The organism is Streptomyces sp. NPDC001339, from assembly GCF_042895955.1.
GTDB lineage: Bacteria > Actinomycetota > Actinomycetes > Streptomycetales > Streptomycetaceae > Streptomyces.
Genome location: NZ_JBIAWT010000001.1, coordinates 518,588 through 632,675 on the forward strand (window position 1 = coordinate 518,588; position 114,088 = coordinate 632,675).

The following is a 114,088-nucleotide window of genomic DNA, read 5'->3' on the forward strand; positions in this document are numbered from 1 at the left end:
CGAAGGCCCGGAAGAGCTCGGCGCGGGTCCTGGGAGTTCCCTTGAGGCCGGCCCGCGCCCAGATCTTCTTGTTGTACATCACCACGCGGTTGCCCGCGAACCACGGCAGCGCGTACTGCGTACCGTCCACCACCGAGGCCTTGTTGAAGGCGTCGTTCCAGTCGGCGCCGATCTCCTTCTTCAGATCGCCGAGATCGACGAGGGCGCCGGCCTTGGCGTAGGCGGCGGTCTGGGTGTTTCCGATTTCCACCACGTCCGGCGGGGTGTCCTCGGAGAGCGCGGTGCTCAGCTTCTGCTGAATTCCGTTCCACTGCTGGATCTTGAAGTCGGCAGTGGCTCCGGTCTTCTTCTTGAACTGTTCGGATACCCGCTTGGTCCATTCCGGCGGATTGGACCCGTCCATCACCCAAACGGTCAGCTTCTGGCCCTTGAAGCCATCCGCGCCCGCTTCGTTCCCGTCGCTGGACCCACAGGCAGCGACACTCACCAGCATTCCCGCGACCACCGTCGCCGCTATGAGCCCACGCTTCATCGCGCTCTCCCCTAAAGGCCGGGTGTGGTCTTTAATGGTTTAGACCAGTTCCCGCAGCTTGGCCTAGACCTTTTGGGGTGTCAAGGGTGTATAAGAGTCGCTGTCAGGTCCGTTACCGGACCGACATCTGGCACGCCGGGACCCTCGAAGGAGAACGGAGCGCCCACCCGTGCCACGATGTGAGCCGCTATGTACGGAGGAGCAGCCGGTGACGGCAGCACGACAGGAGCCGGAGAGGCGGGTCATGGAAACCGACGGGGGCAGCGCCGAGAGCGAGGGCGGCACGCGGACCACCCGCGTGCCCAAGTACTACCGTCTCAAACGGCACTTGCTGGAGATCACCGAGACCCTCCCGCCCGGCACCCCCGTCCCGCCCGAGCGCACCCTCGCCGCGGACTTCGACACCTCGCGCACGACGGTGCGGCAGGCCCTTCAGGAGCTGGTCGTCGAAGGCCGCCTGGAGCGCATCCAGGGCAAGGGCACCTTTGTGGCCAAGCCCAAGGTCTCCCAGGCCCTGCAACTGACCTCGTACACCGAGGACATGCGGGCCCAGGGCCTGGAGCCGACGTCCCAGCTGCTGGACATCGGCTATGTCACCGCCGACGACCGGCTGGCCGGGCTGCTGGACATCGCGCCCGGCGGCCGGGTGCTGCGCATCGAACGGCTGCGGCTGGCCAGCGGTGAGCCGATGGCGATCGAGATCACCCATCTGTCCGCCAAGCGCTTTCCCGCGCTGCGCCGCAACCTCGTCAAGTACACCTCGCTCTACACCGCACTGGCCGAGGTCTACGACGTCCGCCTCGCGGAGGCCGAGGAGACCATCGAGACCTCGCTCGCCACCCCGCGCGAAGCCGGCCTGCTGGGCACCGACGTCGGCCTGCCGATGCTGATGCTCTCCCGGCACTCGCTCGACGCCCAGGGTCAGCCCGTGGAATGGGTGCGCTCGGTCTACCGCGGCGACCGCTACAAGTTCGTGGCGCGGCTGCGGCGGCCTGCGGCGGACTGAACGAGGGTCAGCACGGACCCGGCTGGGGGTCCGGGGGTCACCCCCCGGGAAAGCACAGCGTGGCGCGGCTGCGGCGGCCTGCGGCGGACTGAGGCCGCGGCCCCGTCCCACGGCGGTGTGACATCGCCAACGGCAGCGTGACGTCCGGAGCATGCGGCCCTCCGGACCACGCCGCCCGCTGTGCGTATACGGCGTACCGATATGCGGACAGCTAGTGACGGGTACCTCGGCCCTGTCCTAGATTTCCAGCCGATCGCACAGGAGATCACCAGGGCCAACGCCACGGACGGAGCCGCGCTGATGCCAGAACCAGTCGAACCGCCGACCAGCAGACAGATCGTCACCCCGACCCGGATAGTCGCCGGTTTGTGCCTGCTCGCCCCGTTCATCGCCATACTGTGGGTGAGTTCGTACGCCAGGGTCGAGCCGAAGCTCATCGGGATCCCGTTCTTCTACTGGTACCAGATGCTGTGGGTGCTGATCTCGACCGCGCTGACGGCGGTGGCGTACAAGCTCGTCCAGCGTGAGCAGCGCGCCCGCAAGGGCGGTGCGTCCCAGTGATCCTCAGCGCTCCCGTGACCCTCAGCGCTCCAGTGCCCTTCAGCGGCCCCACATCGGGCGGACCGGGCACCCCGGCCACGCTCGCCGCCTCCGCCACCCAGGGCGTCAACGGCACAGCCCTCGCCGTCTTCGTCTTCTTCTTCCTGGCCGTGACGGTCATGGGCTTCCTGGCCGCCCGCTGGCGCAAGGCCGAGCAGTCGGACAGCCTCGACGAATGGGGCCTGGGCGGGCGCAGCTTCGGCACCTGGATCACCTGGTTCCTGCTCGGCGGCGACCTCTACACGGCGTACACCTTCGTGGCCGTCCCAGCGGCGATCTACGCGGCCGGCGCGGCCGGCTTCTTTGCCGTCCCCTACACGATCCTCGTCTATCCGCTGATCTTCACCTTCCTCCCCCGCCTCTGGTCGGTCTCGCACAAGCACGGCTACGTCACCACCTCCGACTTCGTGCGCGGACGCTTCGGTTCCAAGGGCCTGTCACTGGCCGTGGCGCTCACCGGCATCCTCGCCACGATGCCGTACATCGCGCTCCAACTGGTCGGCATCCAGGCCGTACTGGACGTGATGGGCATCGGCGGCGGCGAGCACACCAACTGGTTCGTCAAGGACCTGCCGCTGCTGATCGGGTTCGCGGTGCTGGCCGCCTACACCTACTCCTCCGGCCTGCGCGCCCCCGCGCTGATCGCCTTCGTCAAGGACGGCCTGATCTACCTCGTCATCATCGTGGCGATCGTCTATATCCCCATCAAACTGGGCGGGTTCGACGCGATCTTCGACGCGGCGGGCAAGGCGCTCGCCCAGCCCGGCGCCGTCCCCGGCAAACCCCGCGGCGAGCTGGTCAGCGGCCCCAACGCCCAGTGGGCGTACGCGACGCTGGGGCTCGGCTCGGCCCTCGCCCTCTTCATGTATCCGCACTCCATCACCGCCACGCTCTCCTCTCGCAACCGCAACGTCATCCGTCGCAACACCACGATCCTGCCGCTCTATTCCCTGCTGCTGGGCTTCCTGGCGCTGCTCGGCTTCATGGCCGTCAAGGCCGGTACGGACATCCAGGGCAATCCGCAACTGGCCATCCCGCAGCTGTTCGAGGACATGTTCCCCAGCTGGTTCGCCGGTGTCGCGTTCGCCGCGATCGGCGTCGGCGCCCTGGTGCCGGCGGCCATCATGTCGATCGCCGCGGCCAACCTCTTCACCCGCAACGTCTACAAGGACTTCCTCAGACGGGACGCCACGCCCGAGCAGGAACACAAGGTCGCCAAGCTGGTCTCCCTGCTGGTCAAGGTCGGCGCCCTGGTCTTCGTCCTCACCATGGACAAAACCGTCGCGATCAACTTCCAGCTGCTGGGCGGGATCTGGATCCTGCAGACCCTGCCGGCCCTGGTCGGCGGCCTGTTCACCCGCTGGTTCCACCGGTGGGCGCTGCTCGCCGGCTGGGCGGCCGGCATGCTCTACGGCACCCTCGCGGCCTACGGCGTCGCCAGCCCGACCCAGAAGCACTTCGGCGGGTCGTCCGCCGAGATCCCCGGCATCGGTGAGATCGGCTACATCGGCCTGACCGCCTTCGTGCTGAACGTCGTGGTGACGGTCGTCCTCACACTCGTCCTGAAGGCGGTCAAGGCCCCCGACGGCATCGACGAGACCAGCCCCGCCGACTACACGGCGGACGCCGGCGACGAGAGTGTCTCCGCCGGCCTGCCACCGGCGACGGCGGGCGCACCGAGCGGACACTGAGCCACCGGCAGATTCACGGCCACGGGCCGTCGCGTCCTCCGGGCGTGGCGGCCCGTTCGCCTGCCCGGCCGCGGCGCGCAGCCGTGGCGCGGCCGGGGCGAGACCACTGACAGGCACCGTGCGATCACTCACAACACACTAGATGTGGGGGTGCACGCGATGAGCCACCACCACATGTATGCTCGTCCTCGCTGTCGTCGCAGGGGAATCCGGTGGGAGTCCGGAACTGTCCCGCAACGGTGTAGGCGGCGCGCCAGTGGCCCGATGCCGGCCCGGTCGCGCGCCCGTGAAGTCCGAGGACCTGCCGACGGTATGTCCGCGTCGCCATCGGCGCGGATGTCGATACGTCCGGGTCCCGAGGGTTGGGCCGGTGGACGCCGCGCGGTGTGCCCGCGCACCCCTGACCATGACGGGGTGCGGTATGCCCGCGTGCGCCCGTCGCGCCCGCCCCTCCAGGCCCCCGCCGAGTGAGGGAGACATCACGTGACCATCGCGCCAACGGAGCCCGCGTCAGACGCCGAGGCCGCGCCGCCTGCGGTGACCACGCCTGCCACCCCCGCCGACGGTGTACGGGCCGAGGACGGGCCGGGTGTCGCCCTGCTGCGCACCCTGACCCGGCTGACCGAGGACCTCACCGCGACCGACCCCGGCAAGGTGGCCGCCGCCGCCCTCCGCGGCCGGCACCCGGGTTCCGACGAGGCCGAGCTGCGGTCGCTGGCCATCGACGCCGCGGCCGGGCTGATCGGTGACGAGCCGCAGTACTCCCGGCTCGCCGCGCGCCTGCTCACCCTCGCGATCTCGGAGGAGGCGGCCGGACAGGGGGCGGTCGCCTTCTCCGCCTCCGTTGAGGTCGGCCACCGCGAGGGGCTGATCGCCGACGAGACGGCGGAGTTCGTCCGCGCGCACGCGGAGCGGCTGGACGCGCTGGTCGACGGCGCGCTCGCGGAAGGAGCCGACGACCGCTTCGGCTACTTCGGGCTGCGCACCCTGCACTCCCGCTACCTGCTGCGCCACCCCACCACCCGCCAGGTCATCGAGACGCCCCAGCACTTCCTGCTGCGGGTAGCCTGCGGACTGGCAGAGGACCGTTCCGCCAGGGCCCTCGCGGACGTCGCCGAGCTGTACCGCCTCACCAGCTCGCTGTCCTACCTCCCCTCCTCCCCCACCCTCTTCAACTCCGGCACCCGCCACCCGCAGATGTCGTCGTGCTATCTGCTGGACTCGCCGCTGGACGAGCTGGACTCCATCTACGACCGGTACCACCAGGTGGCCCGGCTCTCCAAGCACGCCGGCGGCATCGGCCTCTCGTACTCCCGCATCCGCGCCCGCGGTTCGCTGATCCGCGGGACGAACGGGCACTCCAACGGCATCGTGCCGTTCCTGCGCACGCTGGACGCCTCGGTCGCGGCGGTGAACCAGGGCGGCCGGCGCAAGGGCGCCGCCTGCGTCTACCTGGAGACCTGGCACGCGGACATCGAGGAGTTCCTGGAGCTGCGCGACAACACCGGTGAGGAGGCGCGCCGTACGCACAACCTGAACATCGCGCACTGGATCCCGGACGAGTTCATGCGCCGCGTGGAGACGGACGCCGAGTGGTCGCTGTTCTCCCCGGCGGACGCCCCGGAGCTGGTGGACCTGTGGGGCGAGGAGTTCGACGCCGCCTACCGCAGGGCCGAGGCCGACGGCCGGGCCGTCAAGACCATCCCGGCGCGGGTCCTGTACGCCCGGATGATGCGCACCCTGGCACAGACCGGCAACGGCTGGATGACCTTCAAGGACGCCGCCAACCGCACCGCCAACCAGACCGCCGAGCCCGGATCGGTCGTGCACTCCTCCAACCTGTGCACCGAGATCCTGGAGGTCACCGACGACGGCGAGACGGCCGTCTGCAACCTGGGGTCGGTCAACCTCGCCGAGCACCTCGCCGCGGACGCCGGCACCGGCACCGGCACCGGCACCGGGGACGAGGTGATGGACTGGGAGAAGCTGGACGCCACCGTCCGCACCGCCGTCACCTTCCTCGACCGCGTCGTGGACATCAACTTCTACCCGACCGAGCAGGCGGGTGCCTCCAACTCCCGCTGGCGCCCGGTGGGTCTGGGCCTGATGGGCCTCCAGGACGTGTTCTTCCGGCTGCGGCTGCCCTTCGACTCGCCCGAGGCGCGGGAGCTGTCCACCCGGATCTCCGAGCGGATCATGCTCGCCGCGTACGAGGCCTCCGCCGACCTCGCCGAGCGGCACGGCCCGCACCCGGCCTGGTCCGCGACCCGCACCGCCCGCGGTGTGCTGCACCCGGACCACTACCCGAACGCCGAGCCCCGCTGGGCGGACCGCTGGGCGGCGCTGCGCGCCCGTATCGCCACGACCGGGATGCGCAACTCCCTGCTGCTGGCGATCGCCCCGACCGCGACCATCGCCTCCATCGCCGGTGTGTACGAGTGCATCGAGCCGCAGGTCTCCAACCTGTTCAAGCGGGAGACCCTGTCCGGTGAGTTCCTCCAGGTCAACACCTATCTGGTGGAAGACCTCAAGGCGCACGGGCTGTGGGACGCGCGGACCCGTGACGCGCTGCGCGAGGCCAACGGCTCGGTGCAGGAGGTCGGCTGGATCCCCGAGGAGATCCGGGCGCTGTACCGCACCGCCTGGGAGATCCCGCAGCGTGCCCTGATCGACATGGCCGCGGCCCGTACCCCGTTCCTCGACCAGAGCCAGTCGCTGAACCTCTTCATGGCCTCGCCGACCATCGGCAAGCTCAGCTCGATGTACGCCTACGCCTGGAAGCGCGGCATCAAGACCACGTACTACCTGCGCTCCCGTCCGGCGACCCGGATCGCCCAGTCCGCCCGCGGCACCACCGCCGCGGCCACCGTCCCCCAGCAGGCGGCCGACCCCGAGGCCGTCGCCTGCTCCCTGGAAAACCCCGAGTCCTGCGAGGCATGCCAGTAATCATGACTACCGCACCCGAGAAGAACGCGGCGGCCGCCCACACCGCCACCACCGGCACGAAGAACCTCCTCGACCCGGGCTTCGAGCTGACCCTGCGCCCCATGCGGTACCCGGACTTCTACGACCGCTACCGCGACGCGATCAAGAACACCTGGACCGTAGAGGAGGTCGACCTCCACTCGGACGTCGCCGACCTCGCCAAGCTCTCCCCCGGTGAGCAGCACCTCATCGGCCGCCTGGTGGCCTTCTTCGCCACCGGCGACTCGATCGTGGCGAACAACCTGGTCCTGACCCTCTACAAGCACATCAACTCCCCCGAGGCGCGGCTGTACCTGAGCCGTCAGCTGTTCGAGGAGGCGGTGCACGTCCAGTTCTATCTGACGCTGCTGGACACCTACCTCCCCGACCCGGACGACCGCGCGGCCGCCTTCGCCGCGGTGGAGAACATCCCGTCCATCCGGGAGAAGGCCCAGTTCTGCTTCAAGTGGATGGACTCGGTCGAGAGCATCGACCGGCTGGAGACCAAGGCCGACCGCCGGCGCTTCCTGCTCAACCTCATCTGCTTCGCCGCCTGCATCGAGGGCCTGTTCTTCTACGGTGCCTTCGCATACGTCTACTGGTTCCGCTCGCGCGGTCTGCTGCACGGGCTCGCCACGGGCACCAACTGGGTGTTCCGCGACGAATCCATGCATATGGACTTCGCGTTCTCGGTGGTGGACACGGTCCGCGAGGAGGAGCCCGACCTCTTCGACGACAAGCTGGAGCAGCAGGTCACCGAGATGCTCCAGGAGGCCGTCGAGGCGGAGCTCCAGTTCGGCCGCGACCTGTGCGGTGAGGGCCTGCCGGGTATGAACACCGAGTCGATGCGCGAGTACCTCCAGTGCGTCGCCGACCAGCGGCTGCAGCGGCTCGGCTTCGCGCCCGTCTACGGCTCGGAGAACCCGTTCTCCTTCATGGAGCTGCAGAACGTCCAGGAGCTGACCAACTTCTTCGAGCGCCGGGCCTCCGCCTACCAGGTCGCGGTCGAGGGCTCGGTCTCCTTCGACGACGAGTTCTAGAACTCCCGGACCGGCGACGCCCCTTCGCCCCTGCAACCCTTCGGCCCGTTGGCACTCCGGCCCGGGCACCCCGCCATTGTGAGCGTTGTGTTACCTCGGCAACCGGGACGCAGGCCCACCGCATCTCAGTGAGCATGCAAGGCACGAAGGGGCGTCGTCGCCGGTACATCGACTATCCGCGCAAGGGACGAGAGGGCCCGCGCCGCTGGCTGCCGTCATGGCGGCTGTGGCTCGGCACCCTCTCGTTCTGCGTGCTCTGCCTGGCGGGGCTGTTCGCCGTCGTCTACGCGAAGATCGACATTCCGAACGAGAACGCGCTGGCCGGCAAGGAAGCCACCGTCTACTACTGGGCGGACGGCAGCCAGATGGTCAGCGTGGGAGACGTCAACCGGCAGAACGTCACGCTCGACAAGGTGCCCGACTCCGTCGAGGAATCCGTGATCGCGGCGGAGAACGCCACCTTCTACGACGATTCCGGCGTCTCCCTCCAGGGCCTGGCCCGCGCGGTGGTCAATATGCTCTCCGGCGAGGAGGCCCAGGGCGGCTCCACCATCACCCAGCAGTATGTGAAGAACACCTATCTCTCGCAGGACCAGACGGTGACCCGTAAGGTGCGGGAATTCATCATCGCGCTGAAGGTGAGCAACCAGAAGTCCAAGCGGGAGATTCTCCGCGGATACCTCAACACCAGCTGGTTCGGCCGAGGTTCGTACGGAATCCAGGCCGCCGCCCACGCGTACTACGGCATCGACGCCAAGGACCTCAATCCCAGTCAGGGTGCGCTGCTGGCCGCCCTGCTGAAGGGGGCCGAACAGTACGACCCCGGGCTGAGCGAGGCCAACCATGAACGGGCCGTGGAACGCTGGAAGTGGATTCTCGACCGGCGGGTCGCCACCGGCACGCTGAGCAAGGAAGAACGCGCCGGATACACCGAGTTCCCGGAGCCCCGGGCGCCGTCGAAGCCCACCAGCCAGGCCGGCCAGACCGGCTACCTCATCGGTGTGGCCAACAAGTTCGTCCGAGCGGCCACCGGACTGACCGACAAGGACCTGGCCCAGGGCGGCTACCGCGTCCACACCACCTTCGACAGAGAGCTCACCCGCCGCCTGGAAACGGCGGTCAAGGACGTCCGCCGGAAGAGCCTCGACCCGCGGCAGCGCGCCGCCGACCAGCACGTGGAGTTCGGCGCCGCCTCCGTACGGCCCGGGGACGGCGCGATCGTCGCGCTCTACGGCGGCGAGGACGCCACCCGGCACTTCACCAACAACGCGGACACCACGGCGGTCCCGGCCGGCTCCGCCTTCAAACCGTTCGTCCTGGCGGCCGCGCTCCAGCAGCGGGCCGACCGGACCGAGGACGGCACCGAGGCGGCCGATATGCCCTCGACGGACCAGGAGCGCCGGCTCGCAGCGCTGCGCGAAGCCCTGCTGAAGGCCGAGAACCCGCCGTTCGTGCAGGCCGGGCAGCGGATCGGGCTGGAGCGGATCAAGGAGCTGGTGGTGGCCGCGGGGCTGCACGAGGGCAGCCTGGCGCGCCTGGAGCAGACCTTCCCGCTGGGCACCTCCGCGCCCAGCGCGATCCGGCTGGCGAGCGCCTACACCACCTTCGTCAACGGCGGGCTGCACGCCGACCCGTACGCGGTGTCCAGGCTGACCCACGACGGCGAGGAGGTCGGCGGCTTCGGCCGCGCCGAACCCGAGCAGGTCCTCGACTCCGATGTCGCCCAGGAGGTGGCGGCGACCCTGGAGGCACTGGGCTGGCGGAGCCTGGGGCTGCCCGGCGGCCGGCCGGTCGTGGCGGGCCGCAGCGAGCCGGGCGACCGGATGAAGTCGGCGTGGTTCATCGGTACGGACCGGGCGGACGAGCCGACCACGGCCGTCACCCTCTTCCGCAACCGGCCCGGGGCGCCCGAGCTGCTGCCCCTGCAGGGCGTCGGCGGCGACGAGAAGGCGCTGGGCACCGCCCTCCCGGCACAGATCTGGAGCGCGTACCAGCGGGCGGCCTAGGCCCGGCCCAGGTCCTGTCCACAGGGGCGAACGGCGCGCGGGGCGTCCCGTACCGACAGCCGGTACCGGACGCCCCGCGCGCCGAGCATGGACCTCAGTCGCCGGCCTGAGTCGCCGGCCTCAGCCGCTGACCTCAGCCGCTGACCTCAGTCGTTGGCGACGACCGGGTAGCGCGGCTCCCGCTCGGCCATCTGCTTCAGCACGTCCTTGCGGTCCCGCTTGCTGAGCCGGTCGATGTAGAGGTAGCCGTAGAGGTGGTCGGTCTCGTGCTGGAGACAGCGCGCGAAGTAGCCGGTGCCCTGGACGACGACCGGCTCGCCCTTGGCGTCCTGGCCGCGCACCACGGCGTAGTCGGGCCGGGCCAGGTCGGCGTACGCGCCCGGCACGGACAGGCAGCCCTCGCCGGAGTCGTCCAGCACCCGGCGGTCTGCGGGCAGCTCGTCCAGCACCGGGTTGCAGATCGCGCCGACGTGCCGGACGCCCTGGTCGTCCATGCAGTCGTAGACGAAGACCTTCAGGTCCACACCGATCTGGTTGGCGGCGAGGCCCACGCCCTCGGCGGTGCGCTGGCTGGCGAACATGTCGTCGATCAGCTGGGCGAGCTCGTCACCGAACTCGGTGACGTCCTGGCACTCCTTGTGGAGCACCGGATTGCCGACGACCGTGATCGGCCGCGAGGTGCCGCGCTCCCGGTGGGCCGCCTCCCGCTCCGCCGCGTCCGTGACGTCGTCGAGGAACTCCTCGTCCACCCGCTGGTCACCCTCTTGATCAAACACCGGCTGCTGGGCCATCTCCGCCGTACGCCTTCCTCACAAAACCCTGATGCGCCTCACAAGCCTGATGAGGCTCATAACCCTGATTGAGTCCCATACAGCCTACGGGGGGTGCGCGAGGCGGCTCAGCAGACCTCTTCGAGATCGCGCCATTCCCGGGTGTCCGGGCTGTCCGCGACCCAGCCGTCCAGCAGCCCGCGGACCAGGCCGGACGGCGCCGCGATACCGCACTCGCGCTCCGGCACCCACAGGGAGCCCGAGCCCGCGGTGCGGTGGCCCAGCGGGCCGGGGTGGCCCGGCTCACTGTGATCGTGCGGGTCCAGGTGCTCGCCGTCGCCCTCGTCGCTGGGCATCCGGCTCTCCGAGCAGGTGCGGCACAGCAGCCGCACGGAGGACGACCAGTCCTCGGCGGCGAAACCGGCGTCGGCCGCCAGCCGCTCCAGGGCGTCCCGGTCGGCCTCCGTGGCGGCCTCCAGCAGCACCACCCAGGTGGGGACCGGGGAGGGCGCCCACAGCTCGATCTCGTCGAAGACCGGATACGCCCTGGTGGCACCGCCGGCACCGGCGGCCGTGGTGCGCTCACCGTGCGGGACACCGTCGTGCAGCACCACCTCACCCCAGCGCCGCCCCGAGGACGGCAGCGGGATGGAGAGCACCTCGATACGGGCCGGGTCCAGCCGGCGGCCCCAGACCACCTCGGCCTCGCCCTCCGGGGAGAGCCGGACGGCGGCGCTGCCCAGGGCCATGCCGAGCGGTTCGCCGGACGGGGAGCCCTCGCCGGGGACCTTCAGGCCGTACGCCTGCCAGGCGCGACGGGCCAGCGGCCAGTCCTGCAGGGCGGTGGCGGCGATCCCGACGTTCCACCAGTCGGGCGCCCCGGTCTCACGGTCCAGCAGCGCGACCGCGCGCAGCCCGGCGGCCCGCGCCTGCTCCCAGTCGTGCCGGAACTTGTGCAGCAGAGCGAGGTTGAACCAGGACTCCGACAGCCACGGCTCCAGGTCCGCGGCGCGGGTCAGCAGCGCGCCCGCGTCCTCGTAACGGCCGTCGCCGATCAGCGTGAAAGCGCGGTCGGTCGCCTGCCGCCACGAGGCGGAGGGCCGGTGCCGTACCTTGCCGAAGATCCTCACGATTCCCGCCTGCTGGTTGCTCTCGATGCCGCCCCGGTGGTGCCCCGAGCGGCGCCCGGGCCCTATTTGGGGGCCCACTCGACAACCTGCCACAGATTGCCGTCGAGCTCAGCCTGGTTTGCTGCGCCCCCGGCGGCCCGTCGCTCTTCGCCGACCCCCTGAATCCCCCTGCGAGGGGCTTCCTTCGCATCCAACCATGCCCCTCTCGCGGGGCGCTCATTACCCATGGGTTCCATGACATCGGCCACGGTGCCGTGGCGTCGCCGCGGACCCCCGCACAGGGATTCTTCCCAGATTCTGCCCAGGGTTCCCGCCCCCAGGCATGCGCCCGCGCCTCGGGGCGGTGCCCGGGGGCGGGGCCCCGGCCCGTGCCCCGTTCCGCGCCCCCGGCGCACCTCCACACGTTCCGTACGCCCCGGGCGCCCCGGGGCTTCAGCCGGCCCGGCCGTCGCGCGCCAGGACCCGGGCGAGCGCCTCGACGACTCCGGGCTCATGGTCCCGCGCGGTGGCCAGCCGCAGCCGTGCCAGGGCACGCAGCCGTCCGCCGGGCCCCGCGCTCCCGCCGGACAGGTCGTCGTAGGCGTTGACGGTACGGACGATACGCGCCGTGACCGGCTGGTCCCGGTACGGATCGGCCTGCCGCTCGACGATCACCGCGACCTCGGCGGGGGCCCCGGTCTGCCGGACAACGGCACCGCCCAGCAGGGCGATCCGGCGCTGCTCGGCGGGCGGCAGCGCGGCGGTGGCACCGCCCGGCACCGGGTCCAGCAGCGAGAGCTGGCCGATGTCGTGCATCAGCGCGGCGTACTCCAGCACCTCCAGGTCCGGTGCGGTCAGGCCGAGTTCACGGCCCACCGCGCGGCTGAGCGTGGCCACCCGGCGGGCGTGGCCGCGCGGGGTGTACCCGGCGATCTCGGTCGAGCGGGCCAGCGAGGCGACGGTCTGGCGGCAGGTGGTGCGAACCACCGTGAACCGGTGGAAGGCGAACTGGGTGAGCAGCAGTGGCAGACAGCACACCGGCAGCGCCCAGAGCCCGGCGACGGCGGTGCCCAGCGCGATCACCACCCCCGTGGCGCAGACGGCGGTGCCGGGTCCGGGCAGCGCCCGCAACTCGTCGCGCAGCAGCGGCCCGTACGGCCGGCCGGTACGGGCCCGGGCCAGCGTGGCCGCCAGTACCGCGTCGCACAACGTGGTCAGCGCCAGCAGGGCGACCAGGAAGAGCGGGTGGGCCGGCCCGGAGACCGGCCGGCCGTCCAACGCCCCGGTGGCGTGGAGAGGTTGGCAGCAGGTGGCGGCGAAGCCGGCGGTCAGCACCCGGCGGGCCAGGGGGTCCAGCGCGGGCCCGCGGCCGCGAGCGGCCCGCGGGACGAGTCCCACCAGGCCGGCCGCCAGGACGACGGCCACGGTCTGCGGGACGCCGTGCGCCGCCGGCCGTCCGCCGGCCTCGCCGAGCAGTGCGTACGCCAGCGCCCCGGCCGCGGCGAGCGGTGCGCCCTCCCGCTCCTCCGGCGCCCGCCCGTACCCGGTGGACGATGCCCGCCCGTACCCGGTGGACGATGCCCGTCCGTTCCCGGTGGACGCTCCCGGGCCGCACCGTCCCGCCAGCTCGCCGAGCGCGATCAGCGCCCCGAAGGCCAGCGCGATGCCCGGCTGGGCCAGGCCGTCCCAGAGCGTCCGGCCCAGCGACCAGCACGCCAGGGCGGCGGCGGGGGCGTGGACGGTGGCGGCCGCGACCCGGCCGCGAACGGCGGAGACGCCGCGACGGCCGGGAGCCGGCGAGCCCCCGGGCCGCCGCCTGGCGTCAGGGGGCTCCTCGGGCGCGTCGGGCGCGGGCGTCATCGGCCACCGCCCTGACCGGAGGGGGCGGAGGGGCCGGAAAGGCCGGAGGGGCCGGAAGGACCGGAAGGACCGGCGGAATCTGCGGGGCCTGAGGGGCCTGAGGGGCGTGAGGGGTGTGAGGGTCCGGAAGATGCGACCCGCTCCCGTACGAGGGCCTCCGGTACGGACTCCTCCGGTACGGGCGCGGGCGCCACAGCCACGGTCACGTCCCGCGCTGCCACGCCACCCGCCCCGGCCGGCCCCTCAGATGTGACGTTTCCTCTAGGGCCGCGCATTCCGCCGCGCACTCCGTCCCGCGTCCCGTCCCGCACCGCGACCAGCTCCGCGGCCGCAGCCGTCTCCGCCTCCGCCTCCTCCGCCGCCACCAGGCCGGGCCCGGAACCGGGGCCGGGGCCGGGATGCCAGCCGTACCGTTCCAGCGACGCCGCCAGCGCCCGCACCATCCGCGGGTCGAACTGCGCACCGGCGCACCGGCGCAGCTCGGCGAGCGCCGCCGGTACCGGCCTGGCCCGCCGGTAGGAGCGGGTGGAGGTCATCGCGTCGAAGGCGTCGGCGACCGCCACCACCCGTGCGAATTCCGGAATCTGACGTCCCTTCAGTCCGTAGGGGTAGCCCCGGCCGTCCAGCCGCTCATGGTGGTGCAGGATCGCCGACCGTGCCTCCCCCAGGAAGCCGATACCGCGCACGATCTCGTGCCCGTACTCCGGATGCAGCTCGATGGCCCGGCGCTCCTCCGGGGTGAGCGGCCCGTCCTTGCGCAACAGCCGGGTGGGCACGCCGAGTTTGCCGACATCGTGCAGGGTGCCGGCGAACCTGAGCACCTCCATCCGGTCCTCCGCCATACCCAGCTCCCTGGCGATCATCACCGAGGCCCGGCCGACCCGTTCGCTGTGCCCACGGGTGTAGCGGTCCTTGAGGTCCACGGCCTGTACGAGGGCGCGGACCGTGGCCCGGTGGGCGGCGCGTTCGCGGTGGTACCGGTCGAAGACCCAGCAGGAGAGGTAGATCGGCAGCAGGACCAGCAGCGCCGCCGGCGGCCCGTACGGGCTGCACCACAGCACCGCCATCATCAGCCCGGCCGGACCGTGCACCAGGTACGGCCCCAGCGCGCGGGTCAGCGGTCCGCGCCAGGCGGTGCGTACGGGGTGCCGCTCGGCGACGATCAGCACCCCGCCGTCAAGCGCGGAGAGCACCGCGCAGAAGGCCGCCGCGGCAGCCGCGGCCGACAGCAGCAGAGCGGGGAACTGCGGTGCGGACAGCGGGTGGTGGCAGACGGCCCGGAAGATCCGGGCGGCCGCGTAACAGGCGAGCGCCAGCTCAGCGGCGTGCCAGACCCTGCGGGCGGCGGCCGCGCGCTCCTCGGCGGGGGCGAACAGGGCCCCGGGGACGGCGGCCAGGGCCGCCAGCGGCGGGGGCAGCAGCCCGGCCGCCGCGAGCAGAACGGGGCTCGCCCAGCGGGCGGGGAACCCTCCGGGCCCCGGGCCGGCGTCCCCGCCGTACGGCACCCGGCTCCCGCCCAACGGCGGGCAGCGGCGGGCCTGTTCGCACAGTGCGTAGAGGACGGCCAGGGCCAGGGCGCTGCTCCAGGGGGCGTCGGCGCCGAGCCGTAAGGCAGGAGCGGCACACAGCACCGCGGCCAGGGCCGCACAGCCGACATACCATCGCGCGGCCCCCGGAAGTTCCCGCATCGCGCCCTCCTCACGGTGCCCCTCGCATGCGGACTGCTGTCCCGTCCGCGCGGCATCGGGGTTCGGCGAGAATAGAGGCGCCGGGGCGCCGGGAAGGGCCCATCAACGGATCGGGCGGGAGGAATCGCCCCGCCCCTCACCCCTTAGGGTGAACCGCTGCCCGATCGCGCCCCCTAGCGGGCGGCGTCGGCGTCAGCGTCGGCGTCGGTGCGCGCATCGGCGGTGCCGGTGGTGCCGGCGCCGCCGGTCTCCTCGGACCGGTCGGCCGCCTGCGGGGAAGCGGCCGCCGCCTCGGCCTGCTCCCGCTGTGCCTGTTCGTGCCGGGCCTGATCGAGCACGTTCACCTCGGGGACGGCCTCGCCGGCCCGGATGAGCTCGATCCTGCCCATGACCTTGGAGCGCAGATCGCTGGGGACGTCGTCATGGCCGCAGCAGCGCTTGACGAGCTTCTTGACGGCCTGTTCCAGACCGTACTTCTCCAGACACGGATGGCATTCGTCAAGGTGTTCCTGGAACTCCGCGCACTCCCCGGCGGGCATCTCGCGGTCGAGATACTCGTAGAGGTGGTCGAGGACCTCTGAGCAGTCCTTCTCGTGCGGCTCTCCGCAGCTCATGATCCCGAGCCTTTCCGGTCGTGCGACTCCGACGTGCGCGCGGCCTCCGGGTCCGCGGCCGCCGCCCCCGCCGGAACCAGCCCGCGCTCACGGGCGTAATCCTCCAGCATCCCGCGCAGCTGGCGCCGCCCACGATGCAGCCGCGACATCACCGTGCCGATGGGTGTCCCCATGATGTCCGCGATCTCCTTGTACGCAAAGCCCTCGACATCCGCGAGGTACACGGCGATACGGAATTCCTCCGGGATCGCCTGGAGAGCGGCCTTCACGTCCGAGTCGGGGAGGTGGTCGAGCGCCATGGACTCGGCGGAGCGCAGACCCGTCGACATATGCGACTCGGCGCGCGCCAGCTGCCAGTCCTCGATCTCGTCGGCGGCGCTGCGCTGCGGCTCCCGCTGCTTCTTGCGGTAGGAGTTGATGAAGGTGTTGGTGAGGATGCGGTAGAGCCAGGCCTTGAGGTTGGTGCCCTCCCGGAACTGGTGGAAGGACGCGTACGCCTTGGCATAGGTCTCCTGCACCAGGTCCTCGGCGTCCGTCGGATTGCGCGTCATGCGCAGTGCGGCGGAGTACATCTGGTCCAGGAAGGTGAGGGCGTCCCGTTCGAAGCGCGCGTTGCGTTCGGCCACGCTCTCCTGGCGGCGCGCGGACTGCTCCTCAGTCGTGCCGTCGGCCCCTGCGTCGGTACCGGTGACCGAACCCACCTCCTCCAACACCGTCGCGGATCCGGAAACAGACCCACCCGATTCGGAGAATAGACGACGATCCGGTGCCGCCGCCGCTCCAGCCAGGGCGGGCTGAGCCACCCGCATCTGCGACCACGGCAGGTCAGCGGCCGTGCGGGCCGGGCAAGCGATTCCCATGCGGCGGACTCCCGTTCTCGTGCTTCACCGGACGTACTCGAGTGCGTACGACAGGCTCAACAGCACGGTCCGCCGGATCATTCCCGACCGGGCCGCCTTTTCTCCGGCTTCCGCGGCCCTTCGGATTCTGCGGCTTCCACGGCTGTTTTCTGCTGTTTTCTTCGGCTTCCGCGACAGCCGCGGATCAGCCCGGCATCCCGTCGAGCCAGGCGGCCACCGCGTCCGTGATCACAGCCATCGACTCCGGCTCGCCGACACCCGCCGACTTCGGCACGGCGAAACCGTGGTCGCCGTACGGCACCTCGGTGATCGCGGTCCCCGGCGGGAACTCCTCCGGGCGGCCGAACGGGTCCCGGCCGCCCTGGACGACCAGCGTCGGCACCCCGGCGCCGGTCAGCTCGTCCGCCCGGGACTTCTCCGGCCGGCCCGGAGGGTGCAGCGGGAAACTGAGCGCCAGTACGGCCTCGGCGCCCAGCTCGCGTGCCGTCCGGCAGGCCACCCGGGCCCCCGCGCTCCGGCCGCCGGCCACCACGGGCAGGCCCGGCTTCGCCAGCGCCGGCCACAGCGCGGTCCACCCCGCGTCCAGGGTCCTGGGCGCGGGCGCCACCTTCTTGCCCGCCACCCGCCACGGCTGCTCGACCAGCGCCACGGTGTAGCCACGGGCCGGCAGCGCGGCCGCCAGGGCCCGCAGATCGCGTGCCTCGATCCCGCCGCCGGCGCCGTGGCCCAGGGCCACCACCGCCCGGGCCGGTTCCGCGGCCCGGTACCAGGTGATCCGGGCATCGCCCGCCGGTGTCACGACCGTCTCGGTCTCCGCGGCCCCTGCCATCGACTCTGCGTTCGCCCCTGCATGCGCCCCAGTACTCATACGCCCCATCCTGCCCGGCCCGTGGCGGGAAGGGCGGCACAGCACGCGGGAGGCGCCTCGGCGGCCGGCACCGGGGTGCCTCAGAACACCGGCACCGGGGGCGCCTCAGAACAGCGTGCCGACCTCGGGTGCGTCGAGCTCGGTGATCAGCTCGGGGCCGTTGTTGCGGACGTTGCTGACCTCGGTGGACACGGGGTACGCCCGCATCAGTCCGGGCGGCGGGGGCGCCAGCAGCGCCCGCAGCTCCTCGGGGTCCGTACGGGCCGGGTCGAGCCAGGCGTCCCAGCGGTCCGGCGTCAGCACCAGCGGCATCCGGGGATGGATGTCGGCCAGGGACTGCGGGCCCTCGCCACCGCCCGCACCGGCCAGCGGCGTGGTCTCGGCCTCGGTGGTGACGACCGTGCAGGTCACCCACCAGGCCAGCGGGTGGTCACCGGGCAGGGTCGCGTCCCGCCAGAACTCGTACAGGCCGGCCATCGCCATCACGGAGCCGTCCGCGGGCGTCACGAAGTACGGCTGTTTGCGGGGCCGCTTCTTCCGGCCCCGCTCCTCCAGCTGCCGTTCGGCGGCACCGGTGACCCACTCGAAGTAGCCGTCACCAGGGAGCAGACAGCGGCGGGCGGCGAAGGCCTGGCGGAAGGACGGCTTCTCGTGCACCGTCTCGGCCCGTGCGTTGATCATCCGCGCGGCGCCCTCGGGCGATTTCGACCACGACGGGACCAGGCCCCACTTCAGCGTCCGCAGCTGGCGCACCGGCCCCGGCGGGAAACCGGCGGCCGCCTCGCCCTTGAGGGGGCGTTCGAGCACCGCGTGCACGCTGTCCGTCGGAGCCACGTTCCAGCTGGGCGCCAGCGTCTCCTCCGGCTCCCACCGCTGAACGCCGAAAATCCCTGCCAGGTCCTCGGGGCGACGGCTCGCCGCATACCTACCGCACATGCATGCCACACTGCCATGCCCGACGAAGGAGAGATATGGACACCGGCCACCTCACCGGCATATGGGACCGAGTCGTCGGAACCCAGCCCGCTCCGTCGCTCTGGCTGGTGATCGCCACGGCGGTGCTCGCCCTGGGTGCCGTGGTCCCGCGCACCGCCTGGCGGCTCTCGCGGAACGCCGTCACCATCGCGCACGAAGGCGGGCACGGGCTGATCGCCCTGGTCACCGGGCGTCGGCTGGAGGGCATCCGGCTGCACTCCGACACCTCGGGGCTGACCGTCTCGCGGGGCAAACCGACCGGGCTCGGCATGGTGCTGACCGCGGCCGCCGGTTATATCGCGCCGTCCCTGCTGGGCCTGGCCGGTGCGGCGCTGCTCGCCGCGGGGCACATCACGGCGCTGCTGTGGGGCGCCACCGCGCTGCTGCTGGTGATGCTGGTCATGATCCGCAACGCCTACGGGGTGCTCACCGTCGTCCTGACGGGCACCGCGTTCGTACTCGTCTCCTGGCTGACGGCGGCGGAGGTGCAGGCGGCCTTCGGGTACGCGGTGGTGTGGTTCCTGCTGCTGGGCGGGGTACGGCCGCCCTTCGAGCTGCAGGGCAAGCGGCGCCGGGGAGGGGCCGGGGACTCGGATCCGGACCAGCTGGCGCGGCTGACGAACGTCCCGGCGGCCGTCTGGCTCGGCCTCTTCCATGTGGTGACGCTGTGCTCGCTGATCGGCGGCGGGCGCTGGCTGCTCGGCGTATGACGTCGCCGGGAAGAGCCGCCTGGACGTCGCGTCGTCCGGCGTCCGCCCGGAACCGGTTCCACCGGACGCGAGCCGCCCGCACGCGAGCGCACTACCAGTGCCATGTTTCGGATGGGTTGCGCCACTTTTGATCAAGATGGGGCGCCGTGCCCAGCCATTAAAGTAAGGGGCATGACCGAGAGCCCCGTACATCCCGCCCTGTGGCACGCCCCCCTCGCCTCCGGGGCCGTCGACGCGACCGTCACCGTTCCCGGCTCGAAATCGGTCACCAACCGCGGCCTGGTCCTGGCCGCGCTCTCGTCCGAGCCCGGCTGGCTCCGCCGTCCTCTGCGCTCCCGTGACACGCTCCTGATGGCCGAGGCGCTGCGCACCCTGGGCGTCGGTATCGAGGAGACCGCCTCCTCCAGCTCCGACGGCTCCGCGGACACCGCCGCGCAGTCCGGGGGCGGCGAGGCCTGGCGGATCATCCCGGCCGGCCTGCACGGCCCGGCCACCGTCGACGTCGGCAACGCCGGAACGGTCATGCGCTTCCTGCCGCCGGTCGCCGCGCTCGCCGACGGCCCGGTCCGCTTCGACGGCGACCCGCGCTCCTACGAGCGCCCGCTCGGCGGTGTCATCGACGCGCTGCGCGCCCTGGGCGCCCGTATCGACGACGACAACCGCGGGGCGCTCCCGATGACGGTCCACGGCGGCGGCGCCCTGGACGGCGGCGCGGTCGAGATCGACGCGTCCTCGTCCTCCCAGTTCGTCAGTGCCCTGCTGCTGTCCGCGCCGCGCTTCAACCAGGGTGTCGAGGTCCGGCACGTCGGCGCGGCGCTGCCGTCCATGCCGCACATCCGGATGACCGTCGACATGCTGCGCAGCGTCGGCGCGCAGGTCGACACCCCGGAGGCCGGCGGGGAGCCGAACGTCTGGCGGGTCACACCCGGCGCACTGCTCGGCCGCGATCTGGTCGTCGAGCCGGACCTGTCCAACGCCCAGCCGTTCCTGGCCGCGGCGCTGGTCACCGGCGGACGGGTCACCATCCCGGACTGGCCCGAGCACACCACCCAGCCCGGTGACGCGCTGCGCGAGATCTTCACCACCATGGGCGGCTCCTGCGAGCTGACCGAACACGGCCTCACCTTCACCGGCAGCGGCCGGATCCACGGCATCGACGTCGACCTGGGCGAGGTCGGTGAGCTGACGCCGGGCATCGCCGCGGTCGCCGCGCTCGCCGACTCCCCGACCACCCTGCGCGGCGTCGCCCACCTGCGGCTGCACGAGACCGACCGGCTGGCCGCGCTCACCAAGGAGATCAACGAGCTCGGCGGCGACGTCACCGAGACCGCGGACGGTCTGCACATCCGGCCGCGACCGCTGCACGGCGGGGTCTTCCACACCTACGAGGACCACCGGCTGGCCACCGCCGCGGCGGTGCTCGGCCTCGCGGTCAAGGGCGTGGAGGTGGAGAACGTCGCCACGACGGCCAAGACCCTGCCCGACTTCCCCGCGATGTGGACGGAGATGCTCGATCCCGCGGCCGTCCCCGCCCGGAGAGCCTGAGGACCGGCCGCCATGCGCCGCTACGGCAAGAACCCCGATGAGGACGACGTCCGCGTCCGGCCCAACCGGAAGGGCAACCGGCCCCGTACGAACATCCGCCCCAAGCACGAGGACGCGGCCGAGGGCCTGGTCCTGACCGTCGACCGCGGCCGGCTGACCTGCCTCATCGAGGACCGCACGGTCACCGCGATGAAGGCCCGCGAACTGGGCCGCAAGAGCGCGGTGGTCGGCGACCGGGTCGCCGTCGTCGGCGATCTGAGCGGCGCCAAGGACACCCTCGCCCGGATCGTCCGGGTCGAACCGCGCACCTCGACACTGCGCCGAACGGCCGACGACGACGACCCGTACGAGCGCGTCGTGGTCGCCAACGCCGACCAGCTCGCCATCGTGACCGCGCTCGCCGACCCCGAGCCGCGGCCCCGGCTGATCGACCGCTGTCTGGTCGCCGCCTACGACGCGGGCCTGGACCCGCTGCTGGTGCTGACCAAGTCCGACCTGGCGTCCCCGGACACGCTGCTGGAGTCCTACGGCGCGCTGGGCGTCCCGTACGTCGTCACCAACCGCGAGGAACTCACCGACGGCAGCGCCGCCGAGCGGGTACGGGAGGCGCTGAAGGGCCGGATGACGGCGTTCGTCGGACACTCCGGCGTCGGCAAGACGACCCTGGTCAACGCGCTGGTCCCGGACCGCCGCCGGGCCACCGGCCACGTCAACGCGGTCACCGGCCGGGGCCGGCACACCACCACCTCGGCGCTGGCCCTCCCCCTCCCCGGCGACTCGGGCTGGGTCATCGACACCCCGGGAGTGCGCTCCTTCGGGCTGGCCCATATCGACCCGTCCCGCGTCATCCACGCCTTCCCCGACCTGGAGCCGGGCACCGTCGAGTGCCCGCGCGCCTGCAGCCACGACGAGCAGGACTGCGCACTGGACGAGTGGGTCGCCGACGGGCACGCCGACCCGGCCCGGCTCTACTCGCTGCGGCGCCTGCTGTCGACCCGCGAGCGACGCGAGGGCGACTGATCCCCGGCGTTCACCCCCGCCCGGCCGGGACAACTGCATAATCACACCACGGCCGGTGAACCGGTCAACGGGCCCCGACCGCGCGGCCGGGGCCCTGGTGAGTGAGGGCGGGAAGGCGCCCAGGCGGGAGTTCGACGGCAGGGCCAGGGCCCGTCATCACTCATCCAGCATCCAGCATCCAGCTGACGGAGGCATGGGTATGGCGTGGTCGTGGCTGCTGGTCGTGGTGGCGGGGGTGCTGGAGACCGGCTTCGCGGTCTGCCTGAAGCTGTCACACGGATTCACCCGCCTCTATCCGACCATCGCCTTCGCCGCCTTCGCACTGGGCAGCTTCGGTCTGCTGACGCTGGCCCTGCGCAGGCTCGACATCGGCCCGGCCTACGCGGTCTGGACGGGGCTGGGCGCGGCCGGCACGGCGATCTACGGCATGGTCTTCCTCGGCGACCTGGTCTCCACCCTCAAGATCGTCTCGATCACGCTGGTCATCGTGGGCGCGATCGGGCTGCAGCTGTCGGGGTCGGGGCATTGAGGCCGCCGGGGCCGGGAGGCTGATCTCCGGACTCGTGCCGCCATGAACCCATGATGGACCCATGACCCATGACGGCCCGTCAGCCTCTTGGGACTCCTCTGCCCCGTCCTGCTCCCCGGCCCCGTCCTGGCCGCTCGCCACCGCCCCCTGTCGCGCCCTCACCGCCCGTACCGCCCGGCAGCCGGTCGAAGGCGCCGCGTACGAGCCGCGACACCGCCTCCGCCTCCGCCTCCGCCTCCGCCTCCCGCCGGGTCCGCCGGACCGGCGGGTGCCCCGGTCCCGGCGCCGTCCCCGCGGCCGGGGCGACCACGCAGGACAGCGTCAGCCGGGCCGCGGCCTCACAGGCGGTTCCCAGGGCGGGCAGCTGCTCCGCGGGCCAGTCGGGTTCCAGTGCGGCGACCGCCTGGTCGCAGAGCCGGCCGACGAGCTCGGCGGGACCGGGCAGCGGCCCGTTCGAGGACCGCACGGTCGGCGCGGACGGCCGGGTGCGCTGAGCGGCCACGCCGTCCGGCCGCCCCGCCCGGTCCGGCGCGGGGGCCGCCGGCACCACCGCCGGGTCCGGCAGCAGATTGCCCCAGCAGCCCGTCAGCGCGGCCCTGACCAGGGGGTTGATCCGCGCGGTACGCAGCGTCCAGGCGGCCGCGGCGACCATCCGGGCCGCCGCGTCGCCCGGTGTACCGGCGGCCGTGGTGCCGCCCCGGGCCAGCGCCCGGGCGGCCCCGGCGAGGTAGTTGTCGGTCTCCCGGCGGACCAGGGCGCGGGCCAGCCCGTCCTTGCTGCCGAACTCGTTGTAGAGGGTCTGCCGGGAGACCCCCGCCGCGGCCGCGACGTCGACCATCCGTACGGACGCCCAGGTCCGGGTCGTCAGCGCCGTATAGGCGGCGTCCAGCAGGCACTCACGCGCTGCGGGCATCCATCCCCTCCCCAGCCGCCGGCCCGGGTGGCCGGTTCGCGCACAGAATTGACGTGGCGTCAGGGACTGTCAAGAGTCACGGCAACACGCTCCCGCCACTCGCCCGGCGGGCGCCACACGCCGGGCCGGGCATGGCCGTGTGGCTCCGGCGTATACCTATGGATACTGTTCGCACATGCCCGACTATCACGATGATCTCCGCCTCGGCCATGTGCTCGCCGACGCCGCGGACGCCGCCACCATGGAGCGCTTCAAGGCGCTCGACCTCAAGGTCGAGACCAAACCGGACATGACTCCGGTGAGCGAGGCGGACAAGGCCGCCGAGGAGCTCATCCGCGGCCAGCTCCAGCGGGCCCGGCCGCGGGACGCGGTGCTCGGCGAGGAGTTCGGCAGCGAGGGCGCGGGACCGCGCCGCTGGATCATCGACCCGATCGACGGCACCAAGAACTACGTCCGCGGGGTGCCGGTCTGGGCGACGCTGATCGCGCTGATGGAGCGCGGCGAGGGCGGCGACCGCCCGGTGGTCGGCATCGTCTCCGCACCGGCGCTCAACCGCCGCTGGTGGGCCGCGGAGGGGCTGGGCGCCTTCACCGGCCGCAGTCTGACCTCCGCGTCCCGGCTGGCGGTGTCCAAGGTGGGCCGCATCCAGGACGCGTCCTTCGCGTACTCCTCGCTGACCGGCTGGGAGGAGCGCGGCAGGCTGCCGGGGTTCCTCGACCTGAGCCGGGACTGCTGGCGCACCCGGGCCTACGGCGACTTCTGGCCGTACATGATGGTCGCCGAGGGGGCGGTGGACATCTGCGCCGAGCCGGAGCTGTCCCTGTGGGACATGGCGGCCTGCGCCGTGGTGGTCAAGGAGGCCGGCGGGCAGTTCTCCGGCCTGGACGGCAAGCCGGGCCCGCACAGCGGCAACGCGGCGGCCTCCAACGGGCTGCTGCACGAGGATCTGCTGAGCTACCTCGGCGACAGCAAGCGCTGACACTCGGCGAGCACGGACACCGGCCCGCGGCGGAGCGGGCGAAAGGGGCAGGTGACGGACACATGTCCGGATGCCTGCCCCTTGTTGTGCCGCACCGCGGCATGTGAACATGAGAATCCCGGACTTTGTGAACTTGTGAACCCCTTCTCAAGCTCACCTTCACCAGGTTCACGCCGAGTTCACATTCACCAAGGAGGTGGCTCCACTCCATGCCCATGTACGTCAAGGACGCCATGAGCACGGTGATCCTCACCATCGGGCCCGCTCACACCCTCCGCCAGGCAGCCCAGTTGATGGCGGCCCGCCGCGTCGGCGCGGCCGTGGTCCTCGACAGCGACAACAGCGGCATCGGCATCCTCACCGAGCGCGACATCCTCAACTCCCTCGGCGCGGGCGAGAATCCCGACCGGGAGACCGCCCAGAGCCACACCACCCCCGACGTCGTCTTCGCCACACCGGAATGGACCCTGGACGATGCCGCCGAGGCCATGGCGCGCGGCGGCTTCCGGCATCTGATCGTCCTCGACGGCGGGGAACCCGTCGGCGTGGTCTCCGTACGCGACCTGCTGCGCGTTCAGGTGGCCTGCGCCGCGTCGCAGTAGCCCCTCCGGCCCGCCCATGGGGAATCCGGGGGCCGGCTCCCCGATCGGGAACCGGCCCCCGGCCTTACGGCATGCGCCCGGTCAGCCGCGCAGGGCCTGGACCGCGGCCTCCAGCCGCTTGCCGTAATCCGCGTCCGCCTTGCGGAAGTTGGCGATCGCGCGCTCGGCGATATCGTCGCGCGACACCTTGGCGATGAAGCCCGCCAGGTTGTTGATCAGGCGCTCCCGCTCGGCCTCCGACATCAGCCGGTAGAGGTTGCCGGCCTGGACGAAGTCGTTGTCCTCGGGGTGCGAGGCCGCCGCGTGGTCACCGGTGGCGCCGGTGACCGGGAGCGGCCGCCACAGCGGCTCACCGGTCTGGACCGGGCCGCCGAAGCTGTTGGGCTCGTAGTTCTTCCGGCCGCCGTGCCGGCCGTCGTAGAGCACACCGTCCCGGCCGTGGGTACGCGCCTCGGTGGCGTGCGGACGGTTGACCGGCAGATGGTCGGCGTTGATGCCGACGCGGTAGCGGTGCGCGTCGCCGTACGCGAAGAGGCGGCCCTGGAGCATCTTGTCGGGGGACGGGCCGATGCCCGGCACGAAGTGGTGCGGGGAGAAGATCGACTGCTCGACCTCGGCGAAGATGTTCTGCGGGTTGCGGTTGAGCTCCAGCTTGCCGATCTCGATCGGCGGGTAGTCCTCGTGCGGCCAGACCTTGGTCAGGTCGAACGGGTTGAAGCGGTAGGCGGCCGCCTCGGCCGCGGGCATGATCTGCACCTGCACGGTCCAGGTCGGGAACTCGCCGCGCTCGATCGCCTCGCGCAGGTCGCGCTGGTGGCTGTCCGGGTCCTCGCCGGCGAGCTTGTCGGCCTCGCCCTGCGTGAGGTTCCTGATGCCCTGGTCGGTCTTGAAGTGGTACTTGACCCAGAAGACCTCACCGGCGGCGTTGTTCCACTGGAAGGTGTGCGAGCCGTAGCCGTTCATGTGGCGGTACGAGGCGGGGATGCCGCGGTCGCCGAACAGCCAGGTCACCTGGTGCGTGGACTCGGGCGACAGCCCCCAGAAGTCCCAGACGTTGTCGGCCTCCTGCGAGCCCGTGTACGGGTCGCGCTTCTGCGTGTGGATGAAGTCGGGGAACTTGATGGCGTCCTTGATGAAGAACACCGGGGTGTTGTTCCCGACGAGGTCGTAGTTGCCGTCCTCGGTGTAGAACTTCAGCGCGAAGCCGCGCGGGTCGCGCACCGCGTCCGCCGAGCCGAGGTTGCCCGCGACCGTCGAGAAGCGCAGGAACGTCTCGGTCTGCTTGCCGACCTCGGAGAGGAACGCCGCGCGGGTGTACCTGGTCACATCCGCGGTCACCGTGAACGTGCCGTAGGCGGCGGCACCACGGGCGTGCACGATGCGCTCCGGTATGCGCTCGCGGTTGAAGTGCGCGAGCTTCTCTATCAGGAGCTGGTCCTGGATGAGGCCGGGTCCGCCGATACCGGCCGACTCGCTGTTCTGGTTGTCCGCGACCGGAGCACCGGACTCCGTGGTCAGCGGTCCGCTGGTGGTGTCTACCGACACGTGCGCCTCCTGAAAGTGTTCTTCGCCTGCCCTTGGCCTGAGCCGAACCCGATCCTACATTGGACATTGTCTAAGTCAAGAAGTGCACGAAAGTCGTACGCGATCCGGCGATGGACCGGCCACTGCTACCCTGGCTCTATCTGACTGATAGGTGATTGGCATGAGTGACCTGCTGGAACGGCTCCGGGGACGCGGCTGGCGGCTGACCGCACAACGACGCGTGGTCGCCGAGGTCCTCGACGGGGACCACGTCCACTACACCGCCGACGAGGTCCACGCGCTGGCGTCCGACCGCCTTCCCGAGATCTCCCGTGCCACGGTCTACAACACCCTCGGCGAGCTGGTCGCGCTCGGCGAGGTGCTCGAGGTGAGCACGGACGGCCGGGCCAAGCGCTACGACCCCAACGCCCACCACGACCACCAGCACCTCATCTGCTCACGGTGCGGCACGATCCGCGATGTCCACGTCCACGGCGACCCGCTCTCCGCCCTCCCCGAGCCGGAGCGCTATGGCTTCCAGGTCTCCGAGGTCACCGTGACCTACCGGGGCATCTGCCCCACCTGCAACGACGACTCCTGACCCCGGCGCCCCCGCCCCGCGGGACTCGCCTCGCGTCCCGCACGTCGCGTCCCGCACGAGCCCCCTCCACCGGCCGACGCGGCGCCGGGGCCGCCCGACAGGACACCCCGGCCCTCGAAAACACGACTGAGGCGAAGACACGACTGAGGCGAAGACACGACTGAGGCCCGGATCCATCGGATCCGGGCCTCAGTCCATCAGTAGCGGGGACAGGATTTGAACCTGCGACCTCTGGGTTATGAGCCCAGCGAGCTACCGAGCTGCTCCACCCCGCGTCGTTGTGCCCACACTCTAACCCCGGCCCGACGACCAGCGCAAATCCCTTCCCGCGCCCAAGGTTCCCCCTTCGGCACCGGCCCGGAGACCGGTCCATGAGCCGGCCCGGGGACCGGTCCATGAGCGGCCCGAAGGCCCGGCTCCGGTCCTGGCCCACAGGGCCCGGCTGCGTGCCGCCAGCCCGCCCTACGCGCTCAGCTCGTCCTGGAGCGCCGTACGGAGCCGGGCCGCGCGTTCGGCGACCTCCGGGGGGCCGAGGTCGACGGCTCGCGCGCACCAGGTCTGCGCCTCGGCGAGCGCGCCGCGCCGGGCGGCGAGCAGCGCGAGCCGGAGTGCGGCCCGGCCGTGTCCGCCCTCGGCGGCGCGCCGCCACCACAGGGCCGCCTCGGACAGGCTGCCCTCACGGGCCAGCAGCAGTCCGAGGTTGAAGGCGCCGTTACGGCTGCCGGCCTCGGCCGCCGCGCGGTACCAGCCGGCGGCCTCGGTGATGTCCCCACGGGCCGCCGCGAACATGCCCATCCGGACCTGGGCGCGGCGGTGGCCCTGCCGGGCGGCTCGCTCGTACCACTGCAGGCTCTCGTCGTCGGCCGCCCGCTCACCGTCCGCCGGCCCGTCGCCGGCCGCCGAGGCCTTGCGGTCGAGCAGATCGGCGAGCCGGAAGGCCGCCTCGGCGCTGCCGCCGTCGGCCGCACAGCGCAGACTGCGCTCCGCGTCCCGCAGGAGGCCGTCCCGCTGCTGCACGATCCCGACCTGCAGCGCCGCCTCGGTGTGCCCGGCCGCGGCCGCCCGCTCGTACCAGACCTGCGCCATCCGCTCGTCGCCGCGGCCGGCGAAGAGGATCCCCAGGTTGAACGCGGCGTCCACGCTGCCCGCCTCGGCCGCCTTGGAGAACCACGGCTCGGCCCCCGAGGCGTCACCACGCTGCAGCAGCAGGATCGCCAGGGCGTTGGCGGCTTCGCGGTGCCCGGCGTAGGCGGCCCGGCGGTACCACTGCTCACCGCGCCCGGCCCGGCCCTGCTCGGCGCAGAGCAGCCCGATGTTGTAGGCGCCGTTGACGTCACCGGCCTCCAGCGCGACGCGGTACCAGCGCTCGGCGCTCTGCACCTCACCGCGGTCGGCGTGCAGCGCGCCCAGTGCGTTGGCGGCGTTGCCGTCGCCGTCCTGGGCCGCCCGCCGCCACCATTCCGCGGCGCTCTCCTCGTCACCGGCGTCGCGCAGCAGGTACCCCAGCGCACAGGCGGCGCGGGCCTCGCCGTCCTTGGCGGCGGACAGGTACCAGCGGCCGGCCTCCTGGATGTCGCCGCGGTCCTCCAGGAGCACACCCAGCTGCAGCGCGGCCCTGCGGTGGCCGCGCGCGGCGGCCTGGCGGTACCACTGCTCGGCCTCCTCCTGCCGGCTGAGCTCGCCGTACGCGGGCACCGTCCGGCGGTCGGTGTCGCGGCCGTCCTCGACGAGCCGGGCGAGACGGTACGCCGCCTCGCGGTGGCCGCGTTCGGCGGCGGCGCGGAACCAGCGCTCGGCGCCGATGTCACCGCGGTGCTCCAGCAGGTCGGCGAGGGCGTACGCGCCCAGGCAGTGGCCGGACTCGGCGGACTGGCGCAGCCAGTACTCGGCGGCCGGTTCGTCGCCGCGCTCGCGGTAGTGCCGGCCGAGGGCGTGGGCCGCCGCGGCGGAACCGGCGACGGCCGCGATCCGCCACCAGCCGGCCGCCTCGTCCCCGTAGCCGCGCTGGTGGAGCAGGACGCCGAGGTTGTTGGCCGCGGCCCGGTCCCCGGCGGCGGCCGCGGAGCGCAGATGCGGCTCGGCGCCGTCGAGGTCACCGCGGCGCAGCAGCATGGCGCCGAGCGCGCTCATCGCGGCGGTGTCGCCCGCCTCGGCGGCGCGGCGGTGGCCGGTCTCGGTCACCGCGTCGGACGCCTCGGCGGCTTCCATCGCGTCCATCTGCAGCTCGGATTCGCGCCCGTCGTCGGGCGCGTGCGCAAAGCGGTCCGTCTCCAACAACCTTGCCTTGTCCCCCATAAGACCCATCGTCGCATCACCTGTAACCCGCGTACACCTGGTATACCGCAGCCAGTGGAGGTCACTTCAGCGGTTTGTCGACTTCCCGACACAACGACAAGTCAAACTCAAGCACACAGGTTCCCTACATGGGCCGCGCGACCCGGCCTTCTTCGGGATCGCACCGAAACGTATGACGTCGCATGACGAAGGCCCGGATCCGTGTGGATCCAGGCCTTCGGCGTTGAGTAGCGGGGACAGGATTTGAACCTGCGACCTCTGGGTTATGAGCCCAGCGAGCTACCGAGCTGCTCCACCCCGCGTCGTTGTGATCTCAACGTATCACGGCACGGGGCCGCCCCTGGCATCGGGCGGCCCCGTGGTCACCGGTTCGCACCGGCGGCCACGGGGCCGGGAAACGCCGCCGGACGGATCAGCCGCCCGACGCGCCCCCCTTCCCGGATGCCTTGGCGGCCCGGTCCAGCGCCGCCTTCAGCCTCTTCTTGGCCTCGTCGTACGCGGCCAGGTCGCGCCGTTCGAGAGCCTTCTCGCCCTCCTGGTACGCCTTCTCGGCATCGGCCAGGGCCTGCTGCACGGTCTGATCGGCCGGCGGCTGCCTGCCGGTGTCGCCGCCGGAGTTCTGGCCCGTGTCACCGCCGGGCGGCGGAGTCTCCTTGCCGGTACCGGGCGCCTTCTTCCCGAAGACCACGTCCAGTGCGTCCTTGAGCGAGTCCGCCAGGACGGGCTTCTGGTCGCCGTAGCTGACCAGCACCTTCTTCAGCAGAGGGAAGTTGGTGGCGGCACCCTTCAGGTACACCGGTTCGACGTAGAGCAGTCCGCCGTCCAGGGGCACGGTCAGCAGATTGCCGTACACGATCTCCGAGTCGCCGAACTTCTTGAGGATGTTGAGCGCGTTGGCGATGTCCGGATCGGAGTTGAACTTCGACTGCACCAGCTTCGGTCCGGGTACCGGCGACTGCGACGGCAGCTTCAGCAGTCTGATCTTGCCGTAGTCGCCGCTGGTCGCGTTGGCGTCGACCGCCATGAACGCGCCCAGGTTGTCCCGCTGGTTGGGCGTGAACGTGGTCGTCAGCGAGAAGGTCCGCTCCTGCTGGCCCGGCATCTTCATGCTCAGGTAGTACGGCGGGACCGCGTTGCCCGGCTTGGTCGTCGGGTCATGGGGGATCTGCCAGCGCTCGGAGCCCGTGTAGAAGGTCTCCGGGTCCGTGACGTGGTAGGTCGTCAGCAGCTGGCGCTGCACCTTGAAGAGGTCCTGCGGGTAGCGGAGGTGCTCCTTGAGCGACGCGCTGATCTCGCTCTTCTTCTCGACGGTGTCGGGGAACGCCTTCATCCAGGTCTTGAGGACCGGGTCCTTCTCGTCCCACTGGTAGAGCTTGACCGAGCCGTCATAGGCATCCACCGTCGCCTTGACGGAGTTGCGGATGTAGTTGACCTGGTTCTGCGGGGCCACCACCGTGCGCTGGCCGTTGGTGAGCGAATCGGCCGTGGTGTCCCCGAGCGTGGTGCGCGAGGCGTACGGATAGCCGTTGCTCGTCGTGTAGGCGTCCACGATCCACTTGATGCGGCCGTCGATGACCGCCGGATAGGCGTCGCCGTCGATGGTCAGCCAGGGGGCGACGGACTCCACGCGCTCCTTGGGCGTGCGGTTGTACAGGATCCTCGAGCCGTCGCCGATCGCACCGGAGTAGAGGATCTGCGGCTCCCCGAACGCCACCGCGTAGGCGGCGCGGTTGACCGGGTTGTCCAGGCTGACCCCGCTCTTCCCCTGGTAGCTGTAGCTCTTCTCGCCGGTGCGGTCGTCGGAGTAGTCCAGCTCCTTCTGCGGACCGCCGACGATGGAGTACTGGGTGGTCTTCTCGCCGTAGTAGATCCGCTGCTCGTACGGGCCGAACTGGCCCTTGGCCGGGAGCTCCGACTCGGTGTACTTGGGGCCGCCGCCGTCGGCGGTCTCGGTCCCCTTGGCGGCGACCGCGCCGTAGCCGTGGGTGTACTTGAAGTGGTCGTTGATCCAGTTGCGCTCGGGGATACCGGCGATGTTCAGCTCGCGCAGGCCGATGACGGTGTCCTGCTCGACGCCGTCCTTGTCCTTGTAGCGGTCGACGTCGAGGGTGGAGGGGAACTGGTAGTAGCCCTTGGCCTGCTGCTGCTTCTCGAAGGCCGGTGAGACCACGTTCGGGTCGAGGAGCCGCATGCTGGCCGTGGTGTCGGCGTTGTCACGCAGCCGCTTGCTGTCCTCCTCACCGGAGGCCTTGTACGTACCCTTGTACGGTTTGACGTCTGTGTCCTGAATGTCGTAAGCGTCCCGGGTCGCCTTGATGTTCTGCTTGATATAGGGCGCTTCCTTGGCCTGCTCGTTCGGCTGGACCTGGAACTTCTGCACGATGGCCGGGTACAGGCCGCCGATCAGGATCGCGGAGAGCACCATCAGGCCGAAGCCGATCACCGGCAGCTGCCACGTCCGCCGCCACAGCGTCGCGAAGAACAGCACCGCGCAGATCGCCGCGATGAAGAAGAGGATGGTCTTCGCCGGGAGATAGGCGTTGGCGTCCACATAGCGCAGACCCGTCCAGTTGTCGGCCGACTTGAGGCCGCTGGACTTGACCGCGAGTCCGTACCGGTCGAGCCAGTACGCGATCGCCTTGAGCGAGACGAAGATACCGAGCAGCACCGACAGGTGGCCGGTGGCCGCGGCGGTCGCCCGCGAGCCGGGGCTGGTCAGCCGCAGCCCGCCGTAGAGGTAGTGCGTGAGCGCCGCGGCGACCAGGCAGAGCACCACGGCGGCGAAGCCGAAGCTCAACAGGAAGCGGTACCAGGGCAGATCGAACGTGTAGAAGGACACGTCCTTGCCGAACTGGGCGTCCGTCGTACCGAACGGGACGCCGTTGACCCACTGGAGCCACGTACGCCACTCACCGGAGGCCGAGGCACCGGCGATCAGCCCGACCACGGCCGCGATCGCGATCAGCGCCCACTTCTTGAACGGCGCGATGCTCATCCGGTAGCGGTCCAGGCTCTGCTGCTCCACCGACATCGCGCTGAGCGGCGGACGGAGCCGGTGCGCCAGCCAGATGTTGACGCCGACGGCGGCCGCCATCAGGACGCCGAAGACGCAGAACAGACCGATCTTGGTCCACAGGGTGGTGGTGAAGACCGAGGAGTACTTGACCGAGCGATACCAGAGCCAATCGGTCCAGAACCCCGAAAACATCACAAAGAGCATGGCCAGTACGGCCAGTGCTCCCACTGTCATCAGCAGGGTCCGGATCCGCCGCGATGGTCGGCCGACTCTGATCCGTGGCCCTGTCGGGCCTGAGCCGCGGTCCGGCATCTGGAAAGCCAAGGTGCGCACCTCGAAGTTCGCTGTCGTCTGGAGCAGGCCCGGCGATACTAGGACCCACTGATGCAACTTACGAAGGCTTTACCCAGTTCCCGATTTCCGGGGTGGACAAGGCACGATGTTGAGCATGACTGACCTTCCCGGCTCCCCCGCTGCCAGCACCCCGCTCGCCGCCGACCCCCTGACCCGCGCGGTACTCGAGATCGACGAGTACACCGCCGGCCTCGGCTGGAACCAGCCCGCCCGCCTGTTCGCCCTCGTCGACACCGCTCAGCTGCGTGCACAGGAGCCCTCGCTCGCCGCCCAGCTCGGCATCGACGACTCCAGCACCGCTTCCCTGACCCCCGTGGAGCAGGACGAGATCCCGGCGGGGGTGCCGCTGGACGAGTTCCTCGCCACCATCGCCTGGCCGGACGCCGTCGTCGGCTGCGCACTGACCGTGGAGCGGCTGATGCTCCCGCCGGCCGCCGAGGCGTCCGAGCCCGCGGGCATGGACGAGGCACAGCTCGCCGAATGGGTCGCCGGGCACCCGGACCGCCAGGAGGTCCGGATGACGGTGGCAGTGCTCCGCGACGGCCGCCGCGAATCGGCGCTGCGGCTGCGCGAGAAGGACTCCGCCACCGAGGTTCTCACCGGCTCGGGGCTGGTGCCGGGCCTCGCCGACGCACTCGCCGCGACCTTCGAGAGCTGAGTTCGGGGGCCGGACCGGCCCTACGTCCGGCCTGCCGGGCCACAGCTCGGCAGGCCGTCGAGGTCGCCGCCGCGGATCTTCTCCAGTGCCTTGACGGCGTCGCCTATGGTGTCCACCTTGACCAGCCGGAGCCCCTCCGGGGTGTTCCTGGCGGCGGTGGCGCAGTTGGCCTTGGGGGTCAGGAAGAACTCTGCGCCCTGCTCGCGCGCGGCGATGGTCTTCATCGAGATGCCACCGATCGGGCCGACCTTCCCCGCATCGTCGATCGTGCCCGTACCGGCGACGAACTTCCCGCCGGTCATATCGCCGGGCGTGAGCTTGTCCATGATGCCGAGCGCGAACATCAGCCCGGCGCTCGGGCCGCCCACATCGGCCAGCTTGATGTCGATGGGGAACGGGAAGACGTGGTCCACGCGGGCCTGGATGCCCACTACGGCCCGGCCGTCGTCCGCCTTCTGCGTCGGGACCGTGACCTGCCGCGTGCCGGTTTCGGGCTTCCCGCCCTGCTTCTCCACCGCGGCCGCCTGCTTGGCCGGGATGATCGTGAAGACGGCCTTCTCGCCGGGCTTGTGCTTGGTGACGAGCTTGGCGACGTCCCCGGCCTGCTTGATCTCCGTACCGTCCACGGCCTTGATCACATCGCCGGCGTGCAGCAGCCCGTCGGCCGGCTTGTCCTTGACGACGGAGCCGACGACGGTCTGGATGGCGACCGGCTTGTGCAGCTCCCGGAGCGCGGCGACCTTGGCGCTCTCCTGGGACTGGCTGAACTCCTCCGCGTTCTGCTGGTCGGCCTGCTCGGCGGTCTGCCCCTCGGGGTAGAGCGTCTTGTGCGGGACCACGGCGCTGTCGGGGTCGAGCCAGCCGTAGACCGCCTCCAGGAGGTTCATCCGGTAGTCGGGGCCGGTGACCCGGACCGTGGTCATGTTGAGGTGACCGGTCGTCGGGTACGTCTTCTCCCGCGAGATCTGCAGCACCGGCTCGCCGCCATGGTCACCGAGCGTGTTGACCGTCGGCCCGGGGGACATCTCCGAGTACGGTACGGGGATCAGCAACCCCGCGATGATCAGCACGATGAACATCAGGGTCGAGGCGAGCAGCGTCGCGGTGCGGCGTGGCATGGAACGACAGTACGGGACGGGTATGACAACCGGCCCGCGGGGCCGTCCGTACGGGACCGGACCGCGCGCGGTGCCCGGCGCGGACGCACCGCAGGGGTGCGAACGTCGTGTACGGGTACGCGCCACCGCGTACGGATGGGGTCCGCCCTGCTCCTTGAGAGCTTGGGGGAGGGCGTCAGGCAGGGTCGGACGCGGTCGGGGCGGGGTCGGAAACGGAGTGCTGCTTCTCCATCGCGTCACGGAACCGGGCATAGCCCGCGAGTTCCGCGACGTCCCCGGTCTTACGGTGCCTCAGGGCCCAGCTGCTCCACACTGCGGCGACCAGCCCGGCGCCAACCGGAATCAGCAACCAGAGGAGCGCGCCCATCAGCTACCTCCCAACCCCTAGCACAACCACAATCGACGAATAAGCAGATTAACCATCTGCCAGCTCAACGCTCACGCCAGGGGGCGGGTTACGCAACCGGAACCCCGGGCACCGGTATGGCGGGACGCCGAGCGCTACGCGGATTACTCCACCCGGGTCACAGATTTCCTACCCACGGTCGACGGCCCCCACCCGAACTCCGTCCTCAGAAGAGCGCTCCACCCCCAGAAGGCCCCGCCCCCGGAAGACAGCGCTACGCGCCGACCCGCCCTCCCGTCGCCCGACCTCCACCCCCAGAAGACAGCGCTAGGCGCCGACCCATTCCTGGGTTCCGTCCGAGAACGTCTGGTGCTTCCAGATCGGCACCTCGTGCTTGAGGTCGTCGATCATCTTGCGGCAGGCATCGAAGGCCTCACCCCGGTGCGGGCAGGACACCGCGACGACGACGGCCAGATCACCGATCCGCAGATCGCCCACCCTGTGGACCGCGGCCAGTGCCCGGACAGGGTAGGCGGCGACCACCTTCTCGGCGACCCGGCGCATCTCCGCCTCGGCGGTCGGGTGGGCCGAGTAGCCCAGGGCCTCGACGTCGGCACCGTTGTCATGGGAGCGGACCGTGCCGACGAACAGGGCCGTACCGCCGGCCGCCGTGTCCCCCACCGCCGCGAACACCTCGTCCACGGACAGCGCGGTGTCGCGGATCTCCACGAGCCGTACAGGGTCCGCCGCGGCCTGCTCACCGGGGTGATCGCAGGCGGGCTTCGAAGGAGAGGCGGTGCCAGACATGGCCCCATCGTGCCGTAAACCGGCGCGGCGCGGAATGACCGGATCTGCCGGTCGTCCCGGCAGCCGTATGGAGACTCCTCCAGCCCCGCACAGATCAGAACCCGTACAGCCCGTACAGATCAGACCCCGCAGAGACCGCATACAGAACAGGCCCCGCAGAGACCCGTACAGATCCGGCCCCGTAGAGATCAGATGCGCCGGCGGGCCTTACGGGCGCGCCGTACCAGGGCGGCGGTTCCCAGCAGGGCGACGGTGGCACCGGCGGCGCCCGCGGCGGTGGCGTCCTTGCGGCCCAGCCGGCGGCCGGCGACGGTGTGCCGTCCGGCGACCTCCTCCAGGAGTTCGGCGAGGACCTCCTCGTTCGTCCACCGGGGCCGCCAGCCCGCGTCGTGCAGCCGGCTGCCGCTGACCACCCAGGGGTGCATGGTGTAGGCGAGGTCCCCGGCGGGCGACGGCGTCAGGCCGATGCGGTGGAGGCGGGCGGCGGCGCCCAGCGCCACCGAGGACGGCAGCTCCATGCGGCGGATACCGGACAGCTCCTCGACCTCCTCCTGCTCCAGCCAGCCGTCGCAGCCCACCGCCAGCTCACCGTCGACCTTCTCCAGCGCCGCGTACTCCAGGGCGCTGACCAGGTCCTCGACGTGGCAGAACTGCCAGGCGGGCCGGGACCCGGCGACGACCAGGAGGCGCGGCGACTCGAAGTAGCGGGTCAGCGCGGTGTCGGTGCCGCCCACCAGGACCGTGGGGCGCAGCACGGTGACATTGAGCCCCGGGTGTGCGCGGGGCGCGCGGCGCGCCAGGTGTTCGATCTCCAGAAGATCGCCGACTCCGGTGGCGTCCGCGGTGGCCCGCAGCTCGGCGTCCTCCGCCAGCGGAACGTCGTTGTCGGGCAGCGCTCCGTAGACCATGGCGGAGGTGCACAGCACCACCCGGTGGACGCCGGCAGCCGCGGCGGCTGTGAGCACGGTCTGGGTGCCGCGCACGTTGTAGGCGGTGCGCGCGGTGGCGTCGGTCTCCAGGTCGAGGTCGAGCGCCAGGTGGACGACGACGTCGGCACCGCGCAGCTTGTCGGCGATGGCGGGGTCGCGGACGTCCAGGACGTGCCACCGCGCCCCGTCGACATCGCCGCGCCGCTCGTCGATGGCCACCACCGCCCTGACCTCGTCGGACGCGACCAGGGCACGGGTGAGCAGCGCACCGACCCCGGAAGCGGCTCCGGTGACGGCGACGACGGGCTGGCGCAGCGGCCGGCCGCCGGCGCCGGACGCGGGGGCGTCTGCCTGCTCGGTCTGGGCCGCAGCGTTTCGCGCTGCGCGAACGGTCGGATCTGGGGAACTCACCGGGCGTCTCCAGCGGTTGTCTTCAGTGCGGGCGTTGCTGACGCGTCCGCACCAGGTGGCATCCATCCTGCCCCAGCCACCGGGACAGCGAAGCACCGAGCCCCCATGCGGTTCGGGTGTCTACGCTGGAGGTGATGTCGGGCAGCCGCCGTCGGCCACCTGGCCGGCGGCCCTACGAGCCGAGGAAACCCGTGAGTGACACCCCATTTGGATTCGGCCTTCCGCCGGAGGAGCCGGAGGACGGCGACAACGGCAAGAAGAAGGACGGCCAGGGAGGTAGCCAGGGCCCCGCGAACCCCTTCGGGTTCGGCGGCGGGAGCGGCGGCGCGGACAACCCGTTCGCGGCGCTCTTCGGCGGCATGGGCGGCCCCGGCGGCGAGATGAACCCTGGCGACCTGGGAGCCGCGTTCCAGAAGCTCGGCCAGATGCTCTCGTACGAGGGCGGTCCGGTGAACTGGGACATGGCCAAGGACATCGCGCGGCAGACCGTCGCGCAGGGCGCCCAGGACGGCAGCAAGGACGTGAGCCTGTCACCGGGCGAGCGGTCGGCCGTCGAGGAGGCCGTGCGGCTGGCGGACCTGTGGCTGGACGGTGTGACGTCGCTGCCGTCGGGCTCCGGCTCGGTGGTGGCCTGGAGCCGCGCCGAGTGGGTCGAGGAGACCCTGCCGGTGTGGAAGGACCTGGTCAATCCGCTCGCCGAGCGGGTCGGGGCGGCCATGGGTGAGGTGCTGCCCGGAGAGATGCAGGCCATGGCGGGCCCGCTCCTCGGGATGATGCGCTCCATGGGAGGCGCGATGTTCGGCTCCCAGATCGGCCAGGCACTGGGCGTTCTGGCGAGCGAGGTCGTCGGTTCGACGGACATCGGGCTGCCGCTGGGCCCGGCCGGGAAGGCCGCGCTGCTGCCGGGGAACATCGCCGCCTTCGGTGCGGGCCTGGGCGTGCCGGAGGAGGAGGTGCGGCTGTACCTGGCCCTGCGTGAGGCCGCCCATCAGCGGCTGTTCGCGCATGTGCCGTGGCTGCGCTCGCATCTCTTCGGTGCCGTCGAGGGCTATGCGCGCGGCATCAAGGTCGACACGACCAAGCTGGAGGACGTGGTCGGCCAGATCGACCCGCAGCATCCGGAGGAGCTGCAGAACGCGCTGCAGCAGGGCATGTTCCAGCCCGAGGACACCCCGGAGCAGAAGGCCGCGCTGGCCCGCCTGGAGACCGCGCTGGCGCTCGTCGAGGGCTGGGTGGACGCGGTGGTGCACGCCGCCGCCGCACCGCATCTGCCGTCGGCGGACAAGCTGCGCGAAACGCTGCGCCGGCGCCGGGCGAGCGGTGGCCCGGCCGAGCAGACGTTCTCCACGCTGATCGGTCTGCAGCTGCGTCCGCGCCGGCTCCGGGACGCCTCGCGGCTGTGGGCGTCGCTGACGGACGCCCGGGGTCTGGACGGCCGGGACGGTCTGTGGGAGCACCCGGACATGCTGCCGACGGCGGCCGATCTGGACGACCCGGACGGCTTCGTGCACCGTGAGCAGCTGGACTTCTCCGAGCTCGACAAGATGCTCGGCGAGGCCGCGAGCGGCGGCACGCCGGACCTGGGCAAGCCTGCCCGGGAGGCCGAGGGCCCCGAGGAGACGCCCGGCGGGAACGGCGGGAACAGCGGGAACGGTGGCAGCAGCGGGAACAAGAGCGACGGCGACCGGTGAGTCTGCACGCGGACGCGGCGCGGGTATTGGAGAAGTGGCCCGCGCCGTCGCCTGATCAGGAGCGGCTGCGGCTGGCGTACCTGGACCACCTCGCCGCCCACCGGGACGGCATGTGGAAGCCCTGCAAGGACGGGCACCTCACGGCGAGCGCGCTGGTGATCGACCCGGTCGGCGGCCGGGTGCTGCTCACCCTGCACCGCAAGCTGGAGATGTGGCTGCAGATGGGCGGCCACTGCGAGCCGGAGGACGCCACGCTGGCGGACGCGGCGCTGCGTGAGGCGCGCGAGGAGTCGGGCATCGCCCGGGGCCTGACGCTGCTGCCGGGCGGCCCGGTGCGGCTGGACCGCCATCGCACACCGTGTGCGGTGCATCTGGACGTCCAGTACGCGGCCCTGGCGCCCGACGGGGCAGTGGCCGCGATCAGCGACGAGTCGCTGGACCTGCGCTGGTTCGCGTACGACGAGGTGCCCGGCGTCGCCGACGCCTCGGTGGCGCGCCTGGTGGAGGCCTCCCGCGCGCTCCTGTAGACGGCTAGACGGCATCGGAACGCTGAGCGCGCGTGGTGTCCGGCGCCCGTGCCCTTGGGCGGGGCGGGCGCCGGACTGCCGTCCGCGGCGGGTCAGTTGGTTCCGCGGCGGGTCGGTTGGTGAAGGTGTCGCCCTGGTTCATGCCCCGCGGGCCCTGCCGGCCCCTGCCGAACCGGGCGGCCGGGCCGGAGGCGATGTCCGCGTTCTGCGGCGGCAGCGCGTGGGAAGCCCTGGGCCGCCCAGGCCAACCGCCGGTGCCGGCAACGGGCGAGGGCGGGGAGGCCCCGGAGTGAGTGCGCCGGCCGGCCGGCTCCGCGCCTATTCGCGGCGGGCGGCCGGCACATGGGGCAACCGGTCGGCCGCGACCACTCCCTCGAGGTAGCCGCGGGCCCGCTCCGTCCGGGGGTAGGACTCCAGCAGACGCCAGAACCGGGGGCCGTGGCCGGGGACGAGCAGATGGGCGAGCTCGTGCAGCAGAACGTAGTCGAGCACATAGTCCGGCATGCCCTGGAGGCGGTGCGAGAGCCGGATGCTGCCCTCGGCGGGGGTGCACGACCCCCAGCGGGTGTTCTGGTTGGTGACCCAGCGCACCGACGCGGGCCGGGCGCGGCCGTCGAGGAACTGGTCCGACAGCCGTTCGGCGCGCTCGGCCAGCTCACGGTCGCCGAGCATCCGCTTGCTCTCCTGGGCGGCGAGCTTGTCGAGCATGACGGTGACCCAGCGCTCCTCCTCGGCCTCGGACATACGGGCCGGGATGAGGACGACGGTGCGGTCGCCCTCGCGGTACGCGGAGACCGTACGGCGCCGCCGTGAACTGCGGCGCACCTCGACCGCACTCGTCCCCGAGCTGCGGGCCTTGGGGCTCGGAGCGGCCCGGCGCGCGGGGTCGGCGGCGCGGCGCGGGGGTGTCTCCTCTGATCCGTGGAGGGGCGGGTCGGCGGGCACGCGCCCGACGTTACCCGCTGGGCCTCCGGGAAGTCCCGCCCCGCGGACGGTTCGCCCCCGAACCACTCCATCCACTCCACCGCACACCCCGTTCGTATGACTAATGCCGTGCCTGCCTGTGGATAACTTCGGGCCCTGCGCGCCGCAGGCGGCATGCTGGGGGCCGGACGACGAAGAACGGGGGCGGATGGAAATGCATCCGATGCTCAAGCCCGCGCTGCGGCGCGGCTGGCGGGACAGGGAAACGGTGCGGTTCGGGGTGGCGCCGGCCCATGCGAGGGTCGTCGGCCCGGTCGACACCGCGACCGGCAGCTTCCTCACACTGCTCGACGGCACCCGCACCATGCGGCAACTCATCGCGGAGGCCGCCGTGCTGGACCTGCCGCCCGAGCACGTCCGGGGTGTGGTGGAACGGCTCGGCGCGGCCGGACTGCTGGAAGCGCCCACCGCGGCCGGCCCGGCGGCCGCCGCCTTACCGGCGGACCAGCCCGCCTTCGAGCGGCTGCGCCCCGACCTGGCATCCCTGTCGGTGCGGCACCGCGAACCCGCCGGAGCCCTGGAGCGGATGGCGGCACGCCGGGCGGTCCGGACCAAGGTCAAAGGAGCCGGCCGGGTGGGGGCGGCGATCGCGGCGCTGCTCTCGGCCTCCGGCCTGGGCCGGGTGGAGGTCGTCGACGGGGGCACGGTCGCGCCGGCGGACATCCTGCCCGGCGGGCTGGACGCCGAGCGGATCGGCGAGCGCCGCGCCACGGCCGCCGAGCGGCTGGTCCGCCGGTCCTCCCCCTGGAGCCGCCGGCCACGGCCACGGGTCCCGGTCAGCGAATCCGGTGAGCCCGGACTGTCCCTGATGGTGCTGGCCCCGAGGGACGGACTCGCCGTGTACGCGCCCGACCCCGTGCTCTCCGAGCCGCTGCTGACCGCGGGGATCCCGCACCTGTACGCGGGCGTGATCGAGGGCACGGGCGTGGTGGGTCCGCTGGTGCTGCCCGGCGGTTCGGCGTGCGCACGCTGCGACGAACTGCGCCGTACGGACGCGGAGCCGGCCTGGCCTCGGCTGCTGGCACAGTGGCGCTCGGGGCGCGCGGCACCGCCGGTGCCGGCGTGTGATGCCGCGCTGGCCACGGCGGTCGCGGGGCTCGCCGCGGCCCAGGCGCTGGCGTTCCTCGACGGCGAACTCCCGCCGTGCACAGGGGCGCGGATGGAGCTGCCGTTGCCGTGTGGGAGTGTGCGCACGGTACGGATCGAACCCCATCCGGAGTGCGGCTGCGGTGCCGCCGCTTCGCGGAGTACGGCAGGCACCTCGGATCCTCGGCCCGGACACGCCACAATGACGGGGTAACCCCGGCAGGGGACAGTGTGAGTTGGAGGGGCACATGTCTGATCTTCCCCGCAAGGCGGTCACCCGTACCGCCAAGCTGGCCGCGCTGCCACTGGGGTTCGCCGGCCGCGCCACCTGGGGCCTGGGCAAGCGGATCGGCGGCAGATCCGCCGAGATCGTGGGCCGGGAGCTCCAACAGCGCACCGCGGAACAGCTTTTCAAGGTCCTCGGTGAGCTGAAGGGCGGAGCGATGAAGTTCGGGCAGGCGCTGTCCGTCTTCGAATCGGCCCTGCCCGAGGAGCTCGCCGGACCCTATCGCACCGCCCTGACGAAGCTTCAGGAAGCGGCACCGCCCATGCCGACGGGCACGGTGCACACCGTCCTCGCGGAGCGGCTGGGCGAGAACTGGCGGGAGCTGTTCGAGGAGTTCGAGGACAAACCGGCCGCCGCGGCCTCGATCGGACAGGTGCACCGGGCGGTCTGGCACGACGGCCGCGAGGTGGCCGTCAAGGTGCAGTACCCGGGAGCCGGGCAGGCGCTGCTGTCGGACCTGGCGCAGCTGAGCCGCTTCGCCCGGCTGCTGGGGCCGCTGATCCCCGGTATGGACATCAAACCGCTGATCAGCGAGCTGCGGGACCGCGTCTCCGAGGAACTGGACTACTCGCTGGAGGCGGCGGCCCAGCAGACGCATGCCGAGGAGTTCGCCGACGACCCCGATGTGGTGGTGCCGGCCGTGGTGCACCAGAGCGACGCGGTGCTGGTGACCGAGTGGATGGACGGGGTGCCGCTGTCCGAGGTGATCGCGGACGGCACCGACGAACAGCGGAACCGGGCCGGTCAGCTGCTGTCCCGTTTCCTCTTCTCCGGCCCCGCCCGCACCGGCCTGCTGCACGCCGACCCGCACCCGGGCAACTTCCGGCTGCTGGTCGGGGACTCCCCCGACGGACCGGCCGAGGAGTGGCGGCTGGGCGTACTGGACTTCGGCACGGTCGACCGGCTGCCCGACGGGCTGCCGCCGACGATCGGCACGTCACTGCGGATGACGCTGGACGGCGAGGCGGACGCCGTCTACCGGCTGCTGTGCGAGGAGGGTTTCGTCAAGGAGACCGTCGAGCTGGACCCGGACGCGGTGCTGCAGTACCTGCTGCCCATCATCGAGCCCGCGCAGGCCGACGAGTTCACCTTCACCCGGAGCTGGATGCGCCGGCAGGCGGCCCGGGTCGGCGATCCCCGCTCGCCCGCGTACCAACTGGGCAAGCAGCTCAATCTGCCGCCCGCCTATCTGCTGATCCACCGTGTGACCTTGAGCACGATCGGTGTGCTCTGCCAGCTGGGCGCGACGGTGCGGCTCCGCGACGAGCTCGACACCTGGCTGCCCGGCTTCGTACCCGGGAAGGAACCGTCCGGCCCCGGCGTCACCGGTACCGGTCTGCCCGCCACCGCGGACGGCCGTACGGACACCGGCACGGACGGCCGGGAGGAGGCCGTCGGAGAGAACACCGCCTGAGCCGCGGGCCGGGCCTCACGTCCCGGTGACGCCCGGCCTCACCACCAGCTGGAATCCAGGCGTCCCTCGATGGCCCGGATGTTCTCCCGTGCGCAGTTGTCGCAGAAGTAGCGGCGCTCGCCGTTCTCCACGGAGCAGGTCCAGGTCGGCGGAGCACCCTCGGCGACCGCGCCGCAGCCGCCGCACACCATGTTCCCGTCGGCCAACTCCGCCTTTTCATGCGTCTTCTGGTCCACCAGCCGACGATATCCCCGCCGGCCACCGAAGCCGGTACAACGCACCACGGGGCCCGCCCTGTCGGACGAACCCCGTGAGGGTGCGTGTGCCGGCGTACGGCCTTTCCTTACTGCATCACGGCCATGGCCAGTGCACGCCGGGCACGCAGCGACGCGCGCTCGGCACGCCGCTGCATACGCCGCGCGGCGGCGAGCCGGTGAGCCCTCCGTTCGGACTCGGCCTCCCGCAGGCGTTCATGCATATGCGCACGTGCCAGGGCTTCTGGGATGAGTTGCATGGCGAGGTTCCTGTTCTGACGCGACTCGATCGCGTCGGCGTTCACGGGGACGGGTGTGTCGGTGAAGGTGGGGTTCATCGTGGGGTCCTGCTTCTTGGGATCCCGTGTGACGGGATGGTCGATCGTTCCTGCGCCGGTGGTGTTCATGCCGCGACCGGGTTCTTGCGCGGACGGCCACGCGGACGCTTCCGCGGCACCACAACGCCCTGGACGAAGAGCTCACCGCCCCAGACGCCCCACGGCTCACGGCGGTCCTTGGCGCCGGCCAGGCAGGCCTCACGGACCGGACAGGACTGGCACAGCGACTTGGCGTACTCGACGTCGGCCGGGGACTCGGCGAAGAAGACCTCCGGGTCGTAGGTGCGGCACGGCACAGCGGCGCCGAGGCGGTCGATCTCGTTGTCGAGCTCGGTGAGGGGCAGCAAGGAGTTCTCCTGGGGGTCGGGCGGAGGGATCAGGTCGGTTGCTACGGACGGGGTGTGCGTCTGCAGTTGCACGGTGGTGTGTTCCTCGTCTGTGTCGGCCCGCGGTGGCGGGCTGTCGGGCAAACAAAAGGGCCGCGGATCCCGGTGTGGGTTCCGCGGCCCTGGAAGGTGCCGACCTGATCTGCCGATCAGGCTGGATCTCTCCAGGGTTCGAGGCCGCGGTAGGCCCACATGTCGTGCTGCGTCTGGTACTGCTTCCGGGATTCGGCGCCATTGGCCGCCGCGAGGGCAAAGGCATTCGCCTCAGCCGCCACTGCTGCTGCCGCAGGTGCCTCGGTCGGTCGCGCCACGCGCTCACGGTGCGTCAGCACAGCGAGGGACTCGGGGTGCGCGACCGGGGATCCGGACAGGCGGCCGAAGCCGGACATACCGGTGCCACGGAGCGAGGAGCCGAGCGGGCAGGTGGCGATGACCGGACGATCGGTCATTTTGTTGGTCTCGATGAAGCTGATCACTGGTCTCGCCTCCTCTCGGCGTCTCGGTGGACCGGGAAATCCCGTTCCAGGGTGTTCAAGTACAGCACGGATCGATCGGATCTCGGAAAGTTCCGACGTCCCCGTTGCCTACGCAGGCTATGGGGATGCGCTCCGCGCGCGCAAACTATTTTTCCGACGAGTTTTCCGCGGTGCCCCCGGACCCGTCTCCCGAGGCCCCCACGAGCTCCTCACCGGCACAGATAGCCAGCACATCGCTGCCGTAGCGGTCGAACTTGCGCCGCCCCACTCCTGAGATGACGGCAAGCTCCGCTTCGGTTCCCGGAACCGCCTCGGCGATCGCCATCAGCGTCTTGTCGGTGAAGACGCAGTAGGCCGGCTGCCGTACACGCGCCGCCTGCTCGGCCCGCCACGCACAGAGCCGCTCGTACAGCGCCTCGTCGAGCTCCGAGGGGCAGTCCTCACACCGCATCAGCTTCATCTCGCCCGCGTCCGTCAGGGTCCTGCCACAGACCCGGCAGCGCGCCGGGGTGCGGTGCCGGGGCCGCCGCACGACCGCCGCCGCCCCCGCGCCGCGCTCGACTCCCCCTGAGACCGTTCCCGGCGTACGGCGCCCGGCCGCCGCGCCCGTACCGGGCCGCAGGCCCCTCAGGAAGCGGCTGGCGGTGCGCGAGGCCCGCCCGCCGGGAGACCGCGACAGCGACCAGGACAGCGCCAGATGCCGCCGCGCCCGGGTCACCCCGACATACAGCAGCCGCCGCTCCTCCTCGATCTGCTCATCGGTCCTGGCGTAGGTGATCGGCACCATGCCCTCCGTGAGACCCACCAGGAAGACGGCATCCCACTCCAGGCCCTTGGCGGCGTGCAGGGAGGCGAGCGTCACCCCCTCCACCGTCGGGGCGTGCTGGGCACTGGCCCGCTCGTCCAGCTCGGCGACCAGGTCGGCGAGGGTGGCCTGCGGCCGGGCCCGGGCGAAGTCCTCCGCGAGCCGTACCAGGGCGGCCAGCGACTCCCAGCGGTCCCGCACCGCCCCCGAGCCGGCGGGCGGCTCACCGGTCCATCCCATGTCGCTGAGCACCGCCCGCACCTCGGACGGCAGGTCCATGGCGTCGTCCAGCAGCGCGTCATTGGCACCGAAGCGGGCGGCGCCGCGCAGCTTGATGCCGGCCTCCCGCACCTCGGGCCGCTCGAAGAACCGCTCGGCACCGCGCAGCTGGTACGGCACGCCGGCGTCGGCCAGCGCCTGCTCGTACACCTCGGACTGGGCGTTCACCCGGAACAGCACCGCGATCTCGCCGGCCGGCACACCGGAGGCGATCAGATCCCGGATGCGGCGGGCGGTGCCCTCGGCCTCGGCCGGCTCGTCCGTGTACTCGGCGTAGACCGGCTCCGGGCCGGCCGCGCGCTGCGAGACCAGTTCCAGGCGGTAATCCGCGGCACGCCCCCTGGCCTGGGAGAGCAGCCCGTTGGCGAGGTGCACGACCTGCGGACTGGAGCGGTAGTCGCGGACGAGTTTGACCACCGTCGCGTTCGGGTGGCGGGTGCGGAAGGTGAGGAGGTGATCGGGGGTGGCGCCGGTGAAGCTGTAGATCGTCTGGCCGGCATCCCCCACCACGCACAGATTGTCCCGGTCGCCCAGCCACAGCTCCAGCAGCCGCTGCTGGAGCGGGCTGACGTCCTGGTACTCGTCCACGACGAAGTGCTGGTACTGGGCGCGGACCTGCTCGGCGATGTCATGCCGGTCCTGCAGCACACCGACAGTGAGCAGCAGCACATCCTCGAAGTCGATGGTCCCCCGGTCGCGCTTGAGCTGCTCGTACGCGGCGTAGAGCTGCCCCACCTCGGCCGGATCACGGGGCGCCTCGCGGCCGGCCTTGCGGACGGCGGCCGGATAGTCGGCCGGCACCGTCTGCGTCACCTTGGACCACTCGATCTCCGACGTCAGGTCGCGCAGCTCATTGCGGTCGAGCCGGATCCGGCAGCGCGCGGCGGCCTCGGACACCACCTGAATCTTGCGTTCCAGCAGCCGCGGCATCTCACCGCCGACGGCCTTGGGCCAGAAGAACTGAAGCTGTCGCAGCGCAGCGGAGTGGAACGTCCGCGCCTGGACCCCGCCCGCGCCGAGCTGCCGCAGCCGGCCGCGCATCTCCCCCGCCGCGCGGGCCGTGAAGGTGACGGCCAGCACACTCGCCGGCTGCAGGACGCCGGCCCGGACCCCGTACGCGATGCGGTGCGTGATCGCCCGCGTCTTGCCCGTACCGGCACCGGCCAGCACACACACCGGACCGTGCAGCGTCGTCGCCACCTCGCGCTGCTCGGGGTCGAGCCCGTCGAGCACCCCGTCGGCCGAATCCGGCACCGGCGGGAAGAGCGAGGAGTGCGTTGCTGCTGTCACCCCGCCATGCTGCCAGGTCCCCAGAGACCCACACGCATCCCGTCCACATCTCCCGCCCCCGGTCATACGCATCACACCCTCTGTGGATAACCGGCTACGCGCGGCGGCGGAGGATGCTTTGCTGAATCCACGCCGAAAAGGCCGCTGGGCCGGGCCTCGGGGCGGGGTGGCGGCGGAGCCGGGGCCCCGGCTTGGTGCCCCGGCCGGTCCCCGGTTGGTGCCCCAGGCCTGGGGTCCCTGCCTGGGGTCCCGAGGCACTGGGCCTGAGGCGCTAGGCCTGAGGCGTTAGGGGGTGGATGACGGCTGCTGGGGCGGCGCGGGGTGGGTTGGCTACAGAGAAGCGTGGTCGGGGAGCGTGGTTGGGGGTGGTGGGGGCGGGAGGGGGCGGGGGTGGGGCCCCCGAAGGAGAGGGGAGGAAGCAGTGCGGAGGGGAAGGAACAGTGCGGGAAGAGAGCGGTGCGGAGGTGCGGAGGAGGGAGGGCTGCGGAGGAGGGAGCGGCGCGGAGGGAAGGAAGGGTGCGGGTGGAGGAGCGGTGCGGAGGAGGGAGGGCCGCGGAGGAGGGAGCGGCGCAGAGGGAAGGAGGGGCGCGGGGGAAGGATCAGGTGCTGCCTTGCCCATGGGCGGTACAGGGGGGAAGAGAAGGTGGGGGTTGATGAACCTTTTGCGAGGTTTTTCGGGGAATTTCTGGGGTGTGAGAATTTCTGGAGTGTGAGGCGCTCCCCTCGTGCGGTGGGAATTGCTGAGGCCCGATGTGCGTTGTGTTGCTTGGCCGCACCGAGAGTGGGCGGTATTCGATCAAGACTGAGCTAAGGAGCACGGGCGCATGGCGGGCACTGTGACGATGTACAGCACGACCTGGTGCGGTTACTGCCGTCGGCTGAAGAGCCAGATGGACCGTGAGGGCATCGCGTACACCGAGATCAACATCGAGCAGGACCCGGAGTCCGCGGCGTTCGTGGAGAAGGCGAACGGCGGCAACCAGACGGTGCCGACGGTCTTGGTAATTTCTTCCGCTGGTACTGAGTCGGTCATGACGAACCCGAGCCTTGCCCAGGTCCAGCAGGCGCTCTCGGTAGCGTGATCCCCCTCCTTATACATACGGACAGGCCCCCGCTTCGGCGGGGGCCTTCTGCTGTCTGGGGCAAGGGGTGGCGAGGCTTCCGTACCTTGGCCGGAGGCGGAGGCGGGTTGGAACAAGGCTAGAGGGCGTACCCACAGCCGGTCGTGAGGCGGTTCGGCACGCTCCAGGCGCCGTACAGGCTCCACGCGCCGTAGCAGATGGGCCCTTGACCATCTGCATTGGCACGCCAGCCAGGATCGGGCTTTGGACCGGGATCGCCAGTAGACCGGCTTCGCGCTCGTCAGCGCCCCGGCCGTGCCGCAGAGCCGCACACAGCGCTCGCAGGCTCATGGACCAAGATCCTTAGTCAAAGACGTGCATACCCGCGTCCATGCATGGACGCTCGGCGGTGAGGCTCGTACCGTCATGGTCAACACGCCAACTATGGCTTCAGACCAGGGGGTTTCAGCATGGCGCGCGAGGAACTTACCCGGCTTACCGGCAGCGGCAACGGGGGACCCTGCGGAGAGAAGGACTGCCCGAACGTGTACCGGACGAGCAGCGGCTCGTTCATCGTGCAGGGCGACATGTCCGACGCCTTCACCCCGCCCACAGGGGAAGGGCTCGTAGAGATCCCGGAAGCAATACTCAGGGAGGCATTCCGTGCTCTTGGCTGGTGACGAGTGGAACGCCTGCTTCGACTCCATGGAAAGCGAAGCGTGGCGACTCGAAACCCTGCCCGTCTATACCATGCCTCAGGAAGCCGAGAAGCTGTCGCGGTTCCTGGCAGGCGAGAAATCACCCGACGACTACACGTCAGGTTGGATGGATGAACTTCGCCAATGGGGAAACGAAGGGAAGAACGTTGGCAGGGTTCACATTGTGACCCGGCCCCTCTCCGCCTACCTGAGGTTCGAGTTCGAATATTACTACCGGCATCACGTCAAGGCTGGCGAGAACATTCGAATCCTCGACGTGACTGACCGGAGCAACCCTCTCGAAGGTGTCCAGGATTTTTGGTCCTTCGATAAGTCCAAAGTGGTTCTGATGAACTACCGTCCGGACGGCACGCAGATCAGCCGGGAACTGTACGGCGGTGACGTTAAGCCGTTCCTGGAGTATCAGCGAATCGCCATTTCAGAATCGGTGCCGTTCTTGGAGTACATCCAAGAGTGACAATAGATCCCGAGCAGCTCAGCGAGTCAGGTCTAGAGCTGGCCGCGATGCTGAAAGAAGAACGAAAGCGGGCCGGTCTCACTGGAGACCGGCTCGCTCGGCGTATGAATGTCTCTCAGTCCACGGTGTCCAGGATTGAGAATGGGAAAGTGCGTCCAACCCTGGTGGACGTGGAGCGGTACCTGAGAGGCATCGACTCTTCTCCGGACACCACGGCGCGAGTGATGGAACTTGCCAGGGTTGCTAACACTGAATGGCAAGGAATTCGGTCTCTGCGCCAGAAGGGCCTGGAGAAGAAGCAACTGGAACTATCAGCCCTCGAATCCTCCTGTACGGAATTCCGGTACTTTCTGCTATCGATGATTACTAGCCTGATCTCAACCCCGGAATATATCCGGGCGAGTCTCGCGCACTCGCCCGTGAACACAGAGCAGGTCATAGCCAAGAAGCTGGAACGACAAAGGGTTCTTTACGAAACCTCGAAGTCGTTCACCTTCATTCTGACCGAACAGGCCGTGACATGGCCGCTAGTTTCACCGCCCGCGATGGGCGTGCAGATCGATCACCTTGCCGCGTTGACTCGCCTTCCGAATGTGAGGCTCGGAGTCATCCCCCGGGCAGGAGTGAAGCCAATGGCACCTATGGACACATTCACCGTGTATGACGACACTCTCGCCACTGTGGAGACCACGGCCGGAATCGTTGTCCTGCGAGACCCGAGGGATATCGAAACGCATACGGAACTGTTTTCGATCATGGAGAGCTACGCACTATTCGGCGAGGCCGCACGATCCAAGTTGCGGGAATGGTCTGCGATGGCACGTGATGATCTTTAGTCCAAGACGCGCATAAACGTAGCCTTAACCCTATCTCCGGGGGATCATGGATATCGGTTGAATCCATCCAGGGAGGTAGCGGAGCCATGACCAGCGACGTGAAAACCGTCGAAGGAACCTGGGAGTACATGACCTATGCGCCCAAAGGGCAGCGGTGCTCCGCGTGTATGAAGCCAATCGAGCGGTTTGACCTGACCCGCCGAGGTCAGATTGAACGTGTCTCCGGGCCGCCTGTGGTGATCTACCGGCACGCCGACAAGTGCCCGAAGTAGCAGCCGTGACCACCCCGGCCGCAGAGGCGAGAAAGCCGTACAGCGACTCTCCCGAGGGGTGGTGGACGGAGTACGGCGGACGGCTGGACGTGGCCTCTGGAGTCGTGTTCATCCCCCAGGGGAAGAAAGTGCCGCCGTGCCCCTTCCCGTGCTCCCAATGCCGGGCGAAGGGGCGTCAGTGAGCCACGACGGCTTAGAACACGAGATCACCGGGTGCCTCAGATGCGATGACGAGGCGCACCAACAGGCGATGGCTCAACGCGATCAGCAGCAGCGCGACGAACGCGCCCCCTCGGCCGGCCTGGTCCTCGCAGCGGCTCTTGCGCTAATAGTCGCCGTCGGACTCTGGGCGAGTGTGGTGGCGCTTCTGTCGCACATTGCGGATGCATGGAGGTAGGCCGGACTTCTGAGACTCCCGTCCCTCCCGTGACGGCGGCGGCGCTGGGCGGTAGGGGTGGGCGGAAAGCCCCCGAACGGATCAGGCCCAGAACAGGGACAGGCCGTGTCCCGTCCGAGTTGACGTGCTCGGGTTCTCGCCCCGTTCCGCCCCTTGACTGGGGTGCTGCCCCAGGCAGTGAGGGCAACCGCTTCGGACCTGGGGAAGCCGAAGCCTCCCCGCCCCGATCGCTCAGCACCACAGCAACGGCTGGCGGTCGGGGCGGGTTGCACGACGGCCGGGGACCGATTCCCCGCACGTGCAGCGAAGGGATGGGCACATGACCGCAGTTCCCGAGTTCGAGTTCCGCGCATCCAGTGTGTGCAAGTACGACCCGAACGACCGTAGGTGTGTCGAGGTCGCGACGAACGTTCCCGGCAGGGTGGCAGTCCGCAGCACCGTGACAGGTCACGCGGTCGAGTTCACGGCCGCTGAGTGGATCGACTTCCTCAACGGTGCCAAGCTGGGGGAGTTCGACCTCTCGGCGTAGGGAGATCCATGTACCGGTGCCCGCATTGCAGCGGCAGCGCGGAGCCTGATCCGGAGCACTCCGGGGTGGTGCGCTGCATGTCGTGCTGGCGCGTGTGGTTGACCTCAGAGCGGCGGCCGTGCCCAGGGCAACGAAACCTCCTGGCTCCTGGGTTGCGGATTCTGGAGGAATTCCGGGACCTGAACCGCTGAACAAACAAGGAACGCCCCTGCCGGAAGTGGCAGGGGCGTTCTTTTGATTCGTTTCAGGCGCTCGGCAGCTATAACTATCTGTAATCGCTCAGTCGGATTATGTTGCCAGACCCGTACAGGGTCGGGAACCCTATGACGCCTCGGTCCTTCTATTTGTGCGATCGGAGGCACCCCCCTCCCTATGCTCGTTCGTTCAATCAAAAAATTTTTGTTCGCATCAAGAAGTCGCGAGAATGTAAATTCAATGCGAAAACGTTTTGAATTTCATGAACAAATAATCGAAATCGTTGCACTTGATCAAACTTCTTCTCGCTCTCGCCCACCTGCTGCTTGCCTCTGTCGCTTGACGACGCGATGACTGCAGCGTCTTGTTGGGGTTGCCGCAATTACCGTCGCGAATCGCGACAGCAATCACATCCACGCCGTGCGTGTCTCGCGAGTTTCAGTCACCGGCGATGCGTGTCCGATATGCCGCAGCAATAGCGGCTCCGGCCTCGCGCTGAAATCGTTCGTCGTACGCGCGCTCAATCTCCGGAGGCAAGTCATTATCCATGGGGTTGTAATTCCACATGGGGTGGCGTTCTCCAATGTCAGCGTGGCATCGTCCGCTTCCATCTCGCCAAACCTTCACGGACTTCATACGATCTCCTCTAGGCTCCAGGAAGGGGCACCCTGGAAGTGGAGTGCCCCCCACCCAGCCAGATGTTTAGGCAGTCTTGAGCTTGATTCCGACGGACCGAACCGGGTCGATCTCAGTCATGCCAAAGAAGGTCTTGCACACTGACCGCTCCTTATCGGAGTCGGAGTTGTAGGAGATGTGCCAGGTAAGGGAGTAGTTCTGTCCGTCGTCATCCTTGATGGACTTCCCAACCAGACCCATCGGAATATGGGGTGCGCGCGTGGCCGCAGCGAAGGCGTGACCGGAGTACGCCAGTGCACCCTTAACGAAAGGCGACATGACCACTGTGAAGCCGTACAGGCGCCCCACAACGGCTTCTCGCAGGGCGTCACCGGAGTCACCGGCGTAGGCCACCTGAGACAGATTCGGGTCATCCATAAGGACCTTCTTGATGTCCGGGTCTACCACGAGCCAGCGACCTCCACCGGAAACACGGGCCTTATCGAGAATCGCGCCGGCCGCAGTAATAGCCTTGCGTGGATCGGTGGGGTCCATTTCCATGGCGGTATCGCCCTTGGTCGTGGCGTCGATCTTCTTCTGGAACTCTTCTCCGATCGCCTGCTCAATGTACTCAGCGAGACCGGTGGTCTGCGGCATGACCACCTGGGTGGCGAAGTCGGCGACATTAAGAGTCATGTCTTTTGCGGTGAGGTCCACCGGATTGGCCACGTACTCGGAGAGTGTCAGGTCTACGGTCTGCTCATTGATGGTCTGAGCAATCGCGTTCATGGAGCCCTCGAACTTCTTCGGGGTAATGGATTTAGGGACTCGGATGCGGACGTTATCGCCGTGGTCGCCCTCGTAGTCAGCTTCAGCGTCTCGGAATACGGTCTGGCCGAGAACCAGCTCGGCCTTCAGCATTTCAACGGCTGCACTGGAAACGATGTTGGATAGGGCGAAATCATTGCTAGCGATTGCATCGCGGATAGTGGTCATGGGGAACTCCTTAGGGAAGGATTCAGAGAAGGTGTCGTGAGTGGTCAGGCTCGCGTCTTCTGGCGGTTGTCCGCGAAGGTGCGAGCATCTGCGTGTTCGGCCGTCTGAAGGGTGCTTGTACGGTCCTGGCAGGCTCGGCGGTACTCTGCGGCGATGGCCTGGCCCTCAATGGCGGCCTTCAGGTTCTCCACAACGTCACCGAAGGGAATGCGGAGTGCGTGAGCCATAACCACGACGTCGCCCACCGACATCTGACTCTGGCCGGTAAGCCAGCGATGGACAGTGGACTCAGAGCAGCCGACACGTTCGGCAAGCTGCGCGTAGGTGAGGCCAAGACGGTTGCGACGGTTCTGGAACGGGGTCAGATTGACCAAGATTGGTTTCCTTTCGTGTGCTCCCGCTCTGCGGGAGTAGGAGAGCAAATAAAAAGAGCGCCCTACAGGAGGCGCTCAGAAGAGAAATAGGGGCCCGGCGCTTCACAGCGAGCGGGCAGGGGGACTAAGGAGAGAAACCCTCTTCACTTATATAGAGGGGCCGCATGGCGGGTTTCGAGGCAGGTGTATGGAGGTGGCGAAGGTCACGTGGTAGCTGGGTGCCCACACGGGCACAGGCAGGATTCGAAAGGGTCCTTGGTGGCACATTCCCACCGACGCCACCAGGTGTCATAGGTGCAGCCACAATCATCGGAGGACGGTTCCGAGGAATACGAGGAACCAGTACCGACGGAGGAGGACAGGGGCACCAGTCCAGAGGGCCGGTTCTTGCGGCCCTCAGTAGGTTGAGTGGAGATCTCACCTTCACTACCCTCACGACCTTGTGGGTCGTGAGTTACTGAGTCCTGAGCTTCAGAGTCCCGGGTCTTGAGTCCCGGGTTCTGAGTACTGAGTACAGAGTTCTGAGTTAGTTCCCATATACGGGAAGGTTCAGTATCAACCTGCACCTTCCTGGTATCGAGGAACAGTTCCTCGTACTGCTCGGCAAGGAAGTCGGGCACGAGTAGCGAGACCTCGTAGGCTCGCCGCTTGACCCCCCATACATACAGATACCCGGACTCCACCATTGTCTTCCGAACCTCCTTAAACCCATGACTGTTACCTGTCCACCCTGCCTGTTTGGCAATGGTCGAGTCGGCGACAAAGGTCTTACCGGAAGCGTTGTTCAGGTGGGTGAGTATTCCAAGGACGTACTCCATGCCATTTCGGCCGATGTCCAGCTCTCCCTCTGTGCGCTGGTTACGGACCATCTCGGTATACAGCCACTTGTTTCCCTTGGCCGGGTTGAAAACGTGGATCTTTCTCATGATCTCCCTTGAAATGACAGAGGCCCCGGTGGCGGGCACCGGGGCCGTGGTGGTGGTCGCGCGTCAGGTTTCGATTCCTGCGCCTTCTGTCCCGTCTCACCTTCACAGTGAGACTGACCGTGCCAGCATGTCAAACCAGCACGACCAGATGGCACGTCGTGCTATGGTCACAGCATGGAACGAACGGAAACGACACAGCAGGTCGGGCCGTGGACCGTGCGCGCCGTGTGGGGTGATGGGCCGTTCCCGGTAGAGCTGCACATCACGACAGATGACCAAGAGGCGGAACAGCGCGGCATTACGAGCACGCTCCTTCGGGACGTGAAGCTCTCCCGCTCCGGCCGCACGTCACAGGAGACGGAGGCCGCGCGGAGCCAGTTCTCCAGGCGCTTGCGGGAGCTACGCGGGCTCGACACTTCCGGTCGGGGAGCAGTGACGGAGGACTACCTCCGGAAGCTTGCCCAGCTCTACGGGCTGGCGCTGAAGACCAGGAGCACCACGCCCGTGAAGGACATCGCAGACGCTCTCGGCCGTAATCCCGGAACGATCAAGAACCACCTGACCAAGGCTCGGAAGCTCGGAATCCTGGAAGAGGAAACAGGAGTGATCCGAATCGGTCTCAGGGTCGCGTTGGATTCCGAGCAGTACAACCAGTAAGGCAAGAATGACCGCCACCACACTCCCCCGGCCGTCCGTGACGACGCTCCGGGCTTTGGGAGCCGTACGACTCAGCGTCGGCAGCGGTGGGCAGACCGGAGACGACACGCAGCGTCGGCGCATCCAAAAGCGCGTGGATGCCGACGAGCTGACCTTTGTGGACTTCGCAGAGGACATCGACGTATCCGCGTCCCTGTCGCCGTGGCTGCGCCCCTCTCTTGGGGACTGGCTCAACAACCGGCGTGACGAGTTCGACGTCATCTATGTATTCAAGATCGATCGAATAGCCCGATCTGTTAAGGATCTCTGTGCGCTTCTCGACTGGTGCGACGAGCACGGTAAGTCGCTCGTGTCCATTGAAGAGGGCTTCGACCTGTCCACGCCGTGGGGCCGGACCATTGCCAAGATCCTCGCGGTACTGGCAGAGGCAGAGCTAGAGGCCATCAAGGCCCGCATCCGGGCCAGCCGTGAAGCCATGCGCGAGGCTGGCCGGTGGCCCGGTGGACTCGTTCCGTTCGGTCGTGTTGCGGTCAAGGACGGCGACGGCTTCACCTTGGCTCTGTGCCCTGAGTACGGGCCCGTACTCCTCGAAATGATCCGGCTGTTCATCTCGGCCAAGTCGTTCGCGGTCGTCGCTGACTGGCTGAACGTAGCGGTCATCCACGCAGGAGACTGCTCACGGAACATGACGGATTGCGAGTGTCCCCGTGGTGTTCCGACCTCCCAGGACATTGCCCGGATGCGTGCTGCGGCCGGTACGTCCACCACTCGCCTTGATCAGGAGAAGGCCAAGCCCCGTGGGGCGCGGTGGTCGCCCACCGCTGTTCAGGCTGTGCTCACGTCGCGGTCACTGCTCGGGGAGTACGTACGGGCAGACGGCACGGTCGTCCGCAACCCTGACGGCTCCCCCGTCATGCGTGGTGAGCCCGTGCTCGAAGAGGCGGAGTGGCTGACGCTCCAGGAAACCGCATCGCTGATCAAGTACACCAAGGGTCCGTCCGAGGTCTCCCCCGTCCGAGGCTTCTTGTACTGCGACGGGTCCGACTATCAGCACCCGCTCTACTGGGCCAAGGGCGGACGCAGGGGCAACCCCCGCATCCGGTGCCAGGGCCACCGCGCATCGGGGCGTAAGCCGTGCCCCGATCACTCATGGGGCGCTGAGGCTCTGTACGAGGAGATAGGCCGCGTTCTGACTGGTCAGATTGGCCACCTGCCCGCGATGGAGCGCCGGACCGTTACGGACGACTCCAGAGCCATTCAAGTGGCTGTCCTAGACGGACGGCTGGAACAACTCACCAAGGAACTCCAGGCAGGCAAGCTGTCGGCTCTTGAGTACGGCCAGCACATCGCCAATGTGGCAGCGGAGCGAGAGGCACTGACCAGCGCCCCGGAAGCCAAGCCGCGCGCGGAGTGGACGGAGACAGGCCAGACTTATAGGGAGTGGTGGGACAGTGCGCCCCGCAACGAGCGGCGGGAAAAGCTGATCTCCTGGGGCGTCAAGGTCTACGCCAGTGCTCAGGGCATCCGGTTCGAGTACGGCGACGGCTTCCCGTCCGCGCCGCTGATCGTGACGCGGAGCGTCCCTGGCCACGGATGGGAGTTCACCCCGAACCCTCTCTTCTCGGGGGATCGCGTAGCACTGGCCGCATGATCACCGGAAGAAAAACTCAACACCGTGCCGACCGTGCTCTTCGCCGACGGTACGACGCTGACCAACCCTTCCCTGGCTCAGGTCAAGCAGAAGGTGGGTGCGGCCTGAGGGGCCGGGCGCAGCGCCTGATCCGCGGCCTGAAGGGCCGTCCGGCTGGTCCCGGTGAGGGATGGCCGGGCGGCCCTTTGTGCGTACAGGCATACGGCTTGTGTGTACAGCGATACGGCGCCGTGGGCGGGTAGCCCTGTGTGCGCGGCCGCGCTGCAGTAGCCGCGGTCGCGCGATGCCCAGGTGGCGGTCAACCAGTGGTCAGGTGGCGGTCAGCCTGTGGTCAGGGGCTGTTACGGCTTGGGCAGGGGCTTGCCGTACCAGAGTTCGATCAGGCGGGAGGCGATGGAGATCCCGTAGGGCGGGAGGACCTCGCCGGATTCGAAGGCGGCGTGGAGGTCCTCGCGGGAGAACCAGCGGGCCTCCTCGATCTCCTCGCCGTCGACCTGGATCTCGGAGGACGTGGCGCGGGCCATGAAGCCGAGCATCAGGCTGGAGGGGAAGGGCCAGGGCTGGCTGGCGACGTATTCGACGTCGCCGACCACGACACCGGCCTCCTCGTAGACCTCGCGGGCGACGGACTGCTCGATGGATTCGCCCGGCTCGACGAAGCCGGCGAGGGTGGAGAAGCGCCCTTCGGGCCAGTGGACCTGCCGGCCCAGGAGCGCGCGGTCGTCCTCGTCGGTGACCAGCATGATCACGGCCGGGTCGGTGCGGGGGTAGTGCTCGGCTCCGCAGGCGGGGCAGCGGCGGATATGGCCCGCGGCGGCGATGACGGTGCGTTCGCCGCAGCGTGAGCAGAAGCGGTGGAGGCGCTGCCAGTTCTCCAGGGCGACGGCGTGGACGAGGAGGCCGGCGTCCCGGGGCGAGAGGAGGAGGCCTGCCTCGCGCAGGCCGGCCGGGCGCGCGGACTGGTCCATGCGGCCGGGGAGGGAGTCCTTCTGGAGGGCGAAGTAGCTGACGCCGTCGTCGTCGGTGCCGAGGTAGTAGCGGTGGGCCTCGGTCAGTGGCGCCTCGAAGGACGGCGTCATGATCAGTTCGGTGCGGCCGTCGGGGGTGTCGTCGATCAGCGCCTGGCCTCCGGATACCACGAAGACACGCGTCGTCGGGTGGCTCCAGGCCGCCGCCAGCCACGCCTCGTCGAGGCGGTGGTGGGCGGAGCGGTCGATGCCGCTCGGCGCGCTGAAGGTGAGCGGCCGGTCGGCGGTGTGGTTGGTCCGGGTGGTCACTGCTGTTTCCAACTCCCCCTATGGCGTGGGTGTGGGCTGCGTACGGGTGCGGGGCGGGGTGGTGGTGCGGCGGCGGTGTGGCGGGGCGGCACGGTCAGGGCCTGGGCCAGCTCTCTGCCAGGTCTTCCCACAGGTGGGCGGCGGTCTCGACGCCCTTCATCAGCAGATCGAGCTCCACCTTTTCGTTCGGTGCGTGCCAGCCGTCGGAGGGGACGGAGATGCCGAGGAAGAGCACCGGGACGCCGAGGACGTCCTGGAGGTCGGCGGCCGGTCCGGAGCCGCCCTCGCGGGTGAAGCGGATCTTCTGGCCGAAGGCGCGTCCCATGGCGCGGACGACGGACTGGAGTGCGGGGTGGTCGAGCGGGGTGAGGCAGGGGCGGGTGGCGCCCCAGAAGGTGATCTTGTGGCGGATGCCGGGCGGGAGCTGCTCGCCGACCCAGTCGCGTACGGACTGCTGAACGGCGGCGGCGTCCTGGCCGGCGACGAGCCGGAAGGAGAGTTTGAGCTGGGCCGTGGACGGGATGATGGTCTTGCCGCCGGGGCCTTGGTAGCCGCCGCCGATGCCGTTGACCTCGGCGGTGGGGCGGGCCCAGATGCGCTCCAGGGTGGTGTTGCCGGCCTCGCCGAGGGTGGCGTGGGAGTGGGCGGTGCGCAGCCATTCGGCCTCGTCGAAGGGCAGCTCGGCGAGGAGCTCCCGCTCGCGGTCGGTGAGTTCGATCACGCCGTCGTAGAAGCCGGGGATGGCGACGCGGCGGCCGGTGTCGTGGAGGGCGGCGGCCAGCCGGGCGGCCTCGGTGGCGGGGTTGGGGACGGCGCCGCCGAAGGAGCCGGAGTGGATGTCCTGGTCCGGGCCGTACAGGTCGATCTGGCAGTCCGTCAGGCCGCGCATGCCGGTGCAGACCGTGGGGGTGTCCCTGGACCACATGCCGGTGTCGGAGACGATCACGGCGTCGCAGGTGAGGCGGTCGGCGTGCTTCTTGATCAGGGCCGGGAAGTTCGGTGAGCCGGACTCCTCCTCGCCCTCGATGAGCAGCTTGAGGTTGACGGCGGGGGCCGTACGGCCGGTGGCGGCGAGGTGCGCGCGGACACCGAGGGTGTGGAAGAACACCTGGCCCTTGTCGTCGGCGGCGCCGCGGGCGTAGAGCCTGCCGTCGGTGGTGTGCGGCTCGAAGGGGTCGGTGTGCCAGCCGTCCTCGCGGGCGGCGGGCTGCACGTCGTGGTGGCCGTAGACGAGCACGGTGGGCGCGGACGGGTCGCCAGAGGGCCATTCGGCGAAGACGGCGGGCAGGCCGTCCCCGTCGGTCTCCCAGACCTCGACGGCCGGGAAGCCGGTGTCGGTGAGCTTGGCGGCGAGCCATTCGGCGCTGCGGCGGACCTCTCCGGCGCGCTCCGGGTCGGCGGACACGGAGGGGATGCGCAGCCACTCGGCGAGGTCGTCGAGGAAGGCTTCGCGGTGGCCTGCGATGTAGGCGCGGACGGCGTTGTCCGGGGTCGTGCTCATACGGCCGAGCCTATCGGCCTTCCGGGAAGGGACCGTCGGCGGTCTCGCCGAGGAGGATGCGTTCGAGTCCGGCGCGGCCCGGCAGCCGTGCGGGTCTGACCACCTCTCCGCTGCGGACGTAGACGAAGGCGGCGTCGACGGCGGACGGGGGCAGGCCGTGGCGCTCGGCCCAGGCGAGGCGGTAGATGGCCAGCTGGAGGGGGTCGGCGATGGGGGCACCTCCCGTGCCCTTCAGGCCACGGGGGAGGTTGCGGCCGGTCTTCCAGTCGACGATCTCGAAGCGGTCGCCGTCGGGGCCGCGCTCTTTGTAGACGGCGTCGATGCGGCCGCGGATCAGGCGTCCGGCGAGGGTCAGCTGGAAGGGGGCCTCGACGCGGAACGGGGTGCGATGGGCGTACGGGGTGCGGTCGAAGGCTTCCTTGAGGGCTGCCAGGTCGTCTTCGTCGGTGATGCCGGAGGGCTCGCCGTCGTCGGCGCCGGGCAGTTCGTCGGGGCCGAGGAGCGGCAGCGTCAGCTCTTCGAAGCGGGATTCGACCCAGGCGTGGAAGCGGGTGCCGCGGCGGGCGCCGGGCTGCGGGGGGCGCGGCATGGGGCGGGCGAGCTCGCGGGCGAAGCCGTCGGGGTCGGCGGCGAGGCGGAGCAGGTCGGTGGCGCTGAGCGCGGCCGGCAGCGGAACGTCACGGACGGTGGCGCGGGCGCGGCGCAGTTCGGTGGTGAGGACCTCCAGATCGCGGTCCCAGGAGCCGATGACGCGGCGCTCCTCGGGGAGGAGGGTGTGCGGGGCGGTGCCGGGGCCCTCCAAGGTGGTCGAAGGGTCCGGGGTCTCCGAAGGGTCAGGGGCGTCCGGGGCATCCGAAGGGTCCGGGATGTCCGAAGCGTCCGGGGTCTCCGAAGCGTCCTGGCTCTCGGCACGCTGGGCGATGATCCGGGCGGTGGGCGGGGTGTCGTCGTCCGGCGAGGTCTCCCGGTACGGCAGGCCGTCGTCGAACGGGTCGCCCTCGGAGAACGGGTCGCCCTCGGAGAACGGATCGTCCTCGGGAGCAGCGCACTCGTCCTCGTCCTCCGGGGGCGGTGGCCACTCCGGGTCGTCACCGGACGCCGGTTCCGGCACCGCGGCGGGGGCGGGGCCGGGGCCGGGGCCGGCAGCAGCGGCAGGGACAGCGGCAGAGGCAGAGGCAGGCGCCGCCGGGCCGCCCGTACGGCGTGCCAGGTGGGCGCGGACCGTGGCCGCTGCTCGACGGCGACGGGCGGTGGCGGCGGGGTCGAGCGGCAGCGGCCAGGCCCGCTCGACGGCGGCTTCGGCGAGGGCGGGGTTCTCGGCACCGTCCTCGGGGGGCCCGGCCCAGTACTCGATCTCGCCGTGGCCTGCTTCGCAGTGGGCGCGCAGTGCCTCCAGGAAGGCGGACGGGCCACGAGGGCGCTTCTGCTGGGGGCCCCACCAGTGGCCGGAGCCGAGCAGCAGGGAGCGGGGGCGGGTGAAGGTGACATAGCCGAGGCGGAGCTCCTCGGTTTCCTGGTGGTGCTTCATCGCCTCCTTGAAGTTCTTCAGGCCGCGGGCGGCCCACTCCTCGACGTCGGGGAGGGTGGCGGCGTCTCCGCGCAGGGCGTGCGGCAGGACCTTGGGGCGGCTGGTCCAGGACTCGCGGGCCTGTTCGCTGGGGAACTGCTTGCTGACCAGGCCGGGCACGGCGACGACGTCCCATTCGAGGCCCTTGGCCTTGTGGGCGGTGAGGACCTTGACGGTGTTCTCGCCGCCGGGGAGCGAGCTGTCCAGGCCCTTCTCGTACTGGACGGCGGTGCGCAGGAAACCGAGGAAGGCGAGCAGGGTGGCGTCGCCGTCGAGGGATTCACCACCCTGTTTGGCGGCGAATCCGGCGGCGATGTCGAGGAAGCTGCCGAGGGTTTCGCGGCGGCGGGCGGCGAGGGCGTGGGGTGACGCGGACAGTTCGACCTCGAGACCGGTGGTGGCGAGGATCCGGTGGAGGACGTCCATGAGGGGGTCGCCGAGGGAGCGCCGGAGGTCGCGGAGTTCGGTGGCGAGGTAGGCGAAGCGGACGCGTGCCTCGGGGGAGAACGGCAGGCTGTCGTCGGGGTGGTCGGCTTCGAGGAAGGTATCGAGGGCGTCGGCGAGGGAGAGTGTCTCGGCCGGGTCGACGCCTTCGACGGCCTCGGCGAGCCGCCGGTCGGCGTCGCCGGAGGGGTCATCGGAAGGGTCGCCGGAGAGGGTGCCGGGGAGGCCGCCGTAGTGGACCAGCGTGCGGGCGCGGCGGCCGAGGAGGGCCAGGTCGCGGGGGCCGATCCGCCAGCGGGGGCCGATCAGCAGGCGGACCAGGGCGGCGTTGGCGGTGGGGTCCTGGAGGACTTCGCAGACGGCGACGAGGTCCGCGATTTCCGGCAGGTGGAGGAGTCCGGAGAGGCCGACGACCTCCACGGGGATGTCACGGGCGACCAGTTCGCCCTGGACGTGGGCGAAATCGCCGGCGGTGCGGCAGAGCACCGCGATCTCTCCGGGCGGGGTGCCGGTGCGGACGAGGTGGGCGATCGAGTCGGCGAGCCAGGCGTGTTCTTCGGCGTGGGTGGGCAGCAGGGCGCAGCGGACGGTGCCGTCGTGCTCGGCACCGGGGGCCGGACGCAGCGCTTCGACGCCTTCGTGCAGGGCGCGCAGCGGAGCGGCCAGGCTGTTGGCGAGGTCGAGGAGGCGGCCGCCGCTGCGGCGGTTCTCGCTGAGGGCGTACCGGCGGGCGGGGGTGCCGTCCCGGAAGGGGAAGTGGGCGGGGAAGTCGTCGAGGTTGGCGACGGAGGCACCGCGCCAGCCGTAGATGGCCTGGCAGGGGTCGCCGACGGCGGTGACGGCGTGCCCGGTGGGGGTGCTGCCGCCACCGGCGCCGAAGAGGCCGGAGAGCAGCAGTCGCTGGGCGACGGAGGTGTCCTGGTACTCGTCGAGCAGGACGACGCGGAATGCGTCGCGGAGGATCCGGCCGACCTCGGGGCGGGTGAGGGCGAGAGTGGCGGAGTGGGCGATCTGGTCGCCGAAGTCGAGCAGGTCGCGGCGGCGTTTCTCGCTGCGGTAGGCGGTGACGAGGTCGAGGAGTTCCAGGCGGGCGCGGGTGGTTTCGGGGACCTTGCGCAGGTCGGCGTTGGTGAGCTTGACGCCGTCGAGGGCGGCGAGGAGCGCGGTGTCGTGGTCGCGGAGCCGGGCGGGGTCGACGAGGTGTTCGGCGAGCTCGGCGTCGAGGGCGAGGAGGTCCTCGACGAGCGAGGGCAGGGAGGTGGTGAGCGCCGGGTACGGACCGGGGGCGGCGCGGAGGGTGCGGGCGGCGAGCTGGAAGCGGGTGGCGTCGGCGAGCAGCCGGGCGCTGGGTTCCAGGCCGATGCGCAGGCCGTGGTCCTTGAGGAGCTGGCCGGCGAAGGCGTGGTAAGTGGAGATGCGGGGCTCGCCGGCGGTCCCGGAACCGTCGGCACCGTCAGACGCGGCGGGGGCGGGGAGGGGGTCGGGGTCGGTGACACCGGCGGCGAGCAGCGCGGCCCGGACGCGTTCGGCGAGCTCGCCTGCCGCCTTGTTGGTGAAGGTCAGCCCGAGGACCTGTTCGGGGGCGACCTGGCCGGTGCCCACCAGCCAGACGACGCGGGCGGCCATGACCGTGGTCTTGCCGGAGCCGGCGCCGGCCACGATGACCTGCGGGGCGGGCGGGGCGGTGATGCACGCCGTCTGCTCCGGGGTGAACGGGATGCCGAGGAGCTCTTTGAGCTGCTCGGGGTCGGTGATGCGGGCTGACACGTCCCAAACCGTAACCGGCGCCACTGACAATCGCGGCGGCTCGGGCCGTCCGCCCAGGTCACGTCCCGTACGAGACGTACACGGCCGGTAGCCGATCTCGTACGAGGGCCCGTACGCCCTCCTGTTACGCCCTCTCTGTCACACCCTCCTGTTACGCCCTCCCGTACGACTCCCGTACGACAGCTCGTGCACGGCCCGCGCCCGGGTCATTCCACGACGTGCCGCCCCTCCGGCTGCGCACTGCACGAGGCCCGGAAGGCACAGTGGGCGCAGTGGGTGCCGGTGGTGGGGGTGAACCGCTCCTCCAGGACGCGGGCCGCAGCGGTGGCGAGGAGTTCGCCGGCCCAGTCACCGTCCAGCGGCTGCTGCGCCTGTACGGCGGGCAGCGCCTCGCCGCCCTCCTTCTGGGGCGCGCCGAGCCGCAGGTGGACCAGTTCGGCGCCGCCGGCATCCGGTGTGCGGCCGTCGAAGGCGTCGTCGAGGGCGCCCTCGCGCACCGCGAGCTGGTAGACGGCGAGCTGGGGGTGGCGGGCGACCTCGGGGCCGGTCGGTTTCTGTTTGCCGGTCTTGAAGTCGACGACGTACGCCCGGCCCTGCGCGTCCCGCGAGACCCGGTCCATGCTGCCGCGGATACGGACCTGGCAGGTGCCGGCCTGGAGGGTGAGGTCGAAGCCGTGCTCGGTGGCGACGGTGTCGCGGCCGCGGGTCTCGCGTTCCATGACGTGCCAGCGCAGGAAGCGCTCCAGGGCGGCCCGGGCGTGGTCCTTCTCCTGGCGGGACTTCCAAGGGGCGTCGAAGGCGAGCGCGTCCCATACGGAGTCCAGGCGCTCCATCAGGACGGCCAGGTCGGCGGGGGTGCGGCCGGAGGCGACCTCGTCGGCGAGGACGTGGACGACGTTGCCGAAGCCCTGGGCGGCGGTGGCGGGGGCGTCCGCCTTGACCTCGCGGCCCAGGAACCACTGCAGGGAGCAGGTGTGGGCGAGCTGGTCGAGGGCGCTGCCGGAGAGGAGCACGGGCCGGTCGCGGTCGCGCAGCGGGACGCCGCTGTGGGTGGGTTCGGCGAGGCCCCACCAGTTGGCGGGGTGGGCGGCCGGCACCAGGGGCTTGTGGTCGCCGTCGTGCAGTGCGGCCAGCTTGGCGAGGCGCTGCGCGGCGGCCTCACGCAGGGCGGGGGCGGCGTCCGGGTCGACGGTGGTGGCGCGCAGTTCGGCGACGAGCGCGGCGACCGAGAGGGGGCGGCGGGGGCGTCCGCTGACGTCCTGGGGGGTGACGCCCAGTTCGGTGAGGAAACGGGAGGGCTGGTCGCCGTCGTCGGCGGCGGCCTTCACGGCGGTGACGACGAGGCGCTCGCGGGCGCGGGTGGCGGCCACGTAGAACAGCCTGCGTTCCTCGGCGAGCAGCGCCCCCGGGGTGAGCGGTTCGGCGAGGCCGTCGCGGCCGATGCGGTCGGCTTCCAGGAGGGAGCCCCGGCGGCGCAGGTCGGGCCAGAGCCCCTCCTGGACGCCGGCGACGACGACGAGCCGCCATTCCAGGCCCTTGGCGCGGTGGGCGGTCATCAGGCGTACGGCATCGGGGCGGACGGTGCGGCGGGTGAGGGTGTCGGCGGCGATGTCCTGGGCGTCGAGCTCCTCGAGGAAGTTCAGGGCGCCCCGGCCGCCGGTGCGCTCCTCGGCGCGGGCGGCGGTCTCGAAGAGGGCGACCACCGCGTCCAGGTCGCGGTCGGCGTTGCGGCCGGCGGCGCCGCCACGGCGGGCGGCCCGCTCCAGGCGCCCCGGCCAGGGAGTGCCGTCCCACAGCTCCCACAGCGCCCGCTCGGCGGTGCCGCCGTCGGCGAGCAGTTCGCGGGCCGTGCGCAGCAGCAGGCCGAGCCGCTGGGCGCCGCGGGCGTATCCGGGGTCGTGCGCCACCAGACGCTCGGGTTCGGCGAGGGCCTGGGCGATCAGTTCGTCGGAGGGGCGCGGCAGTGGCCGGCCGGCGGCGCGCTCCTCCTCTCGCAGGGCGCGGCCCAGGCGCCGGAGGTCGGCGGAGTCCATGCCGCCCAGGGGGGAGGTGAGCAGGTCGAGGGCGGTTTCGGCGTCCAGCCGGTAGGCGGGGGCGGTGCCGTCGGGGGCCGGGGCGTCCTGGGGAGCCCGGGCGTCCTCGGGGGCGTCACCGACGGCGTCCTCCACGTCACCAGCGGCGTCCTCGGAGGCGTGACCGGTGGCGTGACCGGTGGCAGGGCGGGCCAGTGCCCCGCGTGCGGCGACCCGCAGGGCGGTCAGCAGCGGGGCGACGGCCGGTTCATGGCGGAGCGGCAGATCGTCGCCGTCGATGTCGAGCGGTACCCCGGCCGAGGTGAGCGCACGGCGCACGCCGGGTATCGAGCGCCCCCCGGCGCGTACGAGGACGGCCATCTCGCCCCAGGGCACGCCGTCCTCGAGGTGGGCGCGGCGCAGGATGTCGGCGATGTTGTCGAGTTCGGCGCCGGGCGTCGGGTACGTGTACACCTCGACGCGGCCGCCGTCCCGTACGGGGGCCGGCTCGCGGTGGGCGCGGATCTTCTCGGCGGGCAGGCGGGTGAGCGGCATCCGGCGGGCGAGCAGCCGGGTGGCCGCCAGCAGGGCGGCGCCCGAGCGCCGGGCGGTGCCGAGGACGGCCACCGGGGCGGGGGTCCCGTCGGCGCGCCGGAAGGTCTCGGGGAACTCCAGGATGCCGCTGAGGTCGGCGCCCCGGAAGGCATAGATCGACTGGTCGGGGTCGCCGAAGGCCACGAGCGTACGGCCCGGGGAGCCGGGTGCGGCCGCGGCCCGGGGGCCCTTCCCGGGGGCACCTCCCGGCGCGTTGCCGGCGACGGCACGCAGCAGCCGCACCTGGGCGACGTCGGTGTCCTGGTACTCGTCGACATAGACCGCGTCATAACGGGCGGCCAGTTCGGCCGCGACGTCGGGACGGCCGGCGAGCAGCACCGCACGGTGCACCAACTCGGCGTAGTCCACGACCCCTTGGGCGTCCAGAACGTCGAGGTACTCGGCGAGGAAGCCGGCCGCGGCGCTCCAGTCGGGGCGGCCGGTGCGCCGGGCGAAGTCGCCGAGGGCGTCCGGGCCCAGGCCCAGTTCGCGGCTGCGGGCGAGGACCGCGCGGACCTCGTCGGCGAAACCACGGGTGGTCAGACAGGCCCGCAGCTCCTCCGGCCAGCCGATCCGGTCGCGTCCGGCGGCGGCGAGCTCCGCCTGTCCTTCGAGGAGCTCGCGTACGACGAGGTCCTGTTCGGGTCCGGACAGCAGCCGCAGGGGGTCGGCGAAGAGGTCGGCGTCTTGGTGGGCGCGGACCAGGGCGTAGCAGAAGGAGTGGAACGTGGTCGCCTGCGGGCTGGAGCCGGTCCCCAGGCGGGCGGCCAGGCGGTCGCGGAGCGCGGTGGCGGCCTTGCGGCTGAAGGTGAGGACGAGGATCCGCTCGGGGTCGGTGCCGGCCCGTACCCGGCGGGCGACCGACTCCACCAGCGTCGTGGTCTTGCCGGTTCCCGGGCCGGCCAGCACCAGGAGCGGCCCGTGCCCGTGGTCAACCACGGCGCGCTGGGTTGCGTCCAAGGCAGGAGGATCCACCCGCTCCGGCGGTGTGCGCACCAGTCGGTACGTGCCGGAGGCCTCCCGCCGTGCCGCCCGGTGGGGCTGCGCCGGAGGAGCGGCCGAGAAGGAGGAGCTCACGTGGATCGCCGGTCCAAAGGAGGGTGCTGGTCGAGATGGGGGTACCTCCCGTGCCGTTGAGGCTGTGGGAGAGGCTGCGGTGCGGCCGCGAGGCGGGCTTCCCGTACGGCCGCAGGCCACCGGGCAGGTGCCCTTACGGCCGCGTGCCGCCGTACACGCTAATCGGTGCCGTCGCCGGCCTGCCGGCCGTCCCACCGGGCCCGCCGCATATCGAGCCGCGGTATGTGCCCGCCCGTCACCCGACCTCCACCCCTCATCGATGCGCTTCGCGCGCCCCCCTCGACTGCCGCCTTCCCGGCCTCCCGCAGCGGTGTGCCCTCCTCGCGGTAGTGCGCCAGGGCGCGCAGCTCGGCGCCGGGCAGCAGCCGGCCGTCCGCGCGCACCACCCGCCACCAGGGCACCGCGCCACCGTAGAGCGCCATCACCCGCCCCACCTGCCTGGGGCCTGCCTCTTCGAGCCACTCCGCGACATCCCCGTACGTCATCACCCGCCCCGCGGGGATCAGCTCGGCGACGGCCAGTACGCGCTCCGCGTACTCGGGCAGATCACCCGCTTCGAGGCCGGCCTCGGTGCCAGGCTTGAAGCCGGGCTCGGCATCTCCCGTCCCACTCATTCGGCCCATCTTGCCGTACGGCACCGACAATGGGAGCGGACACACGGTCCCGCACCCTCCGGGAGGCCGGCCGCACGGCGTCGGCGGCCCGGTGCCAAGGGGGCGGCGTGCACCTGCGCCGGTACGGCGACGGGCGGGCGTACCGGCCACCCCGTACCGGCAGCGGCGGAGGATGTTCCGTTTGCGGTACCCCCGAAATGCACCCTGATGCCCCCCTCCACCGGCCGGCCGTGCCACCATCTTCCGGACGGTGACTGGTGATACGAGATCAAGAAGAGACGGCCGAGCAGCAGGGTGCGGCGCCTCCGCGGGAGGCGGGCGCCCCTGAGGCGCTGCCCGTCGAGCACCGACGGAGGCCGGGCACGGCGTCCGCTACCGAGAAGGCGAGCACGATCAAGAAGGCCGAACGACCAGGGGCGTCCAAGAGGCCACAGGGGCCCAGGGAGCCCGAACCAGCCCAGCGCGACGAGCGCGGCCGGCGCGACCGGGAGGAGCGCGAGCGGAACCAGGTTCCGGAGGAGCACGAGGGGCGGGAGTACGGCGAATTCCACGTCGACCGGGTCTCCGGCGACGAGCCGCTGCTGCCCGCCCGGGTGCACCGGCCCGCCGATCTGCTCCGGCTGCTGCTCGGTATCGTCGGGATCGCCCTCGTCCTCGGCCTGGCCACCTTCGCCCACGGCACCACCGCGGGCCTGGCACGGGACATCGGCACCGGCGCCAAGGCGGCGCCCGCGCTGCTGATCAGCCTCGCGGGGCTGACGTCCAGCGTCGCGGTGCTGCTGGTGCCGGTGGCGTTCGCCGTGGAGCGGCTGATCAAGCGGGACGGGCTGCGGATCGCGGACGGGGTGCTCGCCGCCGTCCTCGCGCACGGGGTGTCGCTCGCCACCGACCTGTGGGTGGCCGAGGCCGCGCCCGCCTCCATCCGGGTCGCGCTGACCCAGCCGCTGGCGAACGGCTCGCTCTCCGCTCCGGTGCACAGCTATCTGGCGCCGGTGATCGCCTATATGACGGCGGTGGGGATGTCCCGGCGGCCGCGCTGGCGGGTCGCGATGTGGGGCGTACTGCTGCTGGAGGCGTTCGCGGTGCTGGTGGGGAAGTACACCACCCCGTTCGCGATCATCACGACGGTGCTGATCGGCTGGACCGTCGCCTACGGCACCGTCTACGCCGTGGGCTCCCCCAACGTCCGCCCCACCGGCCAGAACCTCCTCGCGGGTCTGCGCCGGGTCGGCTTCCGCCCGGTGAGCGCGCTGCGCGCGGAGGACGCGACCGGCCCGGAGCAGCACGAGAACACCGACCGCGGCCGCCGCTACCTCGTCACCCTGGAGGACGGCCCGCCCATCGACGTCACCGTCGTCGACCGCGAACAGCAGGCCCAGGGGTTCTTCTACCGGGTGTGGCGGCGGCTGTCGCTGCGCGGCGGCATCAACCAGCGCCGCAGTCTGCAGTCGCTGCGCCAGGCACTGGAGCAGGAGGCGCTGCTGGCGTACGCGGCCATCGCGGCGGGCGCCAACGCGCCCAAGCTGATCGCCACCTCGGAGCTCGGCCCGGACGCGGTGATGCTGGTCTACGAGCACATCGGGGGCCGGACCCTCGACTCGCTCGCCGACGAGGAGATCACCGACGCGCTGATGCACAGCGCGTGGCGGCAGGTCGAGGCGTTGCAGTCCCGGCGGATCGCGCACCGGCGGCTGGTCGGGGACGCCCTGCTGGTGGATCGTTCCGGCAATGTCGTGCTGACGGATCTGCGCGGCGGGGAGATCGCGGCCGGTGATCTGGTGCTCCGGATGGACATCGCCCAGCTGCTCGCCACCCTGGGGCTGCGGGTCGGCGCCGAGCGGGCGGTGGCCTCGGCCGTCGAGGTGCTCGGCCCGGACGCGGTCGCGGACAGCCTGCCGATGCTGCAGCCGATCGCGCTCAGCCGCACCACCCGGGCCACGCTGCGGCAGCTGGCCCGGGAGCGCGCCAAGCGGGAGCGCGAGGCGGTGCTGGCGGCGTCGCAGGCCGCCAAGGAGGCGCGGGAGGCGCGGGGGGCGGCGGGCCGCAAGGACCGCAAGACGCTGCGGGCCGAGCGGCACGCGGAGAAGCACGCCGAGAAGCGGGCGCTGGACGAGGCCACGGAGGCGGCCCGCGAGGAGGATCTGCTGGCCCAGATCCGCCGGCAGGTCCTGCTGATCCAGCCGACCGCGGTGATCGAACCGGCGAAGCTGGAGCGGCTCAGTCCGCGGATCCTGCTCAGCTGGATCGCCGGCGCGGTCGCGGTGTATCTGCTGTTGTCGCAGCTGGCTAACTTCAACCTGGGCGATGTGATCAGCGAGGCCCAGTGGTGGTGGGTGCTGGTGGCGATGTTCTTCTCGGCGCTGACGTACCCGGCGGCGGCGATGAGCCTGCTGGGGTTCGTCACGGAGAAGGTGCCGTTCGGCAAGACGGTCGTCGCGCAGGTCGCGGGGAACTTCGTGAAGCTGGTGGCTCCCGCCGCGATCGGCGGGGTGGCGCTGAACACCCGCTTCCTCCAGCGCGCCGGGGTCCGTCCGGGCCTGGCGGTGGCCAGCGTCGGCGCGTCCCAGCTCTTCGGTCTCGGCAGCCACATCCTCCTGCTGCTGGCCTTCGGCTATCTGACCGGCACCGAGCAGACGCAGGACATCTCGCCATCCCGTACGGTGATCGCCGGGCTGCTGACCGTGGCCGTACTGGTGCTGATCGTCACGGCGGTGCCGGCGCTGCGGAAGTTCGTCCTGACGCGGGTGCGGTCGCTGTTCGCGGGTGTGGTCCCGCGGATGCTGGACATCCTCCAGCGGCCGCGGAAGCTGGTCGCCGGCATCGGCGGGATGCTGCTGCTGACGGCGGCGAACGTGATGTGCCTGGACGCCTCGATCCGGGCGTTCGGCGGCGGCGACACGCTCAGTTACGCGAGCATCGCGGTCGCCTTCCTCGCCGGGAACGCACTGGGTTCGGCCGCCCCGACGCCGGGTGGTCTGGGAGCCGTCGAGAGTGCACTGCTCACCGCGCTGACGATCGCCGGACTCGCCGGTGACACCGCGTTCCCGGCTGTGCTGCTGTTCCGGCTGATGGTCTTCTGGCTGCCGGTGCTGCCGGGCTGGCTGGCCTTCACCTATCTGACGCGCCGGGGCGAGATCTAGGGCCGCCCTGAGCGGCGGGCATGGATGAGGCGCACAGATGAGGCGCATGGATGAGGCGCCGGTCCGCACGGGACCGGCGCCTCTCGCGTCACGGGGTGTTGCCCAGGAGACGTGCCTAGTAGACCGGCTTCTCCGGCTCGACCGTGTTGACCCAGCCGATGACACCGCCGCCGACGTGCACCGCGTCGGAGAAGCCCGCGGACTTCAGTACGGCGAGGACCTCGGCGGAGCGGACGCCCGTCTTGCAGTGCAGGACGATCTTCCGGTCCTGCGGGAGGTCCTGGAGGGCGCTGCCCATCAGGAACTCGTTCTTCGGGACCAGCCGGGCGCCGGGGATGGAGACGATCTCGAACTCGTTGGGCTCACGGACGTCGATGATGTCGATCTTCTCGTCGGCGTCGATCCACTCCTTGAGCTGCCGCGGGGTGATCGTCGAACCCGCCGCCGCCTCCTGGGCCTCCTCGGACACGACACCGCAGAAGGCCTCGTAGTCGATGAGCTCGGTGACGGTCGGGTTCTCGCCGCAGACCGCGCAGTCCGGGTCCTTGCGGACCTTGACCTGGCGGTACGTCATCTCCAGGGCGTCGTAGATCATCAGGCGGCCGACCAGCGGCTCACCGATGCCGGCGAGCAGCTTGATCGCCTCGTTGACCTGGATGGAGCCGATCGAGGCGCACAGCACGCCCAGGACGCCGCCCTCGGCGCAGGACGGCACCATGCCCGGCGGCGGGGGCTCCGGGTACAGGCAGCGGTAGCAGGGACCGTGCTCTGACCAGAAGACCGAGGCCTGGCCGTCGAAGCGGTAGATCGAACCCCAGACGTACGGCTTGTTCAGCAGTACGCAGGCGTCGTTGACCAGATAGCGGGTGGCGAAGTTGTCCGTGCCGTCCACGATCAGGTCGTACTGGGCGAAGAGCTCCATGACGTTCGTGGAGTCGAGGCGCTCTTCGTGCAGGTTGACCGTGACGTACGGGTTGATGCCCAGGACCGTGTCCTTGGCGGACGCGGCCTTGGAGCGGCCGATGTCCGCCTGGCTGTGGATGATCTGGCGCTGCAGGTTGGACTCGTCGACCTCGTCGAACTCCACGATGCCGAGCGTGCCCACACCGGCCGCGGCGAGATACATCAGCGCGGGTGAGCCCAGGCCGCCGGCGCCGACACACAGCACCTTGGCGTTCTTCAGCCGCTTCTGCCCGGCCATCCCGACATCGGGGATGATCAGGTGGCGGGAGTACCTGCGGACCTCGTCGACGGTGAGCTCCGGAGCGGGCTCGACCAGGGGTGGCAGCGACACGGATGACCTCAACAAGGGGTTGGTCGGTATCTGAGGACTGGCTGTCTTTCCGTAACACTGCCACGCCCTTCTTCATTCCGAGACACCCGGTCCGATGTGCGAGACGGAATCGTCCCAGTAGCCGGGCAGCGCGCCTCCCCGGCACCTCCTCCCAGGTCACGGCGGTCGTCCCAGCACACGGACGCCCGTCTCATGGAGCGGGGTGAGCCGGTGGGCAGACCGGTGGGCGGAGATGCGGGCAGAGATGCGGGCAGAGCGGTGGTGCGGGCCCGGGTGGCGTCCGCCGGGTCGTTCAGATACGGCACGCGGCCTCCATCCAGATGTCGGCCAGGGACTCCTCCAGGCCGATCCGGGGACGCCAGCCGAGCCGGTCGCGCGCGGTGCGGACGTCGGCCTGCTGCCAGGTGCCGCAGCCGTCCGGGTACGGGTAGGTCGCGGGCGGCGAGCCGGCCGGATGGCCGTCGGCCGGACCGGGGATGACCAGCCGGGCCGGCGGGGAGTCCAGCTCGTGCAGGGCACCGCCGAAGCCGGCGACCCGGGCGAGCACGGACGCGGCCTCGCGCAGCCGTACCGCGCGGCCCGTCCCGATGTTGACGACCCCCTGCGCGGCGGACAGCGAGGCGGCGTGCACGGCCCGGGCGACGTCCCGTACGTCGACGAAGTCCCGATGCACGCCGAGCCCGCCGAGCTTGAGCTCGCTGTCGCCGGACTGCATGGCGCGGCGCATCGCCTCGGCGAGCCGGCCGAGCGGCGAGCCCGCGGGGGTGCCGGGGCCGACCGGCGAGAAGACCCGCAGGACGACGGCGTCGAGGCCGGAGCCCAGGACGAGTTCGGTGGCGGCCAGTTTGCTGACACCGTACGGCCCTCCGGGGCGCGGCACGGCGTCCTCGGCGGTCGAGGAACCGGGCTGGGAGGGCCCGTACTCGGAGGCGCAGCCCAGGTGGACGAGCCGGGCGCCGCAGCCGCTGCGCCGCAGCGATTCACAGATGGTGGCGACCGCGACGGTGTTGTGCCGGGTCAGCTCGCGGGCGCCGCCCCGGGTGGCGCCCGCGCAGTTGACGACCACACCGGGGTGCACCGCGTCGAGGAAGCGGGTGAGCGCACCGGGGCTGCCGGTGGCCAGGTCGAAGCGGACGTCGGCGTCGTCGCCCCGCCCGAGGGCGGTGAGCTGGACGGCGGGGTCGGCGAGCAGGCGGTCGGCGACGAAGCGGCCGAGGTAGCCGTTGGCGCCGATGAGCAGCACCCTCATCGTGCGACCCCCCGGTCCGCGTGGCCTGTGATCGGCTGGACGTTCATGTCTCGTGCTCCTCAAACGGTTCGTGGGAAGTGGTCGGCTTCGGGTGCCGGTGCGGCGTCCGCCTCGGGGGCGGCGGCCACGTGGGGGGTGGGGTCCGCGGTGAAGGGTCCGGAGGGGCCGTTCCGGGGCGCCGCTCCGGGGGTGCCGCTCCGGGGGTGGTACGGGGCGGGGGTACCCGTAGGGGGATGCCCTGTACGGGGAGGTCCTGCATGGGGACGTCCTGCATGAGGACGTCTTGTACGGGGACGTCCTGTACGGGGACGTCCTGTACGGGGATGCCCCGTAGGGGACGGAGGCGTCGTGGGGCCCGCGGTCGTCCGGAGGGTCACGGCCGGTGCGCCTTTCCCGGGCCGGCCGTGTACCCCGTTCCGGTCAGGGTCCCGGTCAGGGTTCCGGTCGGGGTTCGGGTCCGGGTTCGGATCGGGGCGGGCGCGTGCGCGCAGGCGCCGGTGAGCACCCGCAGGCCGTGGACGAGCAGGCCGAGGGCGGCGGCCGTGCAGGCCACGGCGGGTACCGCGGCCGGCCCGGCGGTGGCGGTCAGCGCCTCGACCGGGACGCCGAGCGGAGCCAGACCGGGAAGCCGGGCGGTCAGCACCAGCCCCAGGGCGAGCCCCTCCAGGGCGGCGGCCGAGGCCAGGCCCGCCGCGGCCGCCTCGGGGAAGCCGTGGACGGTGAGCAGCCGGGCGAGGAAGAGCAGCAGCCCGAGCGCGGCGGCTGCCACGACCGTGAGGGCGCCGCCACCGCCCGTCCCGAGGACCGCCCCCGCCGCCACGAGCAGCGCGGTCAGCGCGCCCAGGAAGAGCAGGGCGGCGGTGAGTAGCAGCGGCCGCACCCGGGCGGCGAACTCGGTCAGGCCGCGGCTGGCGGCCAGGCGGCGCTGCCCGCGTTCCGCGAACCAGCGGGCGCAGCCGGCCGCGGGGAGGACGGCGAGGGACAGCGCCACCACGGGGGCGACGACGGCCTGTGGCGGGGCGTACGGGAGGTCGGGGCCGCCGGCCAGCAGCTGACCGAGCAGCCAGTCGCCGTACACCGCGTAGCCGGCCGTCCAGCAGGTCCACAGGCCGGTGGTCCGTGATCCGGCGCCGGGGTGGTGCGGCCGCAGCGGTCCGGTCCGTACGGCGAGCCGGACGGCGAGACCGAGCAGGACCGCGCCGAGGACACCGACGGCCATGCGGAGCAGGGGGGTTGCCTCGTCGCCCGTCACCGAGGCGAGAACGGTGACGGTGGTCACGGTGGCGACGCAGACGGCGCCGGGGAGCAACTGCGGCACGGCGAACCAGCGTTGGGCGGGGGACCGGCCCTGGCGCCCCTCCGCCTGCCCCGGCGCCGCCCCTGCCGCCGGCCTGTCCCCGGGCCCCTGAGAGGGCCCACGGAAGGACCCGTTGCCGGCTCCGCGGTCGGCCCCGGCGCCCGGCCCGGTGGCGTCGGACTCCGCGCGTGGCACCCGGGCGTAGAGCTCCTCGGCCAGGGAGAAGACGTCACGGTGCCGGAAGCGCGCGGCCGTTCGGTCAGTGACTCCGTGCGCCTCCAGGCCGGCGGCGATCTCCAACGGGTCGACGGCCTGTGCGCAGAGCCTTCGGTGACGGTGCATCAGCACCCGTACGGGGTCGGCGGGACCGCGGCGCGGGGGGCGGGCGGCAGCGTCCTTGCGAGGCACCGCGCCCCGCCCCACGGCCCGGTCCACGACGGCCCGTTCATGGTCCACCGCTGCCGGTTCGTGGTCCATGGCGGCCCGTTCGCAGTCCACGGCTGCCCGTTCGCGGTCCATGGCGGCACGGGCGGTGCCCTCGTCGGTGGCGGTCATACGTCCTCCCCGGTGTCGGGGGCGCATGTGCCGCCGCCCTGGCCGGGGCCGGTGCGGAGGCGCGCGGCGATTGTCCGGCGCGGGCGCGCGGCGCCGGCCGGGAGGGCGCGCCCGCCCGCGTACGCCGGGCCGCCGGACCGGCCTGCCCCAAGGGCCTTCGACATGCGAGTCCGCCATCGGCGGAGGCCGTCGCGATTGCCGGCATGGGCCACGTCCGTCATGCCCGTCACCAGAGCCACGCCCACCACGCCCATCACACACATCACGTCCAGCACACCGGTCACCGCTGCCATCTCCCTCACCCTGACCACACTCCCCCGCTCTCCCTGAGCAGGGACGCCCCCGGCGTGAGCTGGGCAACAGTCCCCAGCTCAGGCCCCGTTCGACGCGCTCGGCCTGTTCGGCCGATCCGGCCCCTCCGTTCCACCGCTCACCGCATCCCTTCGACGCCGACCGCTCCCCCGGCTCCCCCGGTCCGGCCAGTCCCGCCAGTCCCGCCAGTCCCGTCGGTCCCGTCGGTCCCGTCGGTCCCGTCGGCCGGCGCCGGTACCCCGGCGGCCCGCGCCCCCTCCGGCACCGCCCAGCTCGGCGTCCGCCCGGCCGACTGCCGCGCACCGGCCGCGGCGGAGGTACCGGCACCGGCCACCGTCCAGCGGCCGGGCACATGAGCCTCGGGAGGCCGGTCGAAGGGCTGCGGTACCCCCTGCGCGTCCCGCGCCCGGCAGTCGGCCGGGCGGGCCGGGGCCTGCGAGATCAGCTCCAGGTAGATGCCACGAAATGCCGCGATGTTCTGCTCGGCGGTGAAGAGTTCGAGCGCCCGCGCCCGGGCGGCGGCGCCCAGCCGGGCCCGGCGGTCCGGGTCGGCGAGCAGGGCGCGGCAGGCCTCGGCGAGTGCGCGCGGGTTGCGCGACGGGACGACCAGGCCGGTGCCGCCGATGACTTCGCAGACCGCACCGGCATCGGTCGACACCGTGGCCCGGCCGCAGAACATCGCCTCCACAAGGGAGCGCGGAAACCCTTCGACGATGCTGGAGAGCACCACCACGGCGGCGGAGGCGTAGGCGTCCTCCAGGGTCGGTACGCCGGGGCTGCCGATCTCCTCGAAGCTGACCGGGTTCTCCCCGACGGTGCGGTCGTCGGCGGCCTCGTCCGGGAAGAGCTGGGCCGCCAGCGCCCGGCAGTGCCCGAGGTACCCGGGCGCCCGGGGGTCGCGGCCCATCCGGCCGATGATCCGCAGGGTGGCCTCCGGCTCGGCCTTGCGGACCTCGGCGAACGCGTGCAGCAGCGCGACCAGGTCCTTCGCGGGTTCAATGGCGCCGACCCACACCAGCGTCGTGGAGTCGTCGGCCGGGGCGTCCGCGACGGCGGCGAAGCGGCCGGCGTCCATCCCGGGGTAGACGGTGCGCAGCCGGGCGCGGTCCGCGCCGCAGCGCTCCTGCCAGCGGCGCGCGTGGGTGTTGCCGGGGGTGATGAGGGCGGCCTGGGCGTACGTCTCGGCGGCCAGCGCGCCCTCGAAGGCGGCGAGCAGCGCGCGCACCGGGGCACGCACGGGTGCCGCAGCGCGCGCGAGGTAGTGCTCGCGCAGCCGTACGCCGTACTCGGTGACCAGCAGCGGGGTACCGAAGAAGCATTTGGCCAGCAGTCCGGGGAGGGCCGCCGCGCCGCCGGACGTGGCGTGGCAGAGGTCCACTCCGTCGAGGCCGGCGGTGTCCCGGTCGCCGTACCAGTCCAACGACAGCGGGCGCAGCGCGAGTTCGAGCTCCTCCGCGACCGCCAGCAGGTCGCTGACCCGCGCGCCGTGGGAGGCGGGCAGCGCCCGGGGGCCGTGGCAGGCGGTCTCCAGTGTGCGGACGGCGTCCTCGGAGCGGAGCAGGGCGGGCAGGCCGCCGTCCTCCCGGGCGCATGCGGCCAGCCCGTAGAGGCCACTGGCGAAACGGTCCGCCTTACCCGCCGGGGAGGTGCCGGGGAGCGCGACCGGGCCCGTCGGCGCGCCCCCGGGCGGGGCCTCGGCGAAGGCCGTGACCAGGGTGCCGAAGTGCTCGGTGAAGCGCCGCCGCGCGCGCCGCCCGGGGGTGCGGCCCCGGCGCTCCTCGGCGGTCCGGTGGTGCTCGGCGGGGAACTCGCCCCACAGGGGCGCGCTGCGCACCGTCCGTACGTGCTCCGGGAGGCCGCGCCGTGCGCTCGCGTCCCGGCGGTCCGGGGTGGTCAGGGCGTAGACCTCGAAGTCATGGCCGGTGAGCCCGTGTACGAGCCGATCGCACCACGCAGGCGACTCACCCGTCGCGTACGGGTAGCCACCCTCGGTGAGCAGTCCCACGCGCACAGCCGCACCCCCGTCCTCCCATGTCGGCGTCCCTGTCGGCGTCCTGACGACGGGGGTCCCGGGCCGGAGCCCGTCGAAGGCCCTTGGGGGAGACCGCACCGCCGCCGCCATGTGCAGGAAGAAGCTATGCAAAAGGCCCGGTGGTGCGATGGACGGTTGTCCATCGCACCACCGGAAGGGGTGAAAGCACGTAACTTTCCGCCCCTCAGGAAGTTTTTACGCGCTATACGTCAGGGCTCAGCACGCCCCGGACGCGCCAGGGAGCGGCCCGTACGGGGAGACCCGCCCGCACGGGGCGGCCCGGGAGCGGCCCGTCAGGAACCTGCGGGGAACGGCCAGGCGTTGGGACGGCAGGTCGCACCGTCCGTCGTCAGGAACTTCGTCTGCTGCATCATCACCGGGGCCAGTGCGCCCCGCCGGGAACAGGACTCGTGGTCGTGGCCGAGCCGGTGGCCGGTCTCGTGGTTGATCAGCATCTGGCGGTACGCGAACATCTTGTCGGGCCCGTAGGTCGTGGCGCCCTGCGCCCACCGGTAGGCGTTGATCATGACGCGTTCGGTCATCGCCGAGTCGCAGGAGACGTTGTCCTCGGTGGTGTCGAGCCCGGACTTGGCACACCACTTCGCGGTGGTCCCCGGACTCGCCAGCGTGATCACGAAGTCGGCGTGGCCGGACGCCACCCGCTGGAAGGTCCGCTGCCCGCCGTGCGCCCAGCTCCGTTCGTCGTTGAGGGTCCGGTGGACCGCCTCGGCGAACAGCTCACCGTCCAGCGGCAGCCCCTCCTCGATGTCGACGCGGTAGCGCTTCACCGTGCCGGACCCGGGCGCCTTGGCATCGCCGCCGACCGGCCGGAACCGGCCGCCGGCGGTCATGTCCGCCGACAGCGGGAAGACCTGCGCCATCTTCTCGTCGTACGTGGCGGGCCTGGCGGCCGGGGTGGGCCTGTTGTGCGACCGGGAGGTGTCGCCGCCGCCGTCGGCGCGGTCGCTGCCGCTGCGGGGCTGCTGAGCGCCGCCCGCCTCGCGCTGCTCGGCGACCTGGCCCGCGATGACCACGGCCAGCACGGTGGTCACCGCCGCCGCGGCGGCCCCGGTGAACGTCCGGCCCCGGCCGCCCCGCCCGGCGCCGTGCCGCACCGTGTCCGGGCCCTCGCCGGCGCCGTCGTCCGCGCCGGACTCCGCCGGCCCGCGGGCGGCGTCGAACCCCCCGGCGGCGACCCCATGGGCGGCCTCCGGCCCCACCGGCCCATCGGGCGCTCCGGCCGCATGGTCCGCACCCGGGAGCCGCCGGTCGAAGGCCTCCACGTACTCGCGCCGCGGGCCCCGCCCGCCGTCCGGTACGGCACGGGCACCGCCCCCGGGAGCACCTCCCGGCACCGGGCCGAGCGGGAAGTCCACCGGAGGCTGGGCGCCGGGCGTCTCCGTACGCGGCGCACCGGGCATCTCCGTACGCGGCCGGGGAACCCGCGGCGCGGTCCGCTCCGGCGGTACCGGCGACGCCGGCGCGCCCGGGAACGCGCCCCAGCCGCCGCCCGGTTCGCGCTGCTCGGGGTGCCCGCCGCGGGCCGTGTCGCCGTCCGCAGGCGCGCGCCTGCGGCGCCCCGGCCCGGGTCCGGGAACCGGAGCTCCCGTGGTCGGTGCTCCGGTCGTCGGTATGACCGGCTCCGCGGCGTCCGCCGCGGACTCCGGCCGGCCTCGGCGGCTATGGCGTCCCATGGGGCGTGTCAGCTCCTGCCCGCATCGGCGGTCGTCTCGGTCGGGCCGGAGTCGAGCAGGTCGCGGACAGCCCGCGCCACCGCCTCCGGGTACTCCATCATCGCCACGTGCCCCGCCTCCGGCAGCGTCAGCAGCCGCGCACCGCGGAACGCCGCGGCCGCCCGCCGTGCCATCCGGAAGGACACCAGACGGTCGCGTCCACCGTAGACGAGAAGGGTGGGGGCGAGCACCCGTTCTGCCTGACGCCACAGATTGTGCTGTCCGCCGAGCGTGTACGCGTTCACCAGACCGCGCGCCGAGCGCTCCATCACCTCCCAGAAATAAGGGAGTTGGAGCCTGCGGGTGAACTCGTCGACCGCCGCGCCGAACCCTTCCGGGCTGACCCGGCCGGGATCGCCGTAACAGAGCGCCAGCACCTCCCGGGTGCGACGCTCGGGCGTCCAGTCCCGGGTGAGCCGGCTGAAGAGCGTGGCGAGGCCGGGGACGGCGAGCAGCGCCGTGGGCACCGCCGTCAGCTGCGGCCGCAGCTCGGGCAGGGCCGGCGAGACCAGCGTGAGGGTGCGGACCAGGTCCGGGCGCGCGGCGGCGACCCGGGTCACGGCCGCGCCGCCCATCGAGTTGCCTATGAGGTGGACGGGACCGCGGCCGGACGCGTCGAGATGGCGGATGACCGTACGGGCCTGCGCGGAGACGGAGTAGTTGCCGTCGGCCGGCGGCGGGGACTGCCCGAAGCCGGGCAGGTCGATCGCCTCGCCGTCCAGGCGGTCGGCGAGCAGCGGCATCAGGGCGGACCAGTTCCGTGAGGAGCCGCCGAGTCCGTGGACGTAGAGCGCGGGCTCGCGGGCCTGCCCGGCACCTCCGCCTCCGGCGCCGCCCCGTCCGTCGCCGTCCGGTGTCCGTACGGTCAGCGTCAGGCCCGGGAGGGTCACGGTGCGCACCGTCTCCGCCGCCTCGCACGGCCCGGGGCCGGCCGGCGGCACCGGGAGGGCGGCGGTCGCGGCGTCCGGCGACTCGGTCGAAGACATGGGGTCGATGTTACGAGATGATCACGCCCTCGATCATGTGTGCGCCGTCACACACCGCATCGCGCCCACGCCGCGGCTCTCCTAGGCTCTTAAGCAGGGGCAGCCGCTCGTACCTGTTTTCATGCCAGGCACCAGCAGACGCCGCGAGCCCGCGCGAAGGCCTTCAGAAAGGCAGTCACCATGCCGGTCGATCCGACAGACCCGGACACGTTCGAGGACCTTGAGGACACCGACGCCGCCGACATCGACGTGGAGGCGCCGGAGGCGGATGCCGCGGAACAGCACGCCGAGCTGGCGCCGCACCACGACAATTCACTCCCCGCCGGCGCGGACCCGGACTCGGCCAACGAGGCCGACCGTGCCGAGCAGGCCCGGGTCGTCGAGCTCAACGAAGACGAATACCGATGACCTGGGGCGTTATGTCGGGTTGCGCGCACGGCACCGGGGAGAATTTCTCGTCCCATGCCGCGCACAGCCCCGTTACCCAAAAGTACGATGGCGGGCGCGGTGCAGCATCACCTTGTACGGACCGCGGACGGAACGACTTCTGGGAGGCAGCGTGAGCGCCATCGAGCAGACCGAGGCGGCGCGCCCGCGGGGCACACGCCTGCCACGCCGCGCCCGGCGCAACCAGCTCCTGGGCGCGGCCCAGGAAGTGTTCGTCGCGCAGGGTTACCACGCGGCCGCGATGGACGACATCGCCGAGCGGGCGGGCGTCAGCAAGCCGGTGCTCTACCAGCACTTCCCGGGCAAGCTGGACCTCTACCTCGCGCTGCTGGACCAGCACTGCGAGGCGCTGCTCCAGGCTGTGCGCACGGCGCTGGCATCGACGACCGACAACAAGCAGCGGGTCGCGGCCACGATGGACGCCTACTTCGCCTACGTCGAGGACCCGGGCGGCGCGTTCCGGCTGGTCTTCGAGTCGGATCTGACCAACGAGCCGGCCGTCCGCGAGCGGGTGGACAAGGTGTCGCTGGAGTGCGCCGAGGCGATGGCCGAGGTGATCGCCGAGGACACCGGCCTGACGCAGGACGAGTCGATGCTGCTCGCGGTGGGCCTCGGCGGCGTCTCCCAGGTGGTGGCGCGCTACTGGCTGTCCTCCGGGAGCCAGGTCCCCCGGGAGACCGCGGTGGCCCTGCTCACCTCGCTCGCCTGGAAGGGCATCGCCGGCTTCCCGCTGCACGGCAGCGACACCCACTGAACCCGCTCGACGGCACGCACCGGCCGACGCGCCGGGCCCTGGCGCTGTCGGGGCCCGGCTCCGGTCCGCCCGCCGTGTTCGCTGCGGGCGTGGGGCGCGGCGTCCTGCGCGTCCCCGTACCGGGCTAATCTGTGCTGCATACGGCGCGGATGGCCGCGCACCCTCCCCCAGTCTGACGCTGGGGGCCGGACCGTCGGAGGGACATAGGCCGTGGAGGTCAAGATCGGCGTGCAGTACGCGCCCCGCGAGATCGTCATCGAGAGCTCGCAGCCTGCCGAGGAGGTCGAGCGCGCGGTGGCCGAGGCGCTGGCCGGCAAGTCGGAGCTGCTGAAGCTGGAGGACGAACACGGCCGCAGGGTCCTGGTCCCGGCGGACCGGCTGGCCTATGTGGAGCTCGGCGAGCCGACCGGCCGCAAGGTCGGTTTCGGCGCGCTCTGAGCGACGGGGCGCCGACCGCGGCGCCCGTAGCCGACAAAGGCGGCGGCCCGGGAATTTTCTCCCGGGCCGCCGCCTTTTTGCAGTTCAGGCCGTTCGGGTCGGTCCGGGTCCGCTGATCAGGCAGGTGATCCGGGACAGGAGGGTTGCTGCCGCGAGCCCTTGGGTACGACCGCCTACGACCGATTTGTTCGTCCGGCCGTCAGGAAGTGAACCGGTCGGCACGGACTGTCTCGGCACGGAATGAGCGGAATCAGCGGCACCGCGTCGCCGGCACCGCGCCATCGGCGTCGACACGCGGCCCACCACGGCACGCGGGAGGGAACAGCATGATCTGGGAAGCGCTCGGAGCGGTCCTCATCGGCTTCGTCATCGCCCTGTCCGCCATGCGCCGGCTGCCCGACCGCTTCCCCGCGCGCACCCTGACCCTGGCGACGGGCCCGGCCGCGGCGCTGCTCGGCGCGCTGCTGACCCGTTCGATCCTCGGCCCCGGGCACCCCGTCCAGGTCCTGGTCGCCGCGGTGGCGGTGGGCGCGGCCCTGCTCTCCGTCCTGGTACGCCCCGCGCGCCACCGTCTCCGGCGGCCGGCCGCTCCCCTGAAGAGCCACCGGACGGCCTGCTGACAGCAGCGGGCCGGCATCGCCCGCTCAACAGAGGGCCGACCACACCCGCTGACAACAGAGGCCGGACGGATGCACCGCCCGGCCCCGTCGCTCGGCCGTCGATCGGCGACCGGTACGCCGTACGTCAGGCCGTACGTCAGGCTGCCAGCCCCAGCGCCGCCATCCGCTTGGTGTGCGCCTCGGTGATCCGGGAGAACATCCGGCCCACCTCCGCCAGGTCGAAGCCGTCGGCGACCCCGCCCACCAGCATCGTGGAGAGCGCGTCACGGTCCGCGACGACCCGCTGGGCCTGCGAGAGCGCCTCGCCCATCAGCCGCCGCGCCCACAGCGCGAGCCGTCCGCCGACCCGCGGGTCGGCGTCGATGGCCGCGCGCACCTTCTCGACCGCGAACGACGCGTGCCCGGTGTCGTCCAGCGCGGCCAGCACCAGACCGCGGGTGTCCGAATCCAGCCGGGCCGCGACCTCCCGGTAGAAGTCACTGGCGATCGAGTCGCCGACATATGCCTTGACCAGGCCCTCCAGCCAGTCCGACGGCGCGGTCTGCCGGTGGAACTCGTCGAGGGCGCCGGCGAACGGCTCCATCGCCTCGTTCGGCTCCGCCTCGATCTGCGCGAGCCGGTCCCGAAGCCGCTCGAAGTGGTGGAACTCGGCCGAGGCCATCTTGGCCAGTTCGGCCTTGTCGTCCATCGTCGGCGCGAGCTTGGCGTCCTCCGCCAGCCGCTCGAAGGCGGACAGCTCGCCGTACGCGAGCGCGCCGAGCAGGTCGATCACGGCGGCCCGGTACTGCGGGTCGGCGGATGCCCGCGCCCAGTTCTGGGCGGCGATCCCGGTGGTTTCTTGCGCGTTGGCAGCGGCGTTGTCAGGCGTTCCCATGACCGGCACAATAGCCCGCTCAGCGGCGCGGGGAAGGCCCTGCCCGGCCACTTCCGATCACCGGTGGGAACGGCCGCGCGCAGCCGCTGCCGGGCGGTGCGCGGCGACGTGATGTATTCCTCACTCATACACGCCTTCGGATGGGTACGCGCTATCCGGGGTACAGTGGTATTTGGACCTGCCGGTAACCGGTGGGTCGTTCCACGAAGCGGATGCCCGGTCGGTGGCCCGATCGGCTCCAAACCGACCGCCCTCCCCCGCGGCGCGTACGCGACGTACGCACAGCAGGAGGGACACCGCTCGCGGCAGGAGTGCCTGAGCGTTGGCAGTGGTCCCGCCCCACCGGCCGTCATCAAGCCGGACCCGTACGACCCCCGTACGACGGAGCGGTACGACCCCCTTCGCCGCCTCACGCCGCGTCTCACAGAAGAGGCAAGATCCTGTCCACGTTTCGAGACCTCGGAATTTTCCCCGAGACGGCCGAAGCCCTTGAGGCCGTCGGCATCATCTCCCCCTTTCCCATCCAGGAGCTGACGCTCCCCGTCGCCCTCTCCGGCAACGACGTCATCGGCCAGGCCAAGACCGGCACCGGCAAGACCCTGGGCTTCGGCCTGCCGCTCATCGAGTGCGTCCGGGTCCCCGCCGACATCGAGGCGGGCCGCGCCCGGCCCGAGGAGCTGACCGACGCGCCGCAGGCCCTCGTGGTGGTCCCGACCCGCGAGCTGTGCACCCAGGTCACCAACGACCTGCTCACCGCCGGCAAGGTCCGTAACGTCCGAGTGCTGGCGATCTACGGCGGCCGGGCCTACGAGCCGCAGGTCGAGGCGCTGCAGAAGGGCGTCGACGTCGTCGTCGGCACCCCGGGCCGGCTGCTGGACCTGGCCGGGCAGAAGAAGCTGGATCTCTCGCACGTCCGCACCCTCGTGCTGGACGAGGCCGACGAGATGCTCGACCTGGGCTTCCTGCCCGACGTCGAGAAGATCATCCAGCTGCTGCCCGCCAAGCGGCAGACCATGCTCTTCTCCGCGACCATGCCGGGCCAGGTCATCTCCCTCGCCCGCCGCTACATGTCGCAGCCCACCCACATCCGTGCCACCGCGCCGGACGACGAGGGCGCGACGGTCGCCAACATCACCCAGCACGTCTACCGCGCGCACTCCCTGGACAAGCCGGAGATGGTCGCCCGCATCCTGCAGGCCGACGGCCGCGGTCTGGCCATGGTCTTCTGCCGTACCAAGCGGACCGCCGCCGACATCGCCGACCAGCTCGCCCGGCGCGGCTTCGCGTCCGGCGCGGTGCACGGCGACCTCGGCCAGGGCGCCCGTGAGCAGGCGCTGCGCGCCTTCCGCAACGGCAAGGTCGACGTCCTGGTCTGCACCGACGTCGCCGCACGCGGTATCGACGTCGAGGGCGTCACGCACGTCATCAACTACCAGTCCCCCGAGGACGAGAAGACCTACCTGCACCGCATCGGCCGCACCGGCCGGGCGGGCAACAAGGGCACCGCGGTCACCCTCGTCGACTGGGACGACATCCCGCGCTGGAAGCTGATCAACAAGGCGCTGGAGCTCCCGTTCGACGAGCCGGAGGAGACCTACTCCACCTCGCCGCACCTCTACGAGCAGCTGAACATCCCCGAGGGCACCAAGGGCGTGCTGCCGCGCGCCGAGCGCACCCGGGCCGGGCTCGCCGCGGAAGAGGTCGAGGACCTGGGCGAGACCGGCGGCCGCGGCCGTGGTTCCCGCCGGGGCGCCGACGCGACGGAGGAGCGCCCCCGGCGCACCCGTACGCCACGGCAGCGCCGCCGTACCCGCGGCGGCTCGCCGGTGGACGGCCCGGCCACTCCCGAGGCGGAAGAGACCGGGTCGACGGATGCCGCCACCGAGGCCGACGAGCCGCGTCAGCCGCGCCGCCGCCGTCGTACCCGGGGCAGCCAGTCCGCCGGCGTGCCGGTCGCCGGGGCGGACGCCACGGAGACCGCACCGGCCGACGCCGAGGTCAGCGCGGAGACCGCCGAGGCTCCGGAGGTGCCCGCCCAGCCGCGCCGCCGCCGTCGCACCCGGGCCGCCCGCCCGGAGACCGCCGAGGCGACCGAGGCCGCGGTGCAGGCCGTGGACACGGCGGAGGGCCCGGCGGCCGCCGCCGAGGCTCCGGCCAAGCCGCGCCGCCGTACCCGCACCGCCGCCAAGGCCGCCGCGGAGACGGCACCGGCCTCGGAGGCGGAGGCCGCCCCCGAGGTGGCGGAGGACGCCGCACCGGCCAAGCCCAAGCGGACGCGGAAGACCACGAAGACCGCGGCCGCCGCGAAGAAGACGGCCGAGGCCACCGCCGAGGACGCCCCGGCCAAGCCGAAGCGCACCCGTAAGTCCGCCGCGGCCAAGCCGGCCACGGAGACGGCGGAGGCCGCCGAGGCCAAGCCGGTCCGCCGCCGGACCCGCGCCAAGGCCGCCCCGGCCGAGGCGACGCCCGAGAGCTGACACCCGGCACACACCGGCCGACGGCCCGGCCCCGCTCCCCGCGGGCGCCGGGCCGTCGGCGTACCGGCCCGGACAATCACGGTCCGTGGCCCGGATAGCCTCGGTCCATGAGCAAGCCGCCGACCCTGACGCTGCCCCCGTGCGCCCGCGCGTACCCACTCGACACCGACCGCGGCGCCTTCGCCGTACACGACGCCCGCCCCGAGGGCGGCGCGCCGATCGGGACCGTGCTGCTGGTGCCCGGGTTCACCGCCGGCAAGGAGGACTTCATCGCCATGCTGGCGCCGCTGGCGGCGGCCGGGTTCCGGGCGGTCGCGGTGGACGGCCGCGGCCAGCACGAATCATCCGGCCCACGCCATGAACAGGCGTACAGCCAACGGGAGTTGGCCCTCGACGTACTGGCCCAGGCGCGGGCCGTCCAGGCGTCCGGCGACGGCCCGCTGCACCTCCTGGGCCACTCCCTGGGCGGGCTGATCACCCGGGCCGCCGTCCTGCTCGACGCGGCCCCGTTCGCCTCCCTGACCGCCCTCAGCTCCGGTCCGGCGGCCATCGACGCACCCCAGCAGGCCCGGGTACGGATGCTGATCGACGCACTCGGCTCGCTCGACATGGAGAGCGTCTGGCAGGCGATGCGCGACCTGGATCCCCCGGAGGCGGCGGATGACACCACACCACCGGAGATCCGCGCATACCTGCACCGCCGCTGGCTCAACACCGTCCCCGAGCAGCTGATCGCGACCGGCCGCCAGATGCTGGAGGAGCCCGACCGGGTCGCGGAACTGGCCCGTACGGGGCTGGCCACCCATGTGATCTCCGGGGCCGTGGACTACGCGTGGCCCGTGCCGTGGCTGGACGCCATGGCCGAGCGGCTCTCCGCGCACCGCACCGTCATCCAGGGCGCCGAGCACTCCCCGAACGCGGAGCAGCCGGAGCGAACGGCGAAAGCCCTCACGGCCTTCTGGACCACCACCCCCTGACCGCGGGCAGCGACCCACTCCCCACACCCCCACCGGCCTGCCTTCTTCCCCCTCACGGGAGGGGCCGCACCGCAGGACGAAGTCCGGAGGAGCGGACCCGCACCCGACGCACAACGCCCGCCGCAGGCGCAACGGCGAAACGGAAGGTACGGCGCCGCAGCCAAAAACGTGGGAAGCAAGCCAAGCGCAGCGATTCGTTAGACGGGTAAAAAATTTCGTTAGCGTAGGGAATTATTGCCGCCCGTCACTCGTTGACCCCTACAGAGCCCGGCAACGAAGCCGGGCGCGCCACACACTCAGTTCTCCGCAGGAGGATCGGACGAAGGGAGAAGCCGTATGCGCTTCGAGATCATGCGCCTGGACGACGTCGACGGCACCGCCGTGGACAGCACCGTCGTGGACGCCGCCTCCGTCAACCGGATCGTGCAGCAGGCCGCCGCCACAGGCCAGCGCATCTACATCCGCCCGGCCGGCACCGCCGCCCGTTAAAGCCGACGCCCGCTGGTACCCACAGCACGTACCGACACCGCGGCGCCCCCGTACGCACGACCTGCCGTACGGGGGCGCCGACGCGTTCCGCGGCGCTTACGCGCCCTCGATCACCTGCAGCACGCCGTTGATGATCTGCTGCACCGCCAGCGCCGAGAGCATCATGCCCGCCAGCCGCGTCACCAGGACCACTCCGCCGTCCTTGATCACGCGGATGATCACCAGCGAGAACCGCATCACCAGATACAGCACGAGGTGAATCGCCACGATCGCCGACCAGACGGAGACCTGCCCGGCGAACCCGTGCGCGTTCTGTACCGCCAGGATCACGGACACGATGGCGCCGGGCCCTGCCAGCAGCGGCATGCCCAGCGGCACCAGCGCCACATTGACGTCCTTGGTCTGGGTGGGCTCCTCCGACTTCCCGGTCAGCAGGTCCAGCGCGACGAGCAGGAGCAGCAGTCCGCCCGCGATCATCAGCGCGGGCGTCGAGATGTGCAGCCGGCCCAGGATCTGCCGCCCGAAGAGGCCGAAGACGGCGATCACGCAGAAGGCAACGGTAGCCGCCTGCCAGGCCATCCGGCGCTGCACCTTGGCCGGCCGGCCGGAGGTCAGGGCGAGGAAGATCGGGGTGATCCCCGGGGGATCCATGATGACGAAGAGAGTGACGAAGAGGGTACTGAAGACGGCGACGTCGAACACGGTGCAGGCCTTGCGAGAGGTGGTACGGACGAGCGGGGGGAACGGGAACCGGGACGGCGGTGGGGCCGTCCGCTCAGCCGCCCGTGCCGGGAACGGGGAAGGCGCCGGTCGCGCGGCGCACGATCTCGCCGTAGATCTCGGGGTCGGTGGTGTACTCACCGAGCCGGCAGGTCTTACGGCTGCCGTGGTAGTCACTGGAGCCGGTGGTCAGCAGTCCGAGATCGGCGGCCATACCGCGCAGTCGCGCGCGGGTCGGTGCGTCGTGGTCCATGTGGTCGACCTCGATACCGTCGAGGCCGGCCGCGGCCAGCTCGGCTATCACGCGCTCCGGTACGCAGCAGCCGCGCTTGACGGCCAGCGGGTGCGCCATGACGGTGACCCCGCCCGCGCCCTTCACCAGCCGGATCGCGGCGAAGGGGTCGAGTTCGTGCTTCTCCACGTAGGCCGGGCCGTCGTTGGCGAGCAGCGTGCGGAAGGCCTCGTCGACGGAGCGGACCACGCCCAGGTCCATGAGGGCGGTGGCGATGTGCGGCCGTCCCACGGCGCCGTCCCCGGCGATCCGGGCGACCTGCTCCCAGGTGACCTGGATACCCAGGTCGCGCAGCTTGGCGACCATGGCCTGGGCGCGCGGCACCCGGTCGTCGCGGACCAGCTCCCGCTCACGGGCGAGCTCGGGCTCCTCGGGGTCGAAGAGGTAGGCGAGCATATGGAGGCTCATGCCGTCGATCCGGCAGGAGAGTTCGGCGCCGGTGACCAGCGTCAGCCCCTCGGGCCGCGCGGCACGTGCCTCGGCGTGGCCGCCGACGGTGTCGTGGTCGGTCAGGGCGACGACGTCCAGCCCGGCCGCGGCGGCGTTCCGTACCAGCTCGGCAGGGGTGTCCGTACCGTCGGACGCCGTGGAGTGGGTGTGCAGATCGATGCGCACGACGCGGACTCCAGACTTCTGCGGGACAGGCAGCGGACGGACCGCGGAGGGACCGCGGAACGGCTACGGGAACCGGCTTCCGGACGCGGGTCACGTAGCGGGACTCCTGAAGGATAACCGGGCGGATGGCCAGCACCGGCCGGGAGAGCAGGGTGAGCGGGGTCCGACGGCCATGAGCGGCGCCCCCGCACCGCGCCCGGCAGCCGGCCCGTCAGCCCAGGATCCGCGGCGAGAGCGCCCCGCACGGCACCAGATCCACCTCGGCACCCGCCTCGCGCAGGTCCGTGAGCACCAGCTCGTCGTACATCAGCATGCCGGACTGCTCGGGCCAGGCGATCGCCCACAGCCAGAGCCCGCGCGCCTCGCCCGCGAAGACCGCGCGGTCCGGCGGGGCGCCGTCGACGTGCCACAAGGGGGTGGGGCGGCCCGCGGCGAGCACCTTGGCCTGCGGCGGCTTGTCGACGCACATGTGGGGGCCGGGATCCGGGCCGTCCATCCCGGCGTAGCGCGCACCCAGTCCGACGCCCAGTTCCTCGGCGATCAGCAGGAGTTCGCCCGGTCCGCCCAGCGGTCCGGGGCCCGAGCAGGCCACCGCGGTCGCCCGGCCGCCGCTGCGGTCGTCGCCCGCGTACGCCACGCCTGTGAAGAGCCAGCCGAGCGGCAGCGGCCAGGGCATCCACACCGGCACCTGCGAGCGGTGTACGACGACGCCGAGCGCCTCGACGCTCGGCGGGACGACCGGCTGGAGCGGGTGCACGGTGCCGTGCACGGCGCATTGCCAGGTGTCGGAGAAGAGGCCGGGCGCCCGCACCCGGCCTCCGCACTTCGGACAACTGGGTTCGCCCCTCATAAGGACCAACAGTCCTCCAGGCCCGCCATCGCGTCAAGGACGATCACTCGACCGGTGCTCCCGCTCCGGGAGCCGCCGGTTCGGTCCCTCAGTCCAGCGGTACAGCCGTACTCAGTCCAGCGGTACGGCCGTACGGAGCGGGTCCCGCAGATCCGTACCGTGCCGGAGCCAGCGCTCCTGGAGGGCCTCGGCGCCGTGCACCCGCTTCCAGGCGGCCTCGTTGGGCGTCATCGGCAGGAGCGGCAGGAAACGCACCGGGTCCATGGGGGCGTCCAGTTCGAGGTCCCCGATCAACCCGCCCGGCTCGGCGACCAGGACCGAGGTGAAGGCCGCGCCGGGCCACAGCGGCCCGCCCACGTCCAGCGATCCGCCCGGCGCCACGACCACCCCCTCGACCTGCGGGGAGGCGGCGAGCACGGCGAGCGGCCTGAGCACCTTGTCGGTGTCCGCGCGGCCACCGCGTACGGACAGCACGAGTTCGGCGCGCGGGCCGAGCAAGGGGTCGGCCACCACCGCCGTGGGGTCGGCCATGGGCTGCGCGGACATGCCGAGCGTGACGTACCGCACCACATCGCCGTCCACGAAGCGGAGCACCTCGATACGGTCGGTCCCGAGGAAGGTCACCGCGGCACGCGCGTCCGGCTCGCCCAGGCTCGTCCGCAGCCGTGCTTCGACCAGCTCAAGAACGTCAGACATGCCGTGAGCATAGGACGCGGGCAGACGCGGGCGGGGAGCCGGGGAGTTCGGTATCGACCTGCCCGAGAGTGCTGCCCGAGGTTCGGCGTCGAGGCGCCCGAGGGTTGGGCGTCGAGGCGCCCGAGGGTTGGGTATCGAACAGGCAAAGTAGCGCCTTATCGCATCAGGCGACTGATAGCCTTGCCGTCTGGTCAGCGAATGACGTCGTCCCCCAGCGGGGACCGGCCGGAGGAGGTGGGGCTGCGGTGGATCCGAGTCGACCGTGCAGTACCGATAGTTCTCCCGCCATCCCGCTCGCGCATCGCGTCTCCTGACCCGAGAGCTTCCGTACCCCGCCGCCGCGCGGCGAAACCAGGGAAGCGCCTTTGCGCCCGACGGAGATGACGGAAGAGCGCCTTCGACTCTTTGTTCCGTGTCTCTGCGAACTGCCGTCAGTGTTCCGCACCACGCTCTGCCCGCCCTCCCCGCCCGCCGTCGGCGCGGCGGGGCAGGCATGGCAGCGGACGTACAGTCAACGACGCTTGTACGCCCCCGCCCCGGGCAGCGCCGCGCCGTGCGCCGGAAGCTGACGGCCGGCCCGTGAAGGAGCCAGCCATGTCGATGATCCGCGACCTGCGCGCCGCCGTCCGCCCGTCCCGGCGCCGCGACGCCGCCCCGTACCACTGCGAGGACTCCGCCCCGGCGGTCTGCGTGAACAGCGCCATCGTCGACTGCGGCGTCTACCGCGAGGGGCGCCGGGTGAGCGACCACGTCACCCCGGCCGAGGCGATGGCACAGGTCCGGGCCGGCGGCGGCTTCACCTGGATCGGGCTGCACGAGCCGACGGAGGCCGAATTCGCCGGTATCGCCAAGGAGTTCGGGCTCCACCCGCTCGCCGTCGAGGACGCCGTGCACGCCCACCAGCGGCCCAAGCTGGAGCGCTACGACGACATGCTGTTCACCGTCTTCAAGACGGTCCACTACGTCGAGCACGCCGAGCTGACCGCGACCAGCGAGGTGGTGGAGACCGGCGAGGTGATGTGCTTCACCGGGCGGGACTTCATCGTGACCGTGCGGCACGGCGGCCAGGGCTCGCTGCGGGCGCTGCGGCACCGGCTGCAGGACGACCCGGAGCTGCTGGCCAGGGGGCCGTCCGCGGTGCTGCACGCCATCGCCGACCAGGTCGTCGACGGCTATCTGGCGGTGGCCGACGCCGTCCAGGACGACATCGACGAGGTGGAGATCGACGTCTTCAGCTCGGGGACCAACGGCCGGGGCAACGGCACCAAGGGCTCCGCGAAGGGCGGCGACGCCGGGCGGATCTACCAACTCAAGCGTGAGGTACTGGAGTTCAAGCGCGCAGTGTCGCCGCTGCTGCGGCCGATGCAGCTGCTGAGCGAGCGGCCGATGCGGCTGATCGACTCCGACATCCAGACGTACTTCCGGGACGTGGCCGACCACCTGGCGCGGGTCAACGAACAGGTGCTGTCCTTCGACGACCTGCTCAACTCCATTCTCCAGGCCAACCTCTCCCAGGCGGCGGTCGCGCAGAACGAGGACATGCGCAAGATCACGGCCTGGGCGGCGATCTTCGCGGTACCGACGATGATCGCCGGGATCTACGGCATGAACTTCGACTACATGCCCGAGCTGAAGTGGAAGTACGGCTATCCGGCGGTGCTGGTCGTCACGGTCGCGATCTGCTTCGGCATCCACCGGGGGTTCAAGCGGAACGGGTGGTTGTGACGGGGCCCTCGTTGGGGGGGAGTGACGGCCTGCGGCGGGTGGCGGTGAGCCGGGGCGCGTGGCCCTGAGCCGGAACAGGCGGCCGGGGAGCTCCCGCGGCCGGGCCCATTAGGCTGAGCCGTATGACGGAGACCGTGTCGCAGGCCCTGCAGGATCGGGCGCTCATCGAGGAGGCCACGAAGAAGTCCGGCCTCATCTGGGTGCGGGGGACGACGGGCCCGGCCCGTGCCCTGTGGCACATCTGGCACGACGGCGCCGTATGCCTCGTCGGCGGCCCCGGTGAGCAGCCGCTGGCCGACCTCGGGCTGGCCGACGGCGGCCCGGCGACGGTCACCGTGCGCAGCAAGGACAAGGGCGGCCGGCTGGTCGCCTGGGAGGCCAGGGTCGTCGAGCCGGCGCCGGAGAGCGAGGTCTGGCAGGCCACGGTCGAGGAGCTGAAGGGCAAGCGGCTCAACGCACCGGACGCGGAGTCCCTCACCGCGCGCTGGGCACGTGAGTGCCGGGTGCTGCGTCTGGAGCCGGCCGGCGACGAGGCGGCCCAGCGCCCCGGCCGGATGCCGGAGGACTCACATGCGGCACCGCCGCTGGCATCCGCCGCGATCACCCGTCAGCCCATCCCGGCCGCGCTGCCCCGGCTGCTGCGCCGCGGACGCAAGGGCTGACCGGCGAATTCACCGCCTCTTCCGCAACCGCCTCAACTCAAACCCCACCACGGGAATACGTCCCGCCCTCCACCGCGTTTTGGCCCCGCAGGGGGCCTTACGACCCTTAGGGGATCTGTTCGACCGCCCCGTAAGGGGCAGACCTCGTAAGGGCCCCTGGTGCAGGGCACCCCCCGTACGCTCAGCCGGCGGCGGGGATCTTGCTGCCGTAGTCCACGACCTGGCCCTTGGGCGGGAGCTTGAGGTCCACGCTCTTGCCCCAGTCGGCGAGCCGGACCTCCCCCGCGCCGCCGGCGCGTTGCAGCCGCAGCGGATAGGGCGTGCCCTCCAGCGAGACGTCCAGGGTGCCGCCGGTGCCCCCGCCTGCGGTGAGCCGGATGGTGCGGGTGCCGTCGACGGTGCCGCGGTCACCGGCCGTCAGGTCGCCGTGCAGCCCCAGCAGGCCGGCCAGCAGGGTCTCCTTGTCGGTGAAGCCGCTGAAGCGCTGGTAGACCGGGTCGGCGGCCGGCACCTTCACATACTTGCCGCCGAGCTTGCGCGCCGTTTCGGGGTCGGGGACACCGGACCCGCCGGGCGCACCGCTCTTCCCCGCGGGCTTCCCGCCGGGCTTCCCCTCCGCCTTCTCCCCCGGCTTCCCGCCGCCCTTCTCGGCGGCCTTCTCACCGGCCCAGAAGGCGGCGTCGGCCTTCAGGTAGAGCGCACGGCCGACCCGCAGCAGCTGGAAGCCGGCGGACCGGGTGGTCAGCCCGCCCCGGGCGCCGTCCTTCGCCAGGCTCATGTCGAGCGTGTACGTCACGCCCTTGCTGACGACCTTTCCGGAGAGGTGCACCGTAGCGGCGTGCTCGGCCGCCGCCCGCGCCTTGGCCTCGATCGTCGCGGGCGGCAGCTTCCCCACCCCGTTGGTGCCGGCGTCCGGGTCCTCGCCCGCACAGCCCACCAGCGCCGCGGCCAGCGCCGCGCAGGCCGCCCCCACCAGCACGGCCCGTCCCGTACGACGAACCGCCGACACCGGCGACGGGGGGCGGGGGCCGGCCCCCGGGGGGATTGCGCTCACGTCGGCTCTGCCTCCTGATGCGGGTGACCTCGACAGCAGACGGCAGCGTACCTGGGCCACCGGAACAGCGGCAGCGGCGCGGAGAGGCTCGCGAGGCGTCACCCTGCGGCCTCGCTCCCCGGGGCGGTGGAGACCCGGACGCGTTAGCCTGAACCCGACTTCAGGCCGTATTCCGGTGTATGCCGTATTCGTCCTCCGACTCCGGTTCATGCCGTGCGTCGTACGTCATGCGTCAAGCGCCGGGCGACGAACGACGAGGACGAGAACGGGGACGGGGCGAGACGGGGAGAAGGGCGGCGCTCGGCATGGCGGTGGTGACTCCCCGGATCTTCGTCTCCCATCTCTCCGGCAGCGCCGTCTTCGACCCCAACGGCGACCAGGTCGGCCGGCTGCGGGACCTCGTCGCGCTGCTCCGGGTCGGGGCCCGCCCGCCGCGGCTGCTCGGACTGGTCGTCGAGGTGATCAGCCGGCGCCGGATCTTCGTCCCCATGACCCGGGTGACCGGCGTCGAGTCGGGCCAGATCATCATCACCGGCGTGATCAATATGCGGCGCTTCGAACAGCGGGCGTCGGAGACGCTGGTGCTCGGGGAGCTGCTCGACCGGCGGGTGCGGCTGGTGGAGACCGGCGAGGAGGCCACCGTCCTCGATGTCGGCATCACCCAGCTGCCCGCCCGGCGCGACTGGGAGATCGACAAGGTCTTCGTCCGGAAGGGGAAGGGCGGGGCGCTGCGGCGCAAGGGAGAGGCCCTGACCGTGGAGTGGTCGGCGGTGACCGGCTTCTCGCTGGAGGAGCACGGGCAGGGCGCGGCGAGCCTGCTGGCCACCTTCGAGCAGCTGCGCCCGGCCGACCTGGCCGGTGTCCTGCACCACCTCTCCGCCAAACGGCGCGCCGAGGTCGCCGCGGCGCTCGACGACGACCGGCTCGCCGACGTCCTGGAGGAGCTGCCGGAGGACGACCAGATCGAGATCCTCGGCAAGCTGAAGGACGAGCGGGCCGCGGACGTCCTGGAGGCGATGGATCCGGACGACGCCGCCGACCTGCTCTCCGAGCTGCCGGAGGAGGAGACGGAGCGGCTGCTGGACCTGATGCGGCCGGAGGAGGCGGCGGACGTGCGGCGGCTGATGGCGTACGAGGAGCGCACGGCGGGCGGGCTGATGACCACCGATCCGGTCGTGCTGCGCCCGGCGGCGACCGTCGCGGAGGCGCTGGCCCGGGTACGCGATCCGGACCTCTCCCCCGCGCTCGCCGCCCAGGTCTACGTCTGCCGGCCGCCGGACGAGACCCCCACCGGCAAGTATCTGGGCCTGGTGCACTTCCAACGGCTGCTGCGCGACCCGCCGTTCACCCTCGTCAGCTCGATCGCCGACACCGACCTGCCGCCGCTGCCGCCGGACACCGCGCTGCCGGAGGTGACCGCCTACCTCGCCGCGTACAACATGGTGGCCGCGCCGGTCGTCGACGAGAGCGGTGCCCTGCTGGGCGCGGTCACCGTCGACGACGTCCTGGACCATCTGCTGCCGGAGGACTGGCGGGAGGACGGGCTGCACGGCGAGGGGCTGCACGGTGGTGCGTTGCCCGGTGGTGGAGTGCCCGGTGGTGGAGTGCCCGGCGGCTCCGGTGCGCCCGGCGGCTCCGGTGCGCCCGGCGGCTCCGGTGCGCCCGGCGGGAGGACGGCCCGCGATGGCTCCTGAGGAGCGGGACGGCAGGGAGCGCGGGCGGCCGAACGGCGCCTCGGCGGTCCGGCGGAGCGCCGCCGACGGCCGGCCACGGGTGCGCCTGGACCTCCCGCGCCTGCCACGCCGTACGTTCCTGCCGGAGTACGACCCCGAGCTGTTCGGGCGGATCTCGGAGCGGATCGCCCGCTTCCTGGGCACCTGGCGGTTCATCGCCTGGATGACCGCCACCATCATCATGTGGGTCCTGTGGAACTCGGTCGCGCCCGGCCGGCTGCGGTTCGACGAGTACCCGTTCATCTTCCTGACCCTGGCCCTGTCGTTGCAGGCCTCGTACGCGGCGCCGCTGATCCTGCTGGCGCAGAACCGCCAGGCCGACCGGGACCGGGTCGAGATGGAGCAGGACCGCGTGCAGAACGAGCGCTCCATCGCGGACACCGAGTTCCTCACCCGGGAGATCGCGGCGCTGCGGATGGGCCTGGGCGAGGTCGCCACCCGTGACTGGATCCGTGACGAGATCCAGGACCTGCTGCGGGAGCTGGAGCTACGGCAGCTGGTGGAGGCGGAGGGCGACGAACGCGACCGCTGAGAGCGTGACGCACACGATCACCGCTGAGGGCGTGACGTACACGATCACCGCTGAGGGAGTGACGAACACGATCTCCGACGCGAGTGACGAAGGCGACCGCTGACGGCCTTTCCGGAGGCCGCCTCACGCGGCGTAGCATCGGGGCATGGCTACCGACACGCCCCACCCCAACGGCTCCGCGCCGAGCGAGGACGCGATCCGCGCCGCACTCGCGACGGTGAACGACCCCGAGATCCACCGCCCCATCACCGACCTGGGGATGGTCAAATCGGTGGACATCGCGGCCGACGGCGCGGTGGCGGTCGTGGTCTACCTCACGGTCTCCGGCTGCCCGATGCGCGAGACGATCACCAACTCCGTCCGCGACGCGGTCGCCGGGGTCGAGGGCGTCACCGGCGTCCGGGTCGAGCTGGACGTGATGAGCGACGAGCAGCGCAAGGAGCTGGCCGCCTCGCTGCGCGGCGGCACCGCCGAGCGCGAGGTGCCCTTCGCCAAGCCCGGTTCGCTGACCCGGGTGTACGCCGTCGCCTCCGGCAAGGGCGGCGTCGGCAAGTCGTCGGTGACGGTGAACCTGGCGGCGGCGATGGCGGCGGACGGCCTGAAGGTGGGTGTGGTCGACGCCGACATCTACGGCCACTCCGTACCGCGCATGCTGGGCGCCGACGGCCGCCCGACCCAGGTCGAGAACATGATCATGCCGCCGTCGGCGAACGGCGTGAAGGTCATCTCGATCGGCATGTTCACCCCCGGCAACGCCCCGGTCGTCTGGCGCGGCCCGATGCTGCACCGCGCCCTCCAGCAGTTCCTGGCCGATGTCTACTGGGGTGACCTGGACGTTCTGCTGCTGGATCTGCCGCCGGGCACCGGTGACATCGCCATCTCGGTGGCCCAGCTGGTCCCGAACGCCGAGATCCTCGTCGTCACCACCCCGCAGCAGGCCGCCGCCGAGGTCGCCGAGCGGGCCGGTTCGATCGCGGTGCAGACCCACCAGAAGATCGTCGGCGTGGTCGAGAACATGTCCGGGCTGCCGTGCCCGCACTGCGACGAGATGGTCGACGTCTTCGGCACCGGCGGCGGCGAGCGGGTCGCCGAGGGGCTGACGAGGACGACCGGCGCGCAGGTGCCGGTGCTCGGCTCCATCCCGATCGACGTCCGGCTCCGTGAGGGCGGCGACGAGGGCAAGCCGGTCGTGCTGACCGACCCGGACTCCCCCGCCGGCTCGGCGATCCGCACCATCGCCGGCAAGCTGGGCGGCCGCCAGCGGGGTCTGGCGGGGATGTCGCTGGGGATCACCCCGCGCAACAAGTTCTGAGACGTCCGTCAGGTCGCGCGCCCTGGCTCGTACGGGGGCCCGAGGGGCTCCTTGGTACCTGTTGACGCACGAAGGGGGCGGCCCCCCGGGATCCGCCCCCTTTGTCATGCACCGGCGCACGCGCAGGCTCCGTACGCGCCGAGGTGCCCGGCCGTCCGGGCCGGTCACTCCCGGTACGTCGTGATGTCCTTGACGACAGAGAATCCCAGGCTTTGTCGGTGCGGCCAGCCCCCTGCGCCCTCACGACTGCGCCGTCAGCGCCCGTCACTCCCGGTACGACGTGATGTCCTTGACGACGGAAAATCCCAGGCCGTAGGCGCTCATCCCCCGCCCGTACGCGCCGATGTGCACCGCGTCGGGGCCCTCGCTCGCCGAGCCCGCCAGGACCCAGCCGTACTCGGACTCTCGGTAGGCGAACGAGGTCGGCGCCCCGTCCACCGGCAGCATCAGCTCGCTCCAGCCCCCGCCCCCGAGGTCGTCGGCCAGCTCCCAGGCCAGCATCGTCTGCTGGTCGAGCCAGTCCTGGCGGAGTGAGCGCTCCATCTGCGTCGGCCAGGTGTGGGCGAGCAGCCCCGCGCCGGCGAGCCAGGCGGCCGTCGAGACCGACGTGGCCTCCAGGACACCGGTGCCGTCGGCGCTGCGCCGTACGGGGCGGCTGGCGACCGTCACCACGACCGCGAACCGCTCGTCCTGCGGCGACTCCACCTTGATGGTGGGCTCCTCACCATGCCCGGTGGCGCCGTGTTCGACGGTTCCGTCCGCGGCCGCGCCGACCTGCATCAACCAGCGCGGACCGTTGAATGCCTCGTCGAGGCCGTACCACGGGAACGCTGCCAGCAGGTAGCCGTCGACCTTCCGGCCGGCCGTGGTGGTCGCCTCGTGTTCCGCTGTCCGACTCGTCGTCTCCATCTGCGCGGAGCCTCCTTGTTGCCCTGTGTCGTGGGCGGCCCGCCCCCCTCAGGCGACCAAACCCCGGACACCCGGAGCATAGCCATATGGTCAACACAGCCCGGACAGGCCGGAGTGTGTCAGGTGGCGTCGGCGTCGAACGGCGGACGCTCGTCCGGCCCCGTGTTTCCGGCCTTCTTGAGCAGGTCGGGGCGGCCGGCGGCGGCCGGGGGCTCCTTGGAGAGGCTCAGGGCCGAGCCGCCGTTGGAGGGCGCTGCGGACGAGCCGCTGTCGCGGCCGGTGACGGCGTCGGTGACCTCCGCCATCTCCTGCTTGAAGTCGAAGCCGTTCCGGATCTCGGCGAGCTCCTTGAGGCCGTACTCGTCCTTCTCCAGGACGTGCTTGCGGACGAAGTTCTTGGGCTTGAGGTCCTCGAACTCGAAGTCCTTGAAATCGGGTCCCAGCTCGCTGCGGATGTCTTCCTTGGCGCTGTCGGAGAACTCCCGGATCTTCCGGATGACGCCCATGACGTCCTGGATGACCTTGGGAAGCTTGTCCGGGCCGAAGATGAGCACGGCGAGGACCACGATCGCTACCGCTTCCAGGGGTCCTATATCGAAGAACACCGTGCAGCTCCTTGGGTCATCCGGGTCATCCGCGGCCTCCGTCGGCCCGGGTGCCAGGCCGGCTATCACGGTACCTGGCCCCGGACGCCCCACGGGAGTCACCCGTGCCAACACCGCGCAAACGGTCGGTCCGGCCGGTCGGCGGTGCCGGTCCGGTCAGTCGGCGGTGGAGGACCCCAAGGTGAGCCGCATGGACTGCTCCTTGCCGCCCCGGTGCAGGGTCAGCATCAGCGTGTCGCCCGGCCGGTGGCTCCGGATCCGCACGATCAGTTCCTCACCGCTGTGCACCGTGGCACCGTCCACCTTGGTGATCACATCGCCGGCCCGGATCCCGGCCTTGGCGCCGGGGCCGCCCGGGGAGACCGGCTCCTTACCGCCCTTGCCGCGCCGGCTGACCCGAGCGCCGTCCCCGTCGTACTCCATCTCGAGCGTGACGCCGATCACCGGGTGGGTGGCCCGACCGGTGTTGATCAGCTCCTCCGCCACCCGCTTGGCCTGGTTGACCGGGATGGCGAAGCCCAGTCCTATGCTGCCGCCCTGGCCGCTGTCCGGTCCGCTGCCGGTGTCGGCCGCGCGGATGGCGCTGTTGATGCCGATCACCCGCGCCTTCGCGTCGACCAGCGGACCTCCGGAGTTGCCGGGGTTGATCGGGGCATCGGTCTGCAGCGCGTCCACGTACGAGAGGTCGCTGCCGTCGCCCTTCTCGCCGCCGGCGGTGATCGGGCGCTCCTTGGCGCTGATGATCCCGGCGGTGACGGTGTTGGCGAGGTCGTACGGTGCCCCGATCGCCACGACCGGGTCGCCGACCCGCACCGTGTCGGAGTTCCCGAGCGCGAGCGGCCGCAGTCCGGCGACGCCCTGGACCTGCACGACGGCCAGGTCGTAGCCCCGGTCCCGCCCGATGACCTTGGCCTTCGCGGCCTGTCCCCCGCTGAACGTCACCGAGATCTCACCGCCGGTGCCGGCCGGCTCCACGACGTGGTTGTTGGTGAGGATGTGACCCTGCCGGTCGAGCACGAAACCGGTTCCGGTGCCCTGCTCGGTATTGCCCCGGACGTGGAGGGTGACCACCCCGGGCAGCGCGGCCTGCGCGATCCCGGCGACGCTGCCGGGATTGCGGCCCCCGGCGTCGTCGTCCGCCTGCGGCAGCTCGATGTCGCTGAGCCCGCCGTAGCGCTCCACGTACGCGCCGACGCCGCCGCCGATCCCGCCGGCGAGCAGCGCCAGCGCCACCGCGCCGACGGCCAGCGGCCCGCGGCGGCCACGCCGTGCGGTGGGCGGCGGTACGGCCGGGCCGCCCTGCAGGGGCGCGCTCCAGGGGTCGTACTGCTGCCAGGCGCCCTGCGGGGCGAGGGCGACAAGGGGAGCGGCGGGAGGCGCGGGGGGAGCAGCGGGGGCGGCGGAGGTCCGGTCGGGGCCCTGGCCGGCCGGCGCGGTGACCTGCGGCTGCGGCTGCGGCTGGGCAGGGTCGGCGGGGCTGGTCGGGCCGGTCGGGTGCGGCTGGGCGCCGTCCGGGCCGGCCGGCGGGCGGTCGTCGCCGGGCGCGCCGGGGACGCCTGGAGCGCTTCCCGGGCGGCCGGGCGCTACGGCGGTCCCGCTGCCGCCCGCACCCTGCGGAGCGGCGGGCGGCGGCGACTGCGGGGGGACCGGGTAGCCGGCCGCCGGTGCTGGTGCCGGGGCCGGGGGGCCGTACGGGGGCATGGGCCCGGCGGCCGGCGGCAGCACGGTGCCATGTGCGGGCGTCGCGACCGGTCGTTGCACGGGCGGTGCGGGCGCCCACGGTCCGGGACCGCCATAGGGGGGCGTGCCGTAGGGGTCCTCGGGGTGCAGCGGCTGCGGTCGCTGCGGTGGTACGGACGGTGCGGGCGACGCCGGCAGTGCGCCGGGCGCAGGGGCGGACACCGGCTGCGCCTGGTCCGCCGGCGGCGCGGGGGCCGCTGGGGCCGGTTCCGCACCCGCGCCGGGCGCTTCGGACGCCGACGCCTCCCGCGAGCGGACGCCTCCGTCCGCCGGTTCGCGCACGCCGGATATGGCGGCCGTACCGGACGCATCGGCCGGCGCCGCCCCCGCCGGGCCGTCAGCGGGCGGAATCGCCTGCGGGCCGGCTCCAGCAGGCGGTGTCGCCTCCGGACCGGCTCCGGCGGCCGGCCCGTTGTCCGGGGTGTGTCCCGGACGGCTCCACCACTTCAGCTTCGGCCCGGCAGCCTTCCCGTCGTCCATGTTCTCCCCAGAATTCGCCCGCGTGCGTGCGGGCCACCACCACCTCGCGGCGCATGCCCGGTCAGGGGTGCGCCGCCCCAGGCGATTCAATCAGTTCCGCGCGGGGCCGCGCAGGGGCCGGTCAGCGCTGAGCGGCGGCGGGGCCGTGGGCCGCGGCCGCGGAGCCGAGCAGCGGCCGCCCGGGCTCCAGCGGCGAGGACGGATTCCGGGGTACCGGAGCCCTGTCGGTCGCGGCGACGGGCGGCGCGGGGTGGTACGCCGGGACCGGACGGGTCGCGGCTATCAGGGGCGACAGCGGGCCGAAGTGGCCGGCCGGCCGCGCCACCGCCGACGCGGAGGGCGCGGGCGCGGTGCCGGGACCGTACAGGGCCATGGCGCTGGGTGCCGGCACCGGGGTGGGGCCGCCGGACGTCGGCCACGTCCACTCCCGGGAGGTGCCGGTCCGGAGGAACTCCGAGCTACCGGGCAGCGATCCCCCGTCGGCCGCGGGGCTGACGCCGAGCGGGGTGACGGCCGTACCGCCGCCCTCGCCCCGTCCGCCGCCCGGTTCGACGGCCGCTTCCAGCGGCAGGGCGCCGCCGAGCGCGAAGGCCGCGAGCGAGACCGCGCCGGCCGCCGCGAACGCGAACCGGCGCCGCTGGACCGGCCGTTCGGCGTCCGGGCCGCGGAAACCGCGCGGACGGCCCTGCGCGGGAACGGCGGCCAGCGCACGGCGGGAGTGGCTGTCGGAGGGGACGTACCCGAACGCGCCTCCGCGGTCGTACTCGGCATTCCCGAAACCGCCGGCACCGAGCCGGCTGCCGGGACCGCCGGAGTCGCCGCCGGGCAGCTGCTGCAGGCGCGCCAGCAGCCCCGCGGAGGGGCCCGGGAGCGGCGCCTCGGCGAACACGCTCTTCAGCCGGCGCTGGGCGTCGGCCTCTGCCTTGCACTTCCCGCACGTCGCGAGATGCGCGAGCACCCGCTCGCGCGCGTCATGCCCCAACTCGCCATCGACCAGGGCCGCGAGGCGGTCGCCGAGATGCTGCTCGGCGGGGGACGGACCGCCACTGAGGCTCACGCGATTCCCACCTCCCCGGTGGGCACCACGGCCAGCTGCCGCCGCTCCCGGGTCTCCTCGGCGCGGGTCGCCGGGGCGCGGTGCTTGAGCGCCTTGCGCAGATGGGAGCGGCCGCGGTGGATCCGGCTGCGGACCGTGCCCAGCTTGACGCCGAGCGTCGCGGCGATCTCCTCGTACGACAGGCCCTCGATGTCACACAGGACGACCGCGGCGCGGAACTCGGGCGCGAGGGTGTCCAGCGCCTGCTGGACATCGGCGTCGAAGTGGGTGTCGTCGAACTGCTGCTGCGGCGCGGGCTCACGGCTGGGGAGCTTCTCGGCGGCGTCGTCACCGAGCGCGTCGAAGCGGATGCGCTGCCGGCGGCGGACCATGTCGAGGAAGAGGTTCGTCGTGATGCGGTGCAGCCAGCCCTCGAAGGTGCCGGGGGTGTACGTCGACAGCGAGCGGAAGACGCGGACGAACACCTCCTGGGTGAGGTCCTCGGCGTCGTGCTGATTGCCGGTGAGGCGGTAGGCGAGGCGGTAGACCCGTGCACTGTGGGTGCTGACGATCTCCTCCCAGGTGGGCGGAGTCCACGCCTGCGCATCCGCGTCTGCGGCGAAGGTCGCGGTGCGTGCGGATGGTGCGGTGCGGAAACGGTCAGCGGTGTTGGTCACGGATTTCGGCTCGGAGAACGACCTTCTCAAGCGCCTCAGCACTCCTCGGTCACCCGCCGCAGCCGCACCTCCCCTGGTGGCTCTGGTGGTGTCCAGTAGAGCCCCTACCATATCCGCCTCGCCCGTTAGCTCCGGATAAGCAGATTTGACCTGCATTTGGACCTGCCTCCGGCTGTCCCGTGTGTGGTCCTGATTCTGGCCGCGAGTCCCGTCTCGCACCGTGTTCACCACTGCCATCCCCCCGTCTTTCCCCTGCTCCTCCTTTAACGCCCGGTCCCATCTGCGGGTTCCCGCACGCAGCGGATACAGTCACGGATGCGTCAACTACGGGGACAGGAGAGGGCCATTACCGGCAACCGGCAGACGAGCTTGGCATTCGCCGAGGCGTACGGCGCCGGGACACTCGACGGAACCGCCGAGGCCGCCCTGCGCTGGTCCCGCGACCGCGCACGGGAAGCCGGTATCCGCACCGTGACGGCCGGTACCGGCACGGCCCTGCGCCTGCTCGCCGCCACCGCCGACGCCAAGGCGGTCGCCGAGATCGGCACCGGCACGGGCGTGTCGGGCATCTACCTCCTGGACGGCATGCGGCCCGACGGGGTGCTGACCACCGTGGACTGCGAACCCGAGCGGCAGGCCTGCGCCAAGCAGGCGTTCCGTGAGGCCGGCTTCGCCGGCAACCGCGCCCGCTTCATCCCCGGCCGCGCCCTGGACGTCCTGCCGCGGCTCGCGGACGGCGGGTACGACCTGGTGTTCTGCGACGGCGACCTGATGGAGTACCTGGAGTACCTCGCTGAATCGTTGCGTCTGCTGCGCCCCGGCGGCCTGATCTGCTTCGAAGGCGTCTTCGCCGACGGCCGTACGGTCGACTCGGCGATGCAGCCGACCGAGGTGCTGCGGCTGCGCGAGCTGCTGCGGGCCGTACGGGAGAGCACGGCGCTGGTGCCGTCCCTGCTGCCGGTCGGCGACGGTCTGCTCTGCGCGGCCAAGCGCGGCTGACCTGCGCCGCGGGCGCTGACCCGCGCCGCCGGCAGGGTCCATAGCCGTCCTCCCGGGGAAAGGCCTGCCGCGTCCGGCAAAGGGAACGGCCCCGGCAGGCGGCACGCATCTGCTGCGCGCCGCCTGCCGGGGCCGGGTGGTACGGCTGGGGGCTGCCGGGGCGGTCAGCCCCGGGAATCCACCGGTGTCACCGTCCTCAGACGGCGACCTTCTCCAGGGCCTCACCCAGGGCCTTGGCCTCGTCCGGGGTCAGCTCGACGACGAGCCGTCCGCCGCCTTCGAGCGGAACGCGCATGACGATGCCCCGCCCCTCCTTGGTCACCTCGAGCGGGCCGTCGCCCGTCCGCGGCTTCATGGCCGCCATGCTCGTTCCCCTTCCTGAAACCAGCTCATCTCAGCCGACGGCCCGAATAGGCACGTGTCACCGGCATCGAACACATTGCTTCCAGGCCATTATCCCGCATCGAACGACCCGATGACCAACATCGGGGAGCATCCCTTCGGCAACGCGCTGCCCCAAACCCACCCAATTCGGGGAGCGGGCTGCGATACTCCTCCCTCCCCCGGCCTCCGACGCGGCCGCTTTCTTTGACGTACGTCACATGCGCTCGGCCGGCGATCTCCGGCATCCTGACCTCGGACCGCCGCTGCCGGGCGGTCCGAGCCGCGACGGAGGGGACTACCGACCATGGCCGACACCGTGCTCTACGACGTGACCGACGGACTCGCGACGGTCACGCTCAACCGCCCCGACGCGATGAACGCGCTGAACATCGAGGCCAAGGTGCAGCTGCGGGACACCCTGCGGGAGGCCGCGGCCGACCCTGCCGTCCGCGCCGTGCTGCTGACCGCCACCGGGCGCGCCTTCTGCGTCGGGCAGGACCTCAAGGAGCACATCGGCTTGCTGGAGGAGGACCGCGCGACCGGCTCCGGTACCACCATGAGCACCGTGCGTGAGCACTACAACCCCATCGTGACGGCGCTGACCGAGATGCCCAAGCCGGTGGTCGCGGGCGTCAACGGGGTCGCCGCGGGCGCCGGGGCGGGCTTCGCCCTGGCCGCCGACTACCGCGTCGTCGCCGACTCGGCGTCCTTCAACACCTCCTTCGCGGGTGTCGCGCTGACCGCGGACTCCGGGGTGTCCTGGACGCTGCCCCGGCTGATCGGGCACGGCCGGGCCGCCGATCTGCTGCTCTTCCCACGCAGCGTCAGCGCCCAGGAGGCGTACGAGCTGGGCATCGCCAACAAGGTCGTACCGGCCGATGCGCTGGCGGAGGAGGCGGCGGCGGTCGCCCGGCGGCTGGCCCAGGGCCCGACCGCCGCCTATGCCGCGATCAAGGAATCGCTGGCCTACGGCGCCGGCCACTCGCTTGCCGAGACGCTGGGCAAGGAGGACGAGCTGCAGGTGCGGGCGGGGGCGTCGGAGGACCACCGGATCGCGGTCGACGCGTTCGTGAAGAAAGAGAAGCCGGTCTTCCTGGGCCGCTGACCGGGCGCGGCTCAGCGGAACTCAGCCGGAACTCAGTCGGAACTCAGTCGGAGCTCAGCCAGAACTCAACCGGGACTCAGCCGGAATTCGGCTGGAGCCCGGTCGGAGCTCAGCCGGCGGCCGCCTCCACCGCCGACCGCACATGGCAGTCCGCCAGATGGTCGTTGACCAGACCGCACGCCTGCATCATCGCGTACGCCGTGGTCGGGCCGACGAAGCGGAAGCCACGCTTCTTGAGCTCCTTGGCGAGCGCTGTGGACTCCGGGGTCACGGCCTGCACCTCGGCGACGGTGCGCGGCGCCGGGCGGCCGGCGCGGTCCGGGGCGTAGGACCAGATCAGCTCGTCGAGTTCGCCGGGGGACAGTGCGGCGGCGGCCCGGGCGTTGCCGATCGTCGCGGCGATCTTGGCGCGGTTGCGGATGATGCCGGGGTCGCCGAGCAGCCGCTCGGCGTCCGCGTCCGTGAACCGCGCCACCGTCGCGATCCGGAAGCCGGCGAACGCGGCGCGGAAGCCGGGCCGGCGGCGCAGGATCGTGATCCAGGAGAGCCCGGACTGGAACGCCTCCAGGCTCATCCGCTCGAAGAGCGCGTCGTCGCCGTGCACCGGCAGGCCCCACTCGGTGTCGTGGTACGCGCGGTAGTCGGCCATCCGCTCCGACTCCAAGCCCCACGGACAGCGCGGAACACCGTCCGGCGCCGTCACCACACCCGTCACACCCGTCATGACCGCCCCTCGTCTTCCGGCCGACGCGGGGATTCGGGGGCTCCGCCCGTCTGCGGACCCCCTCCCCCGGCGGGCGCGTCCCCTCCCGGACCACTCCCCGTCGGCCCCGGACCACTCACCGTCGGCCGCGGACCGCTCGCTGTCAGCCCGGGGCCGCCCATCGCCGCGGCATGGGCGCCGGCCAGCGCCGCCTCCAGCTCGGCGATCCGGGCGTCCCGCTCGGCGAGCTCGGCGCCCAGGCGGTCCAGGACGTCGTCCACGTCGTCCATCCGGTAGCCACGGACCGTCACCGGCAGCCGGACGGCCTCCACATCGGCGCGGGCCAGCGGGCGGTCACCGGGCAGCGGGTCGTACAGCCGGTCCGGCTCGGCGTCCCGCAGCCCACCGCCGTCACCGCCGACGACCACGAGCGTGACCGCGGCCACCACCACGACCATCGCGATCAGCAAGAACCAGAACACGACCAACTCCCCGGACTCAGTGTCTGCACCGATCGTGCCATGCGGGTGTGACAGTTAGGGTCGCACCGGACCACGGAGAGGGAGTCAGGGAATGCTGCGGCTGGGAAATCGCGAGTTCGGGGCGCAGGAGCCGGTGATCATGGCCATCGTCAACAGGACCCCGGACTCGTTCTACGACCAGGGCGCCACGTTCCACGACGAGCCCGCGCTCGCCCGCGTGGAGCAGGCGGTGGCCGACGGCGCCGCGATCATCGACATCGGCGGCGTCAAGGCCGGCCCCGGCGAGGAGGTGAGCGCCGAGGAGGAGGCCCGCCGTACCGTCGGGTTCGTCGCCGAGGTGCGCAAGCGCTTCCCCGACGTGGTGATCAGCGTCGACACCTGGCGGCACGAGGTCGGCGAGGCGGTCTGCGAGGCCGGCGCGGATCTGCTCAACGACGCCTGGGGCGGCGTCGATCCGCGGCTCGCGGAGGTCGCGGCGCGCTACGGCGCCGGGCTGGTGTGCACCCACGCGGGCGGCGCCGAGCCGCGCACCCGGCCGCACCGGGTGACGTACGACGACGTGATGGCCGACATCCTGCGGGTGACGCTCGGACTGGCCGAGCGGGCCGTGGAGTTGGGCGTGCGGCGCGACGCGATCCTCATCGATCCGGGGCACGACTTCGGCAAGAACACCCGGCACAGCCTGGAGGCCACCCGCCGGCTGGGCGAGATGACGGACACCGGCTGGCCGGTGCTGGTCTCCCTGTCCAACAAGGACTTCGTCGGGGAGACGCTCGACCGCCCGGTCAAGGAGCGCGTCCTGGGCACCCTGGCCACCACCGCCGTCTCGGCCTGGCTGGGCGCCCAGGTCTACCGCGTCCACGAAGTCGCCGAAACCCGCCAGGTACTGGACATGGTCGCCGCCATCGCCGGCCACCGCCCCCCGGCAGTCGCCCGCCGCGGCCTGGCCTGATCGCCCCCCGGGGCCCCTCCCCCTGATCGCCCCCGGGCCCCTCCCTCCCCGGTCTCCGCCCCCTGAGCCCGCTCGCCGGCTGTCCCGCGCCGCGGGAATACCGCCGGCCCCCGCCCCGTTGTGGCCCCACAGGGGGCGCTCGCGACCCTTAGGGGATCTGTTCGACCGCCCCCTAAGGGCCCCGGACGACCGGACAAGGGGTCCGGACAAGGGGTCCGGACAAGGGACCCGGCCCCCTAGAGCCCGACCTCCTTCGTCAGCAGCGTGACCGCCTCGTCCACGTCGTCGCTGAGGCGGAAGAGCTCCAGGTCGTGCATCGACGCCTTGCCCTCGGCGATCAGGGTGTCGCGCAGCCAGTCGACCAGCCCGCTCCAGTAGGCCGTGCCGAACAGCACGATCGGGAAGCGGGTGACCTTGCGGGTCTGGACGAGGGTGAGCGCCTCGAAGAGCTCGTCGAGGGTGCCCAGTCCGCCGGGGAGCACCACGAACCCGCGGGCGTACTTCACGAAGCAGGTCTTCCGCACGAAGAAGTACCGGAAGTCCACGCCGAGGTTCACATAGTCGTTCATGCCCTGCTCGAAGGGCAGCTCGATGCCCAGGCCCACGGAGACGCCGCCCGCCTCCTTGGCGCCCTTGTTGGCCGCCTCCATCGCCCCCGGGCCGCCCCCGGTGATCACCGCGAACCCGGCGTCCACCAGGGCCCGCCCGATCCGTACGCCGGCGTCGTACTCCTTGGAGTCGCGCGGCGTACGGGCCGAACCGAAGACGCTGACGGCCGGGCCCAGCTCGGCGAGCGCGCCGAAGCCCTCGACGAACTCCGACTGGATGCGCATCACGCGCCAGGGGTCGGTGTGCACCCACTCGGAGGGACCCACGGAGTCCAGCAGCCGCTGGTCCGTGGTCCCGGCCTGCACCTGGTCGTGGCGGCGCAGTACGGGACCCAGCCGCTGCTCCTCGGGGACCGGTGCTCCCTGGGGACTGGCCATGACGTGCTCCCTCCGCAGACAGATCGTTTGCCGTTTCAGCGTAGATCCATCGGAGATCACCCGATGTGAACGTCCGGGTGAACGTCCGGCGTCAGGCCGTCAGCCAGGCCCGCAGCCGCTCCTCGCAGTGCAGGATGCGGTCGGTCTCGACCCGTTCGTCCCTCTTGTGCGCCAGCAGCGGGTCCCCGGGGCCGTAGTTGACGGCCGGCACGCCCAGGGCGCTGAAGCGGGAGACGTCGGTCCAGCCGAACTTGGGCATCGCCCGGCCGCCGACGGCCTCCAGGAAGGCCTTGGCCGCCGGGTGCGACAGTCCGGGCAGCGCACCCGGGGAGTGGTCGTCGATGACGAACTCGTCCACGGGGCAGTCCGCGAAGACCTCGCGTACATGGGCGACGGCCTCGTCCGGGGTGCGGTCGGGCGCGTAGCGGAAGTTGACGGTGACCGTGCAGGCGTCGGGGATCACGTTGCCGGCGACCCCGCCCGCGATACCGACGGCGTTGAGGCCCTCACGGTATTCGAGTCCGTCGATCACCGGGCGGCGCGGCTGGTACGCGGCGAGCTTCGCCAGGATCGGGGCGGCGGCGTGGACCGCGTTGGCGCCCATCCAGCCGCGGGCGGAGTGCGCGCGCTCCCCGGTGGTGCGCAGCAGGACCCGCAGGGTGCCCTGGCAGCCGCCCTCCACCTGGCCGTCGGAGGGCTCCAGGAGGACGGCGAAGTCTCCGGCGAGCCAGTCCGGGTGGGCTTCGGCGACCCGGCCGAGGCCGTTGAGGTGCGCGGCGACCTCCTCCTGGTCGTAGAAGACGAAGGTGAGGTCGCGGTTGGGCGCCGGGACCGTGGCCGCCATCCGCAGCTGGACGGCGACCCCGGACTTCATGTCACAGGTCCCGCAGCCCCACAGGACACCGTCCTCGTCGAGCCGGGACGGCACGTTGTCCGCGATCGGGACGGTGTCGAGGTGCCCGGCGAGCACCACCCGCTCGGCACGGCCCAGCCGCGTACGGGCCACGACGTTGTTTCCGTACCGGTCGACGGTGAGATGGGGCAGGGCGCGCAACGCCTGCTCGACGGCGTCGGCGAGGTCCTTCTCCTGGCCGCTCTCCGAGGGGAAGTCGACCAGCTGCGCGGTGAGCGCGGCGGCGTCGAGCGACAGGTCGAGGGCGGTGGGGTGTGTGGAGCGCTCCATGGATCCGACCCTATCGGCAGCACTCCAGTACGGTGGGCGCGTGTCAGCCAAGCCCGTTCTCCCCGCCCGTCGCTCACGTCTCTGGCGTACCGCCGCGGCCCTCGCCGTACTGCTCGGGCTGGCCGGCTACCTGCTGGTGCAGTACATCACCGGCGGGCCGGGGGCGCCGGTCTGTACGGTGCGCGCCGAGGGGGACGAGGAGGAGTACGAGCTCTCCCCGGAGCAGGCCGCGAACGCCGCGACGATCTCGGCGGTGGCGTCCGCCCGCGGGCTGCCGGAGCGGGCGGTGACCATTGCGCTGGCGACCGCCATGCAGGAGTCCGGGCTGCGCAACATCGATTACGGCGACCGGGACTCCGTCGGCCTCTTCCAGCAGCGGCCGTCCCAGGACTGGGGCACCGTGCGGCAGATCATGGACCCGGTCTACTCCGCCGGTGAGTTCTACCAGCATCTGGCGAAGGTGCCCGGCTACTCCCGGCTGCCGCTGACCGTCGCCGCGCAGAAGGTGCAGCGCAGTGGCTATCCGCAGGCGTACGCCAAGCACGAGGCGAACGCCGCGCGGCTCACCGGAGCGCTCACCGGCCGCGACCCGGGCGCGATGACCTGCACCGAGAGCCGCCCGGTGGACAGCGAGCCGGGTGGCGCGGCGGCGGTGCGGACGAAGCTGGTGCGGGAGTTCGGCCCCGCGGTGCTGCCGCGGACGGACGGCGCCGGCGGGCGCGGCGCCGGCGGCGGGGGGCAGACCCTCACCGTGCCGGTGCAGCGGTCGGGGGCGGGGTCCGACGGCGACACCACGCGGCGCGGCTGGGAGCTGGCGACGTGGGCGATGGCGCACGCCGCCGAGCTGCGCATCGAACAGATCTCGTACGCCGGCCGGATGTGGTCGGCGGACGACGCGGGGAAGGGCTGGCAGCGCCGGCCGGAATCCGGTCCGGAATCCGGTTCCGCGTCGGCCGAGCGGGGCGTTCGTATCATCACCGCGAAGTAATTCCATCACCCCGGAATATTCCGCCGGTACGCGGGCGGGGGCGAGGGAATGCAAGAGAGAGCAATTCCCGGCAGAAAAGCGGAAGTTACCGAAACCCGGTCCGCACCGCCCCGCCAATTCCCTTGCGCGCGTGGGGACATGACGCTTCCCGGCCCTCGCGAGCGGCACGCATATTGCCCTTCTTTCGCACGGCCGATAATGCAACGCGTTACCAACTCTTTACCTTAATTCACCGCAACCTTCGGGGGTCTGACGCGGTAGTCAATGCGTCCGCCAGGCGGACATGGCACATCTGTCAGAAGTACGAGTCCTTCTCCGTAAAAGGAGCACCATGTCCCTCCCCGTTACGCGTCGGATCGCCCGAGCCGCCCTGCTCGTCGCAGCAGGCGCCGCTCCCGTGGTCGCTGCGGCCGGCTCCGCGAGCGCCGCGGAACTGCCCGCCAAGGCGCCCGGCCTGGGCGGACTGACCGCGCCCCTGGACTCCCAGAACACCAGCAAGTCCCTCGACCGCGGCACGCGCGACGGCGTCGACGTGGTGAACGCCACCAGCAAGGCGGCGACGCAGAAGCTCGCTCCGGCGACCGCCGATACCGCGCGCCCGGCCGTGAAGAAGACCATGCCGCTCACCCACGGGGTCGTCGGCAAGGTGGAGGGGACGGCCCGGCCGCTCCTCAAGGACGGCGTCTCGACCGACAGCCTGCCGAAGTCCCTGGTCAAGGTCCTCCAGCGGCAGGCCCGTACCGCGCTCGAGCACCCGCACAGCGCACCGGCCCGCAGCGGCCAGGTGAAGAGCGCCCCGGTCCGTCCGGCCAAGACGCAGCACGCGCCGGTCCGGACGGCCACCACGCAGCACGCCCCGATCCACAGCGCGAAGGTGCAGAACGCCCCGGCTCAGGGCAAGAAGGCGAAGAACGCGGCAGTCCCCGCCGCCATGGTCGGCGGCCTGCCGGTCGGCCTCCCCGTAGGCATGCCGGTCAGCCCCGCGCCGATGGGGATGCCGAGCGGCCCGTTCGGCGGCTCCTTCGGTGGTGGCTCGTTCGGTGGCGGCTCCTTCGGTGGCAAGTGACCCGCCGTTCCACCTGTAGGACACACAAGGGCCCGGGGAGCTACCTCTCCCCGGGCCCTTCACGTTCCGGCGTCGTACCCCGCGGCCGCGCCGAAGCCGTACCCCGCAGCCGTATCCGGCCTACTGCGCCAGGCGGCGCACCGCCGCGTCCACCCGCTCGTCGGTGGCGGTGAAGGCGATCCGTACGAACCGCTCCCCGGCGGGCCCGTAGAACTCACCCGGGGCGACGAGGATGCCGCGCTCGGCGAGCTCGCCGACCGTGTCCCAGCAGGGCTCGTCACGCGTCGCCCACAGGTAGAGCGACGCCTCGCTGTGCTCGATGCGGAAGCCCGCCGCCTCGAAGGCGCCGCGCAACGCGGCCCGGCGACGGGCATAGCGCGCCCGCTGCTCGGCCACATGGGCGCTGTCGCCCAGCGCCGCCACCGTGGCGGCCTGCACCGGGGCCGGGATCATCATGCCGCCGTGCTTACGGATCTGCAGCAGGTCGTCGAGGACCGCCGCGTCACCGACGAGGAAGGCGGAACGGTAGCCCGCGAGGTTGGAACGCTTGGAGAGCGAATGAACGGCGACGAGGCCGTCCACCGAGCCGCCGCACACGTCCGGGTGGAGCACCGAGACCGGGTCCGCGTCCCAGCCCAGTTCCAGGTAGCACTCGTCGCTGAAGAGCAGCACGCCGTGCTCGCGCGCCCAGGCGACGGTACGGCGCAGCTCGTCGGCGCCGAGCACCCGGCCGGTGGGGTTGGACGGCGAGTTCAGCCACAGCAGCTTCAGGCCCTCGGGGTCCAGCTCGCACGGATCGTCGTAGACGACCGGCTCGGCGCCGGCCAGCCGGGCGCCCACCTCGTACGTCGGGTAGGCCAGGCGCGGGTAGCCGACCCGGTCCCCCGGGCCCAGGCCCAGCTGGGTCGGCAGCCAGGCCACCAGCTCCTTGGAGCCGACGACCGGCAGGACGTTGACGTGCTCCAGGCCCTGGGCGCCGAGGCGGCCGGCGGCCCAGCCGGTGAGCGCGTCGCGCAGCGCGGCCGTCCCCCACACCGTCGGGTAGCCGGGGCTGTCGGCCGCCGCGGTCAGTGCCCGCTGGACCACCTCGGGCACCGGGTCGACGGGCGTACCGACGGACAGGTCGACGATGCCGTCGGGGTGCGCGGCAGCGGTGGTCTTGTACGGCTCCAGCCGGTCCCACGGGAAGACGGGGAGCCGGTCGCGAAGCGACCCGCGGGGGGATACGGGCTGGGGAGTGGAGGCTGCGCCCACGGTGCTCTCTTTCTCCTGCTCTGTGGTACCGGGTGCCGACGCGAAAAGCCCGCGGTCCCGTACGGCTGGGCCGTACGGGACCGGGCGGTGTCGGTTTCTGCACGGCGTACTCGCCGTACGGGACCCGGGCGGCGCCGTGCGACCGCTGGCGGCGCCGGAGGCCGGAGGGAGCGGGCGGCTCCCTCTCCGGCCCGGGCCGTTACTGGTTCTGCGGCGGCAGCTCTGCGATGAAGGGGTGGTCGCGCTCGATCAGCCCGAGCTTGCTGGCGCCACCGGGCGAACCGAGCTCGTCGAAGAACTCGACGTTCGCCTTGTAGTAGTCCTTCCACTCATCCGGAGTGTCGTCCTCGTAGAAGATCGCCTCGACCGGGCAGACCGGCTCGCAGGCTCCGCAGTCGACGCATTCGTCCGGGTGGATGTACAAGGACCGCTTGCCCTCGTAGATGCAGTCGACCGGGCACTCCTCGATGCACGCCTTGTCCTTGACGTCGACACAAGGCTGCGCGATGACGTAGGTCACGCTGTCGTTCCTCCTCGGTAGGGCCGGCGGACCAATCGGCGGTACCGCCACGGGGCGCGCGGGAGCGCGGCGTCGTCGATGCCCGCCACCTAGTATCTCCGTTCCCGGGCGCGAGACGAACAAGAGGGGCGGTTTGAGCGATGGAATTCCTGGCCGGCGGTCGCGCGGAGGTCCGCATCACCCGTGCTGACGTGGGCAAAAGGGTATCCATCCGGCGCCGCACCGGGGCCGGGGAGGGGGAACCCGCGTTCACGGACGTGGTCGGCGTTCTCACATCATGGGACGAGAGTGTGCTGAGCATCACACGCCGCACCGGCGAGTGCGTACGCGTCGAGGAGTCGTCCCTGGTGGCGGCCAAGGTCGTTCCCGCCCGTCCACCACGGAGGAGGACCCCCGCCACTACTGCCCGTGAGCTCCAGGAGGTCGCGGCCCGCGGCTGGCCCGCCGTAGAGACAGAACGTCTCGGGGAGTGGACGCTACGGGCCTCCGGCGGATTCACCCGGCGGGCCAACTCCGTCCTGCCGCTCGGCGACCCCGGCCTCCCCCTGGACGCGGCGCTGGAGCACATCGGCCGGTGGTACGGCGTGCGCGGGCTGCCGCCGGTGATCGCGGTCGCCACCGGGCGGACGGAGAGCGACGAGGCGCTCGCCGCCGAACTGGACCGTCGCGGCTGGGCCGCCGAGGGACACACCCGGGTCCGGATCTCCGCGCTGGCGCCGCTCGCCGACACCGCGGCCGATGCTTCCCCCGCCCCCGCCGGGGACGCCCCCATCGGGGGTGCCCCCATCGGGGACGCCCCCATCGGGGACAGCCCCATCGGAGATGCCCGCGCCCGCGTCACCCTGACCCGGGAGCCGGGG

At 71.7% G+C, this 114,088-nt stretch carries 99 protein-coding genes, 2 tRNA genes, 3 pseudogenes and 1 riboswitch (2 of these 105 cut by a window edge); of the genes and pseudogenes, 46 read left to right on the forward strand and 58 right to left on the reverse strand.

The annotated features are described in order from the left end of the window. Positions 1-532: the 5' end (the start) of an extracellular solute-binding protein gene (locus ACFY12_RS02205; protein ID WP_390713782.1), read on the reverse strand. The gene continues 737 nt to the left of window position 1, outside the view; the window shows 532 of its 1,269 coding nt (coding positions 1-532); the start codon lies at positions 530-532; its stop codon lies beyond the left edge, outside the window. 244 nt (positions 533-776) lie between these two features. Between ACFY12_RS02205 and ACFY12_RS02210 the strand changes: the two genes are divergently transcribed. From ACFY12_RS02210 to ACFY12_RS02235, 6 genes are all read left to right on the forward strand, one after another. Next, complete coding sequence (locus ACFY12_RS02210; RefSeq protein WP_390714348.1) at positions 777-1,538, forward strand: GntR family transcriptional regulator; 762 nt, start codon at positions 777-779, stop codon at positions 1,536-1,538. 300 nt (positions 1,539-1,838) lie between these two features. Next, on the forward strand, positions 1,839-2,099 hold the full coding sequence (locus ACFY12_RS02215; RefSeq protein WP_390713783.1) for a DUF3311 domain-containing protein: 261 nt from the start codon (positions 1,839-1,841) through the stop codon (positions 2,097-2,099). A 32-nt stretch (positions 2,100-2,131) separates the two neighbouring features. Then, positions 2,132-3,829: a monocarboxylate uptake permease MctP gene (mctP, locus tag ACFY12_RS02220; RefSeq protein ID WP_390714349.1), complete on the forward strand. Its 1,698-nt coding sequence runs from the start codon at positions 2,132-2,134 to the stop codon at positions 3,827-3,829. Between the two features lie 161 nt (positions 3,830-3,990). Further along, positions 3,991-4,153, forward strand: a riboswitch (cobalamin riboswitch). Between the two features lie 159 nt (positions 4,154-4,312). Then, complete coding sequence (locus ACFY12_RS02225; protein WP_390713784.1) at positions 4,313-6,775, forward strand: ribonucleoside-diphosphate reductase subunit alpha; 2,463 nt, start codon at positions 4,313-4,315, stop codon at positions 6,773-6,775. A 2-nt stretch (positions 6,776-6,777) separates the two neighbouring features. Next, positions 6,778-7,833 (forward strand): ribonucleotide-diphosphate reductase subunit beta, encoded by a 1,056-nt coding sequence (locus ACFY12_RS02230; protein ID WP_390713785.1) that lies wholly within the window; start codon positions 6,778-6,780, stop codon positions 7,831-7,833. A gap of 134 nt (positions 7,834-7,967) precedes the next feature. After that, positions 7,968-9,839 (forward strand): transglycosylase domain-containing protein, encoded by a 1,872-nt coding sequence (locus ACFY12_RS02235; protein ID WP_390713786.1) that lies wholly within the window; start codon positions 7,968-7,970, stop codon positions 9,837-9,839. A gap of 146 nt (positions 9,840-9,985) precedes the next feature. Here the strand turns inward: ACFY12_RS02235 and def are convergent, their stop codons facing one another. The 8 genes and pseudogenes from def to ACFY12_RS02275 form a co-directional block, all read right to left on the reverse strand. Further along, positions 9,986-10,630 (reverse strand): peptide deformylase, encoded by a 645-nt coding sequence (gene def / locus ACFY12_RS02240; RefSeq protein ID WP_390713787.1) that lies wholly within the window; start codon positions 10,628-10,630, stop codon positions 9,986-9,988. A gap of 107 nt (positions 10,631-10,737) precedes the next feature. After that, complete coding sequence (locus ACFY12_RS02245; protein ID WP_390713788.1) at positions 10,738-11,739, reverse strand: tetratricopeptide repeat protein; 1,002 nt, start codon at positions 11,737-11,739, stop codon at positions 10,738-10,740. A 432-nt stretch (positions 11,740-12,171) separates the two neighbouring features. Continuing rightward, positions 12,172-13,578, reverse strand: a complete 1,407-nt coding sequence (locus ACFY12_RS02250; protein ID WP_390713789.1) for an HD-GYP domain-containing protein — start codon at positions 13,576-13,578, stop codon at positions 12,172-12,174. Positions 13,579-13,901: 323 nt separating this feature from the next. Beyond that, positions 13,902-15,266: pseudogene (locus ACFY12_RS02255) on the reverse strand (HD-GYP domain-containing protein); the annotation flags it as partial. 173 nt (positions 15,267-15,439) lie between these two features. Continuing rightward, positions 15,440-15,880, reverse strand: a complete 441-nt coding sequence (rsrA, locus tag ACFY12_RS02260) for a mycothiol system anti-sigma-R factor (RefSeq protein WP_390713790.1) — start codon at positions 15,878-15,880, stop codon at positions 15,440-15,442. Further along, positions 15,877-16,581 carry a sigma-70 family RNA polymerase sigma factor gene (locus ACFY12_RS02265; protein ID WP_390713791.1) on the reverse strand — a complete coding sequence of 235 codons (705 nt, stop codon included), beginning with the start codon at positions 16,579-16,581 and terminating at the stop codon, positions 15,877-15,879. Before ACFY12_RS02265 ends, rsrA begins: the two co-directional genes overlap by 4 nt. 343 nt (positions 16,582-16,924) lie before the next feature. After that, complete coding sequence (locus ACFY12_RS02270; protein ID WP_390713792.1) at positions 16,925-17,569, reverse strand: alpha/beta family hydrolase; 645 nt, start codon at positions 17,567-17,569, stop codon at positions 16,925-16,927. Between the two features lie 144 nt (positions 17,570-17,713). Further along, on the reverse strand, positions 17,714-18,544 hold the full coding sequence (locus ACFY12_RS02275) for an SOS response-associated peptidase (protein WP_390713793.1): 831 nt from the start codon (positions 18,542-18,544) through the stop codon (positions 17,714-17,716). A gap of 35 nt (positions 18,545-18,579) precedes the next feature. Between ACFY12_RS02275 and ACFY12_RS02280 the strand changes: the two genes are divergently transcribed. The 4 genes from ACFY12_RS02280 to ACFY12_RS02295 all read left to right on the forward strand — a co-directional run bounded on the left by ACFY12_RS02280 (position 18,580) and on the right by ACFY12_RS02295 (position 22,387). Further along, positions 18,580-19,293 carry a M50 family metallopeptidase gene (locus ACFY12_RS02280; protein ID WP_390713794.1) on the forward strand — a complete coding sequence of 238 codons (714 nt, stop codon included), beginning with the start codon at positions 18,580-18,582 and terminating at the stop codon, positions 19,291-19,293. Positions 19,294-19,464: 171 nt separating this feature from the next. Further along, positions 19,465-20,838: a 3-phosphoshikimate 1-carboxyvinyltransferase gene (aroA, locus tag ACFY12_RS02285; RefSeq protein WP_390713795.1), complete on the forward strand. Its 1,374-nt coding sequence runs from the start codon at positions 19,465-19,467 to the stop codon at positions 20,836-20,838. A gap of 12 nt (positions 20,839-20,850) precedes the next feature. Next, entirely contained in the window at positions 20,851-21,858 is a 1,008-nt protein-coding gene (gene rsgA, locus ACFY12_RS02290; protein ID WP_390713796.1) for a ribosome small subunit-dependent GTPase A, read from the forward strand. A 199-nt stretch (positions 21,859-22,057) separates the two neighbouring features. Next, a complete protein-coding gene (locus ACFY12_RS02295) occupies positions 22,058-22,387 on the forward strand; it encodes a DMT family transporter (protein ID WP_390713797.1) in 330 nt (109 codons plus the stop codon). 79 nt (positions 22,388-22,466) lie between these two features. On the opposite strand, the gene ACFY12_RS02300 is transcribed toward ACFY12_RS02295, so the two are convergent. After that, positions 22,467-23,300, reverse strand: a complete 834-nt coding sequence (locus tag ACFY12_RS02300) for a TetR/AcrR family transcriptional regulator (protein ID WP_390713798.1) — start codon at positions 23,298-23,300, stop codon at positions 22,467-22,469. 175 nt (positions 23,301-23,475) lie between these two features. Between ACFY12_RS02300 and hisN the strand changes: the two genes are divergently transcribed. Both hisN and ACFY12_RS02310 read left to right on the forward strand, forming a co-directional pair. After that, a complete protein-coding gene (gene hisN, locus ACFY12_RS02305; RefSeq protein ID WP_390713799.1) occupies positions 23,476-24,279 on the forward strand; it encodes a histidinol-phosphatase in 804 nt (267 codons plus the stop codon). Positions 24,280-24,494: 215 nt separating this feature from the next. After that, a complete protein-coding gene (locus ACFY12_RS02310) occupies positions 24,495-24,881 on the forward strand; it encodes a cyclic nucleotide-binding/CBS domain-containing protein (protein WP_390714350.1) in 387 nt (128 codons plus the stop codon). 81 nt (positions 24,882-24,962) lie between these two features. On the opposite strand, the gene ACFY12_RS02315 is transcribed toward ACFY12_RS02310, so the two are convergent. After that, positions 24,963-26,426 (reverse strand): catalase, encoded by a 1,464-nt coding sequence (locus ACFY12_RS02315; RefSeq protein ID WP_390713800.1) that lies wholly within the window; start codon positions 26,424-26,426, stop codon positions 24,963-24,965. A gap of 160 nt (positions 26,427-26,586) precedes the next feature. Here ACFY12_RS02315 and ACFY12_RS02320 point away from each other — a divergent pair, with 160 nt between their 5' ends. After that, complete coding sequence (locus tag ACFY12_RS02320; RefSeq protein ID WP_390713801.1) at positions 26,587-27,006, forward strand: Fur family transcriptional regulator; 420 nt, start codon at positions 26,587-26,589, stop codon at positions 27,004-27,006. Between the two features lie 201 nt (positions 27,007-27,207). Here ACFY12_RS02320 and ACFY12_RS02325 read toward each other — a convergent pair. The 4 genes from ACFY12_RS02325 to ACFY12_RS02340 all read right to left on the reverse strand — a co-directional run bounded on the left by ACFY12_RS02325 (position 27,208) and on the right by ACFY12_RS02340 (position 32,551). Then, a tRNA-Met gene (locus tag ACFY12_RS02325) sits at positions 27,208-27,281 on the reverse strand. Between the two features lie 187 nt (positions 27,282-27,468). Beyond that, positions 27,469-29,310 (reverse strand): tetratricopeptide repeat protein, encoded by a 1,842-nt coding sequence (locus ACFY12_RS02330; protein ID WP_390713802.1) that lies wholly within the window; start codon positions 29,308-29,310, stop codon positions 27,469-27,471. A gap of 219 nt (positions 29,311-29,529) precedes the next feature. Further along, a tRNA-Met gene (locus ACFY12_RS02335) sits at positions 29,530-29,603 on the reverse strand. 110 nt (positions 29,604-29,713) lie between these two features. Further along, on the reverse strand, positions 29,714-32,551 hold the full coding sequence (locus ACFY12_RS02340; protein ID WP_390713803.1) for a UPF0182 family protein: 2,838 nt from the start codon (positions 32,549-32,551) through the stop codon (positions 29,714-29,716). A 205-nt stretch (positions 32,552-32,756) separates the two neighbouring features. Between ACFY12_RS02340 and ACFY12_RS02345 the strand changes: the two genes are divergently transcribed. Then, the gene (locus tag ACFY12_RS02345) at positions 32,757-33,329 is read left to right on the forward strand and encodes a PPA1309 family protein (RefSeq protein ID WP_390713804.1); all 573 of its coding nucleotides are present in this window, start codon (positions 32,757-32,759) and stop codon (positions 33,327-33,329) included. A gap of 20 nt (positions 33,330-33,349) precedes the next feature. On the opposite strand, the gene ACFY12_RS02350 is transcribed toward ACFY12_RS02345, so the two are convergent. The 4 genes from ACFY12_RS02350 to ACFY12_RS02365 all read right to left on the reverse strand — a co-directional run bounded on the left by ACFY12_RS02350 (position 33,350) and on the right by ACFY12_RS02365 (position 36,940). Next, entirely contained in the window at positions 33,350-34,447 is a 1,098-nt protein-coding gene (locus tag ACFY12_RS02350) for a PDZ domain-containing protein (protein WP_390713805.1), read from the reverse strand. A 175-nt stretch (positions 34,448-34,622) separates the two neighbouring features. After that, on the reverse strand, positions 34,623-34,814 hold the full coding sequence (locus tag ACFY12_RS02355) for a hypothetical protein (RefSeq protein ID WP_390713806.1): 192 nt from the start codon (positions 34,812-34,814) through the stop codon (positions 34,623-34,625). A 306-nt stretch (positions 34,815-35,120) separates the two neighbouring features. Next, positions 35,121-35,600, reverse strand: coding sequence for a molybdenum cofactor biosynthesis protein MoaE (locus ACFY12_RS02360; RefSeq protein ID WP_390713807.1), 480 nt, complete (start codon positions 35,598-35,600; stop codon positions 35,121-35,123). Positions 35,601-35,788: 188 nt separating this feature from the next. Next, positions 35,789-36,940, reverse strand: a complete 1,152-nt coding sequence (locus ACFY12_RS02365) for an SDR family oxidoreductase (RefSeq protein WP_390713808.1) — start codon at positions 36,938-36,940, stop codon at positions 35,789-35,791. 191 nt (positions 36,941-37,131) lie between these two features. On the opposite strand from ACFY12_RS02365, the gene ACFY12_RS02370 reads away from it, so the two are divergent. After that, positions 37,132-38,631 carry a zinc-dependent metalloprotease gene (locus tag ACFY12_RS02370; RefSeq protein WP_390713809.1) on the forward strand — a complete coding sequence of 500 codons (1,500 nt, stop codon included), beginning with the start codon at positions 37,132-37,134 and terminating at the stop codon, positions 38,629-38,631. Further along, positions 38,628-39,158 (forward strand): NUDIX hydrolase, encoded by a 531-nt coding sequence (locus ACFY12_RS02375; RefSeq protein ID WP_390713810.1) that lies wholly within the window; start codon positions 38,628-38,630, stop codon positions 39,156-39,158. The genes ACFY12_RS02370 and ACFY12_RS02375 overlap by 4 nt, the downstream gene beginning before the upstream one ends. Positions 39,159-39,476: 318 nt before the next feature. Here ACFY12_RS02375 and ACFY12_RS02380 read toward each other — a convergent pair whose 3' ends face one another. Continuing rightward, positions 39,477-40,103, reverse strand: a complete 627-nt coding sequence (locus ACFY12_RS02380; protein WP_390713811.1) for a M48 family metallopeptidase — start codon at positions 40,101-40,103, stop codon at positions 39,477-39,479. 202 nt (positions 40,104-40,305) lie between these two features. On the opposite strand from ACFY12_RS02380, the gene ACFY12_RS02385 reads away from it, so the two are divergent. After that, entirely contained in the window at positions 40,306-41,442 is a 1,137-nt protein-coding gene (locus ACFY12_RS02385) for a TOMM precursor leader peptide-binding protein (RefSeq protein WP_390714351.1), read from the forward strand. A gap of 34 nt (positions 41,443-41,476) precedes the next feature. Continuing rightward, positions 41,477-42,928, forward strand: coding sequence for an ABC1 kinase family protein (locus tag ACFY12_RS02390; RefSeq protein ID WP_390713812.1), 1,452 nt, complete (start codon positions 41,477-41,479; stop codon positions 42,926-42,928). A 38-nt stretch (positions 42,929-42,966) separates the two neighbouring features. On the opposite strand, the gene ACFY12_RS02395 is transcribed toward ACFY12_RS02390, so the two are convergent. The 5 genes from ACFY12_RS02395 to ACFY12_RS02415 all read right to left on the reverse strand — a co-directional run bounded on the left by ACFY12_RS02395 (position 42,967) and on the right by ACFY12_RS02415 (position 46,756). Continuing rightward, a complete protein-coding gene (locus ACFY12_RS02395; RefSeq protein WP_390713813.1) occupies positions 42,967-43,164 on the reverse strand; it encodes a hypothetical protein in 198 nt (65 codons plus the stop codon). A 107-nt stretch (positions 43,165-43,271) separates the two neighbouring features. Then, entirely contained in the window at positions 43,272-43,589 is a 318-nt protein-coding gene (locus tag ACFY12_RS02400) for a hypothetical protein (protein ID WP_066926510.1), read from the reverse strand. Continuing rightward, a complete protein-coding gene (locus ACFY12_RS02405; RefSeq protein WP_390713814.1) occupies positions 43,586-43,939 on the reverse strand; it encodes a WhiB family transcriptional regulator in 354 nt (117 codons plus the stop codon). Before ACFY12_RS02405 ends, ACFY12_RS02400 begins: the two co-directional genes overlap by 4 nt. Positions 43,940-44,055: 116 nt before the next feature. Next, the gene (locus tag ACFY12_RS02410; RefSeq protein WP_390713815.1) at positions 44,056-44,382 is read right to left on the reverse strand and encodes a hypothetical protein; all 327 of its coding nucleotides are present in this window, start codon (positions 44,380-44,382) and stop codon (positions 44,056-44,058) included. Positions 44,383-44,527: 145 nt separating this feature from the next. Next, positions 44,528-46,756 (reverse strand): ATP-dependent DNA helicase UvrD2, encoded by a 2,229-nt coding sequence (locus tag ACFY12_RS02415; protein WP_390713816.1) that lies wholly within the window; start codon positions 46,754-46,756, stop codon positions 44,528-44,530. A gap of 824 nt (positions 46,757-47,580) precedes the next feature. Here ACFY12_RS02415 and ACFY12_RS02420 point away from each other — a divergent pair. The 6 genes from ACFY12_RS02420 to ACFY12_RS02445 all read left to right on the forward strand — a co-directional run bounded on the left by ACFY12_RS02420 (position 47,581) and on the right by ACFY12_RS02445 (position 51,027). Then, positions 47,581-47,838 (forward strand): mycoredoxin, encoded by a 258-nt coding sequence (locus ACFY12_RS02420; RefSeq protein ID WP_390713817.1) that lies wholly within the window; start codon positions 47,581-47,583, stop codon positions 47,836-47,838. A gap of 449 nt (positions 47,839-48,287) precedes the next feature. Beyond that, positions 48,288-48,497: a hypothetical protein gene (locus tag ACFY12_RS02425; protein WP_390713818.1), complete on the forward strand. Its 210-nt coding sequence runs from the start codon at positions 48,288-48,290 to the stop codon at positions 48,495-48,497. Continuing rightward, positions 48,481-48,993, forward strand: coding sequence for a DUF6879 family protein (locus tag ACFY12_RS02430; RefSeq protein ID WP_390713819.1), 513 nt, complete (start codon positions 48,481-48,483; stop codon positions 48,991-48,993). Before ACFY12_RS02425 ends, ACFY12_RS02430 begins: the two co-directional genes overlap by 17 nt. Next, positions 48,990-49,829: a helix-turn-helix domain-containing protein gene (locus ACFY12_RS02435; RefSeq protein WP_390713820.1), complete on the forward strand. Its 840-nt coding sequence runs from the start codon at positions 48,990-48,992 to the stop codon at positions 49,827-49,829. Before ACFY12_RS02430 ends, ACFY12_RS02435 begins: the two co-directional genes overlap by 4 nt. A gap of 86 nt (positions 49,830-49,915) precedes the next feature. After that, a complete protein-coding gene (locus tag ACFY12_RS02440) occupies positions 49,916-50,101 on the forward strand; it encodes a hypothetical protein (protein WP_390713821.1) in 186 nt (61 codons plus the stop codon). 716 nt (positions 50,102-50,817) lie between these two features. After that, positions 50,818-51,027, forward strand: coding sequence for a DUF397 domain-containing protein (locus ACFY12_RS02445; RefSeq protein ID WP_390713822.1), 210 nt, complete (start codon positions 50,818-50,820; stop codon positions 51,025-51,027). A gap of 897 nt (positions 51,028-51,924) precedes the next feature. Here the strand turns inward: ACFY12_RS02445 and ACFY12_RS02450 are convergent. The 3 genes from ACFY12_RS02450 to ACFY12_RS02460 all read right to left on the reverse strand — a co-directional run bounded on the left by ACFY12_RS02450 (position 51,925) and on the right by ACFY12_RS02460 (position 54,133). Continuing rightward, positions 51,925-52,833 (reverse strand): P22 phage major capsid protein family protein, encoded by a 909-nt coding sequence (locus ACFY12_RS02450; RefSeq protein WP_390713823.1) that lies wholly within the window; start codon positions 52,831-52,833, stop codon positions 51,925-51,927. A 44-nt stretch (positions 52,834-52,877) separates the two neighbouring features. Further along, entirely contained in the window at positions 52,878-53,207 is a 330-nt protein-coding gene (locus tag ACFY12_RS02455) for a helix-turn-helix domain-containing protein (protein WP_390713824.1), read from the reverse strand. Positions 53,208-53,410: 203 nt separating this feature from the next. After that, positions 53,411-54,133: a hypothetical protein gene (locus tag ACFY12_RS02460; RefSeq protein ID WP_390713825.1), complete on the reverse strand. Its 723-nt coding sequence runs from the start codon at positions 54,131-54,133 to the stop codon at positions 53,411-53,413. A gap of 174 nt (positions 54,134-54,307) precedes the next feature. Here ACFY12_RS02460 and ACFY12_RS02465 point away from each other — a divergent pair, with 174 nt between their 5' ends. The 3 genes and pseudogenes from ACFY12_RS02465 to ACFY12_RS02475 all read left to right on the forward strand — a co-directional run. Next, on the forward strand, positions 54,308-54,790 hold the full coding sequence (locus ACFY12_RS02465; protein WP_390713826.1) for a hypothetical protein: 483 nt from the start codon (positions 54,308-54,310) through the stop codon (positions 54,788-54,790). Between the two features lie 7 nt (positions 54,791-54,797). Beyond that, positions 54,798-56,441: a recombinase family protein gene (locus ACFY12_RS02470; protein ID WP_390713827.1), complete on the forward strand. Its 1,644-nt coding sequence runs from the start codon at positions 54,798-54,800 to the stop codon at positions 56,439-56,441. 21 nt (positions 56,442-56,462) lie between these two features. Next, positions 56,463-56,549: pseudogene (locus ACFY12_RS02475) on the forward strand (NrdH-redoxin); the annotation flags it as partial. Between the two features lie 233 nt (positions 56,550-56,782). Here the strand turns inward: ACFY12_RS02475 and nudC are convergent. From nudC to ACFY12_RS02500, 5 genes are all read right to left on the reverse strand, one after another. Then, positions 56,783-57,718: an NAD(+) diphosphatase gene (gene nudC, locus ACFY12_RS02480; RefSeq protein ID WP_390713828.1), complete on the reverse strand. Its 936-nt coding sequence runs from the start codon at positions 57,716-57,718 to the stop codon at positions 56,783-56,785. Between the two features lie 94 nt (positions 57,719-57,812). Next, the gene (locus ACFY12_RS02485; protein ID WP_390713829.1) at positions 57,813-59,219 is read right to left on the reverse strand and encodes a dipeptidase; all 1,407 of its coding nucleotides are present in this window, start codon (positions 59,217-59,219) and stop codon (positions 57,813-57,815) included. Positions 59,220-59,229: 10 nt separating this feature from the next. Then, entirely contained in the window at positions 59,230-62,997 is a 3,768-nt protein-coding gene (locus ACFY12_RS02490; protein ID WP_390713830.1) for an ATP-dependent helicase, read from the reverse strand. Between the two features lie 206 nt (positions 62,998-63,203). Beyond that, positions 63,204-66,680, reverse strand: a complete 3,477-nt coding sequence (locus ACFY12_RS02495) for an ATP-dependent helicase (protein ID WP_390713831.1) — start codon at positions 66,678-66,680, stop codon at positions 63,204-63,206. A gap of 158 nt (positions 66,681-66,838) precedes the next feature. Further along, positions 66,839-67,294 (reverse strand): MGMT family protein, encoded by a 456-nt coding sequence (locus ACFY12_RS02500; RefSeq protein WP_390713832.1) that lies wholly within the window; start codon positions 67,292-67,294, stop codon positions 66,839-66,841. Between the two features lie 257 nt (positions 67,295-67,551). Between ACFY12_RS02500 and ACFY12_RS02505 the strand changes: the two genes are divergently transcribed. Further along, positions 67,552-70,434, forward strand: coding sequence for a lysylphosphatidylglycerol synthase domain-containing protein (locus ACFY12_RS02505; RefSeq protein WP_390713833.1), 2,883 nt, complete (start codon positions 67,552-67,554; stop codon positions 70,432-70,434). Positions 70,435-70,549: 115 nt separating this feature from the next. Here the strand turns inward: ACFY12_RS02505 and moeZ are convergent, their stop codons facing one another. The 7 genes from moeZ to ACFY12_RS02540 all read right to left on the reverse strand — a co-directional run bounded on the left by moeZ (position 70,550) and on the right by ACFY12_RS02540 (position 79,892). Then, positions 70,550-71,728 (reverse strand): adenylyltransferase/sulfurtransferase MoeZ, encoded by a 1,179-nt coding sequence (gene moeZ / locus ACFY12_RS02510; protein ID WP_390713834.1) that lies wholly within the window; start codon positions 71,726-71,728, stop codon positions 70,550-70,552. A gap of 292 nt (positions 71,729-72,020) precedes the next feature. Further along, the gene (locus ACFY12_RS02515; protein WP_390713835.1) at positions 72,021-72,977 is read right to left on the reverse strand and encodes an NAD-dependent epimerase/dehydratase family protein; all 957 of its coding nucleotides are present in this window, start codon (positions 72,975-72,977) and stop codon (positions 72,021-72,023) included. Between the two features lie 373 nt (positions 72,978-73,350). After that, on the reverse strand, positions 73,351-74,829 hold the full coding sequence (locus ACFY12_RS02520; RefSeq protein ID WP_390713836.1) for a hypothetical protein: 1,479 nt from the start codon (positions 74,827-74,829) through the stop codon (positions 73,351-73,353). Next, positions 74,826-75,122: a hypothetical protein gene (locus ACFY12_RS02525; protein WP_390713837.1), complete on the reverse strand. Its 297-nt coding sequence runs from the start codon at positions 75,120-75,122 to the stop codon at positions 74,826-74,828. The genes ACFY12_RS02520 and ACFY12_RS02525 overlap by 4 nt, the downstream gene beginning before the upstream one ends. A gap of 137 nt (positions 75,123-75,259) precedes the next feature. Next, positions 75,260-77,152 (reverse strand): DUF3492 domain-containing protein, encoded by a 1,893-nt coding sequence (locus ACFY12_RS02530; RefSeq protein ID WP_390713838.1) that lies wholly within the window; start codon positions 77,150-77,152, stop codon positions 75,260-75,262. 314 nt (positions 77,153-77,466) lie between these two features. Then, positions 77,467-78,867, reverse strand: coding sequence for a DUF3152 domain-containing protein (locus tag ACFY12_RS02535; protein ID WP_390713839.1), 1,401 nt, complete (start codon positions 78,865-78,867; stop codon positions 77,467-77,469). Positions 78,868-78,875: 8 nt separating this feature from the next. Beyond that, positions 78,876-79,892: an alpha/beta fold hydrolase gene (locus tag ACFY12_RS02540; RefSeq protein WP_390713840.1), complete on the reverse strand. Its 1,017-nt coding sequence runs from the start codon at positions 79,890-79,892 to the stop codon at positions 78,876-78,878. 180 nt (positions 79,893-80,072) lie between these two features. Between ACFY12_RS02540 and ACFY12_RS02545 the strand changes: the two genes are divergently transcribed. From ACFY12_RS02545 to ACFY12_RS02560, 4 genes are all read left to right on the forward strand, one after another. Further along, positions 80,073-80,300, forward strand: coding sequence for a hypothetical protein (locus tag ACFY12_RS02545; protein ID WP_390713841.1), 228 nt, complete (start codon positions 80,073-80,075; stop codon positions 80,298-80,300). Positions 80,301-80,451: 151 nt separating this feature from the next. Then, positions 80,452-81,093 carry a TetR/AcrR family transcriptional regulator gene (locus tag ACFY12_RS02550; RefSeq protein ID WP_390713842.1) on the forward strand — a complete coding sequence of 214 codons (642 nt, stop codon included), beginning with the start codon at positions 80,452-80,454 and terminating at the stop codon, positions 81,091-81,093. 210 nt (positions 81,094-81,303) lie between these two features. Continuing rightward, positions 81,304-81,531: a DUF3107 domain-containing protein gene (locus ACFY12_RS02555; RefSeq protein ID WP_390713843.1), complete on the forward strand. Its 228-nt coding sequence runs from the start codon at positions 81,304-81,306 to the stop codon at positions 81,529-81,531. Between the two features lie 326 nt (positions 81,532-81,857). Then, the gene (locus ACFY12_RS02560; protein ID WP_390713844.1) at positions 81,858-82,151 is read left to right on the forward strand and encodes a hypothetical protein; all 294 of its coding nucleotides are present in this window, start codon (positions 81,858-81,860) and stop codon (positions 82,149-82,151) included. Between the two features lie 136 nt (positions 82,152-82,287). Here ACFY12_RS02560 and ACFY12_RS02565 read toward each other — a convergent pair whose 3' ends face one another. Beyond that, positions 82,288-83,025: a ferritin-like fold-containing protein gene (locus tag ACFY12_RS02565; RefSeq protein ID WP_390713845.1), complete on the reverse strand. Its 738-nt coding sequence runs from the start codon at positions 83,023-83,025 to the stop codon at positions 82,288-82,290. A gap of 311 nt (positions 83,026-83,336) precedes the next feature. On the opposite strand from ACFY12_RS02565, the gene ACFY12_RS02570 reads away from it, so the two are divergent. The 3 genes from ACFY12_RS02570 to ACFY12_RS02580 all read left to right on the forward strand — a co-directional run bounded on the left by ACFY12_RS02570 (position 83,337) and on the right by ACFY12_RS02580 (position 86,968). After that, positions 83,337-85,502 carry a DEAD/DEAH box helicase gene (locus ACFY12_RS02570; RefSeq protein ID WP_390713846.1) on the forward strand — a complete coding sequence of 722 codons (2,166 nt, stop codon included), beginning with the start codon at positions 83,337-83,339 and terminating at the stop codon, positions 85,500-85,502. Between the two features lie 107 nt (positions 85,503-85,609). Next, entirely contained in the window at positions 85,610-86,479 is an 870-nt protein-coding gene (locus ACFY12_RS02575) for an alpha/beta fold hydrolase (protein WP_390713847.1), read from the forward strand. A gap of 336 nt (positions 86,480-86,815) precedes the next feature. Then, positions 86,816-86,968 carry a hypothetical protein gene (locus ACFY12_RS02580; RefSeq protein WP_390713848.1) on the forward strand — a complete coding sequence of 51 codons (153 nt, stop codon included), beginning with the start codon at positions 86,816-86,818 and terminating at the stop codon, positions 86,966-86,968. Positions 86,969-87,064: 96 nt separating this feature from the next. Here ACFY12_RS02580 and ACFY12_RS02585 read toward each other — a convergent pair whose 3' ends face one another. The 4 genes from ACFY12_RS02585 to ACFY12_RS02600 all read right to left on the reverse strand — a co-directional run bounded on the left by ACFY12_RS02585 (position 87,065) and on the right by ACFY12_RS02600 (position 90,141). Next, positions 87,065-87,670 (reverse strand): MarC family protein, encoded by a 606-nt coding sequence (locus tag ACFY12_RS02585; protein ID WP_390713849.1) that lies wholly within the window; start codon positions 87,668-87,670, stop codon positions 87,065-87,067. A 73-nt stretch (positions 87,671-87,743) separates the two neighbouring features. Next, complete coding sequence (locus ACFY12_RS02590) at positions 87,744-88,595, reverse strand: PHP domain-containing protein (RefSeq protein WP_390713850.1); 852 nt, start codon at positions 88,593-88,595, stop codon at positions 87,744-87,746. A 211-nt stretch (positions 88,596-88,806) separates the two neighbouring features. Further along, positions 88,807-89,445 (reverse strand): DUF6758 family protein, encoded by a 639-nt coding sequence (locus tag ACFY12_RS02595; protein ID WP_066926462.1) that lies wholly within the window; start codon positions 89,443-89,445, stop codon positions 88,807-88,809. 111 nt (positions 89,446-89,556) lie between these two features. Continuing rightward, the gene (locus ACFY12_RS02600; protein WP_390713851.1) at positions 89,557-90,141 is read right to left on the reverse strand and encodes a suppressor of fused domain protein; all 585 of its coding nucleotides are present in this window, start codon (positions 90,139-90,141) and stop codon (positions 89,557-89,559) included. A gap of 594 nt (positions 90,142-90,735) precedes the next feature. Here ACFY12_RS02600 and ACFY12_RS02605 point away from each other — a divergent pair. Together ACFY12_RS02605 and ACFY12_RS02610 are read left to right on the forward strand one after the other, a co-directional pair. Then, entirely contained in the window at positions 90,736-91,866 is a 1,131-nt protein-coding gene (locus ACFY12_RS02605; RefSeq protein WP_390713852.1) for a magnesium and cobalt transport protein CorA, read from the forward strand. Between the two features lie 122 nt (positions 91,867-91,988). Continuing rightward, positions 91,989-92,528, forward strand: a complete 540-nt coding sequence (locus ACFY12_RS02610) for a hypothetical protein (RefSeq protein WP_390713853.1) — start codon at positions 91,989-91,991, stop codon at positions 92,526-92,528. A 181-nt stretch (positions 92,529-92,709) separates the two neighbouring features. Here the strand turns inward: ACFY12_RS02610 and ACFY12_RS02615 are convergent, their stop codons facing one another. Continuing rightward, complete coding sequence (locus ACFY12_RS02615; RefSeq protein WP_390713854.1) at positions 92,710-93,582, reverse strand: hypothetical protein; 873 nt, start codon at positions 93,580-93,582, stop codon at positions 92,710-92,712. A 305-nt stretch (positions 93,583-93,887) separates the two neighbouring features. Between ACFY12_RS02615 and ACFY12_RS02620 the strand changes: the two genes are divergently transcribed. From ACFY12_RS02620 to ACFY12_RS02630, 3 genes are all read left to right on the forward strand, one after another. Further along, positions 93,888-95,276 (forward strand): magnesium transporter MgtE N-terminal domain-containing protein, encoded by a 1,389-nt coding sequence (locus ACFY12_RS02620; protein WP_390713855.1) that lies wholly within the window; start codon positions 93,888-93,890, stop codon positions 95,274-95,276. After that, the gene (locus ACFY12_RS02625; RefSeq protein WP_390713856.1) at positions 95,266-95,847 is read left to right on the forward strand and encodes a DUF1003 domain-containing protein; all 582 of its coding nucleotides are present in this window, start codon (positions 95,266-95,268) and stop codon (positions 95,845-95,847) included. The genes ACFY12_RS02620 and ACFY12_RS02625 overlap by 11 nt, the downstream gene beginning before the upstream one ends. Before the next feature lie 145 nt (positions 95,848-95,992). Further along, a complete protein-coding gene (locus ACFY12_RS02630; RefSeq protein WP_390713857.1) occupies positions 95,993-97,159 on the forward strand; it encodes an Mrp/NBP35 family ATP-binding protein in 1,167 nt (388 codons plus the stop codon). A 264-nt stretch (positions 97,160-97,423) separates the two neighbouring features. Here the strand turns inward: ACFY12_RS02630 and ACFY12_RS02635 are convergent, their stop codons facing one another. The 5 genes from ACFY12_RS02635 to sigE form a co-directional block, all read right to left on the reverse strand. Further along, entirely contained in the window at positions 97,424-98,068 is a 645-nt protein-coding gene (locus tag ACFY12_RS02635; RefSeq protein ID WP_390713858.1) for a hypothetical protein, read from the reverse strand. Between the two features lie 119 nt (positions 98,069-98,187). After that, positions 98,188-98,673: a sec-independent translocase gene (locus tag ACFY12_RS02640; RefSeq protein WP_390713859.1), complete on the reverse strand. Its 486-nt coding sequence runs from the start codon at positions 98,671-98,673 to the stop codon at positions 98,188-98,190. Positions 98,674-98,829: 156 nt separating this feature from the next. Then, positions 98,830-100,893, reverse strand: a complete 2,064-nt coding sequence (locus ACFY12_RS02645) for a S1C family serine protease (protein WP_390713860.1) — start codon at positions 100,891-100,893, stop codon at positions 98,830-98,832. A gap of 121 nt (positions 100,894-101,014) precedes the next feature. Beyond that, positions 101,015-101,950, reverse strand: a complete 936-nt coding sequence (locus ACFY12_RS02650) for an anti-sigma factor family protein (protein ID WP_390713861.1) — start codon at positions 101,948-101,950, stop codon at positions 101,015-101,017. Beyond that, positions 101,947-102,717, reverse strand: a complete 771-nt coding sequence (gene sigE, locus ACFY12_RS02655) for an RNA polymerase sigma factor SigE (protein WP_390713862.1) — start codon at positions 102,715-102,717, stop codon at positions 101,947-101,949. Before sigE ends, ACFY12_RS02650 begins: the two co-directional genes overlap by 4 nt. Before the next feature lie 204 nt (positions 102,718-102,921). Here sigE and ACFY12_RS02660 point away from each other — a divergent pair, with 204 nt between their 5' ends. Then, positions 102,922-103,605: an O-methyltransferase gene (locus tag ACFY12_RS02660; RefSeq protein WP_390713863.1), complete on the forward strand. Its 684-nt coding sequence runs from the start codon at positions 102,922-102,924 to the stop codon at positions 103,603-103,605. 196 nt (positions 103,606-103,801) lie between these two features. On the opposite strand, the gene ACFY12_RS02665 is transcribed toward ACFY12_RS02660, so the two are convergent. Then, positions 103,802-103,969 carry a DUF3117 domain-containing protein gene (locus ACFY12_RS02665; RefSeq protein WP_079123638.1) on the reverse strand — a complete coding sequence of 56 codons (168 nt, stop codon included), beginning with the start codon at positions 103,967-103,969 and terminating at the stop codon, positions 103,802-103,804. A 324-nt stretch (positions 103,970-104,293) separates the two neighbouring features. Here ACFY12_RS02665 and ACFY12_RS02670 point away from each other — a divergent pair, with 324 nt between their 5' ends. Beyond that, positions 104,294-105,094 carry an enoyl-CoA hydratase/isomerase family protein gene (locus ACFY12_RS02670; RefSeq protein WP_390713864.1) on the forward strand — a complete coding sequence of 267 codons (801 nt, stop codon included), beginning with the start codon at positions 104,294-104,296 and terminating at the stop codon, positions 105,092-105,094. A gap of 109 nt (positions 105,095-105,203) precedes the next feature. On the opposite strand, the gene ACFY12_RS02675 is transcribed toward ACFY12_RS02670, so the two are convergent. Further along, positions 105,204-105,818, reverse strand: coding sequence for a DNA-3-methyladenine glycosylase I (locus tag ACFY12_RS02675; protein ID WP_390713865.1), 615 nt, complete (start codon positions 105,816-105,818; stop codon positions 105,204-105,206). Then, positions 105,815-106,279 carry a DivIVA domain-containing protein gene (locus ACFY12_RS02680; RefSeq protein WP_390713866.1) on the reverse strand — a complete coding sequence of 155 codons (465 nt, stop codon included), beginning with the start codon at positions 106,277-106,279 and terminating at the stop codon, positions 105,815-105,817. Before ACFY12_RS02680 ends, ACFY12_RS02675 begins: the two co-directional genes overlap by 4 nt. A 91-nt stretch (positions 106,280-106,370) precedes the next feature. Between ACFY12_RS02680 and folP the strand changes: the two genes are divergently transcribed. Beyond that, a complete protein-coding gene (folP, locus tag ACFY12_RS02685) occupies positions 106,371-107,231 on the forward strand; it encodes a dihydropteroate synthase (RefSeq protein ID WP_390713867.1) in 861 nt (286 codons plus the stop codon). A gap of 236 nt (positions 107,232-107,467) precedes the next feature. On the opposite strand, the gene ACFY12_RS02690 is transcribed toward folP, so the two are convergent. Next, on the reverse strand, positions 107,468-108,217 hold the full coding sequence (locus ACFY12_RS02690; protein ID WP_390713868.1) for a TIGR00730 family Rossman fold protein: 750 nt from the start codon (positions 108,215-108,217) through the stop codon (positions 107,468-107,470). A 91-nt stretch (positions 108,218-108,308) separates the two neighbouring features. Next, positions 108,309-109,400 (reverse strand): succinyl-diaminopimelate desuccinylase, encoded by a 1,092-nt coding sequence (gene dapE / locus ACFY12_RS02695; protein ID WP_390713869.1) that lies wholly within the window; start codon positions 109,398-109,400, stop codon positions 108,309-108,311. Positions 109,401-109,440: 40 nt separating this feature from the next. Between dapE and ACFY12_RS02700 the strand changes: the two genes are divergently transcribed. Together ACFY12_RS02700 and ACFY12_RS02705 are read left to right on the forward strand one after the other, a co-directional pair. Continuing rightward, entirely contained in the window at positions 109,441-110,388 is a 948-nt protein-coding gene (locus ACFY12_RS02700) for a heavy metal transporter (protein ID WP_390713870.1), read from the forward strand. 331 nt (positions 110,389-110,719) lie between these two features. Then, positions 110,720-110,879 (forward strand): annotated as a pseudogene (locus ACFY12_RS02705) (ATP-binding protein); the annotation flags it as partial. A 695-nt stretch (positions 110,880-111,574) separates the two neighbouring features. Here the strand turns inward: ACFY12_RS02705 and dapC are convergent. Both dapC and fdxA read right to left on the reverse strand, forming a co-directional pair. Next, positions 111,575-112,708 (reverse strand): succinyldiaminopimelate transaminase, encoded by a 1,134-nt coding sequence (dapC, locus tag ACFY12_RS02710; protein ID WP_390713871.1) that lies wholly within the window; start codon positions 112,706-112,708, stop codon positions 111,575-111,577. A 199-nt stretch (positions 112,709-112,907) separates the two neighbouring features. Continuing rightward, entirely contained in the window at positions 112,908-113,228 is a 321-nt protein-coding gene (gene fdxA, locus ACFY12_RS02715) for a ferredoxin (protein ID WP_390713872.1), read from the reverse strand. A 140-nt stretch (positions 113,229-113,368) separates the two neighbouring features. Here fdxA and ACFY12_RS02720 point away from each other — a divergent pair, with 140 nt between their 5' ends. Continuing rightward, on the forward strand, positions 113,369-114,088 hold the 5' portion of the coding sequence (locus ACFY12_RS02720; protein ID WP_390713873.1) for a GNAT family N-acetyltransferase. 459 nt of this gene lie beyond the right edge of the window; the window shows 720 of its 1,179 coding nt (coding positions 1-720); its start codon is at positions 113,369-113,371; its stop codon lies beyond the right edge, outside the window.

Bases quoted from the DNA above. Each gene is read 5' to 3' on its own strand.
- ACFY12_RS02275 (WP_390713793.1), bottom strand. From the start codon at position 18,544: ATGTGCGGTAGGTATGCGGCGAGCCGTCGCCCCGAGGACCTGGCAGGG.
- ACFY12_RS02250 (WP_390713789.1), bottom strand. From the start codon at position 13,578: ATGACGCCCGCGCCCGACGCGCCCGAGGAGCCCCCTGACGCCAGGCGG.
- ACFY12_RS02390 (WP_390713812.1), top strand. From the start codon at position 41,477: ATGTCTGATCTTCCCCGCAAGGCGGTCACCCGTACCGCCAAGCTGGCC.
- ACFY12_RS02295 (WP_390713797.1), top strand. From the start codon at position 22,058: ATGGCGTGGTCGTGGCTGCTGGTCGTGGTGGCGGGGGTGCTGGAGACC.
- ACFY12_RS02645 (WP_390713860.1), bottom strand. From the start codon at position 100,893: ATGGACGACGGGAAGGCTGCCGGGCCGAAGCTGAAGTGGTGGAGCCGT.
- ACFY12_RS02470 (WP_390713827.1), top strand. From the start codon at position 54,798: ATGACCGCCACCACACTCCCCCGGCCGTCCGTGACGACGCTCCGGGCT.
- ACFY12_RS02560 (WP_390713844.1), top strand. From the start codon at position 81,858: ATGATCTGGGAAGCGCTCGGAGCGGTCCTCATCGGCTTCGTCATCGCC.
- ACFY12_RS02575 (WP_390713847.1), top strand. From the start codon at position 85,610: ATGAGCAAGCCGCCGACCCTGACGCTGCCCCCGTGCGCCCGCGCGTAC.
- ACFY12_RS02235 (WP_390713786.1), top strand. From the start codon at position 7,968: ATGCAAGGCACGAAGGGGCGTCGTCGCCGGTACATCGACTATCCGCGC.
- ACFY12_RS02525 (WP_390713837.1), bottom strand. From the start codon at position 75,122: ATGGCAGCGGTGACCGGTGTGCTGGACGTGATGTGTGTGATGGGCGTG.
- ACFY12_RS02320 (WP_390713801.1), top strand. From the start codon at position 26,587: ATGAGTGACCTGCTGGAACGGCTCCGGGGACGCGGCTGGCGGCTGACC.
- ACFY12_RS02600 (WP_390713851.1), bottom strand. From the start codon at position 90,141: ATGTCTGACGTTCTTGAGCTGGTCGAAGCACGGCTGCGGACGAGCCTG.
- ACFY12_RS02440 (WP_390713821.1), top strand. From the start codon at position 49,916: ATGACCAGCGACGTGAAAACCGTCGAAGGAACCTGGGAGTACATGACC.
- sigE (WP_390713862.1), bottom strand. From the start codon at position 102,717: ATGGTAGGGGCTCTACTGGACACCACCAGAGCCACCAGGGGAGGTGCG.
- aroA (WP_390713795.1), top strand. From the start codon at position 19,465: ATGACCGAGAGCCCCGTACATCCCGCCCTGTGGCACGCCCCCCTCGCC.
- ACFY12_RS02515 (WP_390713835.1), bottom strand. From the start codon at position 72,977: ATGAGGGTGCTGCTCATCGGCGCCAACGGCTACCTCGGCCGCTTCGTC.
- ACFY12_RS02535 (WP_390713839.1), bottom strand. From the start codon at position 78,867: ATGGGACGCCATAGCCGCCGAGGCCGGCCGGAGTCCGCGGCGGACGCC.
- ACFY12_RS02270 (WP_390713792.1), bottom strand. From the start codon at position 17,569: ATGGCAGGGGCCGCGGAGACCGAGACGGTCGTGACACCGGCGGGCGAT.
- ACFY12_RS02545 (WP_390713841.1), top strand. From the start codon at position 80,073: ATGCCGGTCGATCCGACAGACCCGGACACGTTCGAGGACCTTGAGGAC.
- ACFY12_RS02485 (WP_390713829.1), bottom strand. From the start codon at position 59,219: ATGAGCACGACCCCGGACAACGCCGTCCGCGCCTACATCGCAGGCCAC.
- ACFY12_RS02605 (WP_390713852.1), top strand. From the start codon at position 90,736: ATGTCGATGATCCGCGACCTGCGCGCCGCCGTCCGCCCGTCCCGGCGC.
- ACFY12_RS02595 (WP_066926462.1), bottom strand. From the start codon at position 89,445: ATGAGGGGCGAACCCAGTTGTCCGAAGTGCGGAGGCCGGGTGCGGGCG.
- hisN (WP_390713799.1), top strand. From the start codon at position 23,476: ATGCCCGACTATCACGATGATCTCCGCCTCGGCCATGTGCTCGCCGAC.
- ACFY12_RS02310 (WP_390714350.1), top strand. From the start codon at position 24,495: ATGTACGTCAAGGACGCCATGAGCACGGTGATCCTCACCATCGGGCCC.
- ACFY12_RS02665 (WP_079123638.1), bottom strand. From the start codon at position 103,969: ATGGCGGCCATGAAGCCGCGGACGGGCGACGGCCCGCTCGAGGTGACC.
- ACFY12_RS02675 (WP_390713865.1), bottom strand. From the start codon at position 105,818: ATGACGGGTGTGACGGGTGTGGTGACGGCGCCGGACGGTGTTCCGCGC.
- ACFY12_RS02330 (WP_390713802.1), bottom strand. From the start codon at position 29,310: ATGGGTCTTATGGGGGACAAGGCAAGGTTGTTGGAGACGGACCGCTTT.
- ACFY12_RS02420 (WP_390713817.1), top strand. From the start codon at position 47,581: ATGGCGGGCACTGTGACGATGTACAGCACGACCTGGTGCGGTTACTGC.
- ACFY12_RS02620 (WP_390713855.1), top strand. From the start codon at position 93,888: ATGGCGGTGGTGACTCCCCGGATCTTCGTCTCCCATCTCTCCGGCAGC.
- ACFY12_RS02630 (WP_390713857.1), top strand. From the start codon at position 95,993: ATGGCTACCGACACGCCCCACCCCAACGGCTCCGCGCCGAGCGAGGAC.
- rsrA (WP_390713790.1), bottom strand. From the start codon at position 15,880: ATGAGCTGCGGAGAGCCGCACGAGAAGGACTGCTCAGAGGTCCTCGAC.
- ACFY12_RS02345 (WP_390713804.1), top strand. From the start codon at position 32,757: ATGTTGAGCATGACTGACCTTCCCGGCTCCCCCGCTGCCAGCACCCCG.
- ACFY12_RS02540 (WP_390713840.1), bottom strand. From the start codon at position 79,892: ATGTCTTCGACCGAGTCGCCGGACGCCGCGACCGCCGCCCTCCCGGTG.
- ACFY12_RS02500 (WP_390713832.1), bottom strand. From the start codon at position 67,294: ATGAGTGGGACGGGAGATGCCGAGCCCGGCTTCAAGCCTGGCACCGAG.
- ACFY12_RS02445 (WP_390713822.1), top strand. From the start codon at position 50,818: ATGACCGCAGTTCCCGAGTTCGAGTTCCGCGCATCCAGTGTGTGCAAG.
- folP (WP_390713867.1), top strand. From the start codon at position 106,371: ATGCTGCGGCTGGGAAATCGCGAGTTCGGGGCGCAGGAGCCGGTGATC.
- ACFY12_RS02210 (WP_390714348.1), top strand. From the start codon at position 777: ATGGAAACCGACGGGGGCAGCGCCGAGAGCGAGGGCGGCACGCGGACC.
- ACFY12_RS02465 (WP_390713826.1), top strand. From the start codon at position 54,308: ATGGAACGAACGGAAACGACACAGCAGGTCGGGCCGTGGACCGTGCGC.
- dapE (WP_390713869.1), bottom strand. From the start codon at position 109,400: ATGGAGCGCTCCACACACCCCACCGCCCTCGACCTGTCGCTCGACGCC.
- rsgA (WP_390713796.1), top strand. From the start codon at position 20,851: ATGCGCCGCTACGGCAAGAACCCCGATGAGGACGACGTCCGCGTCCGG.
- ACFY12_RS02360 (WP_390713807.1), bottom strand. From the start codon at position 35,600: ATGTCTGGCACCGCCTCTCCTTCGAAGCCCGCCTGCGATCACCCCGGT.
- ACFY12_RS02565 (WP_390713845.1), bottom strand. From the start codon at position 83,025: ATGGGAACGCCTGACAACGCCGCTGCCAACGCGCAAGAAACCACCGGG.
- ACFY12_RS02385 (WP_390714351.1), top strand. From the start codon at position 40,306: ATGCTCAAGCCCGCGCTGCGGCGCGGCTGGCGGGACAGGGAAACGGTG.
- ACFY12_RS02690 (WP_390713868.1), bottom strand. From the start codon at position 108,217: ATGGCCAGTCCCCAGGGAGCACCGGTCCCCGAGGAGCAGCGGCTGGGT.
- ACFY12_RS02350 (WP_390713805.1), bottom strand. From the start codon at position 34,447: ATGCCACGCCGCACCGCGACGCTGCTCGCCTCGACCCTGATGTTCATC.
- ACFY12_RS02450 (WP_390713823.1), bottom strand. From the start codon at position 52,833: ATGACCACTATCCGCGATGCAATCGCTAGCAATGATTTCGCCCTATCC.
- ACFY12_RS02425 (WP_390713818.1), top strand. From the start codon at position 48,288: ATGGCGCGCGAGGAACTTACCCGGCTTACCGGCAGCGGCAACGGGGGA.
- ACFY12_RS02400 (WP_066926510.1), bottom strand. From the start codon at position 43,589: ATGAACACCACCGGCGCAGGAACGATCGACCATCCCGTCACACGGGAT.
- def (WP_390713787.1), bottom strand. From the start codon at position 10,630: ATGGCCCAGCAGCCGGTGTTTGATCAAGAGGGTGACCAGCGGGTGGAC.
- ACFY12_RS02670 (WP_390713864.1), top strand. From the start codon at position 104,294: ATGGCCGACACCGTGCTCTACGACGTGACCGACGGACTCGCGACGGTC.
- ACFY12_RS02355 (WP_390713806.1), bottom strand. From the start codon at position 34,814: ATGGGCGCGCTCCTCTGGTTGCTGATTCCGGTTGGCGCCGGGCTGGTC.
- ACFY12_RS02520 (WP_390713836.1), bottom strand. From the start codon at position 74,829: ATGACCGCCACCGACGAGGGCACCGCCCGTGCCGCCATGGACCGCGAA.
- ACFY12_RS02230 (WP_390713785.1), top strand. From the start codon at position 6,778: ATGACTACCGCACCCGAGAAGAACGCGGCGGCCGCCCACACCGCCACC.
- ACFY12_RS02635 (WP_390713858.1), bottom strand. From the start codon at position 98,068: ATGGAGACGACGAGTCGGACAGCGGAACACGAGGCGACCACCACGGCC.
- ACFY12_RS02280 (WP_390713794.1), top strand. From the start codon at position 18,580: ATGGACACCGGCCACCTCACCGGCATATGGGACCGAGTCGTCGGAACC.
- ACFY12_RS02300 (WP_390713798.1), bottom strand. From the start codon at position 23,300: ATGCCCGCAGCGCGTGAGTGCCTGCTGGACGCCGCCTATACGGCGCTG.
- ACFY12_RS02215 (WP_390713783.1), top strand. From the start codon at position 1,839: ATGCCAGAACCAGTCGAACCGCCGACCAGCAGACAGATCGTCACCCCG.
- ACFY12_RS02660 (WP_390713863.1), top strand. From the start codon at position 102,922: ATGCGTCAACTACGGGGACAGGAGAGGGCCATTACCGGCAACCGGCAG.
- ACFY12_RS02580 (WP_390713848.1), top strand. From the start codon at position 86,816: ATGCGCTTCGAGATCATGCGCCTGGACGACGTCGACGGCACCGCCGTG.
- ACFY12_RS02340 (WP_390713803.1), bottom strand. From the start codon at position 32,551: ATGACAGTGGGAGCACTGGCCGTACTGGCCATGCTCTTTGTGATGTTT.
- ACFY12_RS02460 (WP_390713825.1), bottom strand. From the start codon at position 54,133: ATGAGAAAGATCCACGTTTTCAACCCGGCCAAGGGAAACAAGTGGCTG.
- ACFY12_RS02625 (WP_390713856.1), top strand. From the start codon at position 95,266: ATGGCTCCTGAGGAGCGGGACGGCAGGGAGCGCGGGCGGCCGAACGGC.
- ACFY12_RS02610 (WP_390713853.1), top strand. From the start codon at position 91,989: ATGACGGAGACCGTGTCGCAGGCCCTGCAGGATCGGGCGCTCATCGAG.